This window comes from Variovorax sp. Varisp53 (assembly GCF_059491555.1).
In genome coordinates this window covers 2,532,774-2,642,555 of sequence record NZ_CP168512.1, presented here as the reverse complement: position 1 = coordinate 2,642,555, position 109,782 = coordinate 2,532,774, and the positions used below count along the sequence as shown (strand labels likewise).

The following is a 109,782-nucleotide window of genomic DNA, read 5'->3' as shown; positions in this document are numbered from 1 at the left end:
CGCGCCATCATGAACCTGGCGCGGGAGGCCCGCATCGGCATCATTGTCGAGGGGCTGGAAACTGAAGCGCAACGCGCCTTCCTCCACTCGACGGGCTCCACGACCCTTGCACAGGGCTACTATTTCAGCGAGGCCGTGGTCGCCAACGAGGCAGGCGACCTTCTGCGCTCCGGCACCATGGAACAGAGCGAGCGCAGCAAGGGCGAGAGCCGGGGCGCTGCTTGAAGGTCGATCGGGAACGAAGACATCGCCCTGCCGGATTTTGCTCAAAGAAAAGACTCGAATGATCCGCCTGACCCGCGCTGCGCTGAGTGTTGCCGTCTCCCTGCTGGCGTTGCAGCATGTGTTTGCAGAACCCTCAGCAGCTGTCCAGACGCGCTGCTTTCGGTTCTCTGACCAACCCGGCAAGCTTGTGCAGTTGCGGCTAATCGGCACACAGGACGACAACAAGGCGGGCTTCGTGCTCTACGCAGGTTCCAAGGCCTGGATCCCCCTTGTGCTGTCGCGCAGCCAGGTCATTCCCATGGCCGATAGCGGCCGCAACCAAGTCGACGAGGAGTGGGTAGAGATCGTCCACGACCAAGTCACCGGTCGCTACCTGCTCAGCATGTTCGGCAACGAGGTGAACTCGTTCGAGTACGTCAACCGCAAGAATGGCGCGAAGACCGAGTTCACACTCGCTCCAAGGCTGCACGACATCAATCCTTGTAAAGCGAGATGACAATAAACACATAATTGCTTCGATGCACAAAGCCATTTCCACCGCCGAAGACACCGATGCCGAACAGATTTCTGCACTTGTCAACAATGCCTATCGCCCCAGCGCGGCGGAGGCCGGATGGACCCATGAGTCCGCGCTCGTTTCGGGCGAAAGAACCTCAGCAGTTCAAGTGCGAAGGCTCTTCAAGAAAGACTCAACGGTCCTCGTCATGAAACATGACGAGTCCATCGTCGCGTGTGTCCATGTAGAGCGGGTCAATGATGTCTGCTGGATAGGCATGCTGGCCACCAAGCCCGACCTGCAGGCTGGAGGCCTTGGCAAAGAGATGCTCGCGGCAGCGGAAGCATTGGCAGCAAACGAACACGCACCGCAAGCGCTAAAGATGGCTGTGCTTTCATCGCGTCCCGAACTTCTCAGCTTCTATCAGCGCAGAGGCTTCGTGCTGAACGGCAACATCGGGGCCTATCCCGCGGACGCCGGCGTCGGCACGCCTCGACAAGACGGTTTGCAAGTGTTCGAACTAGAAAAAAAGATCGGTTGACCTCTCAGCCTTGAGTCATGTCGGCCCGGTCGAAATACGGTGCGCCTCCGCCGTGTAGAGCACGGTGCGCCTGTCCGCCTAGGGGCCTGCGCGGCAGAGTTTTTGAGTTGCTCTACACGCGCCGTTGCAGCGTTCGCGTTGCCGCAGAGCGTCGGCGCATCGCCTTGGCTGTGGTGCCCTCGGCTCGCGTGATGGCACACATCGAGTCGATTCGTCAGCGCCTGCCGCGCGACACCATCAGCATCGAATTCCGGCACCATTCATGGTGGGATGGCAGCCGGCGCAGGGTCGAAACCCTGCAGTGGCTTCGCGCGATGCACGCCGTGCACACCGTCGTCGACGGACCGCAGGGCGCGGAGAACTCCGTGCCGGCGGTCTGGGAGGTCACGAACAACAACTACGCCTTGGTCCGGCTTCACGGACGGAACGCCGAGACCTACAACGCGGCGGCCACGCCGGCGGATCGGTTCTCCTACGAGTACAGCGACGACGAACTGCGCGGGTTGGTCGGCGAGGTCGTGCGCCTGTCCTACAAGGTCAGGCACGCCCACATGATCTTCAACAACTGCGACGAGGACCGCGGCATCCGCAACGGCATGACCGCCATGAAGATGCTCGTACAGCAGGGCGACGGCCAGCGGCCCGACCTCTCCAAGCCATTTCATCCCAACGGAGTCCTAGGCAGCCTTTCCGCGGACGATCTCGCCCGCGCCGCGCGGCAGCTTCCCGAACCCACCGCCAGTCAGCCGCCGATGCGCGAGGTTGAAATCGAAGTGACGCACCTCGGCCGGGGGCGTGTGACGTTTCAATTACGCGAGGCCCGCCACGGTGCCAGAAGCAGTCACCTCTACAGGTCGGGGTCTTTCGCTCAAATGATCTGAACGTGAGGCCGGGACGGACCGCATCCACACCCAACAGATCAGTGCGGCTCCAATCACCGCATGGCCAGGTCCAGACCCATCCTATTGCAAAATTCAAAGGTGAGGAACAGCACGAGGAACGCAGAAGCGATGAACGCTGCGCCCACCTTGATAGATGTCAGTACCACTGCAGCTGTCTTTTGATTCTTGTCCTTCTGTCCCCGATCGTAATGCCACTTGACGGCCAAATACATGCCCACGCTAAGCACGAGAATCTTGAAAATAACAAAAGAGATAGGGATTGAATTCATGATTTAAAAGATATTAATGACGGCGAAGTGCCCGAGTGCGGCGAGTAGCTCAATAGACCGATGAAGAAACGGAAAAACAATCTAACGAAACGGTTGCGGTGAGCTGAATGGGCATCCGCAAGTCACATCGAAAGGCACGCAAGACATGGGTCGAAAGCCGGAGCAGTCCGCCGGCACCACAGAAGCACTCTCATCGTGCTATCGAGTGTTCATCTTCCAGGCTGATACGTACAGAACCAGATCACCTGAAAATTTCCGTATCAGATGCAAGGAGGCCGGTAGTCGCTCCGGGGCACGCCAACGTCTGATACGAAAATCTCGGGAGTGGTCCAGAACGACCGTATCAGAAGGAGGCCCATGAACCGCTACGAGAAGCTTGCCGACAACATCGCTCAGCGCATTCGCGCGGGTAGCCTGAAGGCGAACGATCGCCTTCCCTCCGTGCGCGAACTGAAGTCGCAGATGGGCATCAGTGCGTCCACCGTGTTCTCTGCCTACTACCTGCTGGAGGCGCAAGGGCTTGTCGAAGCGCGGCAGCGGTCGGGATACTTCGTCCGAGCGCGCGCGGAAGTGCCGGCCAACGAACTCGCCGCGAGCGAACCTGTCCTGCGGTCCATGTCGGTCGACGTCTCGTCGCTGGTCTTTCAGGTCCTTGCACAGGCTCGCGAGCGCGACATGGTCCCGCTCGGCTCGGCCTTTCCGTCGCCAGAGCTGTTTCCCTTCGAGCAACTTGCCGCCGGCCTGACGCGAGCGCTCAAGCGGATGGATCCCTGGCAGACCGTCGAGGATTTGTCACCAGGAAACGCCCTTTTACGCCATCAGATCTCCCTGCGTTACGGCAGCGTGGGGATGGATATTCCTGCGTCAGAACTGGTCATCACCAGCGGGGCGATGGAAGCACTCAATCTTGCGCTCGAATCGGTGACGCAGCCAGGCGACGTCGTGGCGATCGAAACGCCAACCTTTTATGCTGCGTTGCAGGCACTGGAGCGGCGCGGTCTTCGCGCGGTCGAGGTTGAGACCCACCCGCGAACAGGCGTGGATCTCGGCTCTCTTGCTCGCGTGATCGACCAGCATCCGGTGAAGGCCTGCTGGTTCATGCCGACCTTCCAGAACCCAATGGGCTGCACCATGAGCGACGCAGCCAAAGAGCAACTGGTCAGCATGCTCGCCACCCGCGCCATACCGCTGATCGAAGACGACGTGTACGGCGAGCTCGCGCATGGGCCTCGGAGACCGCCACCGGCCAAGGCCTGGGACCGGGCTGGCTGGGTGCTGCACTGCAGTTCTTTCTCGAAATCCCTGGCACCCGGATATCGCATCGGTTGGGTAGCGGGTGGTCGCTTTGCAGCCACTTTGGGTCGGAACAAGTTGATGAGCTCGCTGGCGACAGCACTCCCCTCTCAACTGGCGTTGCAGGAGTACCTGCAACACAAGAGTTTCGATCGTCACTTGCGCGCCCTGCAGCATTCGCTCAGTTGCCAGCAGGCTGCCTGCTTGCGACTTATCGATCGATACTTTCCGGCTGGAACGCGGGTCACGCGCCCCGAGGGTGGCTATTTCCTGTGGCTCGCGCTGCCAGAAGGTGTCGACACGCTCGCACTGCACCAAGACGCTCTTCGGCTCGGCATAGGCGTAGCGCCCGGCCATTTGTTTTCAGCCGACCGCCGATACACCCGGCACCTGCGCATTAACTACGGGTATCCCGGCGACCCGCGCTTGGAAGGGGCTATCAGGAGTCTTGGAGATCTCGCCAACGCGCAGCTTAAATCTACGATTGGAAAATCCGGGTCAAGCGTCGAAGAACGTTCGTCGAGACCCTAGTCGGCGTCAATGCAGTTCGACGTCCGTCGCCTTCGACTGACTCTCAACGTCACGCGCGCCGCTTCTATCCAGTCGTCGACACTTCGCCGCAAGATGGCACGAAACGCGAGCATCAGAACAGTGACATTCACCCGGCTCGTGCAGCTCCATCGCGATCTTGAAGATCCTGCGCAAATTTAGCTGCATGCGTACGGGTACGGACACAGAAGGCCTGCGCCCTCAGGATGCGGTCGCGTTGTGAGTCACTGGTGCCGGAATCGTAGGCTGGCTGGGCGCAGCCTCGCCCTCGCGCGGGCACCTGCGGATGGTGTTGCGAGAGAGCAGATCAGGGTTATCGTGAGGGTCAAACTTAGATGGAAATCAACATCTGGCAGGCCACGAGTCGTTCGCAGGCGTGGAAACACGGCTGCCGCGGTTTATTGAAGAGGTTTACAACGCCAAGCGGCTGCACTCAGCGTTCGGCGACCGCCCAACCAGCGAATTCGAATCCCAACTCGCTCAGCAGGTGGCTTAGTTCCGATGAACCCAGTGCTCCAGTCGATGGGGTTCAGTCCAAGCCGCTGCGTCGGCCCAGCTCGCCGAGCGCCCTGTACTCAGTCGGCGTCAGGCCCTTGCGTTTGAGGAAGTGCCTGTTGAAATTCGAAATGTTGTTGAAGCCGACGGCATAGCAGATGGCGCTGATCTGCCGGTCGCTATGGAGGAGCAACTGGCAGGCCTTGGCCACCCTCAGTTCGGCAACGAAGGCGGTGAATGTTCTGCCGGTAAGCTTGCGGAACTGGCGGGAAAGCGCCGCCTCGTGCATCCCGACCATGGCGCCGATCTCGGGCAGGCTGAATTCCTGCATGTAGTTCACCCGGAGGTAGTCCAGCACGGCGTAGATCTTTTCCGACCGGCAGCCAGCCAGGGGTTGCGCCTGCCCGTACTTCAGCTTCGTCAGGACCCTTGTGTCCTTCCATCGCGCGAGCTCGTCCAGAAGCGCCGAAAAAACCGAGAAACGCTCCAGCCCTCGGCTTTGCTCGATTCGCGCCAAGTACTTCATAGCGACTTCCCGGAACCCGACGAACTCGACGCCCTGATGGGCCCTGTCCAGAAGGCTTTCGGCCTCGCGCAGCTCCGGCAGCAGGACCATGCTCTTGCGCAAGGGTGCATCGGCGAATCGCAGAACGGGATTCGTCGCCGCGCGAGCGCTATCGGCCGTGCCCGTGAACCGAAAGTTGTGCGGCAGGCGCGGGCCGATCAGGACGACATTGCCCGATGCGAAGCTGTGGATCTCGTCACCGACGAAAGCACAAGCAAACGGAGCCATGATGACGTGGAGTTCGAAATCCTGGTGGTAACGCAAGCGCCCGGGTTGCCATGGCACGCCATGCTCCGAAAAAGACAGGCAGGAATTCATGTCGAACAGCGACTGGCGAGGCTGCAGGTTCCTCGACTGCTTGTCGTCGAATTCGGGAAGCTGCAGCAAGGGATTGCAATCTTCCCTACTGGCGGCAATCGCCGGTCGTCGGAATCTCGTCTGCATGATCTGAAGGCTATCTCGCCGGCGTCGACACCGATGTCCTGCGAACGCAGCGGGCGCCCGCCTATTTCACCGAGGAAACGATGGAAACGCCGTGGTCGGCCAGGTGCAGGCTCACCGGCGCGCCATGCGCCAAGGTCTGCCTGACTTCGGGCGACACCACGAAGATCTCGCCGAGCTGGCTGGAGAACGTGTACTCGACAGTGCTGCCGACGTAGGTTCTCTTGATCACCCGCGCCGCGAGGCCGTCGTTGGAGACGGGCCTGATGACCCAGGCCTCCGGACGCACCGCGACCTTCACGGGGCCCTGACCGATTCCCGCAGGTGCGGCGATGCTCAGGGTACCCAGGCCAACCCGTCGCTGTTCATCGCAAAGCCCATCGAACAGCATGGCCTCGCCCATGAAGCCCGCAACGAATTCGGATTGCGGCGATTCGTACAGTTCGTGCGGTGCCCCGCGCTGCGCGATCACCCCCTGATCCATCACGATGATGTGATCGCTGACCGCCAGCGCCTCGCTCTGGTCATGCGTCACGTAGGCCACCGTCAGGGAAAGGCGCTGCTGCAGCGAGCGGATCTCCTCGCGCATGGAGCGCCGCAGCCGGGCATCCAGGTTGGACAGCGGCTCGTCGAACAGGAGCACAGCAGGCTCCAGCGCAAGCGCACGCGCCAGCGCGACCCGCTGCTGCTGGCCACCCGAGAGCTCGCTGGGCATGCGCTCGTTCATGCCCTTGAGGCCCACGGTCTCGAGCATCAGCCCCGCCTTTTCCCTGGCCTGAGGCGTTGGCAGGCCTGACATGCGCAGCCCGTAGGACACGTTCTCGATGACGCTCATGTGCGGGAACAGCGCATAGCTCTGGAACACAAGGCTCACGTTCCGCAGCGCCGCACCGAGCGTGGTGACATCCGTGCCGTCGATGAAGATGCGGCCCGAGCTAGGGCTTTCCAGGCCCGCGATCATCCGCAGTGTCGTGGTCTTTCCGCATCCCGACGGTCCGAGGATGGTGGTCAGCGTTCCCTTCGGAACACCGAAGCTGATGTCCTTGACGACCATCGGCGCGCCGGCACCCGTGCCGTAGCTCTTGGAGACGTTCTTGAATTCGATGCCGTACATGAGTTTCTTTCGCTGGAGGATTGGGATCACGGCGATGCAGTTGCCGCCGGGCTGCGATTTACGTCGGACGCGCCGGCGGGTGTTGCCGCCGCGGAAGCTCTTCTGCCCAGGCGGCGATTGCCGACCCGCCACTGGACCAGGCCCGTGACCAGTGCCATCAGAACGATCAGGACGGTGCTGTATGCCAGGGCCACGCCATAGTCGCCCTGGCCCACTCGCCCGATGATGAAAGTAGTGGCCAGTTCCGTCTCGGCCGTCACGAGGAAGATCACCGCGGAAACGGTGGTCATCGATCTCACGAAGCTGTAGATGAGCGATGCGGCCAGAGCAGGCTTGAGCAGCGGCAGCGTGACCGACCAGAGCGTCCGCGCCGTCGAGGCGCGAAGCATCAGCGAGGCCTCGTCGAGCGACTTGTCGAGCTGCTTGAATGCCGCGGCACCGGCCCGCACGCCCACCGGGAGATTCCGGAAGATGAAGCACATCACGATGATCAGGCCGGTGCCGGTCATCTCCAGCGGCGGAACGTTGAACACCAGGACATAGCTGACGCCCAGGACGGTCCCCGGAATCGCGAAAGCCATGAGCGCCGAGAACTCGAACACGCCCTGCGCGCGGAACTGGACACGGGCCAGCAGCCAGGCGATCAGCAGGCCCATGCCCGCCGTGAGCGGTGCCGCAATCGCGGCCAGCCGCACCGTCGTGAAGAGCGAGTCCCAGGCCACGCCGATCCATTGCACGGCACCACCCTCGATCGCAACCTCGAAGGCGGTGCGGAAGTGGGCAAGGGTCGGCGAATAGTTCCGTCCCCAGGTCTGCACGAAGCCGCCGCAGAACGCGAAGACGTAGACAACCAGAGTGAAGATCAGCCAGGGCACGACCACGCACAGCGCCGCGCGCCGCAGCCCGTCGGGCAGGCGCATCGCAAGCCCTGCGTCGCCCTTGCCCGAGACGGTGGTGAAGTTCTTCCGGCCGAGGACGCGGCGCTGGAGCGCGAAGACGCCCAGGGCGAACACGGTGAGGATCAGCGCGAGCGCGGCTGCCTTGCCCTGATCGAACTGGGCGCCGACGATGGCGAAGAAGATCTCCGTGGACAGGACCGAGAACTGCCCGCCGACGACGATCGGGTTGCCGAAGTCGGCGATGCTCTCGATAAAGCCGACGAGAAACGCATTCGTGAGCCCCGGCAGCATCAACGGGAAGGTGACGTACAGGAAGGTGCGCCAGCCGCCCGCGCGCAGGGTCTGCGATGCCTCTTCGAGCGAAGGGCTGATGCCCTCGATGACGCCGCGCACGATCAGGAAGGCGATCGGTGTGAACGCGAACAGCTGCGCAAGCCAGACGCCGAACCAGCCATAGAACCAGCGCGTAGGCTCCACGCCGAAGGCCCACTCGATCAGTTGGTTGACGATGCCCGCCCTTCCGAACAGGAGGATGAGGCCCAGTCCCACGACGAAGGGAGGCGTGATGATGGGCAAAGGCGCGAGGAATCGAAGCGCGTTGCGGATTCTGGAGTCGCTGCGGTTCTCGATCAGGGCCAGCAGCGTTCCGAGCACCGTCGTGGTGAGGCCGGTCAACGTGGCCAGTGCCAACGTGTTCCACGCGACGCCGCAGCTCTGCGCGGAGTATGCGCAGCCGATGCCCCAGATCCGCTCGCTTGCGATCCGTGCGAGCCAGGCCGCGACACTGGGGTGGCCGCTGTCGTCGAGGAAGGCGCTGGACAACGACCTGAAGACCGGAAAGGCGACGAAGGTGACGAGCAGGCTGCTGGCGCCCAGCACCGCCGCCGCGACGAACAGGTCGCCGCGGAATGCACCGGTTCGCGCCATGCCGAATGCGGCCAGCATAAGAAGCGAACACAGCACCAGCATGGCCCCCCAGCCGAAACCTGGCTGGCTTGCGCCGTGGATCACGCTGGCCGCGGGCAATCCGATGGCGAAGCCCTGGAGAAGCATTCCCGCCACGCCCAGCGCGCTGCACCAAGCGAGGAGGCGGCCCTGGGCGCCCCCCGGCGCCATGCGCAGGGACACCAGCGCAACGAACAGCGGCCAGACCCCAACGGCAAGCCAGGGACGCCGATGCAGCAGGATCTGGGCGAGCGCGCTGGAGCTGTCGTGCCCGCCGAACAATTCGCCGATGCCCTGGAGTCCGGACAAGCCTTCGGGCAGCGCATACCAAGGGAGGACGCAGAAAGCGACGAGGCCGATGATCGACCAGACCGCGATCGGTCGGTTGTTGTCGTTGAGTTTCATGCCGGACCGATCAACGTGGCAGGGAATTGACCTCGCGGTCCCAGCGTTCGATCAGGCGCTTGCGCTCTGCCGATTGCCCGTACTTCGCGTAGTCGTAGTCGATGAGGCGGATCTTGCGGAAATCGGGAACATGGCTGTCCAGCCTGGCCGACTTGTTCGAGGGCAGCTGGTACTGATGCGCCGCGGCTGCCAGCTGCTGCGCCGCCGGCGTCAGGGCCCACTCATAGAACTTCCTGGCGTTGTCGAGGTTGCGTGCGCCCTTGACGATCGACATCGATCCGATCTCCGCGCCCGTTCCCTCGCAGGGTGTCGCGGTCGCGATCGGAAAGCCCTGCATCTGCTCGCTGGGCGCGTCATGGACGAAGCTGATGGAAACCGTGGTCTCACCGCGTGCCGCGGCCTTGATGGGACCCGTGCCGGAGCGCGCGTACTGCCCGACGTTCCTGTGCAGAGCCTTCATGTACTCGAAAGCCTTGTCCTCCCCCATCAGCTGCACCAGGGTCGCGATCATGGTGTAGGCGGTGCCCGAGCTCGTCGGGTTGGCAACCTGGATCTCGCCGCGCAGCGCCGGCGAGAGCAGGTCCTTCCAGCACTTGGGCTCAGGCAGCTTCTTCTTCGCCAGCAGCTCGGTGTTGAATGCAAAACCCAGCGGGCCGGAGTAGACGCCGACGGTCCGCCATTTCGATTGTTCGGCCTGCGACTGCGACCAGGCGTGGAGCTGCGGGAGGGATGGCGACTTGTACTCGAGCGTCAAGTCCTGCTCCGCGGCCTGCAGGTGGGGATCGCCCGTGCCGCCGAACCACACGTCGGTCTTCGGATTGCTGCGCTCCGCCAGCAGCTGCGCCAGCGCCTCGCCGCTGCCTCGCTTGAGCACATTGACCTTGATGCCGGAACTGCGGGCGAAAGTCGTGCTCATCAGCGAGCACCATTCGTCCTGGACGGAACAGATGACGTTCAGCTGGCCTGCGCCCTGCGCGTGGGCGACAGGCACGCCGGTCAGACCGGTCATGCCTGCCATGGCGAGGACCGCGAGAGCGGCAAGCGCGTTTTTCTTCTTCATGTTCGTCTCCTTGACGGTTGAATCCAGAGAAATTTGTGAAAGCACTGCCCCCAGCCACGCGAAGGCTGTGAAAAGGCATGGATTGAAGGACGCGGCAAGCGCAGCGATGCGGCACGCGGCGCCGTCGGCGGTCAGGGCCCCTGGCTCCAGCGAACCACGGCGTCGACGCCGATGACGCGGCCGCCGTCGACGCGGTTGTGGATCTCCATGGTCGCGCCCATGGCTTCCGCGATCTGCCGGCAGATGGACAGCCCCAGCCCAACACCGCCCTTGGTCGCCGAGAACGCCTGGAACAGCCTCGGGCGCAACGCATCGTCCAAGCCGGGCCCACCGTCCCACACCACCAGCTCGATCGTTGCGGCATAGGCGCGCATCAGGATGCCGAGCCGGCCGCCGTCGGGCGTGTGATGTATCGCGTTCGCAAGCAAGTTGCGAAGCAGCTCGCCGAGCATGAGCGGATCGCCGGTGGCGCCAAGCCCATCGTCGCCTTCGAGCGCGAAGTCCAGGCGCTTGGCCGCGACGAGCGGTGCGAGCTCCATTACCGCGTCCAGGGCCACGGCGTGCAGCAGCACGGTCCGCAGCCGGCCCGCACGCTTGATCTGCTCGAGCTTGCTCAGGCTGAGCAGCTGATTGGCCATGTCCGTCGCCCGATCCACCGTATGCAGCATCTGCGGCAGGATCTCGGAGGCCGGCACATCGCCCGCGATAGCCGACTGCAGCTGAGTCCGGAGCACCGACATGGGGGTGCGCAGCTGGTGCGACGCGTCGGCGAGGAAGCGGCGCTGCTCTTCCACCCATTCGCGCTGCCGCAGATGGAGTTCGTGCATGCGCGCCATCGCCGGGCGCAGCTCGGACGGCCCGTCGTAGAGACCGACGTCCAGTTGCGGCGCATCGAGGGCCTGGCGCGCACGCTCCAGCCATCGCGAGGTCATGGCCACACCCGAAATCACCACCAGGGACATGCCGGCGGCTGCCACGCCAATCCATCCGAGCAGCGGCCCGGGGAGCTCGTCCCAGACCTCGAAGCGCGCACGCATCGGTTCGGCAAACTGGACGACCACCTTCCGGTCAGGGTCGTGGGCGTCCTTTCGCAGGGCCGCTACGGCCCGCACGGATGTCCCGCTCCGCTGGCTCACATAGAAGCGGGGATCACCGGACTCCGGCAGGGTCGCGGTCCACGGAAATGCCTCGAGCATGCGGTCGCCCGCGACCAGGCTTCCGTCGATGGCACTGACCCGATAGAACGATGGCACCGGCGGCACCGGGCCCTGAACGCCTTGCATCTCGCCACCGCCTGCCGCGTCGATCCGCCCAAGCTTCGCGACGAGGCGGGCATCCTGCTCGCGCGCCAAGGTGATCAGGCCCGCCACCAGATGGACGAGCACGATGCACGCGATCAGGAGCCATAGCCCCCCGAGGAGCCATAGAAGCAGGAAGTGCCGAAGCGACCCAGCGCGCGGCGGTTGAAGCGGCGACTTCATGTCAAGGGGATGGACGCTGCGCCGCCACCGACGCGTCGTCGCACAACAGATATCCGACTCCCCGCAGGTTCAGCACTTCGACATTCGCGCCGACCAGTTTCTTCCGGAGCCGGTGTACGACGACGTCAATGGCGTCCGCCTGCGCCGCGTCCGCGCCGAACACCGCGTCCCTCAGTACCTCCCTGGGGACGACGTGCTCGACGCGTGACATCAGCTTTTTCAGGAGATCGGCCTCGCGCTGCGAGAGATCGAGCGGGCTCTGGTCCTTGTAGAAAACATTGGCGGACGCCTCGTAGCGCAGTCGTCCGCACCTGAACTCCCCGTCGCGCCCGAAGCGGCGGGTCAACGCGCCGACGCGCGCGATCAACTCCTCCAGGTCGAACGGCTTGGCCAGATAGTCATCGGCCCCGGCGTTGAGACCGGCGATCCGGTCCCCGACAGCGCCCCTGGCAGTCAGCACGAGCACCGGGGTCGCGTTTCCGTCGCCGCGCAGACGGTGAAGGAGCTCGAGCCCGTCGAGCCCGGGAAGCGAGAGGTCGAGCACGATGATGTCGAAGCTTTTCTTGCGAGCCGCGGCCAAGGCCTCGACGCCGTCGCTGCAACACAGCAGTTCGAAGCCGCGCGACGACAAGCTGCGGGAGAGCACCCCCGACAGGTCAAAGTCGTCTTCCACGAGCAAAAGCTTCATGGACGAATGGTGCCATCAAGGGTCTTGCCACGAACTGGGGCTTGCACCACGCACAGTCGAAAGACAGTCGAAAGAAAAACCGCCCGGCCTGAAGCCGATGCCGCCGGGCTCGCACTTGCGCCCCGGGCGACCGTCACGTTCATGGCCGCCGACATCCATCTTCCGGACTCGAGTCTTTCAACATGCTTTCGCACGACTACCGTGCTTTTCCTCTCGGTCCCGGCGCACGGCAACTCAATCATGGATTCGGGGCTGCGCATCTGGCTGCTCAGGTGTCCGCTGCCTCGCCCACCAACGACACATGCTGCAAAAGCATCAGGAGACACAGTGAAACGACGCCATTTTTTGATCGGAGCCGGCACTGCCGGATGCGCGCCCGCCTGGGCGCAAGGCACGCCCCAGGCCGCAAGACCGCCCGGGCCTCAGCCCACCGCCCGACTGACTTTCGGACTCATCAGCCCCCGGGACCCCGAAGTCATGCTGAAGAACTGGAATCCGTTCCTTGATCGGATGGCGCTTGCAACGGGCACCGCAATAGACCGGCGCGTGTTCGGTGCCGCCGATGAAATCGTAAAGGAATTCGCGGCCGGGAGCATGGACGTGGCGTGGCTCGGAAATGCTGCCGCGCTGGACATCGTGGAGATGGGGGTCGGCAGCGTATTCGCCACCATGGTTAACCAGGGCAAGGCCTCCTATCGCTCGATCCTCATCGTGCCGCGGGACAGCAAGCTGCGCGATCTCGAGGACCTGATCCGCACGGCCCCGCAGTTGCGCTTCGGCGACGGCGACGAAAAGAGTGCCTCCGGACATCTCGTCCCGATGTACTTCGCTTTCGTCAAGAAGGGAGTGATCGACCCGGCGGGACTGTTCAGGGAAGTCCGGCGCGCAAGCCACGAGGCCAACCTGCTGGCCGTTGCCAAAGGGGAGGTCGATGTCGCGACCAACAACACTTCGGAGCTGGACAACCTTCGCTCCCGGCGCCCGGCCGACGCCGCGAAGATCCGCGTGCTGTGGGAGTCGCCGGACATTCCCGAATCCCCGATGGTCTGGCGCACCGAGCTGCCGCAGCAGCTGAAACAGAGGATCGCCTCATTCACCTACGGATTCGGTACCAAGGATCCGGAGGAGAAAAGGATCCTCTGGGACATCAACAAACTGACCGGCTGGCGCCAGTCCTCGAACCGGCAGCTCATCACCATCGCGAACCTGGAAATGTTCAAGGCGAGCCAGCAGATCATGCGCGACCCCGGGCTGAGCGAGAAGGAGCGGATGCAGAAGGCCGGCGCGGTCATGCAGCGCGGCTCGAGGATGGAGCAGCTGCTGCGATCTACGAGCTAAGAATGATCTGAACAAGTCCACCGTCCTGCCACAGGACGTTGAAGAGGCGAAGGTGGAGTGCACCATTTGCCGCAAGGTTGCTCTTGTGGTGAAAGTTGTAGTAGATCGAGATTGACATGAATGCAGTAATTCAGGTCCGGAATGACTGGATTCTGTTTCACTGTCGAGTGACCGGTCTGCGCGCATGAGAGTCCTCGACCCTCGGCCCTCGGCCCGATCCTGCAGCGGAGAGAGAGATACACCGCCGGGCTATCGACCTGCTGCCAGCGCTTCGCCCAGCGAGGGTTGCCAATGCCTGGGCTGGATTTGTCGACAGCGCGCCAGACGGCGTGTCCGGCATCGGCGAAGCGCCTGGCATCCCAGGGTTCATCCTGGCCGCGGGGTTTTCCGGCCACGGTTTCGGTATCGGCCCCGGCGCGGGCCATCTCATCGGCGATCTGGTCACGGGTGCCGCCCCGATCTTCGATCCCATGCCGTATCGACCGGAGCGATTTAGCAGTCGGCATGGGGCAAGGTGGCTACTTTCAGGATCGCCTGAAACAAACGGCAGTGAGGCCGATGCGGCAACCTCAAGGGTTGTCGCGCCGCACGCTCCTCAGATCATGGCAAATCCACCCGATGCCCCGATCGTTTGACCGGTGACGAACAACGCGCGCTCGGAAGCAAGGAACGCGACAAAACCGGAGACATCGTCTGGCCTGGACAGCCGGCCTACCCCCTTCGAGATCGGATAGAGGTTCACCATTTTTGCAAGCAATTCGTTGTTCTGAATCGTCGCATCCGGATGCAACGGCCCATCCTTGATACCTTCATGCGAAACCGCACCAAGGGCAATCGAATTGACGGTGATCGCGTGCCGTCCATGCTCGCGCGCCAGCGCCTTGGCAAAGCCCGCGATGGCCGCTTTCGCGCCGGAATAGACGGCCATGTTCGCCTCGCCGATGCGGCCGGCCTCCGAGATGATGTTCACGATCCGGCCTCCTTTGGCGGCCACCATGCCGGGCAGCACGGCATGGCAGCAGTGGAAGGTGCCATAGACGTTGAGGTTGACGATCTTGGCCCAGTCGGCCACCGGCATGTCGACGAAGGCCGGCGTGCGCCCGCCCTTCTCGCGCCGCTCGGGAATGATGCCGGCGTTGTTCACGAGGATCTGCACGGGCGCATCGAAGTGCCGCGCAGCGGCTTCGACCATGGCGTGCACCTGGTCGGCCTGCGTGATGTCGGCGGGCGCGGCCAGCGCCTTGCCGCCCTGCGCCTCGATCTCGCGCGCCACGGCCTGCGCCCTTTCGGGGAACAGGTCGTTGACCACGACACGCGCGCCTTCGCGGGCGAGTTCGATGCAGATCTGCCGTCCCACGCCCTGGCCGCCGCCGGTCACCAGGGCGACCTGTGAGTCCAAACCGAGTTTCATGTGTGTTTCCTTGCTTGCTGTCGGATGAATGGAGAAATGAGGATGCGGGCGGGCGCTCTCAGCGCCCCTGGAACACGGGCTTGCGCTTCTCGACGAAGGCACGCATGCCTTCCTTGCGGTCCTCGCTGTCCACCAGGAGGGCCGCGGCATAGCGCTCGTACTCGAGGCCGCTGTCCAGGTCGGTCTGCATGCCGCGGTTGACCGCCCGTTTGGCGAAACGCACCGCCAGCGGCGGCATCTCGGCGATCTGCTGCGCGAGCGCGATGGCCGCCGGCATCAGTTCGGCGCCGGGCAGCACCTGCGTGACCAGGCCGTAGTCCAGGGCCATGGAAGCACCGATCTGGGCCGCCGTCAGCATCAGCGCCTTGGCGCGCGCCTCCCCGATCAGGCGCGGCAGCCGCTGCGTGCCGCCGGCAGCCGGGATCACGCCCAGCCGCACCTCCGGAAGGCCCAGGCGCGCATGGTCGGCGGCCAGCCTCAGGTCGCAGCACAGGGCCAGTTCCAGGCCGCCGCCGAGCGCGATGCCGTTGATCGCCGCGATGGTCGGCTTCTCGAACTCCTCGATGCCGCGGAACAGGTCGTGCGTCGCCTTCTGCGCGACGAAGAAGTCGGCGGCGCAGATCTGATGGTCGGCGCGCTCCTTGATGTCGGCGCCGGCACAGAAGGCCCGCTCGCCGGCGCCCGTGAGCACCACCGCGCGCACGCGCTGGTCGGCGCGGGCCAGTTCGAAGAATGCATGGGCCAGGTCGGGCTTCATCGTGCCGCCCAGCGTGTTCATGCGGTCCGGCCGGTTTAGCGTCACGACGGCCACGTGCCCCTCGACGCGGTAGGTAAGCGTCGGCAGGTCGACGTGGTCGGGCCAGGTGTTTTCAGACATGGTGTTTCCTTCGTTTTCTTGCGCTGTCATGCCGTGGCGCGGGAAAGGACGTGCGCGATGGCCACAGACCCGAGCCCGATCATGTGGGCCATGCCCCAGCCGGCACCTTCGTGCTGCCGGTCGCCGGCCTCGCCGCGAAGCTGTCGCGTGATCTCCGCGATCTGGCCGATGCCCGTCGGCCCCAGCGGGTGGCCCATGCCGATCAGACCGCCCGACGCGTTGATCGCGCAGCGCCCGCCGATCTGCGAGTCGCCGCGCAGCAGGTACGCGGCCCCCTCGCCCGGCTCGCACACGCCGATGGCTTCGCTGTAGAGCAGTTCCTCCACCGAAAAGGCGTCGTGCAGTTCCAGCAGGTCCAGCCGGCTTGCGGGAATCGCCGCCTGCTCGAGCGCCGCGCGGGCGCTGGCGCGCACGAGGTCGACCGCCGCGGCGCCGTAGGAGGTTTCGGGTGTTTCGCTGCATGCGGTCGAGGCGCGCACGCGCACGCAGCGGGAAGCGTCCAGGCCGAGCCGGCGCAGCGCGCGGCCCGAGACGACGATCGCGGCCGCGGCACCCTCGCCGCGCGGGCAGCATTGCTGCACGGTCAGGTCGCCGGCCACGGCCGGCGAGGCGAGCACCTGTTCGAGGGTGCGCGGCTTGCGGAACTGCGCGAAGGGATTGCGCGAGGCGTTGCCATGGTTCTTCACAGCTACCTGCGCCATGGAGGCCGCGTCCGCGCCGCGTTCGCGCAGGTAGGTGCGGGCCATCATCGCGAACTTCACCGCGGGGACGTTGGCCGTCTCGCTCAGGCGGGCCAGCCCCTCCTTGTCGGCTGCGCGCCGGGCGTCGCCGTGCTTGTCCACGCCCACCGCCAGCACCACGTCACTGACGCCGCGCGCCACCTCCATGCACGCCTGCCGGAAGGCGAAGGAGCCCGATGCCGAGGCATTCTCGACCTGGGTGACCGCCAGGCCGCTCGAGCCGAGGTGCCGCAGCATCACCCGCCCGGCCGCCATGCCGATGGAGGTCGTGCCCACGTAGGCGCTGTTCACCTGCGGCCAGGCCAGGCCCGCGTCCGCCAGCGCGGCGCGCACCGCGGCCAGGCCCAGGTGCGTGTAGGGCGTCTCGCTCGGGAACTGGTATGCGTGCATGCCGATGCCCGCGACGTACACGCCTTCGTTGTCGTCGATCCAGTTGCTCATCGCGCCGCTCCCTCTGCCGCAACGAAGCGGCAGGCGAAGGTTTCGCCGCCGGGCTGCGCGACAGCGACGGCGCGCAGCACCATGCCGACGCGCAGGGCCGACTCGTCCGATCCGGCGATCACGCCCTCCTCGACGAGCCCGTCCTCGATGAGGATGTCGGCGGCGATGCGGGGCACGTCCATGCCGGGCAGCAGCGGCACGTGCAGGGTCACGTACTCCAGCAGCTTGCCGCCGCCGGGGCGCGCGAGCTTCTCGGCGCCTTGCAGCGGATCGCCGCAGTGGCTGCAGCCGGGCACGTTGGCGGGAAAGACGAGCTTGCGGCACGTCGGACATTGCGCGAAGAGGAACTCCAGCGACTCGCCGTCGGGCGCGAGCTGGTAGAGCGTCGGATGCTGTGGCTGCAGGCCACGTAGGTCAGTGGTCATAGAAACGGATTTCCCGGTTGTAAAAAAAGGGGCTGTGGTGGGGGCGCGCGTGCTACTCCAGCCTGGCGCCGGAGCTCTGCACTACCTCGCGCCAGCGCGTCATCTCGGACTTGACGAAGGCGTCGAGCTTCTCGCCGCGCATGCCGCGCATCGGCACGCTGCCGAACTTCTCGGTGGCGGCCAGGAGCTCGGGGTTCACGATGCCTTCCGCCATGGCATCGGCCAGGCGCTTGACGATGGGCGCGGGCGTCTTCGAGGAGACGAACATGGCGCCCCATGCGCTGGACTCGGCGCCGGGGTAGCCCAGCTCGCCGATGGTCGGCAAATCGGGCGCACTGCTGAGGCGCGATTTGCCGGTCACGGCCAGCGCCTTGAGCTTGCCCGCCTGCACGAAGGGCAGCACCACGGCCGCGTAGTCGAAGGCCAGGTCCAGGTTGCCGGCGATCAGGTCGGTCAAGGCCGGGCTGCTGCCCTTGTAGGGCACGTGCGTCATCTTGATGCCCGCAGTCGTCTGGAAGAGCTCCGCCGTCAGGTGCGTCGCCGTGCCCGCGCCCGCCGAGCCGAAGTTGAGCTTGCCGGGGTTCTGTTTGGCGTACGCCACCAGCTCGGGCACCGTCTTGAACGGCTTGTTCGGGTTGATGACCAGGATCAGCGGCGACTCCGACATGCCGTGCACGGCCTTGAAGTCCTTGACCGGGTCGTAGCGCACGTTCTTGTAGAGCGCGAGGTTGGCCGCATGCGTGCCTTGCGTGCCGTAGATCAGCGTGTAGCCGTCGGCAGGCTGGCGCACCGCGTATTCGACACCGATGGAGCCGCCCGCGCCGGGCCGGTTGTCGACGATCACCTGCTGCCCGAGCTTGTCGCCCAGCTTCTGTGCGAGCAGGCGCGAGGTGCTGTCGGTTATGCCGCCAGGCGGAAACGGCACGACGAAGGTCAGCGGCCTGGACGGCCAGCCGTCGGCTTCGCCGGCCGCATGCACGGCGGTGGAAAGGAGGAGCGCGCCGCTGACCGAGGCGAGGGCTTTGAGGAAGGTTTTCAAGGGTTGTCTCCAGGTTTTGCAACGCGATTCGATTGCGTTTTTTCTACGAAGAGACGTAGACTACTTCAACCAGTCGTTGTTTGACAACCGTGTTTTCTGCCTTCTGAGGGCAATTCGCCAGGTTAAATCTCCAGCAATCGCATAAATCCCGTCGCTATGATCGATAACTTCTACGACCTATCGGAGGATTCATGCCAACCATCGTTCCCGCTGCCACCCGCACGATGACCCTGCTCGAAGTCTTTGCGCGCGAAAAGCGCGAGCTGTCCAACTCGGATCTGGCTCGCCTGATGGACCTGCCCGAGAGCAGTTGCTCCGACCTGCTGCACACGCTGCACGAGATGGGCTATCTGCTGCGCACCGCGCGCAGCCGGCGCTTCTATCCAACGGCGCGCCTGTTGACGGTGGCCAGGGAAATCTCCGCCAGCGATCCGCTGTACGCCGTGGGTGCCGAGGCGTGCGAACTGCTGCGCGACCGCACCGGCGAAACCGGCCTGTGCGGCAGGCTGGAGAACGGCGTCGTGAAGATCATCGCCCTGAGCGAGGGCCGGCACGCACTGCGCTACATGCAGCATGTGGGCGACAAATTGGCGCTGCACGTCTCCGCCCTGGGCAAGGCGATCCTTGCGATCGGCACACCGGAAGAGGCCGCGCGGCAGCTGCGCCTGAAGCCGCTGCGCGCGCTGGCCTCCGGCTCGCTCACCGATCTGGCCGCCCTGGAAGCGCAGGTGGAACGCGCACGCGAACAGGGCTGGATCTGGATCGAGAACGAAGGCAGCGAAGGGCTGACCGCCGTCGCCGTGGCCGGCCAGATCGGCGGCGAGACGCTGGCCCTGTCGGTGGCCGGGCTCACCCATCGCATGCGCGACCAGCGCGAGCGCTGCCTCGAGGCGCTGCAGGAGGTCAAGGCGATCGTCTTTCGCAAGCAGGCCGCCGCCGAGGGCACGGTGCGCGAGCAGCAGCAGCCATCGCCCGCTTCTTCTGCCTCTTCATCTTCCCGCCGCAGCACCAAGGCCTTGCCTCCCGCAGAGCCTTGAGCGCCGCTCATCTTCACTTTCAAACAGGAGACAACGTGTACACCCAGACTGCAGAACAAGCCATGCTGCGCGACAGCATCCGCCGCTTCATGAAGAGCGAGGTCGCGCCCATCGTCGCGCGCCACGACCAGGACAAGACCTTTCCCTTCGAGCTGCTCAAGCCACTGTCGGAGTTCGGCTACCTGGGCGGTCGCTTGCCGGAAGAAGAAGGCGGCATGGGCCTGGACCAGCTCACCTGGGCGATGCTGATGGAAGAAGCGGGCTATGCCTGGCTGTCGCTGCGCACGATGCTCAACATCACCAACGCGGCGATCAACAAGCTCGCGGCCGAGGCCACGCCCGCGCAGAAGGAGCGCTTCCTCAAGCCGCTGCTGAACAACGAGCGCCGCTGCTTCAGCGCCATCAGCGAGCCGGGCACGGGCTCCAACATCGCGCAGGTGCAGACCCGCGCCGACCTGCAGGGCGACCACTACGTGCTCAACGGCCGCAAGCTGTGGATCACGAACGGCGCCTTCGGCGACTTCGGCATCGTCGTGGCGCGCACCTTCAGCCCCGACTGCCAGGGCCAGCTCTCCACCTTCCTTGTCGAGCGCGATGTCTCGCCCTACGAGATGCGGCGCGTCGACACGATGGTGCTGCGCAGCACCGGCACGGCCGAGCTGGGCTTCGACAACGTCAAGGTGCCGCGCGAGAACCTGCTGGGCGAGGAAGGCAACGCGCTCAAGAAGATGCTGATCGGCCTGGACAGCGCGCGCGTGAACATCGCCATGGGCGCCGTGGGCGCCGCGCAGTCGGCGCTGGACCTTTCCATCGACTACGCGCGCACGCGCACGCAGTTCGGCAAGCCCATCGGCAGCTTCCAGCTGGTGCAGAAGCTGATCGTCGACATGACGATCCGCGTGGAGGCCGCACGCGCGCTGGGGCTGCGCGCCGCCGCCGCGCTCGACTCGGGCCACGACGCGCGCACGGCCGCCTCCATCGCCAAGCTCTACGCCACCGAGGCCGCCCACGAGGTGGCCAGCATGGCGCTGCAGGTGCACGGCGGCCTGGGCTATGCCACCGACTACCCGATCGAGCGGATCTTCCGCGACACCCGCGGCGGGACCATCCCCGAAGGCACGACCGAAGTGCAGACGCTGATCGTCGGGCGCGAGATCCTCGGCATCTCGGCCATCGCCTGAACGCCGCGGGAGTCGCACAGCATGACCCAACCGGCCTTCAGCACAGACCTGTCACGCCTCATCCATCCGCGTTCCATCGCGCTGGTCGGCGCCTCCGAGCGGCCGCAGAGCATCGGCGGACGCACCCTGAGCAATCTGCTCGACCATTCGAAGATCGACGGGGAGCTCTACCTGGTCAACCCCACCAGGAGCGAACTGCGCGGCCATCGCTGCTGGCCCAGCATCGCCTCGCTGCCGCAGACGCCCGATGTCGTCGTCATCGCGGTGCCCGCATCGGGCGTCATCGCGGTGATGGAGGAATGCGCGGCCAGGCGCGTGCCCTTCGCCATCATCCTCACCTCCGGCTTCGGCGAGGCGGGCGCCGAGGGCGAGCGGGCGCAGGCCCGGCTCAAGGAAATCGCCGAGCAGGCCGGCATGCGCATCTACGGCCCGAACTGCCCGGGACTGACCAACGTCAACCAACGCCTGGGCATGACCTTCTCGCCGTCGTTCCCGCACGACCTGGTCAAGGGTCCGATCGGCCTGGCCACGCAAGGCGGCGGCCTGGGGCGCAACGTGATGCAGGCCATGGAGCGCGGCATCGGCATCGGCCTGTGGGCCTCCACCGGCAACGAGGTGGACCTGCAGGTGGCGGACTTCATCCACTACATGGCGACCGCGCCCGACATCAAGGTGATCGTGACGCTGCTCGAGGGCATCAAGGACGGCCCGCGCTTCCTGGCCGCGCTGCAGTGCGCGGCGGACAACGGCAAGCCGGTCATCGCGCTGAAGGTCGGCAAGTCGGAGTACGGCCAGCGCGCCGCGCAGTCGCACACCGCCTCGCTGACGGGTTCGGCCGAGGTCAACAGCGCTGTGTTCCGCCAGTACGGCGTGATCGAGGTCGACGACATCGACGAGCTGGTGGACACGGCCTGGCTCTTCGCGCGCGCCATGCCGGGCGAGCGCGAGGCGATCGGCGTCTACTGCTCCTCGGGCGGCACCACGGCGCTGACGGCCGATGCGGTGGGAACGGCCGGGCTCACGCTGGCCGAGTTCGCTCCCGAGACCACCGCGCTGCTTCGCAGCAAGCTGCCCGACTACGCGGCGATCAACAACCCGGTCGACACGACCGCCGCCGTGCTCAGCGACGCCGACCTCATCGAAAGCACGCTGGGCGCGGTCGCCGCGGACCCCAACACGGGCTGCGTGGTCACGCCGATCGCGCTGGACTACGGCGAGACCACCATCCGCATGGCGCAGACCATCATCGCCGCGCAGAAGCGCGTGCGCAGCCCCATCGTGCCGATCTGGATGAGCGACCGGATGGGCGAGGGCTACCGCATGCTGGTCGAGGCCGGCTTCGCGCCGCCACGCTCGGTCGGCAAGGCGATCGCCGCGATCCGGCGCTGGACCGAATGGGGCCGCTGGCACCGCAGCGCAGCGGGCCGCCCGTCGCGCCGTCTTCCGGCCGCCGTGCCGGCGGTGCAAGGCGAGGTGCGCAGCCTCTCGGAGCTGCAGGCGAAGGCCCTGCTGGCAAAGGCCGGCATCCCGCTGCTGCCCGTGGCCGTGGCCCGCACCCGGGAAGAGGCGCGCCGGATCGCCGACGGCATGGGCTACCCGGTGGTCGCGAAGATCGCCAGCCCGGACATCCTGCACAAGTCGGACATCGGCGGCGTGCGGGTGGGCGTCGCCGACGGCGCGCAGTTGGAACTGGCGTGGGACGACATCATGGCCTCGGCCAAACACCACAAGCCTGATGCCGCCATCGACGGCCTGCTGATCGAGAAGATGGCTCCGGGCGGCGGCGTCGAGCTGATGGCCGGCGTCACGCGCGACCCGGTGTTCGGTCATGTGATGACCTTCGGCCTGGGCGGGGTCTACGTGGAGATCCTGCGCGACGTCACGCGCCGGCTGCTGCCGCTGAGCCCCGAAGATGCCGCATCGATGGTGCGCGAGATGCGCTGCTTCCCCGTGCTCGACGGTGCGCGCGGCCGCCCCCTGGCCGACGTGGCCGCACTGGAGCGTCTGCTGCTGGGTGTGTCGGAGTTCGTGACGGCGAACGCGCAGCGCATCGAGGAGATGGACCTCAACCCGATCTGGGTCGGCGCGCTAGGCGAAGGCGCGCTGCCGCTGGATGCGGTGATCGTGGAGCGGGGCGCGGCATGAGCGCGGCCGCGCCGCTCACGGGCATCACCGTGCTCGACTTCAGCGAACTGCTGCCGGGCCCCTTCTTCACGCAGAACCTGGCGGAGATGGGTGCGCGCGTCATCAAGATCGAGCGCCCGCCCGGCGGCGACAACGCGCGGCGCATGGGGCCGGGCGGCTTCGAGGCGGTCAACCGGGGCAAGCTCAGCCTGCTGGCCGACCTCAAGGACGAGGCGCAGCGCGCCCGCGTGCACGAGCTCGTGGCGCAGGCCGACGTGCTGGTGGAGTCGTACCGCCCCGGCGTGATGGCGCGCCTGGGCCTGGACTACGCCAGCCTGCGCGAGCGCTTTCCGCGCCTCGTGTACGTCTCGCTCAGCGGCTATGGGCAGGAGGGGCCGTGGGCGCAGCTGCCAGGCCACGACATCAACTACCTCGCCGTGGCGGGGGCGCTCGCGGTCTCGGGCGAACCCGATGGCCCGCCCACGCAGAACTTCGGTCTGCCGGTGGCGGATCTGTGCGGCTCGATGTATGCGCTGTCGTCCACGCTGGCGGCGCTGCTGCAGCGCGAACGCACGGGCCGGGGCCAGCACCTGGACGTGGCGCTGGCCGACTGCGTGCTGCACTGGATGAACCCGCGCCTGGGCGCCTACCGCGCCGACGGCACGGGCAGCCTCGAGCGACAGCGCGCGTCCACGCAGCTGAAACCCGCGTACGGCAGCTTCCGCTGCCGCGACGGGCAGCACCTGAGCGTCGCGGCGCTCGAAGACCATTTCTGGGCGCGCCTGTGCGGCGTGCTCGACATGGGCGAGTTCGCGCACGAGGCCTACCGCACGCTGGGCGCGCGCAAGAAGCAGGCGCAGGCCATCAACGACCGCATCGCGCAGCAGCTCGCCGGTCGCGATTTGGCCGAGGCCTTCGAGACGATGGCGCGCAACGACCTGCCCGTGGCGCCGGTGGTGGCGCCATCCGAGCTCGCGGCGCTGCCGCAGTTCGCGCAGCGCGGCCTGCTCAACGGCGCCGATGCGCTGTCGCTGGTGCGCTTTCCGGTGCCGCTCGCAGGCGTCGATCCATCCGCGCTCGGCGGCGCGCCCGGCCTCGACGACGCACGGCAGCTGCTGCTGTGAGCCAGCCACCGCTGCCCACGCGGCTGACGAGGCTTTTCGGCCTCGCCTACCCCATCCTCGGCGGCGGGCTGATGTGGCTCTCGGACGCCCGCTACGTCGGCGCGCTCACCAGCGCAGGCTGCATGGGCTTCATCACCCCGCGCTCCTTCGACGGCGAGGCCGCGCTGCGCGAGCAGCCGCGGCGCTGCAGCGAGATCACAGGGGCCGCGCCTTCGGCGTCAACCTCACGCTTTCGGCGCGCCCGCAGGCCAACACCGGCGTGCAGGCCTCGCTGGAAACCGCGCTGGATCATGGCGTGCGCCACTTCGAGACCGCCGGCTATGCGCCGGACGCGTTGATCCAGGCCATCCACGCAGCCAGCGGCATCGTGATCCACAAGGCATCGAGCGTGCGGCACGCCCTCGCCGCCCAGGCGGCCGGCGCCGACGCGGTCGCGCTGGTCGGCATGGAGGAAGGCGGGCACCCCGGCGCCAACGAGCTGCCCACCATGCTGATGGGCGCGCTGGCCGCGGCGCGCGGGCAGTTCCACATCCCGTTGGTGCTGGGCGGAGGCATCGGCCATGGCAGCCAGCTCGCCGCCGCGCTCGCGCTCGGCGCGGACGGCGTCCTCATGGGAAGCCGCTTCCTCGTGAGCGACGAGGTGTCAGCCCACGCCGCCTACAAGAACCACCTGCTGGGCTGCGACGAGCACAGCACCGTGCGCCTGCTGCACACGCTGGGCAACACCTGGCGCGTGCTGCGCAACGACACCGCCGCGCAGGTCGACGCCATCGAGCGCGCCGGTGCGGCCGACCACGCCGCCTTCGGCACCCTGCTCGACAGCCGCGTGGCGCGCGACCGCTGCTACGGCGACGGCGACTGGCGAGGCGGCATGCTCTCGCTCGGGCCGGCCATCGGCTTCGCCACGCGCACCGAGCCGCTCGCCGCGATCGTCGAAGACCTCATCCGCCAGGCACGCGCTGCCGTGGCGCACCTGAACGCATCCACCGCACCGCCATGACCCCAACACTTCCCTTCCTCGACCGCCTGGCCCTGCCCCTCATCGCCGCGCCGATGCTGCGGGTCTCGGGCATCGAACTGGTGTCCGCCGCGTGCGCTGCCGGCGTGGTCGGCGCCTTTCCGACGGCCAACTGCCAGACGCTCGACGAGTTCGACGCCTGGCTCGCGCGCCTGGACGACGAGGCCGCCGCCGCGCTAGGCACCACCGCGCCCTACTGCCCCAACCTCATCATGCGGCGCGACCCCGCGCGCGTCATGGCCGAGGTCGAGCTGATCACGCGGCACCGCGCGCAGATCGTCATCACCAGCGTGGGCTCGCCCGCCGCCGTGGTGCCGCGCCTGCACGAAGGCGGCTGCCGCGTGTTCGCTGACGTGGCCTCGCTGCACCATGCAGTGCGCGCCGTCGAGTCGGGCGTGGACGGCCTCGTGCTGCTCACCGCGGGCGCCGGCGGCCACACCGGCTGGGCGAACCCCTTCGCCTTCGTGCGCGCGGTGCGCGGCGTGTTCGACGGCCCCATCGTGCTGGCCGGCGGCCTGTCGGACGGTGTGGCCCTGCGCGCCGCGAAAGAGCTCGGCTGCGACCTCGGCATCATGGGCACCCGCTTCATCGCCACGCAGGAGAGCCTGGCGAGCGACGAGTACCGGCGGATGCTGGTCGACAGCTCGATCGACGACGTGCTGCTCACGCGCGGCTTCACCGGGCTGCCCGCCAGTTTCCTTGCGCCGTCGGCGCGGCGGCTGGGTATCGACATCTCGACGCTCGACGAGAGCATCTCGGTGGAGGAAGCGAGAAGACGCTACGGCGGCGGCGCCAATGCGGCGCCCAGCCAGCGCTGGACAGACATCTGGAGCGCCGGCCACTCGGTGTCCGGCGTGCGCGCGGTGCCCACGGTCGCCGAACTGGTGGACGCGCTCGCCCAGGAATACCGCGGCAGCGGGGCGGCCTGACCGGTCTTAGGCCGAGGCAGGCGCAGCCACCGAGTCGCGCTCCACATAGCGCAGCCCGACACGGGCCTTGCGCTGCGGCAGGTCGTTGTCGGCGATCCGCGTGAGCAGCAGGTCGACCAGGCAGCGCGCGGTCTCGGCCTGGTCGATGTCGAGCACGCTCACCGCAGGGTCGTGCTCGGCGGCGAAGGGCGTGTCGCCGATGGCGACCACCGAGATGTCGCGCGGCACCTGGAGCCCGCGCGCGGCGATCGCGCGCAGCGCGCTGTTGAGCATGTGCGTACCCTGCACGATGAGCGCGCTCGGTCGCTTCGGCCGCGCGAGCAGCTCGGTGACCTCCGCCTTGACAGAAGCCGTGACGCTGCGCGCCTGCACCAGCAGATCGGGCACGGGCAGGCCCGCCGCCTGGAACGCCGTGCGAAAGCCCTGCACGCGGCGGCGCACCGGGCGCGTGTCGCCCTGCCAGAGCACGAGGGCGATGTCGCGATGCCCGAGCCCGAGCAGGTGATCGACCACGCGCCGCACGCCGCCCGCGTGATCGATGAGCACCGCGTCGTGGGCGCCGCTGACCTCGCGGTCGAACACGACCGCCGGCATCGGCAGCACCCGCAGCGCCTCCACCAGCGCCGCGTTGCGCTCGTTGCCGGGCGCGAGGATCACGCCGTCCATGCCGCGCTGCGTGAACGTTCCCAGCGCCTTCGTCTCGCGCTCGACGTCGTTGGCGCCGTTGGCCAGCAGCAGCAGGTAGTCGCGCCGCAGGAACTCGTCCTCCAGCGCGCGGAACACCTGCGCATACAGCGGGTTCGAGATGTCGGGCAGCAGGCACCCCACGGTGCGGCTGAGCCGCGAACGCAGCACCCGCGCCGCGTGGTTGGGGCGGTAGCCCAGCGCCGCCGCCGCCTGGTTGACCTTCTCCTGCGTGGCCGCCGAGGCGCCGGCGCCGTTCATCGCCCGCGACGCGCTGCCCAGCGAGACACCCGCCAGGCGCGCCACGTCGCGCAGATCGATCTTCTGTTTTCCTGCATTCATTCGGAGGGCATTCCCTGTCTGGCAAGACGATGGGTGCATCTTAGGTGACAGCGAGCGAGGGTTTCCACCATTTCGGAAACGTTTCCAAAATCAAACCATGAGCGCACCGAACGCCGATGAAGGAAACATGCATGACCTCGCCAGCCATCCAGCCCGAGCTCCAGCTTTTCGCTGAAGCGCTGGGCGACCTCCGGCCCTCCTCTGGACGCCTCGCGCAGCGGCGCATCCTGGTGGTGGGTGCGGGCCAGCGCGACATCGACGACCCCGATCCGCCCGCGGGTAACGGACGGGCGATCTCCCTGCTGTTCGCCCACGAGGGCGCGACGCTGACCTGCGTGGACATCAACCCCGCCTCGCTGCAGCAGACCTGCGACCTGGTGCGCGCATCGGGCGCGACGGCTCATGCCGAGGTGGCCGACGTGTCGCAGCCGGACGCGGCCGCAACGACCGTGGAGCGCGCGGTGCAGAAGATGGGCAGCCTCGACGGCCTCGTGATGGTGGTGGGCGTGGCCAGCGGGCTGTCGCTGGACAACCAGACCGCCGAAGCCTGGGACCGCGAGCACGCCACCAACGTGCGCTCGTGCATGCTGTTCGGGCAGCAGGCGCTGCGGCACATGGCACCCGGCGGCTCCATCGTGCTGCTGTCGTCGATCGCCGCGCTGCGCAACTCCAGCTTCAATCCGGCCTACGAGACCACCAAGGCGGCGCAGGTGTCGCTCGCGCGCTCGATCGCGATGGCGGGGCAGGCCAGGGGCGTGCGCTGCAACAGCATCCTGCCCGGCCTGATGGACACGCCCATCGGCCGCGCGGCGACGCGCCGCAGGTCGGACCGCCTCGCGATGCCGCTGCCTTTCGGCCGCCAGGGCACCGGCTGGGAAGTGGCTTACGCGGCCCTGTTCCTGATGTCGCACGAGGCCTCCTACGTGAACGGCCATGCACTGGTCGTCGATGGCGGCCTGACCGGCGGCATCGCCGCGCCGCGCGCTTGAAAGCGACCATGCAGCCGCTGCAACGACGCCGCTTTCTCCAGGCGGCCGCCTGCGCGGTCGCGGCGCCGCACCTGGGCGCCGCGATGGCGGCACGCGACGATGCCTACCCCAGCCGGCCCCTGCGCCTGATCGTGGGCTTTCCGGCGGGCGGCTCGGCCGACCAGTCCTCGCGCCGCCTGGCCGAACAGCTGGCCCGGCAGCTGGGCCAGCCGGTGATCGTCGACAACCGGCCGGGCGCCTCCGGAAACATCGCGGCCGCGATCGCCGCGCGCAGCGCGCCCGACGGCTACACGCTCTTCTACGGCAGCAACGCGACCCACGCGATGAACGTCAGCCTCTATCCGAAGCTGGACTACGACCCGGTGAAGGACTTCGCGCCCATCGCGCTCGAGGGCAAGGTCTACAACGTGCTGTGCATCAACCCTGCCTTCGAGGCGCGCGACCTCAAGGGTTTTCTTGCCATGGCCTTGGCCGCGCCCGGGCGCATCGCGGTCGCCACGCCCGGGAACGCCACCAGCGGCCACCTGTCGCTGGTGCTGCTCAACCGTGCGGCCAAGGTGCAGCTCGCGCACATCCCCTACAAGGGCAGCGCGCCGGCCCTCACCGACGTGCTCGGCGGGCAGGTGCCTGCGATCTTCGACAACGTGGCGGGCAACCTCGCGTACATCCACAGCGGGAAGATCCGCCCGCTTGCAGTCACCTCGCGCAGCCGGCTGCCGCTGCTGCCGCAGGTGCCGACCTTCGAGGAACTGGGCCTGCCGGACTGCGAGATCGCGGCCTGGGGCGGCCTGTGGGCGCCCAGCGGCACGCCCGCACCAATCATCGACAGGCTCAACCAGGAAGTGAACCGGGCGCTGCAGACCCCTGCGGTGGCCGATCGCATGCGCGAATTGACGATCGAGCCCCAGGGCGGCACGCCCCAGGCGCTGGCCGACTTCGCGCGCAGTGAAACCCTCCGGTGGCGCGAGGTGATCCGCGCCGCCGGCATCCGACTCGACTGAAGGAAACCATGGCTCGCATCCCCTACTTCGACCTCGCCGAGGCGCCCGCGGAACTCCACGCGCTGCTGGGCGGGCGCCCTCCGCTCAACATCTACCGCATGGTCGCCCACGGCGGCGCCACGGCGCAGGGCTTCCTGGCCCTGGGCTCGAGCATCCTGCGGCACTCCTCGCTGCCGGTGTCGCTGCGCGAACTGGTGATCCTGCGCGTCGGCGCGCTGTGCGGCTCCAGCTACGAGGTGACCCAGCACCGGCGCGTGGGTGCGCAGGCCGGAGTTTCATCCGCCCGGATCGATGCGGTGCTCGACCATCCGCAAGGCAGCGTCGACAGGGCCTCGTTCGACGGCCTCGAATGCCGCGTGCTCGACTTCGCCGATGCCGTGGTGCGCCAGGTCAAGGCGCCGCGCGAGATGTTCGACGCGCTGGCCGCCGAGCTGCCGCACCAGCAGCTCATGGAGATCGTGATGACGATCGGCTACTACATGCTGGTGTGCCGAGTGCTCGAGAACTTCGAGGTCGACCTCGAAGGCAGCGACGTGCTGGCCGGCCACGCCCCATGGGCCGAGATCCTCAGGCAGAACTGACCGATACCGGAGACACGCATGACCCTCAACCGCCGGCAATTCACCTTCGCTACCGGCCTGCTCCCGCTCGCTCCAGTGCTGCGCGCGCAGGAAACCTATCCCTCCAGGCCCATCACGCTGGTGGTCCCCTTCTCGGCAGGCAGCGTCGTCGACCTGCAGGCCCGTGTGATCGCGCGCGTGCTCGCCGCCCGCCTGGGCCAGCCCATCGTGATCGACAACAAGGTCGGCGTGAGCGGCTCGATCGGCGCAGAGTTCGTCTCGCGCGCGGCGCCCGACGGCTACACGCTGCTGCTGGGCACGCAAGGCACCCAGGGCACCAACAGCGCGCTGTACAAGACGATCCGCTACGACCCGGTGAAGGACTTCGTGGCAATCCACGGCCTGTCGGGCAACCCGAACGTGCTGGTGGTCAACCCCAAGCTCGGCGTCGGCTCGGTGACCGAGCTGGTGGAGCTCGCGAAGAAGAATCCGGGCAAGCTCAACTTCGGCTCGGGCGGCAACGGCACCGGCGGGCACCTGTGCCTGGAGCTGCTGCAGACGCGCACCGGCGCGCGCTTCACGCACGTGCCGTACAAGGCGACTTCGGCAGCACTGGTCGACCTCGTCTCGGGCAACGTCGATGCGATGTTCGACTTCGTCCAGACCGCGGCGCCGCACATCCGAAGCGGCAAGCTGCGCGCGCTGGCGGTCACGCGCGGCCAGCGCATGCCGATGCTGCCGGAGGTGCCGACCATGGCCGAGGCCGGCTTTCCGGGTGTCGAGTCGCTGACATGGGGCGGGTTCTTCGCGCCTGCGAAGACGCCGGAGCACATCGTCAGGCGCCTGTCGGTGAAGACCTCGGAAGCCCTGCGTTCGCAGGAAGTCAAGAACACGCTCGAATCGGCGGGAGGCTTCATCATCGACATGCCGCATGCCGAGTTCCAGGCCTATGTGGCCCGGGAGGCGGTCAAGTGGACCGAAGTCCTGCGCACGGCAGGGGTGACGCTGGAATGAGCGCGGCGTCCACACCGCACACGCTCGCCGCACCCGCGGTGGCCGCCGTCACCGGCGCCGGCAGCGGCATAGGCCGCGCGCTGGCCCTGGCCTGCGCGGGCGAAGGCATGGCCGTGGCGCTCGCCGACGTGGAGGTCGAGGCACTCGCAGCCACCGAGGCGCTCGTCCGGTCGATGGGCGTGCCCACGCTGGCGCAGCGGTGCGACGTGAGCCGAGCCGCCGACGTCGAAACCTTCGCGCAGGCCTGCGACGACCGCTTCGGCGGCGTCGACTGGCTCTTCAACAACGCGGGCGTCGCCGTGCTCGGGCCGGCCTGGGCCGCCACCGAAGCCGACTGGCAGTGGGTGCTGGGCGTGAACGTAGTGGGGGTGGCCAACGGGGTGCGCAGCTTCGTTCCGCGCAGGGGGGCCCGCGGCCGGCCCGCCCACGTGATCAACACGGCCTCCGCGGCCGGGCTCGCGACGCTGGCGGGCTCCGCCGTGTACAGCGCGAGCAAGCACGCGGTGGTGGCCTTCTCGGAATGCTTAGCGCGCGACCTGGAGCAGGCCGGTTCGCCGATCGGCGTGACCGTGGTCTGCCCCTCGCTGCTGCCCACCGGCATCCACGTGTCGCAGCGCAACCGGCCGGGCGCCCTCGCAGACACCATCGCGCCCGCAGCGGCGTATGACGAGCGGGTGCGCGCGGGCATGGCGGCATCCCCCATCGACGCGACAGACGTCGCCTCCGCGACGCTGGCGGCCGTCCGCGCGGGGCGCTTCTACGTCATACCGCACGCCCACACGGGCGTTTCGGTCGAAAAGCGCATGCACGCGATCCTCGACGACTTCGGCAAGCAGCATCCCGATGCGGGATGAGGCGGCGCACTTCGTCCATCACCGCACCGGCCCTGCACAGCAGGGTCGGGCACTTTCTCCAGGAGACTTCGAAATGAACACCGAACCCAGCGACACGCTCGCGCAGATCGCGCAGCAGCTGCAGGCCCTGCAGCGCCGCGTCGACGAACTCGAAAGCGTGGAGGCGATCCGCGCCCTGCGTGCGCGCTACCACATGCTGGTGAACGAGGACCAGGGCCCCCGCCTGCACGAACTGTTCGCGCCGGACGCCAGCATCATCTACAACGCACGCCCCGAGGTGTTCGGGCGCGAGGCCATCCGCACCTTCTTCGAGAACTTTCCTGTGCAGTACGCGCGGCAGTTCATCCACCAGCACGAGGTGAGCATCGACGGCGACACGGGCACGGGCCAGTCCTATCTCGACGGCCGCCCCGTGCACGGCGGCAAGAGCTTCTACGTGGTGGGCCGCTTCGACGACAACTACGTGCGCATCGACGGCCGGTGGCTCTTCAAGAAGGTGGTGCTGACGGTCCACTACATGATCGAGGCGGCCGAACACTGGGAGACCCTGCTCCCGGTGAAGAAGAACGCGGAGGCCGCATGAGCCTGGTTTCACTCTTCGATCTCACGGGCCGCAGCGTCCTGGTTACGGGTGCCGCCAGCGGCCTCGGACTGGCATACGCCGAGACGATGCTCGAGGCCGGCGCGCGCACGCTCATGACGGACATGGACGCGCAGGCGCTGGACACCCAGGTGCAGAACCTGAAGTCGCGCTATCCACTGGTGGAAGGCGCGGTGCTGGACGTCGCCGACGCAGCGGCGGTGGATGCGCTGGTGGACGGCATGGCCGCGCGCCACGGCGCCATCGACTGCGTGTTCGCGAACGCGGGCATCAGCGCCGGACGCGGCTTCGTCGTGGAGGCGGGCCAGTTGGAGAACATCGACCTCGCGCACTGGGACAAGGTCCTGCGCATCAACCTCGACGGCGTCCTGCACACCGTGCGCGCGGCGGCGCGGCACATGAAGCCGCGCCGGGAGGGGCGCATCGTCGTGACCACCTCGATCGCGGGCCTGCGCTCGGAGTCGCTCTCCGGCTACGCCTATGTCACGTCGAAGGCAGCCGCGAACAACCTGGTCAGGCAGGCCGCCATCGAGCTGGCGCCGCACAACGTGCTGGTGAACGCCATCGCGCCTGGCCCCTTTGCCACGAACATCAACGGCGGTCGCCTGCGCCTTCCTGAGTCGGCCGAACGGATGCGCACGCATATTCCGATGGGCCGTGTGGCCCAGGTCGACGAGATCAAGGGACTGGCCCTGCTGCTGGCCTCGCCCGCTTCCAGCTACATGACCGGGGCGATCATCCCTGTCGACGGCGGGGCCACCGCGCGGTAGCAAAGAAAGGAAGCCGTCGTCGATGGAAGTAGCGCCCAGGCCAACCAGCACGCGAGAGAGTTTGCCGAGCTTGTTGGCCAGGGCAACGATGCGAGGAGCTTGGAACCCAAGGCTTCATGAATATGTCTCCAGGTAGATGCCCGCCTGTTGCTGCGGGCTGGTCGAGCGGCGATGGACTGCAGGAACGCATCGCCGCGCGGTCCACAACTACCTACCTCGACGGGCGCGGCCTGTACCTGCAGATTGCCCCCAAGGGCGGCCGCTCTTGGCTGCTTCGCTACAGCAGGGAGGATTGCCGGACGCGTGAGGAGACGCGCTAGCTCATTTCTACGGCTAGCGGCCTAGCGCATGGAGTTGTTGCTCCCAAGCAGCATGGCTAGAGAGAGTACGACGTCGACCCTGCACATCTCTGAATCCTCAAGAGGCTTTGGGCCGATCTCGAGCGACCACGACACCCTGTGGAAGCTGCACACGCGCACGACCGATTGGACCTGCTCACACGTGCGTGGCAATACCTTGATTGGCTGTCCTTCGTAACATATATCCTCTGCAGCGACGACCTCCTCCAATGAGGCTCGCAGGACTCCGGCAAGCTTCTTCGCTTCGTGGCAACGGCGCATCTATCGCTAACCTCCAAATTGATTGTTTAAGTCGCGCCTGCGTATCAAGACTTTGCACGGTGGCGAGTTAGGCAAGCGCGCGCTGGATCAACAGCTTCTGGATGTCCGACGTGCCTTCGTAGATCTGGCACACGCGCACATCGCGGTAGATGCGCTTCAGAGGAAAATCGTTCACGTAGCCGTAGCCGCCCAGCGTCTGGATGGCAGCGCTGCACACGCGCTCGGCCATCTCGCTTGCGAAGAGCTTGGCCATCGCCGCTTCCTTCAGGCACGGCCGGCCGCATCGCGTACCAGCGCCGCGGTCGCCAAACGATACCGGTCCGCTTCCCGGGGCCAATCTGTTCGGGGGGCGAAAAACATGTCCAGGTCATGTGAGAGGCGGCCGGCAAGGCCACTGCTTCTTCATGCACGTTTACCTTTGGGAGAAACGCAGCCGGAAAAGCGTCGCTGTCGGCGAGGCGCCCCAACACACCACAACCGCCGACGGTCAGCAAACGCCTCAGCCCGGCCGCGCGCTACGTGCCACGTGCCACGTGCTGCGTGCTGCGTGCGAAGTCTGCGTCGTGGTGCAGCGAGTTCTCGTCCCCTGCGGCCCGTGTGCGGGCCGTAGAAGATGTCGGCTACTTTCACGGCCGCTTCGCCAAGATCCAGGTGGGGCCGATAGTTTGCCCCGTGTCGCGGCGAGCACCTCCGATCGAAATTCGCGCCCTCGCGCGCTCTTGGCGCGCGACGTTGGCGGAGATGGAATTTTTGCCGCCGTGTGTACGATGGATCGTTAAAGGCGCCAACAAGGCGGTGTGGCGAAAGCGGCACCGGAAGCCCATTGAATCAGGTGGGCCGCGTATGTAGTCAGTCGATCTGCACGCCAGCGGACTTGATGAGCTCGCGGTTCGCAACGGCGTCTTGGGCGATCGCTGCTTTGAACTCGGTCCTCCCCTTGGGCACAGCGACGATGCCTTGCCTGTGCAGCCTTGTGCGCGCTTCTTCGGTTGCAGCGATCGCAAGCAACTGCTTTTCGAGGGCCACAATTTCGGCCTCCGGCATCCCCGTTCTGCCAAGTAACCCGATCCAACCGCTGTACTCGTAGCCCGGAAAGCCCGATTCTTCTACCGTCGGAACCTTCGGCAGATCGGGCCAGCGGTCTTTGGTCGTCACAGCCAGACCGATGAGTTGCCCGGAGGCCACGAAAGGTTGGGCCGCCACGACGGAGATGACGCCGACCGGCAGTTGACCGCCTAGCAGATCACTCGTAAGTGGCCCAGAGCCCTTGTACGGAACGTGTTGCATGGAGACCTTGGCGCGTTCCTTCAGCAACTCGGTCGCGAGATGCGCAGGATGCCCATTGCCGCCCGTACCGAAGGAGATCGAGTTCGGCTTGGCACGGGCTGCAGTCAGCATGTCGCCCAATGTCTTGAACTTGGTCGACGGATGCGCAACGATCACAAACGCCGTCACGCCGATCTGCGCGATCGGTGCGAACTCATCAAGAACATATCCCGGCTTTTGGTACAGGGAAAGGTTGATCGTATGGTTGTTCGAAGTGACCAGCACGGTGCTGCCGTCTGATTCGGACTTCGCCACCAGGGCGGCAGCGATATTGCCGCCAGCGCCTGGACGGTTGTCGACTATCACCGTCCTGCCTTGCAGCATGGCCGGCAGCTTTTCGGCCAGCAATCTGGCCGTCGCGTCGACGGCGCCACCTGGCGGATATGGAACGACGAGCCGCAGTGATTTGGCGTTCTGCGAGAAGGCGGGCAAGACACACAATCCGAAGGCTGCGGTGCCTGCAGCCAACAGGGTACGACGGCGAATCACAGGAGCTTGTCTCATCTTGGGCCTTATAGTGGTGGCGGTATGCGACGTGAGTATCGTGTTCGCTAAGGTCGTCCGCTATTCAATCGAAATATCCCCGGATCGAAACTGAAGATGGCGTACGGTTTCTCAAACTCAGGATCGCTACATGGACCTTCGTCAGCTCAAGTATTTCGTCAAGATCGTCGAACAACGCAGCATGTCGCGGGCTTCGGTGGAGCTCAATGTTGCTCAGTCGGCCCTCAGCCTGCAAATTTCGACTCTTGAAACCCGCCTGCGGCAAAAGCTGTTGATCAGGCGTTCGACTGGGGTCTCCCCGACCCAGGCCGGTCAGACCCTTTACAAGCACGCGGTCGCAATCCTGCGCCAGGTCGAGCGTGCGGCGCAGGACGTGGAACGATCGGCTGCCGACGTGAGCGGGCCCGCCTCGTTAGGGCTGCCGGTGGTCTTGCAGGACCTTCTTGCGATCAATCTTTTGGTGGCAGCGCGCACGCGAATGCCCCAAGTGAGGCTTCATCTGGCCGAAGGTATGAGCTACCTCTTAAAGGAGATGGTGCTACAGGGGAGGCTTGATATGACAGTCACCTACCAATTCGAGCCATCGCCTGGGATCGTGGAACAGCCACTTTTCAACGAGATGATTTACCTCGTGTCCCCTGCCAAATCGGGAATAAAGCCGCAGGAACGAGGACTGTCAATCGCCGATGTCGCGCAGTATCCGTTGTTCCTTTCAAGCAGCCAGACGGGGATGAGAAGACTCGTGCAAGCCGGACTGGCCGCCCACGGTGTCAGCGTGGAGCCGCTTGCCGAGGTTGATTCCCTTCGAACCCTGATTGATGCCGTTGAAACCGGCAACGCCCACACGATCCTGCCCGCATCCGCCCTGCAGAAGCATCTTAAGAGCCGGGCCGACCGCTCGCTGGTCATCAATTCACTGGACATTTCCAGAAACGTGGTGCTGTGCACGTCCGAGCATCTACCCTTGGGAGCGACGGCGACCGCCGTCTACGAGCTGTTGGAAAACCTGATTCAAGAGGCATTGCAGGACGGCAGATGGATCGGCATCCGTCCCGTCTCGGACGCGCCATCGACTTCAACGAAGGGCCCCTCTGCACATTGAATAGCGCCGTGGCGATGCACTCCCTAAAGTGAGGCCTTCACCACTCAAGCGGGCTGCATCATGGAAGACATCAGCGTTTACTGGACAACTGGGTGCTCCAGCTGCGTCAGGGTCAAGGAGTTTCTGACTCGCAAGGGAGTACCCTTTGAGTCGATCAACGTCGCCACCAACCCCGCTGCCATGAAATTTTTGGCTTCTCTGGGGGCACGATCCATTCCCGTGGTCGTTCGTGGCCAGGAGTTCACGTTCGCACAATCGCTGGACGACGTCGCCAAGTTCGTTGGTATCGAGCACCTCGCCGATGTCCTGCCTCCCGAAGTGCTCGTGGAGCGCTGGAAGAAGATCATGGAGATCGCCACGCTTGCCATTTCGAAGATCCCTGCCGATATGCTGGATGTACGGCCGGCGCCCCCCCGTGCTCGGACGGTTCGTGATGTGTCATATCACATCTTCCAGGTGCCGGATGCCTTTCTGCAGGTTGTGAACGACGGCCTGGAGGACTGGACCGTCGTTGCGAACGTCGATGCGCCGCCAGAAATTGATATCCCCGGCATCCTCGCCTATGCGGAAGACAAGAAGAAGCGTGTGGCCCAGTGGTGGGATACCCTCGAAGATCAAAGCTGCACGCAACCGTTGAAGATGTTCTATGGCGTGCATTCCATGCATTCCTTTCTGGAACGCTCAACCTGGCACAGCGCCCAGCACACGCGTCAACTCCTCTGGTGGAGCAAGGAAAACGGCATCCCTGTCGAGCAGCAGCTGACCGAGGAAGTTCTGGAGGGACTGCCGGTGCCTAAAGGGCTCTGGGAATAAGCCCGTTCGAACCACCTTTGCGCACCTCTTGTTTGTGACTTCCTCATGGCTAAGCACTCCAAACTGATCATTCTGGGCTCGGGCCCTGCCGGCTACACCGCCGCCATTTATGCAGCGAGAGCAAATCTCGCTCCCATGCTCATCACCGGAAACGTGCAGGGCGGCCAGCTCACGACGACCACGGACGTGGAGAACTGGCCTGCCGACGTCCAAGGCGTAATGGGGCCGCAGTTGATGGAGCGGTTCTTGCAGCATGCAGAGCGCTTCAATACGCGCGTGGTGGTCGACCACATCCTGAACGTGGATCTGCAAAGCCGGCCATTCGTGCTCACGGGGGACAGCGGCTCCTACTCCTGCGACGCACTCATCATTGCCACCGGCGCATCGGCCAAATACCTGGGGTTGCCCTCGGAGCAAGCGTTTCTCGGCCGCGGCGTTTCGGGATGTGCGACCTGCGACGGATTCTTCTTCGTGGATCAGGATGTCTGTGTCGTGGGTGGGGGAAACAGCGCTGTGGAGGAGGCTCTCTACATGACAAACATTGCCAAGAAAGTCACTCTGATTCACCGGCGCGAGAAGTTCCGGGCCGAGCCGATCCTCCTGGACCGACTGCACAAGAAGATCGAAGAGGGCAAGGTCGAACTGAAGGTCAACTGCGTGGTCGAGCAGGTGGTGGGTGATGACGACGGCGTCACTGGCATACAACTGCGCGACCAAGTGCGCGCCACCAGCGAGCTGGTCGAAGTCAAGGGCTGCTTTGTCGCGATCGGACACCAGCCCAATACGGCCCTCTTCGATGGCCAGCTATCGATGGCCGATGGCTACATCAAAACTCGGGCGGCGCAGGATGGCTACGCCACCATGACCAGCGTCCCCGGCGTATTCGCCGCAGGCGACGTTCAGGACCATATCTACCGGCAGGCGGTCACCAGCGCGGGAAGCGGCTGCATGGCCGCCCTGGATGCTCAACGGTTTTTGGATTTCTGAACGCGTCATGGCATAGAGCGCAGCCCGTCCGGCGCAGAATTCAAAGGCCGTGCTTCGTGGAAACGCGGCAAGCGGCTCAGGGTCCCGTCTTGACGACAGTTGGCGGAGCCTCGTATGCGTTTTGCTGATCAGGCTGCGGGTTGCCCGTAGTGTGGGAGCAGTTCGTCGATGCGGCTGTTCAGTTGATTCGGCAGCCAGGTGATGAAGTCTTTGAGGTAAGTCCACGGATCGTGGCCATGCATCTTGGCCGACCGCACGAGACTCATCACGGCCGCAGCACGTTGACCAGCCAGTTCGCTGCCCTACTGCTACGGCGGCCGCATGCTCAAACCTGAGCCGCCTGCATAGCCCTCCTCCGAGTCACGCAGGCTGATCGCTCGACGTCGCCTCAGACTTCCGTCACGAACTGGTCACGCGGCCGGCGCACCTTGGTGAGGTTGACCAGCCAGTCTTCGTCCGCCACGCGATAGCCCACGGGCAGGATGGCGACGCTGCGCAAGCCGCGTGAGCGCAGGTCCAGGATGTCGTCGAGCGCCGCGGGGTCGAAGCCCTCCATGGGGGTGCTGTCCACTTCTTCGTGCGCCGCTGCAATCAGTGCCGCGGCCAGCCCGATGTAAGCCTGGCGGGCCGCATGCGCGAAGTTGAGTTCGCGGCCGGCTCGCGTCTGGTCTTCGTCCAGCAATAGGTCTCGAAGATGGACTGGCACCAGGCCTTGGCAGCGTTCTGCGCCTCGTCCCAAGTGACGCCCTGGCGCCGGCTGAAAATAAGCCCGCGTCTCGTCATCTCTACGCAAACCGAGTTCGATTCTTCTACGGTTACGGCAAAGGCCCACGTGCATTCGACCGCACCGCTTCGTTCCAGGTGTTTCTTAGCTCTGAAAGCGCCGGGACCGGATCGCGAAGCAACTGCGAGGCGAAGGTTCGGATCAAGTCGCGCGTAGCCTCCTCGGTGATGTATTCGACAGGAGACTTCCCGTCCACCCGCGCGAGCATGAGCGCCGGCAGCAAGCGCGCCGCGCGCGTCTCCAGTCTTTCCGCCGACTCCCAGTTCAGCTGCTCGAGATAGCCTTGCAACAACGCGTCGAATGACGCGGAGAGCTGCAAAAGCGCATCTCGCCGGACGACACCCTTGAGCAGCAGGTGATTCAGGCAGAACGCGAGATCGAAGGCGGGGTCGCCGTACCAGGCGCACTCCGCGTCGAGCAACACAGGTCCACTCGGCCCGACAAGAATGTTCTTCGGACTCACGTCGCCATGGACCAGCGCATATTGAGTGCCGGCCGTTTTCGCCACAAGTTCGAGGAGCACGGGCGCCAGTTCGGGGTGGCGATTTGCGGCCACCACCAGGTAGGGCTCGAGCCGGAGGGCGTAGAAGTTGTCTACCGTGTCAAAGGCCTCGGCCACGTCCGCCCGCCCGGCACTCGCGGCATGCAGCCGCCCGAGCACCTGCCCGACGGCGAAGGCGGTCGCGGGATCGACCTCGCCGCGCAGCAGTTGATCCTTCCAGACCGGATGGCGATCCGGTTCGAGAAATGACATCGCGAAAAGGCCGGCCGCTTCGTCGTGCGCAATCGGCCGCGGTACGTTGTCGGGACAGTGCTGCGCCGCAAAGGTCATCCATTCCCACTCGTAGGCATTGCGCGAGAGCGGCGCCTTCCAGTCAGCCTCGACCTTCAGCTGGGCCAGCGCGCGCTTGACGCACAACGAGCGCCCGTCGATGTCCACCCGCCAGATGTCGGATGAAACGCCGCCCGCGAGCGGCCGCCATTGCGCCTTCTCGTCAGGCGAGATCAGGCCTTGCGCGACCAGGAAACCATCGAGCGCCGTGTCCGGGCTGTTCGTTGTCGTGATCATGCTTGTTTGCCTCAAGCACGCGGCACGGGATGGTTGCGAGGCTCCAGCGGCGCCTTGCCCTGCAGCACCCGCACGACCTCTTCCGCGGCCCGCCGGCGCAGCTCGACGAGCGATGCATCGGACGAGAAAGCCACGTGAGGCGTCAGCATCGCGCCTTCTTGGGCCAGCAGCGCCTGCGGCACCTCGGGCTCCGTCTCCAGCACGTCGAGCCCGGCCGCCGACAGTTGGCCGCCCTGGAGTGCCTCGGCCACCGCATGAGTGTCGACGACGCCGCCGCGGCTGACATTGATCAGCAATCCGCCCCGGGGCATCAGCGCCAGGCGCTTCCTGTCGATCAGGTGATGCGTGCCCGGTAGCAGCGGAGCGTGCACGATCACGATGTCGCACTGCCGCAGCAGCTCTTCCAGGTCGACGCACTCGACGCCGCCGGACTCGCCCTTCAGAAGTGGGTCGTGCGCCACCACCCCGCAGCCGAAGGCCGCGAGCTTGCGGGCGGTCGCCCTGCCGATGCGGCCGAAGCCGACGATGCCGCAGCGCAGGTCGGCCAGCCTCTTGAGCTTCGCGCTGCCAGAGTCCCACCGGCCTTCGCGCACCTCGCGGTCGAGGCGGATCAGGCCGCGCGTCCACGCAAGCACGAATCCGACTGCATGGTCGGACACCTCTTCGACACAGTAGTCCGGCACGTTGGTGACCCACACGCCCCGCTCGGTGGCGGCCTGCACCGCTATGTTGTCGAGCCCCACGCCGAGCCGCGCCACGATCTTCAGCGACGGGCTGGCGGAGATCGCGCTGGCCGATACCTCTGCCCAGCAGGTCATGATGCCGGCCGGCTGGTGCAAGGCGACCAGCCCTTCGATTTCCTCCGAAGCAGCCGGCGCGGCAGGACCGGTGACCAGCTTCATGCCGGCGGCCTCCACGACCGCTCTCTCGATGGAGTCGTCGGGCCAAGCGTAATCAGTGAGAAGGACGGTATCGACCATGGGATGGATCAGTTCAATGAAATCAATGTCATGAGGGCGCCGCCTTCGCACGCTTGGATGCAGCAGGCGCGGGCGGCGAAGTGAGCGCACGGGTGGTCCCGCGCACAAGAAGCGTCGGCGACGAGACCGATCGATAGCGCGGCATGGCTGTGGGCCGCTGCCGCAGCTGATGCATGAACCACAGGCCGCAGGACGTGGCCAGCTCGGACACCGGCAGGCTGATGGTCGTGAGCCCCGCACCCCACCAGCGGAAGCCGGCTTCGTCGCCGTAGCCGACGATCGAGAGTTCGTCGGGCACCCGGATTCCGAGCGCAATGCACTCGTCGACCACGCTGTGGGTGTGCTGCACGCCGCCCAGCACCAGGCCGGTGGGCGGCTTCGGCAGCGCCAGCAGTCGGCGCAGTGCATCGCGGCCGAACTCGGCATCGGAGGGAGAGCCGCACATCTCGAGTTGCGCGTCCCACCGCTTGGCTGCCGTCAGACCATCGCGGTAACCCTTGAGGCGGGAGGCGCCGGTGGACAAGTCTTCCGACGGGCCGATGTAGGCGATGCGCCGATGCCCCAGTTGCAGCAAGTGCTCGACGGCCAACGCCAGTGTCTTGGTGTCGTCCAACCCGAACCACTGCCCGCCAAGACTCGTCTGCTCGCGCAGTAACTGGATGTGGGGCATCGACTTGAGAAGGCGCGCAGTCTCCGGCAGCGGCTTCGGACTCGGCACCAGGATCATTCCCGCCACGTTGGCGCTGATCAACTCGCGCACATGGCGCAGTTCGACCGCGCGGTCGTCGGCGGTCTCCGACAGCGCCAGCTGGAAGCCGTCCTGTTCCAGGCACTGGGACAGCGCATGCGCAATAGTCGAGTAGAAGTTGTTGCGGATGTCCGGAACGATCAGGCCCACCAGGTTGCTCGAGACGCCGCGCATCATGCGCGCGGCGCGGTTCGCGACGTAGCCGATCTCGTTCGCCACTTCCTGGACCTTCAGCTTCATCGCGCTGCTGATCCTCGAGTCGTCCGCCAATGCCCGGCCTACCGTTGAGGCAGAGACCTCCAACCGCGCCGCAATGTCCTTGATCGTTACCATGCTCAGCCCTTTCAAACAATGCGCGAACGATAGCAGTCCAGGCAGAGCTGGAGTGCGGTCGTACCGGTCACGCGGTGAGAGCAGGCTTCGGGCATGGAGCGCTCAAGGAACCACGACGTAGTTGGAGAAACCGCCGCTGCGATCTTTCAGGCCCGAGATCGCCTCGTTGACAGACGCGAGCGGAAACACGCGGTTCTCCAGATAGGACAGGTCAATGGTTCCGGTGGCGACCATGTCCGCCATCTCCTGCCCCTGCGCCGTGGTGAACCAGTTGGAGCCGATGAGCTGGATCTGTTCGTCCATCAGCCACTTGACGTCGATCGGCAGGTCGTCGGCCACCCCGCCCACGTTGACGACCTTGCCACCGCGGCGCACGCCCTTCATCGAGTCGAGCATCGTGGCCACGGGCGCTTTGGCGCCCAGTGCGCTGATCGCGAAATCCGCGCCCTCGCCACCCGTCATTTCCCGCGCCCACGCGCCGCTCGAGCGTTCGCCCAGCTCGATGACTTCGATGCGGTCCGGCGCCAGCGCCTTCACGCGCTTCAGAAGTTCGACGTCGCGCCCCGTGCCGAGGATGCGCGACAGGCCCATCGCCAGGCCGAGCACGGTCGCCGCCACGCCGAGCGTTCCCGTGATGCCGTCGATGAGCGCCACCTGGCCGGGGCCCGCGTCCGCGTTCTTCAGCGCGCCGTACGAGGTTCCCAGGTAGCCGAAGCGCCCTGCCCGCTCGAAACTCAGGTTGTCGGGGATGTGGACCAGCGCGTACTCGGGCGCGGTCATGTACTCGCTGAAGCCGCCGTAGGGATACAGGTCGAAGATGCGCTGTCCGTCCGTGCTGGTGCTGAAGTAGCCGTTCAACGTGTAGTAGCGGCACTGGCTGCGCTGCCCTGCGCGACAGGCCTTGCACGAGCCGCAGGAACGCAATGGGCTTACGTAGACGCGGTCGCCGGGTTTCGCATGGATGACCGCCTCTCCGACCTCCTCGATCACGCCGGCCGGGTCCAGCCCGAAGATCGCCGGAAACCTCGGCAGCGGCTGGTGTGGAAACCAGCTCGGCCAGTTGTTGATGACGTTGGCCATGTTCGGCACGATGCCGCAGGCCTTGACGCGCACCAGCACGTCATTCGGTCGCGGCTTCGGTACCGCGATGGTGTCGAGCGTCATCGGCTTGCCGAGTTCGTGCAGCCGTGCCGCGGTCATTGTCTTGCTCATGTGAAGTCCTTTTTTCTGATGATTTCTTGGCGTTGGGAGAGGGCTTCAGGAAGCCAGGAAAGTAGCGGCCGGCGGCCGGAACTTCGCGGGCCAGACAGTGACCCACTTGCCGCCCTGGACCTGCTTGAGCTTGGTGTCCGCCACGCCGCTGTTGAACTTGCCGTCGAAGGCGCGCGGGCCCAGGACGGTCTGCACCTGGTTGGCCTTGAGCCAAGCCGCCATCGCCTTGTCGTCGATTCGGCCGACGCCTTTGACTGCCGCCTCCAGGATCTGCCACGCGGCGAATTCGGACGCTGCCTGGGACTCCGCCACCGGATACGGCAGGCCAGCCTCCTTGGCCCGCTGCGTATAGGACGCCACGAACTCGGCCGCGCCGGCATTGCGCGTGAAGGGCTCCTGGTCCTCGAACCAGGTCAGGCTGGTGAGGCCGTTCGCATTCGGATGGGCAGCAGTCGGCCCGGGCGCGGGGAACAGGTGAAAGTGCCGCCCGGGCAGGTAGCCGATACGTTTCATCGCGTCGATCATCTGCACCGCTTCCATGCCGATGGCGCCCGACCAGAGCAGGTCGGGGTTCGCATCCTTGATGCGCGCGGCGATGCCGCCGAAGTCGCGCGTGCCGAACTCGTACTCGAGCGACAGCGACTTCTTCAGGCCGCGCTTCTCTGCCACTTCTTGCCCGCCCTTGGCGAGATCGAGCGCCGAGGGGAACTTGCTCGTGACGAAGGCGATGGTCCTGGGTGGCGACGGCTGGCTCGCATAGGCGTCGAGCACCACCTCGGTCGCGGCGATGCGCGGCTGCGGTCCCAGCGGCAGCGCGGGATATTGGAACTCGTAGGGCGCGAGCCGGGGGTCCCCCAGGCTGCTCTGGATGAACAGCTTGCCAAAGCGCTGGGCAACGCCCATGGCCGAGATGATCGCGCTCGTGCCGTAGGGGCCCATCAGCAGGTCGACCTTCTCGGCGGTGACGAGCCGCTCGTACAGCGTGCGGGCATTGGCCGGCTGCGACTGGTCATCCAGCAGCACCCACTCCAGCTTGCGCCCCAGCAGGCCGCCACGCTTGTTGATGCCATCGACGAAGACCTCGCCGGCCAGCTTGTGGATCGCGCCGACCGAGGCAAGGGGACCGGTCAGCGACAGCGTGCCGCCGACGCGGATCGGTGCCCCTGAGAACCCCTGCGCGCGGCCGGGCACGGCTGCCGTCAGCATCAGCCCGCCCGCGGCGAGGACCATGCTGCGGCGCGACATGTCGAGTTCGGTTGCGTTCATGCTTGTCTCCTTTTGTCCGCCACCTCAGTGGTAGCCTTCTTCGAGCTCGATATCGAGACCGGCCATGATCCGCACGCCGGAGTTGTACCAAGCGACCACCAGCACGAGCGCGATCAACTCGGGCTGGCTCAGGAAGGCCGCCACGTCGCGCCAGGTCTGTGGAGCGACCTCCACCTGCAATGTCGATTGCTTCGCGAAGGCCATGACGGCACGCTCCTGCGCGTCGTAGAGCGCCGAGCTCTCGAACTGTGGCACGGCATCGAGCTGCGCCTGCGTCAGACCCGCCTTCAGCCCGTGCGACTGGTGATGGGCGATCTCGTAGCGTGACTTCGTGAGATGGCCGACAGTCAGGATGGCCAGTTCGCGCAGGCGCGGACTCAACGGTGAACTGCGCAGCGCATTGGCGTAGGTGAGAAAGCCGCCGAGCAGTTCGGGGGTCTGCGTCAGTGCGAGAAAGATGTTGGCGGTGGGCAACTTCCGCTCGCGCTCGAGCCGATCGAAGATGGCCTGGTTGGGGCTGTCGGCCCGCTGGAGATATTTGACTCGTGCCATGGTGCGTCTCTTTCTGTCTTGGGTTCAGGCGGCCTTGCGGGCGGCCATTTGCTGGATGTAGGTCTCGAGGGTCTGCGGCCTGGGCATGTGCTCCGGCGCGATGGTCGGCGTGGCCTCGAAGGCCGTCGCCTCCGAGTACCAGCGCTCGGTTGCCGGCAGGCCCCATCGCACGTTGGTGCTCAGCGAGGCCGCGTCCCAGCGCACCGGTTCGATCTCGACGTCGATGGTCTGGTAGTGGCCGTCGCAGAGCTCCACCCGGTGCCCGTCCGGATCGCGCAGGTAGACGTACAGCATGCCGCCGGGGCCGTGGCGCCCCGGGCCGCGGTCGATCGACTCCGCGTAGCCGAAATTCCCCGCCAGGTCGCAGGCGGTGAAGATGTGATGCGACTCGGGAACGATGTAGGCGAAGTGGTGCAGCTTCGGTCCGGCGTTCTCGACGATGGCGAGATCCAGGCACGTGCCCTTGCGGTACATGAAGGCGCCAAGCAGCTTGTCGCCGTTGGCCAGGTACTCCGAGTTGCGAAAGCCCAGCTGGCTGTAGAAGGCGCAGGCCGCGTGGCAGTCGGGTGCAAAAGTCTGAAAGTGGTCCAGCCTCTGCGCATGGGCGCCGGTGAACAGCTCGGGCTTCAGGTACAGGCGCTCGCAGGTCTTCATCTGCGCGCACAACTCGAGCCTGGTGCCAATCGGATCGGACACGTGCAAGGTGCGCCCCTGGTGCGCCACCTCCACCCATTCGGCGGGCAGGCCCTGGGCCTTGAACCATTCGAAGGCGGCGTCGAGATCTTCCTCGAACTGCACGCGAAAGCCGATGCGCCTGCACGTCGCCTCGCCGTCAGCCTGCACCAGCACCAGGCTGTGGTGGCAGGCCTCCGACAGGCCGCGCAAATAGCATTCGGTTGCGGTTTCCTCGGTGACGACGAGGCCGACGATCTTCACGTAGAAGTCGCGGCTTCTCGCCAGGTCGGCAGCATGAAGCACCACGTGGCTTGCGCGCGTGATGTTGAACGGAGGGCGAAGGTTGACGGTGGGCAGCATGGGTAGCTCCGGGTTGGGTGACTAGGGGCGGAGTTCCGCGACCAGCGCGGCGACGGCGCCAAGTGCGAACTGGATGTTCGGCTCGTCCACGAAGCGGCCTTCCTTGACCTTCTCGTGAACGCCGGCGACCACCACCGGCGGATGGACCACCACGCGCGACAACGTACTCGCAAGGGTGTCGCGCAGATGCGCATGCGCGCGCGCGCCGCCCGTGAACGCCGGGGAACTGCTGATGATCAGCACATGCTTGCCCTTGAGCGGCGATGCATTCGCCGGGCGTGAAGCCCAGTCCAGTGCGTTCTTCAGGACGCCGGAAGTACCGCCGTTGTATTCCGGCGAGCACAGGACGAGGCCGTCCGCCTCCTGCAGTGCCCGCCTGAACGCAGCCACCGCCGGCGGAAGCTCGACCAGCTCGAGGTCGGAGTTGTAAAGCGGCAGGTCCGCCAGCGAAAACAGCGAGAGCTCCACGCCGTCCGCAAGGCGCTCCTGCAGCGTCTGCAGGATGGCCGTGTTGTGGGAGCCGCTGCGAAGGCTGCCGGAGATGCCGGCCAGTCGGACTTTCTTCATGTCGTGTTCCTTGTGTGTTGAAAACGGCGGCGCGGGATGTCAGCGCGCGCGCCGGAACGGGAGCGCATCCCAGCCCCAGAAGCGGGCTTCGCTGCCCATCGATTCCTCGATGCGGAGAACCTCGTTCCACTTGGCCATCCGCTCGGAGCGCGAGAACGAGCCCACCTTCAGCTGTCCCGCGTCCCAGCCCACGGCCAGGTGGGCGATCGTGATGTCTTCGGTCTCGCCCGAGCGGGCCGAAACGATGGTGCCGAAGGCGGCCGCCTTGCCGGCCTCGAGCGCGGCATGGGCCTCGCTCACGGTGCCGGCCTGGTTGGGTTTGACGAGCACCGCATTGACGCTGCCGGCGGCAGACGCGGCGCGTACCCGGCCCGCGTTGGTGACGAGAAAGTCGTCGCCGATGACCTGGCAGCGCGCGCCGTGCGCCTGGCAAAAATGCAGGAATCCTTGCGGGTCGTCTTCGGCCAGCGGGTCCTCGATGGAGAGGATCGGGTAGCGCTTCAGCCAGCCGCCGAGCATCTCGATCATGCCGTTCGTATCGAGGGCCCGGCCCTCGAGTGCGAGTTCGTAACGGCCGTTGCGGCCGAACTCGGAGGCCGCGATGTCCAGCGAGATGCCGACCTCTTCCCCGGGTCGCAGCCCGGCGTCGAGGATGGCCTGCATCAGCGTGTCCAGCGCCTGCTCGTTGGAGGAAAACGCCGGCCAGTACCCGCCCTCGTCGGCCACGCCTTGCAACGTCCCCGCCTTCTTCAGCAAGGCACCCGCCGCGAGGTAGATTTCGGCAGTCCACTCCAGCGCCTGTGCGAAGGAGTTCGCGGCCGGGCACATGATCATGAAGTCCTGCACATCGACCCGCCGCGCCGCATGCGCTCCGCCCCCGAAGATCTGGATCTCGGGCAGCGGCATGCGCACCTGGCGATCGCCTGCGAGTTCACGCCACAGAGGCTGTCCGCTGGCGGCAGCGCGCGCATGCAGCAGCGCCATCGAGGTTGCGACCAATGCGTTGCCGCCGAGCCGGCTGCGGTCAGGCGTGCCGTCCAGCGCGACCAGTCGGTCGTCGAGCGCTTGCTGGTCGGCAATGTCCCATCCTGCCAGTGCGGTCGAAATGTCGTGGTTGACCGCGGCGCAGGCCCGGCCGACGTCCATGCCCGCGAAGCGCTCGCCGCCATCGCGCATGTCGAGCGCCTCGCCCGTGCCCGTGGACGCCCCTGCGGGTGCAATGGCGCGGCCATGCACGCCGCTGCGCAGCCGGACCTCGGCCTCGACCGTCGGGCGGCCGCGGGAGTCCCAGACGCGACGACCGCGTATCGATTCAATTCTGTTGTCGCTCATGCGTTTTCCCTGTTTGCCATTGCTGTGGTGATTGATCGGTCGCCCGTTCGCAGTGCGCCGATCAGCACGAAGGCGAGCGTCGCGGGCTGCGTGCTCCTGTTCCTCCATGCATGCCTGGTTCCGTTCTGGACGACGACCTCGTGCCGGCGCAGCAGCGTCGAGGCGCCGTCGTCGAGTTCCAGCCAGATCTCGCCATCCAGCACGATCGCGTAGTCGACCGTGGAGGTGGTGTGCATGCCGTCCGGCTCGAAGCATTCGGCGAGGCCTGGGCTCACGGCCAGGTTTTCGCGCGCTGCCGCTTGCGGGTCGAAGCCCGGTGCGGCGAAGACTGCGTCCGGCGGGAATGTCACCACGATGAATCGCGTCTCTCCCGGGCCCGGCACGAAGCTCGCCGTCGCGGGCGTGGGGTCGATGCCTTCGAAAGGCAGCGCCGGCACCGGCCCGGTCGCCCAGATCAGGCGCGAAACCATGCCGGGAACGTGACTGAAGACGTCTGTTCTCGGCGGCGTCGAGTCCATGGCGATGCGGCTCTCGCCCTCGTTGCCATGGCCGGTCACGATGCGGTGGACGTCGACGGGAACGCCGGCCGAGGGAATGTGGTCAGACGCCAAGATAGGCCTCCTTGATCTGCGGGTCGGCGAGCAGCGCGCCAGGCTTGCCCGAAGTGACGATGCGGCCATGCTCGATGACGTAGGCGTAGTGCGCGATGCCCAGGGCCTGGTGCACGTTCTGCTCGACCAGCATCACGGCCACGCCGCGCTCGTTGATGCGCCGGATGATGTTGAACATGTCCGACACGATGAGCGGCGACAAGCCCAGCGAGGGCTCGTCCATCAGCAGCAGCCGTGGCCGCGCCATCAATGCGCGGCCGATGGCCACCATTTGCTGCTGCCCCCCGGACATCGAGCCGGCAAGCTGGGTGCGGCGCTCCTTGAGCACCGGCAGCAGCGAGAACACTTCGTCCATCGTCTCGCGGGTCGCCGAACGGGCACCGGCGCGATAGGCGCCCAGCTCCAGGTTGTCCTGCACCGACATCTGGGTGAACAGTCGCCGCCCCTCCGGCACGATGGCGAGGCCGTGGTCGCAGACCCGGTGCCCGGCGAGCGCGCCGACGTCCACGCCGTCGAGCAGGATCTGCCCAGCGCTCGGCCGCAGGATGCCGGCGATGGCATTGATCAGCGTGCTCTTGCCGGCACCATTGGGACCGACCACCGCGACGATCTGCCCGGCATCGATTTCGAGCGTGGCATCCCACACCGCCGGTGCATCGCCGTAGCAGACATTGGCTTGGCGGACTTCAAGCAGCATGTGCGACTCCCAGATAGACATCGACGACTTCGGCCATCTGCATGGTCTCCTGCGGCGCGCCGAGCGCGAGCAGCCGACCCTGGTCGAGCACCGCGACGCGGTCGGCCAGCGCGACCACCGCGCGCATCACGTGCTCGACGAAGACGATGGTCGTGCCGCCGGCGCGGATCTTCCGGATGAGGCCGACCGCCTGGTCGACCTCCGAGGGCGTCAGGCCGCACAGCACTTCGTCGAGCAGCAGCAGCTTGGGACGCGCGGCCAGGGCGCGGGCGAACTCGACGAACTTCCGCTCGTGGAGGTTCAGCGCCGCCGGCAGCTCGTGCGCCTTGTCGGCGAGGCCGGTGAACGCCAGCCAGTGGCGCGCAAGCGCATCCGGATCGTCCTGGCCCGCGCCATGCTCGCTCCCGAAGATGGCGCAGAGGCGGACGTTCTCGAACACGCTCAGCTGCTCGAACAGTCGCGGGATCTGGTAAGTGCGGGCGATGCCCTTCCGGGCCACCTCGTGCGGCTCGAGCGAAGAAATGTTCTGGCCGTCGAGCACGATGCTGCCGGACGACAGCGGAAAGTGCCCGCTGATCATGTTGATCAGCGTCGACTTGCCCGAGCCGTTGGGGCCGACCAGCGCGAGGATCTCGCCGCGCCGGACCTGCAGGTCGACGCCCCCCAGTGCCTGGAGGCCGCCGAAGCGCTTCGTCACGCCGCGGCATTCGAGCAGCACGCTGTCCCCGGCAGAAGCAGGCATTGCCGCGGCTGCCGGGCGCGCGGCGGCGAGCGTCAGCGCACCCGGCCTGGCGGCCTTGGGCTGGACCCGCACCTTGCGCAAACGTGCGAGCAGCCGGGGCATGATGCCCTGCGGCAGGATCAGGATGACGACGATCAACGAGAAGGCCACACCGGCACGGCCGAGCTCGGCATGGTTGCCGCCGACGAAAAGGCCAAGCGCCACGGTGATGAGCGTCGCCCCCACCGCGGGCCCTGCCCAGTGGCACGCACCGCCGAGGATGCTCATCAGCACCACGTAGAGCGGCACCGTGATCGAAAAGGTGTCTCCCACGGTGATGTAGCCAACGTAGCCAGCCTGTATCGCACCGGCCGCGCCCGCGATGGCAGCAGAGATCGCGAAGGCCGCGAGCTTGTAGCGCAGCGTGGGTACGCCCTTGACTTCGGCGACGTCCTCATCGTCATGAATGGCGAGCAGGCCCGCGCCGAGCCTGGAGCACAGCACCCGGCGCGAGACCGCCAGAGCCCCGAGCGCGAGCAGCAGCCCCAGCAGGTAGATCGCGCCCGACACCGAGGTGCCGAAGGTCGGCAGCGATACCTGGCCCATGTTGACCCCGCCGCCGCCGTCGATCGGCGTGTTCGACACGATGGCCGCCAACACGTAGGTGACCGAGAGCGTCAGCAGCGCGAAGAACTCGCCGCGCAAGGACTTGATTCGAAAGACCACCAACCCGATGAGGCCGGCCAGCGCTGCTGCCACAGCGGCCGCAAGCGGGATCGTCAGCAGAAAGGGAAGCCCCGCCTTGGTCGTCAGGCTGGCGGCGGTGTAGACCCCGGCGCCGAAGAAGGCAGCATGTCCGAAGCTCCAGTAGCCGGAATAGCCGCTCAGCACGCCCCAGCTCGTCGCCAGCGCGACCCAGAAGAAGACGACGTACAGGTACGACAGATAGAAGTCGGGCGCACCGGCGTAGGGCAGCGCGAAAAGCACAGCGATGACGGCGGTGATCGCCAGCCTGGAGGGCGTCGAGTTCACAGCCATCTCGGCCTCCACAGCAGCAGTGCAATCAGGATGGAGAAGGCCACCAGTGGTGCCCACGCCGGGTTGACGAGCGCCATGGTCAGCGACTCCGAGATGCCGACCAGCATGCCGGCGGCCAATGCGCCCGGTGCGTTGGCCAGGCCGCCGATGATCACGACCGCGAAGACGACCCCGATCCACGCTTCGATCTGCGATGGCGCGAGGGTGGAAGTCAGCGCGATGAAGACACCCGCCAGACCGGCCGAAGCGGAACACAGGCCCGCGAGCCCGTAGGACAGGCGCCTGGCATTGATCCCGAATGCCGCTGCAATCGGCCCGTCTTGCGCCGCGGCACGCAACGCCCGCCCTAGCAGTGTGCGATGCAGGCAGAGCCAGGCGGTGGCCGCCAGCAGTGCCGCGCACAGGAAGGCCGACAGCTCCAGCACGGGCACGAAGATCGGACCCAGCTGGAACGACGACTGCGCGTAGGGTGTGTCGAACTTGCGGAAGTCCGCCGACCAGACCCACTGGATCAGGGACTCGATCAACACCGTCACGCCGAAGGTCACCAGCATCGACGAGAACTCGGTCACCTTGAAGTGCACGAACACCGCATGCAGCGCCAACCCGAGAACGAAGAAGGCTGGTGCGATCAGCAACAGCGCGGCCCAGGGCGGCATCGCGAACTGCGTGCCCAGCTGATAGGTCAGATAGGCCCCGAGGAAGGCCAGTGCGAAGTGACTCAGGTTGACGAACCTGAGCAGGCCCCAGCTCAGGCTCAGCCCCATGGCCAGCAGGCCATAGATCCCGCCGAGCAGCAGTCCGCCGAGGGCCGATTGGGCCAGCAGCATGAAGCTCACGGGGCCACCCCCGCCAAGCTGATTGGGCGCGGGAATCGCGCCGGCGCGTGTCGGTCCGGCGGCTGGCCAGGACTCAGTGCGATGCAACTCATTTTTTGTCTCCTTATGCTATCGTTAGCATATTCTCCGTCGACCCGATTCGGCATGTCAACTCTCTTTGTTGTGAAGATAAGTTAATTTCTTGCACTGGACGCTGGCGCATCTAAAATGCTAACGTTTGCACATATCAGGAGATACTTCGCATGAACCGACTGCTGGTGGCGCGCTACGCGCTCGACAACGCAATTCACTACGGTGTGGTGGAAGAAGATTCGCTCAGGCGACTCGAAGGCTCGCCTTTCGAAAGTCTTCGCGAGACTGGGCACCGCGATCCGGTCGCTCGGGCCAAGCTGCTGGCGCCGGTGCCGCAGCCGCGCATCTTCGGCCTGGGCTACAACTACCGCGCGCACTCGAAGGAATCGAACAAGGCCGTACCCGAGATTCCCGTGCTCTTCATGAAGCCGAGCACTTCGGCGGTCGGCCCCGACGACGCGATCGTCTACCCAGCCGATGGCGAGAACGTGCATTTCGAGGGCGAACTGACCGTCGTCATCGGCAAGCGCGCGAGGCACGTGCCCGAGGCGCAGGCGCTCGACCACGTGTTCGGCTACACCATCGGCAACGACGTCAGTGACCGGGTGCTGCAACGGCGCGAGAGCGCCTTCGGCTGCCTGCTTGCCGGCAAGGGCTACGACACCTTCGCGCCCATCGGCCCCTTCATCGCCACCGGGCTCGACCCCGCGGACCAGCGCATCATCACGCGCGTCAACGGGGTCGTGCGGCAGGACGGAAACAGCCGCGACCTCGTCTTTCCGGTACCGTACCTGATCGCCTATCTCAGCAAGTACATGACGCTGCTGCCGGGCGACCTCATCATGACCGGCACCCCGGCCGGCGTTGGGCCGCTGGCCGTTGGCGACATGGTGGAAGTCGAAATCCCGGGGATCGGCGTGCTGCGCAACCCCGTGATCGCGGAAGCGCAAGCGCGCTGACATGTTCCACTCAGGCCGGGCCGGCGGCGCCCGGCCACGCCATGAGGCAGGCGCGGTTGCGGTCGATCTTCCCGGCGAGCCCGGGTTCAGAACGCATGGCGGATGCCGAAGTCGTAGCCCGTGGCCGAGCGCGGCGCAAAGCCGCTGCTCGTGCCGGTCGACAGGTAGGCCGGGCTGCCGCCGGTGGTCGCACCCATCACGGCCGGGTTGTTCTGGCCATTGCTGATGCGGATGCGCGCCACTGTCGCGTACAGGGCCGTACGCTTGCTCAGGTTGTGCACGTAGCCGAGAGCGAGCTTCCCGGCCGAGGCGTCGCGATCGGGAGCGAACAGGCCCGTTGGCTGCAGGCCGGCGTCAGCCTTGAACTTGACGCGCGAATAGGCGAAGCGGATCAGGCCCGGGCCGATGGGCACGGTCGCGCCCAGCAAGGCACCGTCGTACCTGCCGGAGGTATCGAACGAGAACCGGCCGACCGCGCCGACCGGCACGGTAGTGGTTGCCTCATCCCTCGCGCGGGACAGTTCGCCGAACAGCTTGAGCACACCGAAGTCGTAGGAAGCGCCCAGGTTCGTGGTTGAGATCTTGCGCTCGGCGCTGCCGGCGAAGAGCCCGGCCGCGGTGGTGGTGGTCGCATCCTGCGCGGTGCTTTCGCCATAGGCGAGCGCCACGTCCAGCGGACCGTTGACGTAGCCGAAGCGGCCGCCGACATAGCGCCCGCGTTGGCTGGGGCTGCCCGGCACGTCGGTGGATTTCGTGTTCTCGGGCAGTGCGTATTGCACCTGCCCGTAGAAGCCGCCCAGGCTCGGCGGCAGGAAGTAGCCGATCGAGTTGCTGGTGCGCACGTAGTTGTCGGTGCCGCCCGACAAGGCGCCGTTCAGCGTGCCGCCCGACGCGGCGATCGCCAGGTTGCTGTTTATCGAGGAGATCAGGTTGGTGCCCACGCCGGTCGCCCCCATCGGGTCGAACACCGTGTCGCTCCAGAAGCTCGGCGTGAAGTCACGGCCCAGGCGGACTTCGCCGAACCCGCCGGACAGGCTCACGGTTGAGCGGCGGCCGAAAGTGGAGAGGCCGGCCAGGCCGCTGTCGTTGAAAAGCGGCGACTCGAGCCAGAAGCTGGCCGCCAGGCCGCCGCCCAGGTCCTCCGCGCCGCGGAAGCCGAGGCGGCTGTTGTTGTAGCCCGAGTTCGACAGCGCGGTCTGGCTGCGCTTCACCGTGCCCGGCTGGCCGGAGGGCGGGGACGCTGGGAGCAGCCCGGTGTTGTAGAAGCTGCTCTTGGCCGAGTAGCCGCTGACGGCGGCATCCACCACGCCGAACAGCGTGACCGACGACTGGGCGCAAGCACCACCGGCCGCGGCGAGCGCCGCCATGGCCATCAAAGAATTTCTCATTGCATGTCTCTGGGTTTGTTGATCCAAGACCCTCCGCACGACGACGCATGCAGGAAGGCCCATCTGGTCTGACGCAAAAAAGAAAGCCGCGCTGCGATGCCACCACCGACTGGAAGGAGCTCCCGCCGGTCAGATGCACATTTCGCGCGAACGTTAGCACCCACTAGAAAGCACACGCCTCCCTTTCGACCATCGAACTCCGGAGGACGAAGACCACCCTCTGAGAAAGAGAGAAGCCTCAAACAGCGCTCTTCGCCGCCAATGCTAACGTTAGCGCAATTCTGAGCGAATGGAGCGCATTGTCAAGCGAGGTACCCCGACTACGAGCTGGCGAGCGCGGCGCTGTGGGACGAGGCCTGCGTGCCGCCGGCCTGATGCTTGAGCAGGTCCAGCGCCACGTCGAGAATCATGTCCTCCTGCCCGCCCACCATCCGACGGCGCCCGAGTTCCACGAGGATGTCGACGGTCTTCAGCCCGTACCTGGCGGCAGCGGATTCCGCATGCCGCAGGAAGCTCGAATACACACCCGCGTAGCCGAGCGCCAGCGTCTCGCGATCGACCCGGACCGGGCGATCCTGCAGCGGGCGCACGAGATCGTCGGCCGCATCCATCAGCTTGTAGAGGTCAGTGCCATGGCGCCAGCCCAGCCGCTCGGCGGCTGCGATGAAGACCTCCAGCGGCGCATTGCCCGCGCCCGCCCCCATCCCCGCCAGGCTCGCATCGATGCGGTCGCAGCCCTCCTCCACCGCGACGATCGAATTGGCGACGCCGAGGCTGAGGTTGTGGTGCGCATGGATGCCCGTCTGGGTGGCGGGCTGCAGCACGTCCTTGAAGGCCCTGAAGCGCTCGCGCACGTCATTCATGCTCAGTGCGCCGCCGGAGTCGACCACGTAGACGCAGGTCGCGCCATAGCTCTCCATGAGCCTGGCCTGCTCGGCGAGCTTCGACGGCTGGGTCATGTGGCTCATCATGAGGAAGCCGACGGCATCCATTCCGAGCTCGCGTGCATATGCGATGTGCTGCTTCGACACGTCGGCCTCGGTGCAATGCGTCGCCACGCGGACCACGCGGGCGCCGGCGTCGTAGGCCTCGCGCAGATCGTGCATCGTGCCGATGCCGGGCAACAGCAGCGTCGCGATCTTCGAGCGGCGCACGGATGCGGCCGCAGCCGCGATCCACTCGACATCGGCATGTGCGCCGAAACCGTAGTTGAAGCTGGCGCCTTGAAGGCCGTCGCCATGCGCCACTTCGATGCTGTCGACGCCCGCTTCGTCGAGGGCGGATGCAATCGCCTTCACCTGGGCCAGGCTGTACTGGTGGCGCACGGCATGGCTGCCGTCGCGCAGTGTCACGTCGGAGATGTAGAGCTTCTTGGTCATGGAAATCCCGTCTTTCATACGTGCCGCTGCAGGCCGCGCGCAATGCCCGAGGCGAGCCGGCGGCGCGCCATCATGTCGCCGCAGGCCAGCGCGGCGGAGGTCATGATGTCCAGGTTGCCGGCATAGGAAGGCAAGTAGTGGGCTGCGCCCTCGACCTCGAGGAAGACGGAGGTCTTCAACCCGTGGCGCAGACCCAGGCCCGGCACGTTCAGCGGCCGGTCCTCGGCGATGACCTCGAACTGCAGTTCCTGCTTGAGGCGATAGCCGGGCACGTAGGCCTGCACGGCTGCCACCATGTCGCGAACGCTGCGCTCGATGGCTGCACGGTCGGCGCCCTGCGACAACACGAAGACCGTGTCGCGCATGATCAGCGGCGGCTCTGCCGGGTTGAGGACGATGATCGCCTTGCCCCGCTCGGCCCCGCCCAGCTTCTCGATCGCGGCACGCGTGGTTTCGGTGAACTCGTCGATATTCGCCCGGGTTCCGGGGCCGGCGGAGCGGCTGGAGATCGACGCCACGATCTCCGCGTAGTGCACCTTGGCCACCCGCGAGACGGCGGCCACGATGGGAATCGTCGCCTGCCCTCCGCAGGTCACCATGTTCATGTTGCAGGCGTTCTCTTGCTCCAGATTGATGGCGGGAATGACATAAGGGCCGATGGCCGCGGGCGTCAGGTCGATCATCTGCACGCCATGCGGACGCAGCAGTTCGTCGTGGCGCCGGTGCGCGCTTGCCGAGGTCGCATCGAAGACGATGTCGATCTGCGGGAAGACCTCCATTGCGAGCAGTCCTTCCACGCCGTCCGCGGTCGTCGGGATTCCCAGCCGCTGCGCGCGGGCCAGTCCGTCGGATGCGGGATCCACCCCGACCATGGCGCCAAGCTCGATGTGCTTGGCGTGCCGCAGCAACTTGATCATGAGGTCCGTGCCGATGTTGCCCGGCCCCACGACCGCTGCCTTCAGTTTTGTGCTCACTTCCGCTCTCCTGTTTCGCGAGCACGGCGCGCGCGCCGCTCCTCGATGTTTTCCGTTCCCACGAACCACTGGTCCGCGGGGATCTCTTGGACGATGACCCGCACGGATTCGATGGGCGCTTCCAGTGCGCGGGCAATGGCTTGCGCCACATCCAGCGCCATCGCCTTTCTCTTCTCTGCGTCGCGGCCGGCGACGATCCGGACAGTGGCGAACGGCATCGTCAGTTCGCCTTGAAGCTGGCCTGGCCCAGGCCCTGGATTTCGACGGAGATGGACTGTCCGGGCAGGATCCACTCGGCCGCGGTGGCGGCCCCCGCCATCACCACGTCGCCAGCCCGCAGTTCCTCGCCGGCCTGCGCCGCCAGGCGTGCAGCTGCCACCAGCGCGCGCAACGGATGGCCGAGGATGGCGGCGGTCGATCCGATCTGGACCACGTGGCCATCCATCGCGAGCGCGAGCCCGAGGTTGCCGAAGTCCTGCGCCGGGTCGGCCCACGGGCCGATGACGAAACCGCTCGAGGAAGCGTTGTCCGCGATGACGTCGGTCAGCGAGAACTTGAAGTCCGCATAGCGCGAATCGATGATCTCCAGCGCTGGGGCGATGGCCTCCACGCACGCAAGCGCCTGCGCCGCCGTCATGCCCGCGGTCACGGGCCGCTTGAGGATGAACGCCAACTCCGGCTCGACGCGCGGATGGATATAGTCGCCCAGGTCGATGCAGCCGCCCTCCTCCACCTGCATGTCACGGGTGAGCCGGCCCCAGATCACATCCGACAGGCCCATCTGCAGCATCTTGCTGCGGCTGGTGAAACCCATCTTGACGCCCACGCGCGGCGCGCCACGCCGCGCCCTGCGTTCGATCGAGGCCTTCTGGATGGCATAGGCCTCGTCCAGCCCGAGCCGCCCCTGCGGATCGATCTGCGCCACGGAGCGGGCATAGCGGGCCGCATCGTCCAGCAAAGCCGCCAGTTCTTCGATGTGCGTCATCGCATCGCCTCCTCGTTCAGGGCGGACTCGAAGACGGCACGCACGCTCCCCAGTCCGTGAATGCGGGTCTCGAACACGTCGCCCGCGTTCACGCCCACCATCGGCCCGAGGGCGCCGGAAAGCACGAGATCGCCGGCCCGCAGCGGCCGGCCCAGGCGCGCCATGGTCCTGGCCAGCCACGTCACTGCGTTGAGCGGATGCCCGAGGCAGGCCAACCCCGCGCCCACCGACACCGGCTCGCCGGCGCGCATGGTCACCATGCCGCACAGCCGCAGGTCCACCTCCCTCAGCAGCCGCGGCGTCGTACCCAGCACGTAGGCACCAGAGGAGGCGTTGTCCGCCACGGTGTCGACGAACCGGATGTTCCAGTTGGCGATGCGGCTGCTCACCACCTCGATCGCAGGCAGCACATGGTCCACGGCGCCGATCACGTCCGCGAGCCCGGGGCGCTCATGCTCCAGGTCGCGGCCGAGCACGAACGCGATCTCGGCCTCGACCTTGGGCTGCTGGAGCCTGTGCATCGGGATCGGTTCGGCGTCGCCATAGCCCATGTCGTCGAAGATCACACCGAAATCGGGCTGGTCGACACCGAGCTGCGCTTGCACGGCGCGCGATGTCAGGCCGATCTTGCAGCCGACGCTGCGGCGGCCCTCGGCCAGTCTGCGATCGGTGTTCAGCCGCTGGATGGCGTAGGCATCGTCGGCGTCGAGTCCGGCATGGGTGTCGCGCAGCGGCGGGATGCAATGGCCGGTGGCGGCCGCGCCCCAAAGGGCGTCGGCGGCTTCGGCCAGAAGGGCTGGATGCAGGGGCATGGCTTGTCCTTTCCCGCTCGCGGCGGAAAGTTCTGTCGTTCGAATAGGAAGGTCCGCGCAGGCAAACTGCGCGGCGGCGTCAGAGGGTGCGGCCCTGCAGGCCCACCTTGGCGTAGATCTCGTTCACGTGCTTCTTCACGCTGTCTGGCGTGGTGTCCTCGGCGGGCATGTGGGCCCACCCGACCTTCGCGCGCGCATATCGACCGATCTCCTCGTCCTGGTCGCCCGTCGCACCGCTGATGCCATAGGCGCCAACCATTTCGTTGCCCTTGAACACGGGCGCGCAGCCACCGGACGCGACCACCTGTCCGTTGGTGAAGACCGACGCGTTGATCAGCATTTGGGGGTTGCGCTCCTTGAACCATTGCTGGATGACCAGCCCATCGCTGAAGCGCGGACTCATCGATCGGAAGGCGGCAACGGTGAAGGCCTTGGCGCGCGCCGTATCGGGCGTGATGAAGCCCGCATCGTCCATCCGCTCGAGCGCGATCAGGTGCCCCTCGGGACCGACGATCGCGACGGTGATCGGCACCCCCATCTCCAGAGCCTTATCGGTGACGGCCACGATGAAAGCGCGGCATTCGATGGCATGTAGCTTGGCCATTTTGCAATTTCCTTTCTGATAAAGCTTGGTTATTCGGCCTTGATTCCTGATGCCCGGATGAACCCAGACCAGCGCGTCGCTTCGCCTTGCAGGAAACGAGAGAACTCCTCGCCGCTGGACTTCAGCGGATCGATGCCCTGGGCCCTGTAGAGGGCCTGGATCTCGCTCGTGTCCAGTGCGGCGTGAGCCGCCATGCGCAGATGGCCGGTCACGGCAGCCGGCGTACCCGCGGGCGCAACGAGGCCGATCCAGACGGCGGTGTCGAAGCCTTTCAGTCCCAGTTCGTCCAGGGTACGCAGTTCGGGTGCGATGGCGGTGCGCCGGAGGCTCGTCACGGCCAGCGCCACGAGCTTGCCGGCGCGCACATGCGGCATCACCGTCGATGCAGGCGAGAACATCAACTGGACCTGGCCGCCGAGGAGGTCGGTCACTGCGGCCGTGCTGCCCTTGTAGGGGATGTGCACGATCTTGACTCCAGCCATTCGCGCAAACTGCTCGCCCGACAGATGGGGCGAGGTGCCCACGCCCGATGATGCGTAGCTCAAAGTGCCGGGTCGTGCCTTGGCAAGCGCGATCAACTCCGCCACGCTGCCCGCCTTCAGCGAGGGATGGACCACGAGCACGTTGGGTACGCTTCCGATCAGCGTGATGGGCGTGAACTCCTTGACCGGATCCACTGCGTTGGGCACCGGGAAGGCCGCGTTGATGATGTTCGCAACGGTCAGTGCGAAGATGTTGTAGCCGTCGGGCTGGGCGGTGGCAACAGCCCTGGCAGCGATGTTGCTGCCCGCGCCTGGCCTGTTGTCCACCACGAAAGGCTGACCGAGCCGACGACTCATCTGCTCGGCGACGACGCGGACCGCCACGTCGGTGGCGGTACCGGGCGGAAAGCCCACCAACAGCTTCACAGGGGCACTCGGATAAGCCGGCTGGGCCAGCGACCATGCGGGGAACGTCGCACCTGCGATCGCTGGCAGGCAGCTAAGGAGTTCACGGCGGTTCATGTCTGTCTCTTTTCTTTCTGTGGATCGGGCCAAAAAAAAATGGCTGGGTCACGAGTTGATTAGACGGCGCCGAGGGCTATGATTCAAACGAGACTTTCCAATCGAATGATTGGCTCCACTCATGAATGTGACGTTGCGCCAGCTTCGCGCCTTTGTCCTGGTTGCCCGACTCGGCAGCTTCACCCGTGCGGCGCAGGCCATGCACGTGACCCAATCGGCGCTGAGCCTGCTGGTAAGGGAACTGGAAACAGCCCTCGACACGCGGCTCTTCGACCGCACCACGCGAGCCGTGACGCTGACAACGGCGGGCAGTGATTTCTTTCCGCGCGCCGAGCGCGTCCTGGCCGACCTCCAGTCCGCGATCGCCGGCATCGATACGCTGGTGGCCAAGGAGCGCGGACGCGTCGTCGTTGCCGCTCCGCTGGTGCTTTCCAGCACCTACCTGCCGCCGATCCTGGCACGCTTCAAGGCCCAATACCCGGGCATCGAGGCCGTGCTCCAGGACACGCTGCCAACGCAGGTGCTCCCCCAGGTGCGAAGCGGCTCGGCGGACGTGGGCATCGGCACATTTGCATCGGATGAAGCCGACGTGAAGCGCACGCGGCTGTTTTCAGAAGCGATGGTCGCGGTGTTCCCGGCCGGACATGCCTTCGGCGGTGCAAAGTACTTGACCTGGGCCGATGTCGTTGGGCAGCCGATGCTCGCGTTGCGCAGCGGCAGCGTATTCCGCGACCTGACGGAAGCCGGCTTCGCCTCGGCCGGAATGGTGCTGCATCCTGTGGCGGAGGCGAACTATGCGGGCTCCCTCATCGGCATGGTCAGTGCGGGGCTCGGAATCGCGGTACTGCCTGGCTATGCCGCGAAGCTGACCGATGAATCCCGCATCCAATGCAAGCGGATCGAAGAACCCTTGATCGATCGCGAGGTATCGCTCGTGCAGCGCGCAGGAGTCTCCCTGTCTCATGCGGCTCAAGCCTTCGTCGATTTCATCGTGGAGGCATCGGCGGAACCACAGCCGCTCGCCGGGCGCTCTACTTGAGCTGATCTGCGAGCCAGCCGAGGATGTAGTCGGCCACCGCGAGGTTGTTCCTGTCCTGCATCATCATGTGCGAGTTGCCACGGATGCCGACGCTCGGCAAGGTGACCAGCGAGGCTCTGCCCCCTGTGTTGCCGTTGATCCGCTCCACGACCGCCCGGCGGGCTTCGAGTCGCGACCTGGCGGTGAACACCGGCGCGTCGAGATGGTCGCCGAACAGTTCGAGCACGGGGATTCCGGCGTATGCCGCGATCTGGGCATCGGTGGGAACGACCGATTGCGCCCCCTCGATGTTGACCACCGCGCGAACCAGCTTCGGCCGCATCGAGACGACCGCGTCAGCGAACGGGCCGGCGAGCGAATGAACGACGACCACGGCGGGGCCGATCCTGTCCAGAAGCGCGGCGAGCGCGCGGGGAGCCGTCTGCATGGCTCCGCCTTCCAGCGTTGCCTCGGCGAAGGGGACGCCCTGGGCAGCGAAGCTGCCGACCGCCTCGATCGGGAACTGGGTGTCCGCGAACGGCTTACCGTAGCTCGGGCCGAATCGGAACAAGGTCCAGGCGAGTTCACTGGTCACCATCAGCACGTTGGAGGGCAACGGCTTCACATCCCCCTTGGCTTTCGCTTCATTGAAGGGACTCGCGTCAAAGCCCGAACGTCCGCGCCCAGGCGTGTCGACCACGTACACCGGATGGCCCTTGCGAACGAGGTACGTGGCCCAGCCCTCTCGCCCGTCCGGCGTGGTCTCGTAGCTCGCGCCGGTGAGCCCGCCTCCATGCACCAGCACGATCGGGACCCGGCCTGCAGAGCCTTCGGGAATGCGGTACTGCACGTACATCTGGTCGACCACTATCCTGCCGGGCGGAACCACCCCCGCGGGCGATGTACCGGCGTGGGGCGTCTCTATCGTCCTTCCACCGACGAAGAAACTGCCTTCGTCGGCCAGTCGCAAAGGACCGCCCAAGGTCGCGGCAGCACCGCCCGAGGCGAAGGCCACGGCCAGCAGCGCGCCAGCCAGATGTGAGATCGATAGCTTCATACCGGGGTCTCCTTGTTCTGCTGGCACTATCGGTGGCGCAGCGGCGGCCGTCAAACGAGGACTTCTCATGTATTGATCGGCCCTGCTCATGGATGCCTTCACGGCGGCAGCCTGCTGACGGAACACCGAGCACCACGCAAGCTCTTATGGACTCACCGCCCCATCCTGTTCGGTCTCAGTGGGCCTGCTTCGCTGCTTCTGGCGCATCGGCGGGATTCGCGTAAGTGGTTCCGCTTGGCCCATATTTCTGTCGCAGCCTGCGGAAGGTCGTGCGGCGCCCTCTTCCATCGGCACAGCGTTGTCGGGGCTGGTCATCGGCTGGATTGCCGCATTCCTCGGCGTCGGCGGCAGTGTGATGACGGTTCCCCTCATGCGTCGTCGCGGCATCGCGATGGGCCACGCGACGGCCATGGCAAACCCGCTGTCGCTGCCCGTTGCGCTGGCGGGCACGGCCACCATGCCGCGTTGTCTGCGGGATCGACCCCATCCTTCGGGGCCTGGTATCTGGGATACATCGACCTGCGTGCCACGGCCGTCCTCATGGTCGGCTCCTGGATCGGCATTCGAGTGGCCGCACCATGGATCGGACGGATCCCAGATCAGGCGCACGCGAGGATCTACCTTGCATTGCTCGTCATTGTGCTCATCGCCATGGTGGCGCGCTGAGCAGGGCTGGGCATGCGAGGGGTATGCCCAGGTCAGTCGGTCCAGGCCCTACTGAGGGGGATCGGGCAGCGTCGATTGCCGCTCGCTCAAGCTGGCGCGCGCGGAGGTTCTCATCCGTTCTAGCGGGCCGCACGAGCCTGGGCACCATCGGCGCCATGAACTCTTCCACATGGTCCCATCAAAGCTTCACCGCACTCTTCACCACCACGGGCCGTTCTGCGCTGTTCCCCAAACAACGGGCTACGCTCCATGCCAGCGGCTTCGCGTGGCAAACGTGCGACATGAATGCAGGCCTCTGATTTCATCGGTATTTTTGTAGGTATCAATGCTGTCAGAGCTGCCAAAAGCGAGCGCGTATGCGGTTGCTAGCCGAATATTCGATCCCCTCCCGGGGCCAATTCAGTCTCTAACCATTGCGGTTTTCTCTAATTTTTAGGGCCCCTGACGCCGTCTACGCGGACGAACCGGGGCCGTGATGGTTCGCCTGGTCGCTCATCGAAGCAGACTACGGCATGTCGAACTGAGTCCGCCGCCAGTAGGATCATCGAGCGCTTGTCCTGCTGATCCGGCGGCAGCGTCGGGTCGGGCTTGTGCATGCGCGCGCCATCAACGGATGCGCGTCGGCGTTCATGGTGAGCATCGCGAAGTTGTCCCATACCTCGCCGGCATCGAAGTCGACTGATTCGGTGACCCCAATGAAGGACGCATGCCGGGAGGTCGGACGCGCGACTGCGTACCACTGCGATAGTGGCGAGGCCCGTTTCCTATCAGCCCAGGAAGTTGATCAACGCCGGAATGACCTGCTCTGGCGCCTCTTCCATCAGCCAGTGTCCGGAACCTTTGACGATCACGCCCTGCACGTTGGTCGCGACCATCTTGCCCTGCTCGATCAGGAATGTCCCGCCGGCCTTTTCGCCGGACAGGACCAACATCGGCATGGGCAGTGGCGTCTTGCCCAGTTCAGCGAACTCGGCCGCGTCCCGCTCGAAGGCCTTGAAGTACTCGAATCCGGCACGCATGCCGCCGGGTTGTGCGTAGGCCTTGGCATAGAAGCGGCGATCGGCTTCGGGCACCGAATGCTTAGGGTCGGCCGCAAAGTCATTCCAGAAATGCTCGAAATAGATGCGCTCGCGCCCGCTCACGAGCGCCAGCGGCGTCGCACCGTGGTAATGGAAATGCCAGAGGTCGCGCAGGAGCCAGACGTTTTGCCACTCACCGATGCCGGGCAGGAATGCGTCCACGAGCACCACCTTCTCAGTCTCCGAAGGAAACTGCGCGGCGTACGCATAGGCCACCATCAAGCCGATGTCGTGTCCGACGATGCTCACGTTGCGCAGGCCGAGCGAGCGAACCAGTTCGTGGATGTCGACGGCCATGTTTTTCTTTTCGTAGCCCGTCTCGGGCTTCGACGAATCACCGGCGCCCCGAAGATCGGGCACGAGCACGGTATGCGTTTTTGCCAGCAGCGGCATCAACGGGTTCCACATGTGCCCGGTCTCGGCGTAGCCGTGCAGCAGCACGACGGTTGGTCCGGAGCCGCCAATGCGGTAGTTGATGCGGGTGCCATTCACCTGCGCGCTGCCCGCGCGGAATCCTTTCACCGCGTCGACGGCAGGTGCGGCGTTCGCCGCAGGGACCATGGTCATTGCGGCGCCGAAGGCAACTGCGCCGGCGATGAGCGCGCGGCGGGTGGGAGTGGGATGGGTGTCGGTCATGTCGGGGTTTCTTTCTGTCGGTTGCTGGGGTGACGTGAATTTATGATTCAGCTTCACCTCCGCAAAGGCCCCAAAAGTGGTTTTACTCATTCAGCTTTCATGAATGATTGGAGCCGACGACATGGACCGATTGCGTGCTTACGAGGTGTTCGTCACTGTGGTCGCGCGTGGCAGTTTCACCAAGGCCGCGGACGCGCTGGACACCTCTCCGGCCAACGTGACGCGCTACGTCAACGAACTGGAAGCCCACTTGCGCACGCGGCTGATCAACCGCACATCGCGCCGCTTGTCGCTCACCGAAGGCGGCGAAGCATTGTTCGGCCGGGCGAAGTCGATTCTTGAAGAGGTCGCAGAGACCGAGGCGCTGGCGACCACCGCGTCACTGCAGCCGCGTGGGCGCCTGCGCATCAACGCGCCGCTGAGTTTCGGCAGCCTCGTGCTCGCACCGCTGTGGCCGAGGTTCATGGCGAAGTATCCCGATGTCGAACTCGACATCGCGCTCATCGACCGCGTGGTCGACATCGTCGAGGAAGGCTACGACCTCGCCATCCGCATTTCGCGGACCACGTCGGGCAACCACATCGCGCGCCGGTTGGGCAGTTCGGAGAACCTGGTCTGTGCCTCGCCCGAATACATTGCGGCTCACGGCATGCCCGAGGTTCCGGCGGACTCTGCAGTGCAACAGTGCATGGCAGCCGGCCAACTTGAGAGCAACTCATGGGACACATTAAATCCATCGGTATCCTCGCAACGGCATTTCTGCTAGTTTCGTGCGGCGGAGGAGGGGACGGCTTCACGGGGTCCGCGTTCCCTGGTGCTGGTAGTGGACAGCCAACAAGCCCACCTACTACACCCACACCACTCCGAGGGTCGCTGATCGAAGCATCGGGCGGAATCGCGCTTCTAACGGGTGACACCATCAACGCTGCAAGCGCCCGGGGCGGGTATCAAGCGGTCGCTGGGAAGGCAAAGTGCAATGTCAAAGTGATGCCGATTTACTACCATACGATCGGGCCCAACGGGGAATCCACAAATGCCTCGGGAGTCCTTCTTCTGCCATATGGACCAGTAGGCAATAACAACAATGTCCCAGAGTGCATGACCGCATCGTCCCTTGTAGCGTATGCCAAGAGCACTGACGTTCAAAAGCCGCGCACCCTGGCGAATCCGCAAGACCCTGAAACCCTTCTCCTGGCCGCCATATATAGCTCGCAAGGGTACGCAGTGGTTGCGACTGATTATTTGGGCTACGCTCGATCAACATTTCCATACCACCCCTACCTCAATGCTGACTCAGAGGCCAGTTCCGTCATCGACTCGATCCGAGCTGCGCGACAAGCTGCCGCCGAGCGAAACTTAGGGGGTTCCCTTTCCGGAAAGGTGATGTTGCTGGGCTATTCTCAAGGCGGTCACTCCTCCATGGCCGCCCAGCGTGTAGGCGAAAGGGATGCCGCGTCGGAACTGAACATAGTGGCTGCCGCACATCTCGCGGGCCCCTATAACGTATCAGGCCAAGTGAAGTCTCCTGATGCGATTCTCGGATACCAGTTCATTGTTCCGTTCATGGTTACCGCCTATCAAAAGGTCTATGGCAACGTCTACTCCGATGTCAATACCGCCTTCAAACCGCCCTACGCATCGAACATCGCGAGTTTGCTGCCAAGCCCGACGCTGAACTACGCCACGCTGGTGAGCACGGGCGCGCTGCCGGGTGCCAATAACGAGACTCCGAACCAGGCGCGCGACGAACTGTTTCAGGGCTCGTTCCTAGCGGACGTGCAAACCAACCCGAGTAATACTCTTTACCTCGATGCAAAAAAGAACGACCTATTTGGCTGGAGCCCCAAAGCCACAACGCTGCTATGCAGTGGCGCTGGCGACCCGACCGTACCTCCAGCGCTGCACCTCATCCCATTGAAGGCGAATTTTGATTCTCGCGGCGTCACCACCGTAAGCACCCTGGATGTCGATGCCCAGGTGCAGGCTACCTACGGCCCTGGCGGCCATGCGCCCACTGACTCCAGCTCTACGGCCTACGCCACCTACTACAGCAACTATCACGGCATATACGAACCTCCCTTCTGTCATCTTGCCGCACGGCAACTATTTGATTCAGTGAAATAGCAGAAGCAATCCCTGCTCCAGCCGGAAGCCGAAACAGGAGACTACTAAGGCAGCGCTGGACGCTACTTCGCGCCAGCCTGCTCCGCGATATTGCGCACCGAGTCACCCGCACGACGCAAGCCTGCGGACGATCCCAGCCAATAATTGCAGACTTGCCCGAAAGCGATGGGGAGAGCGCCGAACATAACATTCAACAACTGGCAGGCGTTAGCGGAAAAATCGGCCTGCACAATGAAGAGCCGGCAGATGCAGAAGAAGTAGCCTGGCACGATGAGCGTGGACACGACAGGTGCACCCCAAGCGACGGATGACTGCTCTTTCGCAAGGTCCACTGTCTGCTAGCGTGCGCTCTGGGTGTCCTGCAGCCATGCCGCTTCGCGCGCCTGGTCGATCCGCGCAAGTTCGACGGTCAGTGCATTCTCGGCTTGCTTGACGGCGACGATCTGCTCCGGGCCGAGGCGCCCAGATGCGAGTTCGCCGGCTATGTCGGCTTCGGTGGCGCCCCGGTTGAACGAAATGAACCCAATTGCATCGCTGTCGGCGCGCTCTGTGACCACGGCCAGCAGGTCAGTGCTGAGGTGTGCCCGAGTGCAGTTCGGCCTGACCTGACCTCACCCCACCGCCAAGCGCTGAGTACAGCTCGAGCTTGCCTCCAAGCTCTCGTATGCCGGCCGCCCTGAGCGGTGCAGCGCTCAGCGAACCGATGCCCTCCCCCGACTTCTGGGTCTCGTCGGCCTGGTGCAGCTTGCGTAGTTGCCGCGCCCAGGTTCGCATCCGGGCGCGCTACCAAGTGACGATGTAGACCACGCCCCCGACTTCATCCCGCGGCTCGTCATCGCCTCAGGCATCGGGCGTCACTGCATCCGGGTAGATCGGATCGAGCGGCTTAGTCAGCCCGAGAAACAAAGGGTGGCGACGGCTACGAGGTTCAAGCATGTGCTTTTCTAGCGCGGATCCTCGGAAAGCTTGAACACGGGCTTTTCGGTCGTGTTCTTCATGTCTGGCAGCGAGCGATCTCACGCCAGTCCCCATTTGCCTCGCAGACTAACGTCAGCATGGTGTTTGTAGCGGTCACAAGATTGCCGTTCAGCCGAAGATTCCCCCCATCGTCGACAACGGTGAGCGCTGCCGCGAACCTCATGGAAAGCGTGTGTCCGGGGTACGTGGGTGGAATGTTGTTTGAGCGAAGGAATGCGAGGAATACCTCTTGGGCCAATTCGCGCGATCAAGCCCCCTTCAGGCCGCCTTTCGCATCGTCGTGCAAACGCGGTTCCGCCCCCCCATCTTGGCCTCGTACAGCGCCTTGTCGGCTGCCTGGATCAACGCCTTCGGCGGCCCCTTGGTGAGTGCGGGGCTGAGCGCCTCCACGCCGGCACTCAGCGTCACGAACCCGTCGGGCGTACCGGCGTGCACGATTTCCAGGCTACGAACCGCGCTGCGGATTCTTTCCGCAAGGATGACGGCGCCAGCCACATCGGTATGCGGCAACAGCACCGCGAGTTCCTCTCCGCCGTAGCGGGCCGCGAGGTCTCCCGGACGGCGCGAAGCGAGGCTGGCGATCGTGCGGCTGATCGTCTGCAGGCACTCGTCCCCTGCCGCGTGTCCATAGATGTCGTTGTACTGCTTGAAGCAATCGACATCGATCATGATGAGCGCCAGGGTGCTCGCATCGCGCATGGCCCGGCTGAATTCGCTGTCGAGCGTCACGTCGAACTGGCGGCGATTCGCCAACCCGGTAAGGCCGTCCTCCATGGCGAGCGTATTCAAGGTCTTGTTGAGCGTTTCCAGCGCGTCGCGCGCCCGCCGCAGTTCGGCCTCGCTCTTGTTTCGCAGTTCCATCTGCTTCACCAACCGCCATCCGACGAAGCCGACGATCGACGTCATGAGAATGATGCCCGCCGTATGCCAGAGCGTGTCCTGCCACCATGCGGCCAGGATCTCATCCTTCGAAAGTGCTGCAGTCACGAACAGCGGATATTTGTCGAGACGCCGAAAGCTGTTCAGGCGCGTGACGCCGTCCTGCGCCGATATGACTTCTGTCGTTCCTACCGGACCTTGTGCAAGGTATGCGCGGAAGAGCCCGGTCTCCCGCATGTTCCGTCCAACTATGTCGGCGCTGTATGGCCGGCGAATCATCATGGTCCCGGTTTCGAGGACCAGCCCGATCGCGCCGGCACGGCCTATGTCGAGGCTGTCGTAGAACTTCGTGAAGAAGTCGATATCGATCGTCGCGAGCGCCACGCCGGCAAAGCTGCCATCCGCATTGTTGATGCGCCGAGAGACGGGAACGAGCAGCTTTCCGTTGGTTCGGCTTTGCACCGGAATGCCGATGTGCGGCCCCCGCTCCTCGTGCTCTCGATGAAATAGAAAGTACTCCCGGCTCGCATTGTTCAGGTTCAGATTCTGCGACGTCGTCTGCCTGGAGTTCGCGACCCAGTTTCCATCCTTGTCATAGATGTGGATTGCATCGAGCTGAGGGAGTTCGGCCACCCGCATGGCAAGCACCTTGCGAAGCCGTTCGACGGCCGCCGGCTCCGTGCCGTCGTGTTCGACGCGCTCGACGATGCCGACCAGCGCCGTATCGGCCTGCTTGATCGTGTCTTCCGCCTGCTGTGCCATGGCACGCGCGAGATTCGACGCTGCGACGCTCATCTGCTGGAGCAGGACCCTGCGTGCGTGCCAGCTGTTCCAGCAGTCGAGCGCCACGAGGGTGAGGCAAACCACGGCCACGAAAGCGGTCGTCCGGAAGATGATGGATGGCCGGCGAAACACTATGTGTCTTCGGAGCGATGATGTCTGGAGCTCATACCCGACTTTGGCACATCCTTGGTTGAATTGGCCACTATCACCAGCCATTGGGCCCCCTTCGGGCAGGCAAGCAGGGACCGCCAGCAGCCGATCGCGCAGCCAAGATAGCCTTGCCGCAGACAAAAATCTCCGGGATTAACCCTCGCCAGGGCCCGTCAGAGTGCCCTCTCTGCGCCCTCTGGAATCAATGGCGACAAAGGCTCGATAGCCTCGCCCGTCTCCACGTAGTTGAGCTCGATCGGGTGGACGACGGCTGCTGCGGTCTCGCCGTCGAACTTCACCAGCAGGTACTCGCCGCTCGCGCCGGAGATGATCCCGAAACGGCCATTGAGTTCGACCCTGCTGCCGCGCCGCGCCGGCACCTTGAAGCGCATTCGAATGTAGGGAAGACCTACGCGGAAATACTCGACCATGTGAACTCCCAGTCTTGTTGTCGGTTCGACGGGGAAGCACGCTGCAGGCCCGTGCGGATCTGCGCAAACTCCCTGGCAGTCATCTCACCGCCACCCCTTGGGAGGGCGTGTCAGCCAAGGCCTCTCCTCGATGACAGCCGCCGGATGTTCAGATGGTGGAGCGCTCAAATGACAAGCCGAAGAAGCCGCTGGGAACGGCATCGCCGGAACACTACGCCCCTTCGCGCAACAGGCCTTCACAGCCCGATGCGGGATCGGCGATGCTCAGGGCATGCCCACTGCAAATTCACGGCCGCCAGCGCGCTTCGGATGGCGCGTCGCCGCGCTGATCTACACGGTCACCGGCGTCGCGTGCATCCTGGCCTGCGCCGCAGTGCCCGAGAGCGAAGCAGGCCTGCTCGCAGCCGTCTTGGGTGGGCTGCCATGGTCGATGAGCTTGCTGACGCTGGACCTGTCGCCCGGCGTGGCGAACACGGCGCTGATGCTGCTGGCCGGCAGTTGGGCGATCAATGCCGCGCTGCTCTGGTGGCTGGCGCTGCGCCGGCCAACGCACCACGGACCATCGCATCCGGCGTAGGGACATTTCCGCCCTCGGCGTCCTGCGCCAGGCAGGCATTCGGTGCGATCATTCGCGCGCGAAATGCTGGCTCATTTTTCTCGCCCCCTCCCCTTCAAAGGCTTTTCTCGATGCCCCAAGACCTGCTGCAAGTCAACGCGCCCCTGATCGGCGTTCCCGGCGGCCGCCACCTGCTCGACACGCCCGCCCTGCTGATCGACCTGCCCGCAATGACGCGCAACATCGAACGCATGGCCGCCCTCGCCAAGGCGCGCGGCATCCACCTGCGACCGCATGTGAAGACGCACAAGTCGGTCGAGATCGCGCGGCGGCAGGTTGCGGCGGGCGCCATCGGCGTGAGCTGCGTCACGCTGGGCGAGGCGGAGGTGATGGTCCAGGGCGGCATTCCGGGCGTGCTCATCACCTCGCCCGCCGTCACGCCGAGCAAGATCTCGCGGCTCATCAAGCTGGCGCAGCGTGCGCGCCCGGGCGACGTGATGGTGGTGGTCGACAACCCGCAGAACCTGGCCGACCTGGCACGTGCGGCGAGCGAACTCACGCACCCGCTCGACGTGCTGGTGGACTACGGCGCGGGCTACAACCGCACCGGCGCAGCCACGCAGGCGAAGGTGCTCGAACTCGCGGCACTGGTGGCCGCCGAGCCGCGCCTGCGGCTGCGCGGGCTGCAGTCTTATGCGGGCAACCTGCAGCACATCGTGTCGCGCGAGGAGCGCAGCGCGGCGGCGGCCGGCCTGCGCGAAACGGTGGCGGACATCGTCGCGGCGGCGAAGCGGCAGGGCCTGCACTTCGACATCGTGACCGGTGCAGGCACCGGCACGCACGATCTCGATTCGCAGGAGAACGCGTTCACCGAATTGCAGGCGGGCTCGTATGTGTTCATGGATGCCGAGTACACGCAGGTGCTCGCCAGCGACGGGCAGCCATCGCCCTTCGAGGTTTCGCTGTTCGTGCAGACGGCAGTGGTCAGCACGAATGCGACCGGCTGGGTGACGGTGGACGGCGGCACCAAGTGCTTCTCGACCGACAGCGGCGTGCCGCTGGTGGCCAAAGGCGTCGACGCTGCGAGCCGCTATGCCTTCTTCGGCGATGAGCACGGCAAGCTGATGCCGCCCCAGGGCTCAACGGCGCAGCGGCCCGCGCTGGGTGCGCGCGTGGAGTTTGTCACGCCGCATTGCGACCCGACGGTCAACCTGCATGATGCGTATCACGTGGTCGAAGGCGGCACGCTTGTCGCCATCTGGCCGGTGGACGCGCGCGGCAGGCGCTAGGCGTCCCGGGGCCGACCGCAGCGGCGTCAGACGCGCGGAAGCGCCGCAAGGAAGGTGGACACGACGATCGCGGCGGCGCGGTCGAGCTGCAGGATGTCTCCCACATCGAAAGCGTGCGGCGCTGTGCGTCCACTCGAACCGAGTGGCTTGCGGATCTCGACAAGAACTTCAGCCGCCAATTCGCGGTCGCTACGCGGCCCGCCGTTGGGATGCATCACCCATTTATCGACTTGATCGAATGGAATGCTGCGGAAGACCCCCACGATGGGGATGTACTTGTAGCGATCCTCGCCCACCAGGATGGGCACGCTGAGGTTGCAAAAAAACGTGGTCGTCGACATGCAGGATCGCCGTCGCTAAGCAAAGCGTTCAATTGTTAATTAGTGCGCTGTCAACAACCACCCTATGCGGAGCCATCGGCGGGGAAGACGTGACCTTCTGCACACAAATTGCCTCCATTCTTTCTTCTTCTCCCCTTAAAACAACTACTTTATTCTTACACAAGGACGCCAGAAAAGGCACTCGTGTGTTGTCGGCTGTTTGGGTGCGACTTGGGGGAGCTGCCCACGGGCAGCGGCAGGCGCAGAGGATGGGGGATGCGAGGTTGCGCGAAGTTCGGCACCCAGCGGGCTGGGGATTACCCGTCCGCCCGCACATGGGGCAGCGAAGCGAGCAGCCCTGCACCAGGGCCGCAAGCCAGATGTGGATCAGGCCGGAGCGCTGAATCGCGGCATGCGCCGCTCGATGTTGGCCTTCACGGCCTCAAGCTGGTTCGGGCTGCCTATCAGAGCCTTCTGCTCGACCGATTCGGCCATCAACAGTTCGGCTGCGCTCTGCGAGGCCGACGCATTGAGCAGCCGCTTGCCGGCACGGATTGCATCGGGGCTCTTGCCTGCGATCTCGTGCGCCATCTGCAGCGCATCGGCCAGCGGATCGACCGCAATGCGGGTGGCGAAGCCGATCCGAAGAGCCTCCTCGCCGGAGAAGATGCGGCCCGTGAAGGTGAGTTCGCGCACCACGTCGCTGCGGGCGAGTTCGCGCATCAGCACCATGCCGGCCATGTCGGGCACCAGGCCCCACTTGATTTCCATCACCGAGAGCTTGGTGTCGGGCGCCACGATGCGGATGTCCGCGCCCAGTGCCACCTGCAGCCCACCGCCGAAGGCCACGCCATGCACGGCCGCAATGACCGGCACCGGCACCTCGCGCCAGACCATCGCCACCTGCTGCGCGGCGTTCGAGATGCCATGCGTGCGCGCCAGCAGGTCGGCGCCGGCCGCGCCCTCGCCCAGCACATCGGAGCCCGCGCCCTGCTGCATGCGCTCGAAAGACGCCATGTCCAGCCCCGCGCAGAAGGCCTTGCCGCGGCCCGAGATCACCACGGCCCGCACCGCCTTGTCGTCACGCAGCGCCTCGCCGGCTTCGATGAGTGCATCGAACATCGCGGGGTCGAGCGCGTTCATCTTGTCGGCGCGCGCGAGCTGCAGTTCCACCACGCCGTCGGCATGGCGGGTCGTTTCGATGCGGTCGGTCATTCGATGTCTCCGGGATGGGTCCTGCGCCAGTATCGCCGGGCCTGGCACTCGGCGATGATGGCGCCTGTCGCCTGCACAACACCCTCTGCCATGCCACTGGACCGCCGCCACTTTCTCATTCAATCGGGTTCGGCCGCCGCCGTGGTGGCGCTGTTCGGCCAGGGCTGTGCCGCCCCTTCCCTGTCCGCGCCCCATGGCGACGTGCTGGGCTTTACCGGCGTGCCGGCCTCCTTGCACGACGGCGTCGTGGTGCCGCCCGAGTACGAATGGCAACTGCTCTACCCCTGGGGCACGCCCACCGGCATCGCGGGACGGATGCCGGCCTTCGCGCCCGACGCCGGGAACAGTGCCGACGACCAGGCCGCGCAGGCCGGCATGCACCACGACGGCATGCACTTCTTCGCGCTCGATGCGAGCGGCGAGCGCGGCCTGCTGGTGATGAACCATGAATACACCGACGAGCAGCTGCTGCATACCGACGGCGTGAAGGAATGGACCGCCGAGAAGGTGCGCAAGTCGCTGCACGCGATGGGCGTCTCGGTGATCGAGATCCGGCGCAGCGCACAGGGTTGGCAGCAGGTGCAGCCCTCGCCCTTCGCGCGCCGCGTGCACGGCAACACGCCGATGCGCATCACCGGCCCGGCCGCAGGAACGCCGCTGATGCGCACCGCCGCCAACCCGGCCGGCGATGCGGTGTCCGGCACTTTTGCCAACTGCGCGATGGGCGTCACGCCGTGGGGCACCTATCTCACGTGCGAGGAAAACTTCCATGGCTACTTCGGCGGGCCGAAGGAGGTCGCCCAAAACGCGACGGCTGCCCAGCGCCGCTACGGCACGGTGGCCGGCTCGCAATGGGTGGAGTACTGGCGCCACGACGAGCGCTTCGACCTGAGCCGGCATCCGAACGAGCCGCACCGCTTCGGCTGGGTGGTCGAGATCGACCCCTTCGACCCGACGGGCACGCCCATCAAACGCACCGCGCTCGGCCGCAAGCGGCAGGAAAGCGCCACCTGCACCGTCGCCAAGGACGGCCGGCTGGTCGTCTACATGGGCGACGACTCGCGCTTCGAATACATCTACAAGTTCGTCAGCCGGGAGAAGGTGCGCCCCGGCACCGACGCCGCCGCGCGCGCCGCCAACCGCCACCTGCTCGACGATGGCACGCTCTACGTGGCGCGCTACGACACCGGCGGCCGCGGCCGCTGGCTCGAGCTCATGCACGGCCGCGACGGCCTCGATGCGGCAAACGGCTTCGCCGACCAGGCCGCGGTGCTGATCCACGCCCGGCTGGCGGGCGACATCGTCGGTGGCACAAAGATGGACCGGCCCGAATGGATCGCGGTGCACCCCCAGTCGGGCGAGGTCTACGTCACCCTCACCAACAACAGCCAGCGCGGCGATGTCGGCAAGCCCGGGCCCGATGCAGCCAACCCACGCGCCAACAACCTGTTCGGCGGCATCCTGCGCTGGCGCGAAGATGGCGGCGACGCTGCCAGCACCAGCTTCGCCTGGGACCATTTCGCGCTCGCGGGCGACCCCGCGCAGTCCGGCAGCGGCGCGCGCTATCCCTCGAACGAGGCCGACATGTTCGGCGCCCCCGACGGCCTGCACTTCGACAAGGGCGGCCTGCTGTGGATCCAGACCGACCTGAGCGGCCAGGTGCTGGGCAAGCCGCCCTACACCTCTCTGGGCAACAACCAGATGCTGTGCGCCGATCCGGCATCGGGTCGCATCAAGCGCTTTCTCACCGGACCGAGCGGCTGCGAGATCACCGGCTGCGTGGTCACACCCGACCGGCGCACGCTGTTCGTCAACATCCAGCATCCGGGCGAGGCGCGCGACGACGGCGACACGAAACCCAACAGCGCCTGGCCCGACGGCAAGGAGCCGGGCAGCGCGCGGCCGCGCTCCGCGACGCTGGCGATTCGCCGGCGCGACGGCGGTATCGTCGGCACCTGAGACAAACAGAGAAAAGGGAAACCCACCATGAGCATCCGCATCGTCCGCCTCGGCACCCCGCGCGTGCCCGACGAAGGCCTGCGCGTAGGCACCGTACGCCGCCCGCCGCGCGGCGTTCCGAAGACCGAGTTCGCTTCGCAGAATTGGTACGACGTGTGGTACCCGAACCTCGCGCCTTCCGTCGAGACGATGAAGCAGGCGCAGGAAGCCCAGAAAGCCGATTCAGCCGCGCAGTGGAACGCCTTCGTGCGCAAGTTCAAGGCCGAGATGGCCGAGTCGGACGCGAGCCGCAGCCTCGACCTGCTGGCCGCGCTGTCTCACACCACTTCGCTTTCGGTGGGCTGTTACTGCGAGGAAGAATCGCACTGCCACCGCTCCGTGCTGCGCAGCCTGCTGGCGGAGCGCGGCGCGGACATCGCGGACTGAGCGGGTCGAGGCACACCCCGCAGGCAAGGCGTCAGCGCTGCGCCTTGTCCTTCTGGTTCTGCGCCTCGATGCGTTCGCGTGCGGCCAGCCAGTCGGCGTCGCTCCACTGGCGCAGCTCGTAGAAGTTGCCGCCGGTGGCCAGCGCGTTGCCGCCGTCCATCATGATGCTCTGGCCCGTGAGCCAGTCACACTGGCCCGGCGCCATCAGGAAGGACGCGAGGTTCTGCAGCTCGCTCATGCGGCCGGTACGCGCCATCGGGTTGTGCTGCTTGCTGCGCGCGCCGGGCTCCTCGCCGGGGTTCAGGCGCTTGCTCATGCCTTCCGTCGGAATCTCGCCTGGGCCGACAGCGTTCAGGCGGATGCCATGCCGCGCCCACTCCACCGCCAGCGACTTGGTCATGACCTCGATGCCGGCCTTGCTCATGGCCGAGGGCACGACGTAGGGGCTGCCGTTGTCGACCCAGGTGACGATGATGCTCATCACGCTGCGGAAGGCATCACCCGGCTTCCACTCACCCGACTTGGCCTGCGCCACCCAGCGCTTGCCCACCGCCTGCGTCACGTAAAAGCTGCCGTGGAACACGATGTTGGCGATGGCGTCGAAGGCGCGCGGCGAGAGGCTTTCGGTCGGCGAGACGAAGTTGCCCGCCGCGTTGTTGACGAGCCCCGTGAGGCCGCCGCTCTGGAACAGGCTCTCGACCATCTCGTCGACCTGCTGCGCGATGCGGATGTCGACGCCGAAGGTGTCGATTCGCCTGTCCGGGAACTGCTGTCGCCACTCGGCCGCGGTCTCGTCGCAGACCGACTGGCGCCGGCCGCAGATGGCCACGTCGGCGCCGAGGCTCAGGAAGCGCTCGGCCATCGCGCGGCCGAGGCCCGTGCCGCCGCCGGTCACGAGGATGCGCCGGCCGCTCATGAGGGAAGCTTCAAACATGGTTCGTCTCCTTGTCATTGAGGCAGCGGCAAGGGAGGTGGCTGCCACCCGCGGATGCTACGCGCGAGACGCGGCGGCGGCTTGCGGGAAGTGGCTTCGGGCCCCGGGGGTGAGAATGCGCGGAACGAGTTTCCCGGAGACAAGACGCCGATGCCGAGTTCCGCCAGCCCCGCCAACGACCATGCCGCGCCGCTCGAGGGCGTGCGCATCGTGAGCCTCGCGCTCAACCTCCCCGGCCCCGCCGCGCTGCTGCGCTGCCGTGAAATGGGCGCCACCTGCCTCAAGCTGGAGCCGCCGGGCGGCGATCCGATGGGGCTCTACGACCGGACCGCGTATGCCGCGCTGCATGCGGGCATCGAGATCCGCGCCGTCGATCTCAAGACCGAGGCCGGGCAGCAGCAGCTGCACGCCGAACTCGCGGCGACCGACGTGCTGCTCACCTCGTTCCGCCCTTCCGCGCTCGGCAAGCTGAAGCTCGACTGGGCCACGCTGCATGCGCGCTACCCCGCGCTGTCGCAGGTGGCCATCGTCGGCGCGCCGGGCGCGCGCGCCGAGGAGCCGGGCCACGACCTGACCTATCTCGCCGAAAGCGGGCTCGTCACCGGCACCGAGCTGCCGCCGACGCTCTATGCCGACATGGGCGGCGCCCTGCTCGCGAGCGAGGCGGTGCTGAAGGCCATGCTGCGGCGGTCCCGCAAGGCCGGCGGCGCGTATTTCGAGGTGGCGCTGAACGCCTCGGCCGACTGGCTCGCCCTGCCCCGCACCTGGGGCCTCACGCAGCCCTCGGGCATGGTCGGCGGCGCGCACGCCGGTTACCGCGTCTATCCCTGCGCCGACGGCCGCGTGGCCGTGGCCGCGCTGGAACCGCATTTCGCGGCGCGGCTCTGCGAGGCGGCGGCAATCGCTTCGCGCGACATGACGGCGCCGGCCACGCACGAGGCGCTCGCCGCCTGGCTCGCGACCCGCACGCGCGCCGAACTCGAAGCCATGAGCCGCGCGCGCGACGTGCCGCTGCTCACGATGGCCGGCTGATTCAGCGCGCCGCGCCGTCGCGCTGCCGGTCTTCGCGCTTCAGTGCGAGATAGGTATCGAGGTCCACTTCATGCAGCTGGCGCGGGTACTGCTCCACCGCTGCGAACCAGCGGCGCTGGCGGCGCTCGGCCTGGTCGGGGCCCGGCGCGGCGAGGTAGGCGTCGAGCGTCAGGAAGTAGCGCATCGCGTTGCGCTCCACCAGCCCGCGCAGGCCCTGGATGTATTCGGGCTGCCCTTCCGGCGTCTTGCCCACCACGGTGAAGCCCACCTTGTCGCTGCCGAAAGTCGCCAGGTAGGCCGTGGTGCCCAGTCGCACCATCGCATTGTGGTCGTAGCTGTAGCTGAAATGCAGGAAGCTCCTGCGCTCGTCGAGCGCCACGGCCTGCAGCGTGACGCGGTAGTTGCTGGTGCCCAGCGGCCCGCTCTCGGCTGTGAGCTCGACCGACATGTACTCGGGCGTAGCACTGGCCAATCGGTAGACGAACGGCAGCTCGAAGGCCTGGTCGATCGGCTTGTCGTAGCGACGCACCACGTAGAGCGTCAGCATTTCGCCGCCTTGCGGGCCACTGGCCGTGCGGCAGCGCCGGTTGTTGATGTGCAGGGTCAGCACGCCGCACCAGTGGGCCGATCCCTTGAGCGTGGCGCTGATCGCCGACAGCGGATGTTCGACCACCGCGTAGACGTCACCCTGCAGGCCGTCGGGCGTCTCCATGGAATCGAGCTGCACGGGGCGCCCGAAACTGCTGTGCTCGAGCTTGTCGCTCATACGCTGGTACGTGGCGCGCAGCGCCTGGGCGGAAGAGTTTTCAGGTGCGGCGGCAAGCGCCTGCAGCGAGGCCGCGAGCAGCAGCGCTCCGGCCAGGGTGCGCGTCCATGAAGCCGGCAGGGAGGGAGAGCTGCTCATGGACCACACCATACAGCGGAGTGCCCCGCCCTCGCCTTAAGTCGGACGATTCAATCGGACAACAAGGGCCTGCTGCGCCGCACCAACAGCAGCATCGCACCTCCCAGCAGCAAGGCTCCGGCCCACTGGCGCGGCGTCATCGGCTGCGCGAACAGCGCCGCGGCCAGCAAGGCGGCCACCAGCGGCTCGATCAGCGTGCCGACAACCGCCGCAGTCGGCGACAGGCGCCGCGCGCCCCATGCGAAGGCCAGATAGGCCACCGAGGTCGTCACCACGCCTGTGTAGCCCACGCCCAGCCATTGCGCGCCCCCGGCCGGCCAGGTGATGCCGGAGGGCCACGCGACAGCGAGCATGCACAACGCCGCCACCGTCATGCCCCAGGCCGAAGCCCTGACAGCGGGCACCCGCGCAGGCATGCGCGCGTTGCCCAGCACCACCATCGCATAGCAGAAGGCCGAGCCCAGCGACCAGGCCACGCCGGCCGCGTGCCCCGGCGCCAACGGGCCCCATCCTCCGGCGGGCATCACCAGCAGCAGCACGCCCATCAACGCGAGCAGCAGCCCTGCGATCAGCCTGCGGCCGAGGCGCTCATAGCCTCGCAGCACCGATACCAGCGCGACGATCACCGGCGCGCAGCAGATCGAAATGACGGTCGGCAGCGCCGCCCCCAGATGCTCGATGCCTACGAACCAGCAGCTCACGTTGAGCGCCATGGCCGCGCCGGTGGCCAGCATCTGCAGGCGCTCCCGGCTGCTCAGATCGGCCCAGCCGGCAACGGGCATCGCGGGCGTCCGCCAATGCAGCCACCAGAGCAGCGGCAGCCCGAGGGCGAAGCGCGCCAGCGACAGGCTCTGCGGCGCGATGCCGCCATCGATAAGGAATTGCGCCACCAGCGCACCCGCGCCCCACAGGGCGCCGGCCAGCAGCACGCCGCCCCAGGCCAGGGCGGCAGACGTTCTTGCGTTCATTGTGAAAGTTCTTTCTCCATGACGCCCGCCATGGCCGATCGGTTCGGGATCGGATTCAGGGAGCGGGCGTGACCATCCGAGCCACCGGCCGGCCCAAGGGGCACGAACGGCGGCGACCACTTGCGGGTCTGAGCGCGGCGCTTGAAAAGCGCGCGTCAGCTGCGGGTCGCGGAGGGAGGAGAACGGTGCTGGGCCATGTCGCGTATCTTAGGCCCCCACACTTCTTTCGAGGAACAGCACATGCCACTCGTTCGGATCGAGCTTTCCAACAACGGCCCCGAAGCCCTTGGCCCAGCCATCGGCGATGTCGTCTACCAGGCCATGCGGGACACCATCAACGTGCCGGAGCACGACAAGTTCCAGGTCATCACGCGCCACGCCGCGCACGAGCTGGTGCATCCGGCGAGCTACCTCGGCGTGGTGTATTCGCCGGGCTTCGTGCTGATCCAGGTCACGCTGAACCAGGGTCGCACGACGGAGATGAAGAAGGCTTTCTACAAGCAAGTGGCCGACGACCTGCACGGCCAGTTGGGCATCCGGCGCGAAGACGTGTTCATCAACCTCATCGAGGTGGTGAAGGAGAACTGGTCGTTCGGGAACGGCGAGATGCAGTACGCATAGCAGCGAGAATCCCGCCGATGAAACGTCAGGGCACACTCGTTCGATGGGAGAAGGAACGGGGCTTCGGCTTCATCCGCTGCCCCGAAATTTCCGCCGATGTGTTCGTGCACCTGCGCGACTTCACCGACCGGAGCGCTGCGCCGCAGGTCGGCATGAGCTTGAATTTCGAGGAGATCCATGTGGGTGGCAAGGGGCCGCGCGCGGTGGCGGTTCAAGCGGCAGGTGCACAACAGAAGCGTTCACAACGGCGGCCGCAGCAGCAACCGCAACGCCGTTCTTCCTCTTCGGTCTCTTCCTCGCTGCCGATGACACTGCTGCTGATCGGCTACGCCGGGCTACTCGGCTACGGCGCGTGGACTGGGCGAATCCCGCCGATCGCGCTCGGCGTGTCGTTGCTGCTCAGCCTGCTGACCTTCTTCGTCTACGGCTTCGACAAGAACGCGGCTGAAGCGGGTCGCTGGCGCACTGCGGAGAACACCTTGCACCTGCTCTCACTGATCGGGGGCTGGCCGGGCGCGTGGATCGCGCAGCAGCTGTTCCGCCACAAGGTGAGCAAGACGAACTTCATGGCAGTCTATTGGACGACGGTGCTGGCGCACATGGCGGCCGTGGGAGCCTGGGTCGGCAAGCTCGTGCCAGCTCTGTAAGGTTGCTCAGCGCGGCTTGCGGATGCTGCCGCGCACCGGGCCGGCGGCTTTGCGCGAGGCCGGACCCGAACCGTTGTCGCGCGGCGGCAGGCCGGTGTGCTGGGTGAGGATGCGACCCTTCGAAGGCTTCACCGGCGTCAGCTTGACCGGCGCGGCCTTGGCCACGGCCGGTGCGGCCGTCGAATTCTTGCGCCGCGCGCTGGTGTAGCCGCCGTCGGTCAGCGGCTGCCACGTTGGAATGAGGTGGTGCTTGCCATTGCCGATCAGGTCGGCGCGGCCCATGCTCTTGAGCGCCTCGCGCAGCAGCGGCCAGTTGTTGGCGTCGTGATACCGCAGGAAGGCCTTGTGCAGGCGGCGCCGCTTGTCGCCGCGCACGATGTCCACCGTCTCGCTCTCGCGCGTGATCTTGCGCAGCGGGTTCTTGTTGGTGTGGTACATCGTCGTCGCCGTGGCCATCGGGCTCGGGTAGAACGTTTGCACCTGGTCGGCGCGGAAGCCGTTCTTCTTGAGCCAGATCGCGAGGTTCATCATGTCCTCGTCGCTGGTGCCCGGATGCGCGGCAATGAAGTACGGAATGAGGTACTGCTTCTTGCCAGCCTCGGCCGAGTACTTCTCGAACATCTGCTTGAACTTGTCGTAGCTGCCGATGCCGGGCTTCATCATCTTGGTGAGCGGGCCCTGCTCGGTGTGCTCGGGCGCGATCTTCAGGTAGCCGCCGACGTGGTGCTGCACCAGCTCCTTCACGTACTCGGGCGACTGCACGGCCAGGTCGTAGCGCAGGCCGGAGCCGATGAGAATTTTCTTGATGCCCTTCAACGCACGTGCCCGGCGATAGATCTTGATGAGCGGGTCGTGGTTGGTGTTGAGGTTCGGGCAGATGCCCGGGTACACGCAGCTGGGCTTGCGGCAGGCCGATTCGATCTCGGGCGACTTGCAGCCGATGCGGTACATGTTGGCCGTGGGGCCGCCCAGGTCGGAGATGGTGCCGGTGAAGCCCTTGACCGAGTCGCGGATGGCCTCGACCTCCTTGATGATCGAGTCTTCCGAGCGGCTCTGGATGATGCGGCCTTCGTGCTCGGTGATCGAGCAGAAGGTGCAGCCGCCGAAGCAGCCGCGCATGATGTTCACGCTGAAGCGGATCATTTCCCACGCGGGGATCTTGGTCGCGCCGTCGTGGCTGCCGTTCTCGTCGGCATAGCGCGGATGCGGGCTGCGCGCGTACGGCAGGTCGAACACGTGGTCCATCTCGGCCGTGGTGAGCGGAATGGGCGGCGGGTTGATCCACACGTCGCGTGCCGTGGCGCCCTCGCCGTGCGCCTGCACCAGCGCGCGGGCGTTGCCGGGGTTGGTCTCGAGGTGCAGCACGCGGTTGGCGTGGGCGTAGAGCACCGGGTCGCTGCGCACCTGCTCGTACGACGGCAGGCGGATCACCGAATGGTCGCGCGGGGGAACCTTGATTCTTGCCCGCACGGCCAGCGCCGGGTTGGGCACGAAGTTCAGCGGCTTGATGGCGGGGTTGACGACCGAACCGGCAGCGGAGCCGGCAGCTTCTGCTGCCTTGGCGACGGCTTCGGCCTCGTCTTCCTTCGCGCAGGTCGCGCCGTTGGCCTTGGCCTGGTCGGACACCATCAGGTACGGGTTGACATGCGCTTCGACGCGGCCGGGTTCGTCGACGCTGGTGGAATTGATCTCGAACCAGCCTTCGGGCGTTTCGCGCCGCACGAACGCGGTGCCGCGCACGTCGGTGATCTGCTGCACCGGCTCCTTGGCGGCCAGGCGGTGCGCGATCTCGACGATGGCGCGCTCGGCGTTGCCGTACAGCAGCAGGTCGCACTTCGAATCGACGACGATCGAGCGGCGCACCTTGTCCGACCAGTAGTCGTAGTGGCCGATGCGGCGCAGCGAACCTTCGATGCCGCCGAGGATGATCGGCACGTCGTTCCAGGCTTCCTTGCAGCGCTGCGAATACACGATGGCCGCGCGGTCGGGGCGCGAGCCGCCGACGTCGCCGGGCGTGTAGGCGTCGTCGCTTCGGATCTTCCGGTCCGCTGTGTAGCGGTTGATCATCGAATCCATGTTGCCGGCGGTCACGCCGAAGAACAGGTTCGGCTTGCCCAGCGCCTTGAAGGGCTCTGCGCTCTGCCAGTCGGGCTGGGCGATGATGCCCACGCGGAAACCCTGCGCCTCCAGCATGCGGCCGATGACCGACATGCCGAAGCTGGGGTGGTCGACGTAAGCGTCGCCGGTGACCACGATGATGTCGCAGCTGTCCCAGCCGAGCGCTTCCATTTCCTTGCGCGAGGTCGGCAGGAACTTGGCCGTGCCGAAGCGGGCAGCCCAGTACTTGCGGTAGCTGGTCAGCGGCTTGGCGGCACGTGCAAAAAGGGAGACGTCGACGGGGGCGTTCATCGGTAGGAATTGACAGCGCCATGCCGGCGCCGTTGTGGGCAACCCTCGATTTTAGGGTTTTCCACCATGCCTGTCGCGACAAACATCCTGTGACCCGGTCGTCGCAAGGCCTTCAATTGATTGCCCAAGTCAAATAATTTGATGACAATGGCAACCATGTCCACCCCGTCTCCAACCGTCGATCCCGCCTCCGTCAAGGCAATCCGGCAGTTCAACCGCTTCTACACGCGCCGCATCGGCGCCCTCGATCCTTACCTCGGCAGTGCCATGTCCCTGACCGACGTGCGCGTGCTGTACGAGCTGGCGCACCGTGAAACGGCCGTCGCCAGCGAGATCGGCCGCGACCTCGGGCTCGATGCGGGCTACATGAGCCGCATCCTGCGCCGCTTCGAAAATGAGGGCTGGCTTTCGCGCGAGCCGCATCCGCGCGATGCGCGCCAGAGCGTGTTGCGCCTGACCGACGCCGGCCATGCCGCATTCGCGCCGCTGCAACAGAAATCGCGCGAAGAAGCCGCCGCCCTGCTCGCCCCGCTGATGCCGGCCCAGCGCCAGCAGCTGGTGCAGGCCATGGGCACGATGCAAGCGCTGCTCGACTCCGAGGCGCCGCCCGCGAAGCTGCAGGCGGCCGTGCTGCGCGACCCGGCGCCCGGCGACATCGGCTGGGTGGTGCAGCAGCACGGCGAAATCTATGCGCGCGAGTACGGCTGGAACAGCGAGTTCGAGGCTCTGGTGGCCGGCATCGCGAGCGAGTTCCTGCTCAAGTTCCAGCCCGAGTGGGAGCGCTGCTGGATCGCCGAACTCAACGGCGAGCGCGTAGGCGCAATCTTCGTGGTGCGCAAGTCGGCCACGGTGGCGCAGCTGCGCATGCTGATCCTGGCGCCCGCCGCGCGCGGGCTGGGCCTGGGCGGCAAGCTGGTGGACGAATGCATCGCCTTCGCGCGCCGCAAGGGCTACAGGAAGATGGTGCTGTGGACCAACAGCTGCCTGTCGGCCGCGCGCGGCATCTATGCGAAGCGCGGCTTCCAGCTCGCCAAGTCGGAGCCGCACGAGAGCTATGGCCAGCAGCTCGTGGGCGAGACGTGGGAGTTGAAGCTGTAGCGCTTGCCTTGCTCCTTCCCCCTCTGGAGGAAGGCTGGGATGGGGGCAGGCCTTCGATCAAGCGCCACGCTTGAATGAGCGCCCTCGCGCCCCCACCCCGGCCCTCCCCCAGAGGGGGAGGGAGAAAAATCACTGCATAAACCAGCCGTGGCTCACGACGAGCGACTGGCCCGTGAGCGCATTCGTCGGGAAACCCGCGAACAGCAGCGCCACGCGCGCCACGTCCTCCGTGGTCGTGAACTCGCCATCCACCGTTTCCTTCAGCATCACGTTCTTGATGACTTCCTGCTCGCTGATGCCCAGCGTCTTGGCCTGCTCGGGAATCTGCTTCTCCACCAGCGGCGTGCGCACGAAGCCCGGGCAGATCACGTTGGCGCGCACGCCGTGCTTGGCGCCTTCCTTCGCGACCGTCTTTGCGAGGCCGATGAGGCCATGCTTGGCCGTTACGTAGGGCGCCTTCAGCAGAGAGGCTTCCTTCGAGTGCACCGAGCCCATGTAGATCACGCTGCCGCCGCGGCCCTGCGCGTACATGTGCTTCAGGCAGGCCTTGGTGGTGAGGAAGGCGCCGTCGAGGTGAATGGCGAGCATCTTCTTCCAGTCGGCGAAGCTGAACTCCTCCACCGGGTGAACGATCTGGATGCCGGCGTTGCTGATCAGGATGTCGATGCCGCCGAAGGCCGCAGCGCCCTCTTCGACCGAGGCATTGACCTGGTCTTCGTTCGTCACATCGACGGCCACACCGATGGCCTGCGCGCCCGTGGCCTTGAGCTCGGCCGCGGTAGCGTCGGCCGCTTCCTTGTTGAGGTCGGCAATGATGATCTTCGCGCCTTCCTGTGCGAACAGGATGGCGATTTCCTTGCCGATGCCGCTGGCCGAGCCGGTGATGTAGGCGACCTTGTCCTTGAGTTGCATGGTGAGTTCCTTGGATGAGGGTTGGGTGGGAAAGAGGCTGCAGGAGTCAGGCGAGATAGTCGTGCTCGACGGTGCCCAGCGCCAGCGTCATGTCGGCGATGTAGTGCACCGCGGATTCAACCTTGCGCACCGGCAGGTCGGCCACCGGCGCCAGCGCATGGGGATGCAATTCGAGCGAAGCCGGGCCGGCCCACGCGCCGTGCAGTGTGACGTCGACCATGTGATAACGCACCAGCTCGCAGATGCGGGCCGTGCCGTCGACGTGCGGAATGATCTTGAGCAGGAAATTCGGCTGTGCGATGCCCGCAAGGATGGGCTCGGGGTCGAGCGCGCGGTGCTTGAAGCCCATCGTGGCCTTGGCCACGCGCACCTTGCCGTAGTCGAGCGTGCCGACCACCACGTCGGTCTCGTAGTCGAGCACCGGCGAGGCCAGCTTCTTCGGAAAACCCCAGAGCTCGCGGCCGCCCGCAATGGGCGGATGGTCGTCGAGGTACATCGCGTGCACGTACGAGCCCTTCTCCACGCCCCTGGCGGTGCGCAGTTGCACCGGGATGACCTGGCCCGACTCGGTGTAGTCGCCAAAGCCGGTGGAATCGGGCATGCGGATGAACTCGTACTTCACGAGCGGCTCGACCACTTCGAGCGGCTCGGGCACCACGGCGCGCAGGGCATCCATATCGGTGCGGTAGGTGACGATGAGAAATTCGCGCCGCACGAACCGGTACGGGCCGGGCGGAAAAGCGGGACTGGTCAGCGGCATCGCGAATGCCGTTCGCCGCACGTCTTCAATGTTCATGGACATTCCTCCTGTTGAAGTGGCAGCCAGTCTGGCGCCGGTTTCTTAGCCGCGGCTGAATCGAGACATCTTCATCGTCATGGCGACAGGCCCGGCCGCTTGACGCGCCCCGCGCCGTGTTCGCCGAGGTCGAAGGTGGTCACGCCGTTGACCGTGGCGTCGGCGCGCAGGGTTTCGGGGTGGGCCAGCGTGTTGCGCATGTCGCGTGCGCCCGATTCCCAATGCTCTTCCACCGCGGCGCGCGAGAACTCGTAGTCCTTCGACTCCAGCTCGTAGGGCTTGTCGCGGTAGATCAGGTGGAAGATGTCGATCGGCTGGTGCGTCAGCTGCGACTGCACCGCGAGCACGCTCGGGTCGTTGCGCAGGCTGGCCGGCAGCTTGGAGATCAGGTCGGCAATGGCCTGCTGCAGGTTCATGTTGGCGGCCAACGCATCGGTGTTCATGCGGGTGCGGCTCGAATACGTGATGTCCTTCTGCCGCTCCATCACGCCCGCCATGGTGCGCGGCATTTCGCCACGCGCATTGAACAGGTCGACTTGCAGCACCACCAGCGGTTCGGAACGCGGGTGCGTGTCGAGCACGTACTGCAGCGGCGTGTTCGACACGATGCCGCCGTCCCAGTAGTCGTCGCCGTCGATGGTGACCGGAGCGAAGCCCGGCGGCAGCGCGCCGCTGGCCATGATGTGCTCGGGGCCGATGCGCTGGCGCGTGTTGTCGAAGTACACCGAGTTGCCGGTGCGCACATTGACCGCGCCCACGCTGAAGCGCGCTTCGCAGGCGTTGATGCGGTCGAAGTCCACCAGCCGTTCGAGCGTGGCCTTCAGCGGCAAGGTGTCGTAATAGCTCAGCAGCGGCGCCGCGCCGCCCATCAGGAAGGCCGGCGAGTAGCGCGGTTCGAAGAAGCCCGGAATGCCGAGCAGCGAGGCCATCGTCGCGCTGTACTGGTTCTGCGTGGCCCGGTCGCCGAGCCATGAAGGCAGGCGCTGCGAAGGACCCGAAGACACCAGGTGCCAGAACTCGCGCAGCCGGTCGACCCGGCGTTCGGGCGCATTGCCCGCGATCAGCGCCGCGTTGATGGCGCCAATGGAAACGCCGGCGATCCAGTGCGGCTGCAGTTCGGTTTCGCTGAGCGCTGCATACACGCCGGCCTGGTAGGCGCCGAGCGCACCCCCGCCCTGCAGCACCAGCGCCTTGCGGGCGGTGCGCATGTCTTCGCGGCGCGAAGCGAATGGGTCGAGGGGTTTGGAGGCGGCACGGATTTTCTTCTTGGATGGTGTCGTCATTCGTTCATTTGACACCAGCCCCGCGACGCCAACCTGACCAGGGCTTGCCGCCCCGGAACGATGTCACATCTTCGGCAGCATCTGTCCGCGGATCTCGCCACCCGGGTTGGCGGCGGTGTGCACGTTGGCGTACCACTTGCCCGCAGCCAGGTCGGCGGCCTGTGCCGGCGTGAGCGTGGCCTGGCCTTCGATCGGGCTCGCCGGGTTGGCGAAGGGCAGCACCACGCCGGCATTCGCGCCGGCGGCGGCCGGGCCGTGGAAGTGCGCCATGGTGGCCGGGCCGCTCAGGCCGGTGTAGGTGATCTTGTACTTGAGCACGTTGGTGTCGCGGTTGAGCCAGGCCTCGGCCATGCCGCTGCCGCGCGTCATGTTGGGCGGGACTTCGCTGGCCGCGTTCATCGCGCCGCTGAAGCTCGCGACATTCGACTTCGACATCATTCCGCAGCCGACCAGCGCGGCACTGGCCACCGCGGTGACGAGAGCTGCGCGCAAAAGGGTGCCATATTTGGTCATGAGCTTGATCTCCTGAGTTATGAAAACCTCCACAGCATAGGCAGCGCCGCGGTTCTTGTCTTGTCGGCCACCACCCCGACTTTGATGGCGCCCAGGCGGCTGGAAGAGAATGCGGCGATGAGTTCCACCTCCCTCCCCAGCGCCCGCGACGTGGCCGATTTCTGGCGCGAAGCCGGCCCCGACCGCTGGTTTGCCAAGAATGATGCCTTCGACGCCGATTTCTCCGCCCGCTTCTCGCAAGCCCATCAGGCCGCAGCCCGCGGCGAACTCGACCACTGGGCGTCCGATGCCGAAGGTGCGCTGGCCCTGCTGGTGCTGCTCGACCAGTTTCCTCGCAACACCTGGCGCGGCAACCCGCACATGCTGGCTACCGATGGCAAGGCGCTGGCCGTGGCGAAGCAGGCGGTAGCTGCGGGCTTCGACCGGCAGTGCGAGCCGGCGCTGCGCCCCTTCTTCTACCTGCCCTTCATGCACTCCGAGGTGCTGGCCGAGCAGGAGCGCTCGGTCGAACTCAACGCGGCGCTCGACGCCAACACGCAGCGCTATGCAGTGCTGCACCGCGACATCATTGCGCGCTTCGGCCGTTTTCCGCACCGCAACAGGATGCTCGGGCGCAGCAGCACGGCGGAAGAACAGCGCTTTCTCGACGAAGGCGGCTTTGCCGGCTGAGGCTCAGGCGTCGTTGTGCGGCAGCGGCGCTTCGCGCGTCGGCGACGGATTCAGGTCGCCCGCGCCCTTGGTGTCCTTCATCGAGCCGTAGGTGCGCGCATAGACCCAGGTGAACTCGGCCCCCAGCAGGAAGATCTGCGCCGAGTAGTACACCCACACCAGCACCACCACCAGCGAGCCCGCGGCCCCGTAGCCCGAGGCGACGCTGCTCTTGCCGATGTACAGCCCGATGAGGTGCTTGCCCACGGTGAAGAGCAGCGCCGTGACGCCTGCCCCGATCCACACGTCGTGCCACTGCACCCTGGCGCGCGGCATGATCTTGTAGATCATCGCGAAGATCACCGTCACCATCGCGAAGCTGAAGACGAAGTTGACGGCCTGCGCCGCCGTCTCCCAGGCGCCGAACACCGGCGACCACCACTTGCCCAGCGCCGCAAGTGCCGCGCTCGCCACCAGCGACACCATGAGCAGGAAGCCGATGCCCATGATCATGCCGAACGACAGCAGCCGCACGCGCAGCAGGTTGAACAGCCCCTTGTTCTTGGCGCGGGCCGGCGCGCGCCAGATGCGGTCGAGCGCATCCTGCAGCTCGCCGAAGACGGTGGTGGCGCCCACCACCAGCAGCCCGACCCCGATCGCTGTCGCGACGATGCCCTCGGCCGGCTTGTTGACGGCCTGCAGCATGCCCTGCACCGCCGCCGCGCCCTGCGCGCCCATGAGCCCGGCGAGCTGCGCGAAGATCTCGCCGCGCGCGGCCTCTTCCCCGAACACCAGGCCCGCCACCGAGATCACGATCAGCAGCAGCGGCGCGATCGAGAACACCGTGTAGTACGCCAGCGCCGCGCCCATGCTCGGCGCGTAGTCGTTCGACCAGGAATTGAAGGCCCGCTGACAAAGATCGAAGAGTGCGCGCAGTTGCATGAGCATGCCGAAGTTTCTCAGTGAAGCCGCCCGGTGCCGTGTCAGTCCGTTGCCCGGCAAGTTGAAAGCCTGCCTACGATAATCGCTCCACATGCACCCGTCTCCCCCCGCCGCCCAGCCCCAATCGCCACGCGACCTGTTCCTTTCATTCACCTGGCTCGCGCTGCAGGGCTTTGGCGGCGTGCTCGCTATCGTCCAGCGCGAGATGGTCGAGAAGAAGAAATGGCTCACGCCCGAGCAGTTCCTCGAAGACTGGGCCGTGGCGCAGGTGATGCCGGGGCCCAACGTGATCAACCTCGGCCTGATGATCGGCGACCGCTACTTCGGCCTGCGCGGCGCGCTCGCCGCCGTGGCGGGCATGCTGGCCATTCCGCTGGTCGTCATCCTCGCGCTCGCGGTGCTGTACGCGCACTACGCGGGCAACCCTCAAGTGGCGGCGGCGCTGCGCGGCATGGGCGCAGTGTCGGGCGGACTGATTGCCGCGACCGGCATCAAGCTGGTGCCGCAGCTGCGCAAGCACCCGCTGGGCTTCGCGGCCTGCCTCGCCTTCATGGCGCTGGTGTTCGTGGCCATCGTGGTGCTCAAGATGCCGCTCGGCTGGGTGCTGCTGGTGGTGGGCGGCGTGGCCTGCGTGTGGACCTGGAAGAGAATCCCCGCATGAGCATCGCGATGCAATGGCACGACTGGCTGGCGCTGTTCGGGCAATACATGCTGCTGTCGCTGCTGTCGATCAGCGGCGCCATCACTACCGTGCCCGACATGCACCGCTACCTCGTGGCCCAGAACGGCTGGCTCACCGATGCGCAGTTCAGCTCCTCGGTCGCCATCGCACAGGCCGCGCCCGGGCCCAACGTGCTGTTCGTGGCGCTGATGGGATGGAACGTCGGCCTCAACGCGGGCGGCGGCATCGGCGCCGGGTTCCCAGCCTGGGCGCTCGGTTTCTTCGGCCTGACGGTCACCATGGTCGGCATCATGCTGCCCAGCACCACCCTCACCTACTTCGCCACGCGCTGGGGCCACCGCAACCGCACGCGGCGCGAGGTGCGCGCCTTCAAGCAGGGCATGGCGCCCGTGGTGGTGGGCTTGCTGATCGCCACCGGCTGGGTGCTGGCCGCCGGCAACCATGCCGGCGATGCGCCTGCATGGCACCTGTGGCTGCTGAGCGGCGCGACCGCGCTCATCGTCTGGCGCACGCGCATCCACCTGCTCTGGCTGCTCGGCGCCGGGGCGTTGCTGGGCGCCGTGGGCTTCGTCTGACCGCTCTCTTTCGCATTCCTTCGTCTTACTCAGGAACACCTCGACATGTCGCAACTTCGTCCGCTCGGCCGCTCCGGCCTCCTGGTTTCCCCGCTCGCCTTCGGCGGCAACGTCTTCGGCTGGACCGTCGACGAAGCGGCGTCGTTCAAGCTGCTCGATGCCTGGCTGGACGCGGGGTTCAACTTCGTCGACACCGCCGACGTCTATTCGGCCTGGGTGCCGGGCCACGTCGGCGGCGAGTCCGAGACCATCATCGGCAAATGGCTCAAGCAGAGCGGCAAGCGCAACCGCGTGGTGCTGGCCACCAAGGTCGGCAAGCCGATGGGAGAAGGCAAGTCGGGCCTGTCGTCCGCGTACATCCGCGAAGCCGTCGAGGCCTCGCTCAAGCGCCTGCAGACGGACTACATCGACCTCTACCAGTCGCACGACGATGACGCCAACACGCCGCTCGAGGAGTCGCTCGGCGCCTTCGACAAGCTGATCAAGGAAGGCAAGGTGCGCGCCATCGGCGCCTCGAACTACAGCGCACCGCGGCTGGCCGAGGCGCTCGATGTGTCGGAGCGCCTGGGCATCGCGCGCTATGAAAGCCTGCAGCCGCTCTACAACCTGTACGACCGCGCGGTGTTCGAGGACGCGCTGGAGCCGCTGTGCCTGAAGCGCGAAGTGGGCGTGATCAACTTCTACGCGCTGGCCGCCGGCTTCCTCACGGGCAAGTACCGCACCGAGGCCGATGCGGCCAAGAGCGCGCGCGGCGCCAACACCACCAAGAAATACCTCAACGAGCGCGGCCTGCGCATCCTCGACGCACTCGACAAGGTGGCTCAGCAGTACAACGCCAAGCCGGGCCAGGTCGCCATTGCGTGGCAGATCGCGCGGCCGGGCGTGACGGCGCCCATCGCCAGCGCCACCTCCATCGGGCAGCTCGAAGAGCTCGTGGTCGCGACGCAGCTGAAGCTCGACGCAGGCACCATCGAAATGCTCGATCGCGCCAGCGCCGAAACCAAACCCGCAGCCTGAGCGGCCAACGGCAATGAGCGTGTTCGACTCCATCGCAGCCCCTGCGCTCGAGCACTTCGCCGACCTGCGCGTCGAGGTGGGCGTGCCGCAGGTGCTGGGCAGCAGCCAGCGCGGGCTGCGTCGCGTGGTGCCGATCACCGGCGGCGAGGCCATCGGCCACGGCTGGCGGGCGCGCGTGCTGCCGGGCGGCAGCGACTTCCAGTTGATCGTGAGCGACACGCTTTCGGAACTCGACGCACGCTACGGCCTCGAGACAGATGCGGGTGACCTCGTCTACGTGCAGAACCACGCTGTGCGCTCGGCCTCGCCCGAGGTGATGGGCAAGCTGCTGCGCGGCGAGCCGGTCGATCCGTCGCAGGTGTACTTCCGCTGCAGCCCGCGCTTCGAGACCGCGTCGCCTTCGCTGCGATGGATCAACGAGCGCATGTTCACCGGGGCCGGCGTGCGCCACCCTGCCGAAGTGGTGATGCGCTTCTACACGCTGGTCTAACCGTCTACCGGATTCAGCGGCGTCGCAAGAATGCGCTGGTAGAAGGCCACGTCGAGCCAGCGGCCGAACTTGAAGCCGGCCTGCCGCACGGTGCCCGAATGCTCGAAACCCAGGCGCTCGTGCAGCGCGATGCTGCCGGCGTTGGCGGCGTCGATGGCGCCGACCATCACGTGCACGTCGCGCGCCGTCGCCTCGGCAATGATCGCCTCCATCAGCGTGCGGCCAAGGCCTTCGCCGCGGTGCGCGCTGTCGACGTACACCGAGTGCTCCACCGTGTACTTGTAGGCGGGAAAGGCGCGGAAAGCGCCATAGCTCGCGAAGCCCAGCAGCTTGCCGCTGTCGTCCTCCGCGCCGATCACCGGGAAGCCGTTGGCGCGCTTGGCGGCGAACCACGCGACCATGTTCTCGGGCGTGCGCGGCTTGTAGTCGTACAGCGCGGTGGAGGTGGCGATGGCCTCGTTGAGGATGGCCAGGATGGCGGCGGCGTGGGCCTCCTCGGTGCAGGAGATGAGACGCATGGTTTTCCTCTTTGAAATTTCGTTCAATATAAGAGAATAATAATCTCATATGAGAAACGATCCAACGACAACCAGCGCGTCCGGCCCGGACATCGACACGCTCATCGCCGCCCGGCTGCTGGCGCTGCGGCAGGCGCAGGCGCTGAGCCTTGCGGACCTGGCAGAGCGTTCGGGTGTGAGCAAGGCCATGATCTCCAAGGTGGAGCGCGCCCAGAGCAGCCCCACGGCCGTTTTGCTGGGACGGCTGGCCGCCGGGCTCGGCGTACCGCTGGCGCAACTTCTCACCGAGGAGAGGGAGCAGCCGCAGCGGCTGCGCACGCGCGCCGAACAGGAGATCTGGCGCGACCCCATGGCAGGCTACCTGCGCCGGCAGGTAGCCGAGCGCCGCGGGGGCGGCGTCGAACTGGTCGAGGTCGAACTGCCGCGCTCGGCACAGGTCGACTACCCGCGCTGGAGCGGCAAGCCCTACCGGCAATGCCTGTGGATGCTCGAGGGCGCCCTCCGGGTCGACTACGGCGACGAGCGCTTCGAGCTCTCGCCCGGCGATTGCCTCGACTTCGGCGTCGACCGGCCGCTGGCCTTCAAGGCGCTGGGCCGCACCGGCTGCCGCTACCTGCTGGCGGCCAGTCCGGAGTAGCGCGGGCCTCGGGCGGCACCCGCAGGGTAGGCAAGCTCCCACATGCACAGTCGGCGCGCACCGGTGCGGCGGTTGGCACGGCCCGGGATACTGCAGCCATCGTGGCTTCCGAGGAACGACTATGTCTTTCGTGCTCTACCTGATCGGTTTCCTGATTTTCCTGGCCGGCCTCGCCTGGGGCGCCTCCGTGGCCGGCGTACCCTCGCTCTACATCGGCATCGGCGTGGTAATCCTGCTGGGCATCGGCATCTTCAGCGCGGTGAGCCGCACACGCAGCAAGGATCCTTCCTGAGTTCACGAAGGCTTCACGCCGCACGCACAGAGGGTCGCTAACTTCGCATGCGCATCGCGGAACGCGGTGCGCATTGCTTCAAGTCGGCGGCCTCCATGCACACCTCTTCTCCCAGTTCTTCTCCCAGTTTCTTTTCTCCCCTCTTTTCGCCTGCCTCTTCGGCAGCGCCTTCGCCCCTTCCCCCGGCCGACCACGTGGGCAGCCTCAAGGTCGACCTGCTCGTGGTGGGCGCGAGCTTTGCCGGCCTCGCCTGCGCGCGGGCGGCCGCCCTCGCGGGCCTCAGCGTGATGGTGCTGGAGAAGAAGGCCAGCGCCGGGGCCAAGCTCCACACCACGGGCATCATCGTCAAGGACGCGGTCGACAGCGTGCCCTGGCTGGCAGAGGTGCCGCCCGCGCTCGTGCGCCGGATCGAAGGGGTGCGCCTGTATGCGCCCAACATGCGCCATGTCGACCTGCACGCACCGGGCTACTGGTTCTGGGCCACCGACGCGCCAGCGCTGCTCGACTGGATGGTGGGTTCGGCGCGCGCCTGCGGCGTCGACGTGCGGCTGGGCACGCTGTTCGAGCAGGCGCTGTGGGTCAACGGACACTGGGAGGTGCCGGTGACGCAGGGACCCTGCATCACGGCCACCTACCTCGTGGGCGCCGACGGGCCCCATTCGCGCGTCGCCAAGGCGCTGGGACTATCGCGCAACACGCGCTTCCTCTACGGCATCGAGCACGAGTACCGGGGCGCGCGGATGGCGCCGGGCCTGCTGCATTGCTTCATCGACCGCAAGCTCGCGCCCGGCTACATCGGCTGGGCGCTCGAGGGCGTGGGCGTCAGCCAGATCGGACTGGCGCGCCGCGTGGCGCACAACCATGCCGGGGCGCTGAAGCTCGATCCCCTGCTGCGCAAGATCGCGCCGGTGGTAGCGCCCGGCGATGCGCCGCCGATCGCGGTGCGCGCGGGCATGATCCCGTGCGGCGGCGTGCTGCCGGTGGTGGCGCGGGAACGGGCGCTGCTGGTGGGCGATGCGGCCGGCATGGTGTCACCGGTGACGGCAGGCGGCATTCACACCGCGCTGCTGCACGGCCAGCGCGCGGGCGAGGCCGTTGCGCGCTTCGTGCGCCGCGAGGCCGGCGACCCCGCCACGTGGTTCGTGCGCAGCTACCCCGGCTTTCGCCTCAAGCGCACGCTGCGCTGGGCCTTCGACCACTTCCAGAGCGACTGGATGTTCAACCACCTGCTGGGAACGCCGCAGATGCGGCGGGTGGCTGAACTCATCTACTTCCACCGCAAGGGTGAGTCGTCGCCTGGGAACTAACCGAAAAGACGCTCAGGCGCCGCGTTGCCGCATCGCCTCGTAGAGGCACACGCCGCTGGCCACCGAGACGTTCAGGCTCTCGACCGCGCCGGCCATCGGGATGCTCACCAGTTCGTCGCAGGTCTTGCGCGTGAGCTGCCGCATGCCTTCGCCCTCGGCGCCCAGCACCAGCGCCAGCGGACGCTTGAAGTCGCTCTGGTAGATCGTGCCCGGGGCGTCGTCGCTGGTGCCCACGCACCAGACGTTGCGTTCCTTGAGTTCGTTCAGCGTGCGCGCGAGGTTGGTGACCATGAAGTACGGCACCGTCTCGGCCGCACCGCTCGCCACCTTGGCCACGGTGGCATTGATGCCGGCCGCGTGGTCCTTGGGGGCGATGACCGCGTGCGCACCGGCGCCGTCGGCCACGCGCAGGCAGGCGCCGAGGTTGTGCGGGTCGGTCACGCCGTCGAGCACCAGCAGCAGGGGCACGGTGCCGGCCTCTTCGAGGCCTTCGAGCAGTTCGTCGAGCGAGCGGACCTGTGCCACGGGTTCGACCCGCGCCACCACGCCCTGGTGGCCGTGGCTGCCGCTGAGCTTGGACAGCCGCAGGCCGTCGGCCTCGACCAGCCGCACGCCGGCTTCCTGCGCACGCGCGATGAACTGTTTCATGCGCGCATCGCGCCGGCTGGCGTCGAACATCACTTCGAGCACCGATTTCGGCGCGGTCTTGATGCGCACGCCCACGGCATGGAAGCCGAAGATCACTTTGGGAGAAGACATCCCCCGATTATCGAGTGCCGCGCGCCCCTGCCCTGAAGGCCCGTCAAGCGAGCGGCAAACCGCTGAGCGCGCGAGTGCGCTCGTCGTGCAGTTCCTGCACCGCCAGCGCACTCGGATGCACCTTCCCGCCATCGCCCACGCTCTCCAGGTACTGGCAGGCGGCATGGCCTTCGGCGGCCTTTTCATAGCGCGCGATCCAGGCGTCGCGCACGGGCAGCTTGTCGGGCGACACCGGCCACACGCCCGGCCGGGGCCGCATGTGGTCGCCGATGCCGATGCGCCAGGGCTTGGCGCTCACCCGGGCGCGAAAGCAGTTCTGGTTGCGGCACATGCGCGCGTAGACCTTGTCGACGCCCAGCGCCTGGAAACAGTCGGCCACCGCGGTGTCGGACGGGCTGAAGACATCGTGCATCGCCAGCACCCGGAAGCCCGCGGGCGTGCGGTAGATGCGCAGGTTCCAGTCAGGGTGCTGCTGCATGAAGCGCGCGATGCGCTCGGCCGCCTGCTTCTCCGGCACGGGGTTGCCGCTGGGCTCGCCGCGCTTCTTGCGCTGCCCGATGACCCAGGCCACGGCGAAGACCACGATGGCCGCGACCAGTCCACCCAGCCAGGTCTTGGCGGCCCAGCCGCCGACCACGCCTGCGATCAGCGCCGGCACCAGCGCAAAGCCAAACACGCTGCCGCGCAGGGGCTCCTCGAAATCCATGTCGACGAACAGCACATCGGGCGTATTGAGGCAGCGCGCGCCGTAGGTGTTGCGCGTGATGACGGTGTCGCCATGGCGCTCGACGATTTCCTCGCGGATCGGCATGCCGTCGGCGCCGTTGTAGGGCACCTTGCGCTCGCGGCGATCGAGCTTCTCGCCCTGGTGGACTATGCGGTCGAAGGCGTCGCGCGTGCGCTGGTCGGCATGCGCCTGCGCGGCGATCGGGCTCTCGTCGGACCAGCCGTAGCGGCGCACGGTGAACTGCTTGCCCGCGACACGCTCCTGGATGCGGCCTTCCGCCCAGAACTGGGGAACGATCATCGGTTCAAGCCCCTCTGCCGAAATACAGCCAGATCATGAGTGCGGCCATCGCGATGATCAACGCCGGCAGCCATCTGTAGCCACCGCCGTGCTCGCGGCCCGGTTCGTTCATCGAGCACCGGGGCATGTGCCGGGTCAGAGGGCCGAAGCCGATGCCCGACGGATCCTCGTGGTTGTCGACCAGCCGCTTCGACGCGGCCAGGCTCAGGCCGGTGGCTTCGCGGGTGAGGCGGATGGCCTCGATCTTGTTGCCCCGCGCCAGGGCCGCGAGCGCGGTGGAGGGCATCGCCGCGAAGCCGCGGTCCTGCCTTGCGGCAGTGGGCGCGCAGCGTCCGCAGGCGGCATCGCCGTCCCCTGCTTCCTGCCGGTCGGCGTAGCGATCCACGGCTTCCTTGGCCGCCTTGAGGTCCACGCCCGTGCGATTGCGCACGATCTTGATGGCCTCGATCATCCTGCCGCGCTGCAGCGCCAGGACGGCGTCCTGCGGAAGTTCCTCCATGGCTATCTCCTCGAGTTGACTCGCTATTCATTTGATAGCTTAGTGCGCTTGTCATGCGGGCGCCAGAGCCACTTTTTCATTAAGCGAGACGTGCCCGGCCTCGATCGTGATGCGGCGTTCGCACTGCGCCGCGATGCCGCGGTCGTGGGTGACGAGCACGAGCGTGGTGCCCAGTTCGCGGTTGAGGTCGAACATCAGCCGCATCACCTGCTCGCCGGTTGCGAAGTCGAGGCTGCCGGTGGGCTCGTCGGCCAGCAGCAGCGCGGGCTGGACCACGAAGGCACGGGCCAGCGCCACGCGCTGCTGTTCGCCGCCCGAGAGCACCTTGGGATAGTGGCCGAGCCGCTGGCCGAGCCCGACGCGGCCGAGCATTTCGGTGGCTGCCTTGCGGGCGTCCTTGCGGTTGGCCAGCTCCAGCGGAAGCATCACGTTTTCAAGCGCGCTGAGGTTGCCGAGCAGTTGGAAGCTCTGGAACACGAAGCCCACACGCTGCGCCCGGACCGCTGCACGCTCGTCCTCGTCGATGGCGAAGATGTCCTCGCCGGCGATGCGCACCGTGCCACGCGTGGGCGTGTCCAGCCCCGCGATGATCGACAGCAAGGTGCTCTTGCCGGAGCCCGAGGCGCCGACGATGGCAGCGGTTTCCCGCGCGCCGAGGGTGAAATCGATGTCCTGCAGAATGTCCAGCGTGCCGGTCGAGTCGGTGACGGACTTGAAGACATGCTCGACGGCGACAATGGCATCAGACGGGGGTTGGGACATGGAAAGGCTTTGGTTTTGAATCGACGAGACTTTATCTTGACCACCGCCGCGCTCGGCAGCGCGGGGACATGGACGGCCGCGGCGCAGGCCCAGGCTGTGGCAACCGGCAAGCCGGTGATCCTGGTGCTCGGCGATTCGCTGAGCGCAGAGTACGGCCTCAAGCGCGGCGAAGGCTGGGTACCCTTGCTGGAAAAAAGGCTTGCGCAGCAGAAGATCCCGGCCACGGTGGTCAACGCCAGCATCAGCGGCGACACCAGTTCCGGTGGGCGCGCCCGCTTTGCGTCGCTGCTCGCGCAGCACAAGCCCAGCCACGTGGTGATCGAGCTCGGCGCCAACGACGCCTTGCGCGGCCTGCCGCTCTCGGACACGGAAAGCAACCTGCTGCAGATCGCCAGGGCCGCGCAGGCTGCGGGCGCGAAGGTGCTGATCGTCGGCATCCAGGTGCCGCCGAACTATGGCGGCGACTACACGCGGCGCTTCGAGGCGGTGTTCTCCAAGGTGGCGGGCACCACCAAGTCCGCGCTCGTTCCCTTCCTGCTCAAGGGCGTGGCCGATGCGCCCGATGCGCTCTCGCTGTTCCAGGCCGACCGCATCCATCCGACGGCCGCAGCACAACCGCAACTGCTCGACAACGTCTGGCCCGAATTGCGCAAGCTGCTGCCCAGGTAATGGAAAAAGCCGCCGCAGGCACAGGCCTGCGGCGGCTTCTTCTCGATCGGTACGCCAGGAGCGGATCAACCGTTCTTGGTGGGCAACTCGGGCACGGTGGGTGGATCGCGTTCGAGCGAGGCCATGTCGGTTTCCGGGTCTCCGGGGGCCAAGCCGTCGCTGCTCGGGCTGAGTTTGCGGTTCGCCTTTTCCCGGAGCTTCTCTTCCTTCTTTTTCTTCTTGGCCAGCTCTTTCTGGCGCTTCTCGTAGCCGTAATTGGGTGTTGCCACTGCTTCTCCTTGGGCGAGGCAGTCAGGGTGACTGCACGTGGCCTACTGTAAGCGATAACGGTGCGGTCTCGAGACGGTACCCCATGACGCTCGCAGGGAGCGCGAATCGATTTCTTACATCCGCGCCAATGCCTGCTGCAGGTCGGCGCGCAGGTCTTCCACGTCTTCGAGGCCGATGGAAAAACGAACGAGCGTGCCCTTGTAGGGCCAGCGTGCCACGCCGGCGTCGCGCATCAGGCCGATGTCGTAGGGCACCACGAGGCTGATCGGACCGCCCCACGAGTAGCCGAGGCGGAACAGCCGCAGGCTGTCGCAGAAACGATCGACCTGCTCGGTGCTGTAGCGCTCGTCGAATACCACCGAGAACAGGCCGGCCGCGAGGTCGGTGGCACCGCACAGCGCACGCCAGTGGGTGTGGCCCGGCGAGTCTTCGAGCGCGGGGTGCAGCACCTGCGCGATCTCCTCGCAGCCGTTGAGCCAGCCGGCCAGTTCGCGCGCCGAGCGGTCGTGCGCGGCATAGCGCAGCGCGATGCTGGGCAGCGAGCGCAGCAGCGTTTCCACGTCGCCCACGCCGATGCCCCAACCCATGCGCATGTGCGTGAGCTTGAGCGCGCGGTGCAGCCGCTCGTCGCGCGTGATCACGCTGCCCATGAGCACGTCGCCGCCGCCGCTCGGGTACTTGGTGAGCGCGTGCACCGAGATGTCGACGCCCTGCCCGCTGCCGTTGAAATCGAAGGGCGCGAAGGCCAGGCCCGCGCCCCAGGTGTTGTCGAGCGCCGTCATCACGCCGCGCGCGCGGCAGCCGTTCACGAGCGCGGGCAGATCGGGAAACTCCATCGTCACCGAGCCGGCCGCCTCGACCCAGACCAGCCGCGTGCGGTCCGACAGCTTGGCCGCGAGGTCGGCCGGGTTCATCGCGTCGTACAGGCGATGGGTGATGCCGAAGTTCGCCAGTTCGCCGGTGGCCAGCGCCTTGTTGGGTCCATAGGCGTTGTCCGGGATCAGCACCTCGTCGCCGGTCTTGAGGAAAGCGAACGAGACCAGCGAGATGGCCGCCAGCCCGCTGGGCACGAGCAGACACTCGGTGCCGCCTTCGAGCGTGGCCAGGCGCTCTTCCAGCGTGAAGGTGGTGGGCGTGCCGTGCAGGCCATAGGTGTAGCCGGCCTTGGTGCGCCAGTCGCGCGCGCGCATGGCGGCCACGTCGGCGAAGAACACCGTCGATGCCTTGAAAACGCCGGGCTGCGGCGCAGCGAAGGTGGCGGGCGGAACGTAGGGGTGGTGGATCAGGGTCGTGGAAGGCTTGCTCATGGGTGGATGCTATCGCGGCCGGCCCGGTGCCTCCGGCAAGCGTTCCATCGCACAATGCGCGGATGGGCCAGAGCCCGCTTCATGGAAGAAGCCCGCGACCGTGCAACTGACGCGCCTTGCCCCTTCTCACCTGCGGCCCTTCGTGCGGCTGATGTGGGCCTCGTCGCCCGGGGGCAAGCCTGCCGAGCGCCCGGGTGCGCGCGAGCATGTGCTGCCCACCGGCGGCATGCACCTGGTCTTCCGGCTCTCGGGGCCGCCATTGCGCCTGTTTCGCGACGATGCCGATGCGCAGGGCTTCACGGTGGGCTACGCCATGGTGGGCGGCACCCGCTCGGCCTTCTTCGTGCGCGATGTGTCCGTCGCGACGCGTTCGGTCGGCGTCATGCTGCAGCCGGGCGCGGCCAGGGCGCTGCTCGGGGCGCCCGAAGATGCGCTGGCCAGGCGCCACACCCCGCTCGAAGCGCTCTGGGGTGCCGATGCGGGCTTCGCGCTCGAACAGCTGCACGGCACCGACTCGCAGGCGCGGCAGCTCGCCATCGTCGCTGCCCTGCTGAGCGCGCGCCTTGCCTCGTCCTCCGTGCATGGCCTGCACCCCGCGGTGGCGCAGGCACTGGCCCGCATGTCCAGCGCGAGTGCCAACGACAACGACGGGCAAGCCGGCGCCATCGGCGAACTGGTGAAGCAAAGCGGCTACAGCCACCGGCGCTTCATCGCGCTCTTTCGCGGCATGACCGGCCTGGCACCCAAGCAGTACGCGCGCATGCTGCGCTTCGACCGCGTGATCGGCCAGTTCGCCACCGCCCCGGCCCAACGCTGGGTCGAGCTGGCGCTGCAGGCCGGCTACAGCGACCAGGCGCACTTCAACCGCGATTTCCTGGCGATCGCCGGCATGTCGCCGCAGTCGTACCGGCGGGCGGCACCGACGTCCTCGCGGCACGTGCGGATCTGAGCGGCCTGCTACGCCCCCGCAGGTCAAATTTGTTCAAGACCTGATCTGCGGCGAGCGCCAGAATCGCGCCCATCTCAACCCGAAGGGACAACAAACCATGGCCATCCACGAGCTGTTTCCGTACCTCTGCGTCCACGATGCCGGCGCAGCCATCGAGTTCTACTGCAAGGTCTTCGAGGTGAAGGAGATCTTTCGCCTGACCGAACCCAGCGGGCGCATCGGCCACGCGGAGCTAGACTTCCACAACGGCGCGATCCTGATGATCTCGGACGAATTCGCCGAGTTCAACATCCACAGTGCGAAGACGCTGGGCGGCACGGCCGTCACGCTGCACCTGCATGTGGACGATGCCGACACGTTGGTGGCGCGCGCAGTCGCTGCAGGCGCCATGCTCGACATGGCACCGCAGGATCAGTTTTACGGGGAACGCTCCGGCGTTTTTCGCGACCCCTTCGGCCATCGCTGGAACGTGGGGCACAGCATCGAGAAGCTGACGCCGGAAGAAATGCAGCGGCGCTACACCGAGATGCTCGGCGGCGCCGGCTGAGAGATCAGACCGACCACTTCTCGATCAGCTTCTCGGCGCCGAGCGAGTCATAGCCTTCGAAGGGCTGGTGGATCCAGGGGTTGGTGGGCAGGAATTCCACCTGGTAGTCGGGCGTGAAGGTCGACAGCGCCTTGGTCCAGATCACTGCGCTGCGCAGCTCGGTGATGGGCGGATAGTTGTTGCGCAGCATGTCCATCACGGCATGCAGCGTATGGCCCGAATCGGCCAGGTCGTCGACCAGCAGCACCTTGCCAGCGATCTCGCCCTTGGGTGTCGTGATGAAGCGCGCGATGTCGAGATGGCCCTGCACCGTGCCCGCGTCAGCGCGGTACGAGCTGGTCGACATGATGGCCAGCGGCTTGCTGAAGATGCGCGAGAGCACATCGCCAGGGCGCATGCCGCCGCGCGCCAGGCACAGGATGGTGTCGAACTGCCATTCCGACTGGTGCACCTTGATCGCGAGCTTCTCGATCAGGTTGTGGTACTCGTCGTAGCTGACGTAGAGATGCTTGCCGTCTTCGGTCAACATGGGTCTTTTTTCCTCTTCAGTCGGCCAAGTAGGGGTGGCGCATCATGATCGTGTGGTCGCGATCCGGGCTGGTCGACACCATGTGGATCGGCACACCGGTGATCTGCTCGATGCGCTGCAGGTACAGGCGCGCATTGATCGGCAACTTGTCGTACTGCGTGACGCCCACGGTGCTCTCGGTCCAGCCTTCGAGGGTTTCGTAGATCGGCGTGCAGCGCTCGATCTCGTCCGCGCCCATCGGCAGGATGTCAGTGGTTTCGCCGTCGAGTTCGTAGCCGGTGCACAGCTCGAGCTTTTCGAGGCCGTCCAGCACGTCGAGCTTGGTGATGCACAGGCCCGACAGGCCGTTGACCTGCGCCGAGCGCTTGAGCAGCGCGGCGTCGAACCAACCGCAACGGCGGCTGCGGCCGGTGGTCACGCCCTTTTCGGCGCCCACGGTGCTCATGTGATAGCCGGGGGTGCCGGGCGTGGCCCAGTCGAGTTCGGTGGGGAACGGACCACCGCCCACGCGCGTGCAGTAGGCCTTGGTGATGCCGAGGATGTAGTGCAGCATGCCCGGGCCCACGCCCGAACCGGCGGCGGCATTGCCGGCCACGCAGTTGCTGGAGGTGACGTACGGATAGGTGCCGTGGTCCACGTCGAGCAGCGTGCCCTGCGCGCCTTCGAACAGCAGGTTGGCGCCGTTCTTGTGCGCGTCGTTCAGTTCGCGCGAGACGTCGGCCATCATGGGCTTGAGCAGCTCGGCGTGCCTCATCGCTTCGTTGAAGACTTCGTCGAAATCGATGGCCGGCGCGCTCAGCACCTGCGTCAGCACGTGGTTGTGCAGGTCGAGCAGCACGCGCAGCTTGGTGGCGAAGCGCTCGGGGTGCTTCAGGTCCTGCACGCGCAGTGCGCGGCGTGCGATCTTGTCTTCGTAGGCCGGGCCGATGCCGCGGCCGGTGGTGCCGATCTTCTCGATGCCGCCCTTTTCGCGATAGGCCTCGCGCGCGATGTCCAGCGCGGCATGGAACGGCAGGATCAGCGGGCAGGCCTCGCTGATGCGCAGGCGCGAACGCACCTCGACGCCAGCCTTCTCCAACCCTTCGATTTCCTCGAACAGCTTGGCCGCCGACAGCACCACGCCGTTGCCGATGTAGCACTTGACGCCGGGCCGCATGATGCCGCTCGGGATCAGGTGCAACGCGGTTTTCACACCGTTGATGACCAGCGTGTGGCCCGCGTTGTGGCCGCCCTGGAAACGGACCACGCCCTGGGCGCTTTCCGTCAGCCAGTCGACCAGCTTGCCTTTGCCTTCGTCGCCCCACTGGGTGCCGACGACGACCACGTTTCTTCCGGTGGTTACGCTCATGCTCGTTCCATTACTTCAAAAATTCAGATCGCTCGGACACTCCACTGCCCTGCTTGCTCGACGAGCTCGCGGTCGCAGTGGAATTCATCGATTTCGCTGCCATGGCCCGGCAGCACGCAGACTACCGTTTCACCGGACTTGCGCAATTGGGCAATCGCCTGACGCAGGCCAGCCGCGTCGCTCCAGGGCGCGGGGATGGCGGCGCGCAGCGGGCGGGCCGGCAGCACGCCGACCAGCTCGCGCACGTCGAGGCTGAAGCCGACGGCCGGACGGTTGCGGCCGAACACGGCCCCCACTTCGTCGTAGCGGCCGCCGCGCACCAGCGAATCGGCCGCGCCGGGCACGTAGATGCCGAAGCGCATGCCGCTGTAGTACGCATAGCCGCGCAGGTCGTCCAGGTCGAAGCTGATCTGGCGGCCGGCCACGCCCTGGAGGCCGGCAGCGAGCTGTTTCAGGCCGGCCAGCGCGGCGCCCACGGCAGGCGTGCCCTTCAAGGCCTTGGTGGCCTCGTCGAGCACCGACGCGTCGCCGTACAGCTGGACCAGGGCGCGCAGCCCTTCGCGCGAGGCGGCGGGGAAGTCCTTGGTGAGCGAAGCGAGCTCGCTCGCGTCCTTGGCGGCCAGTGCGGCGTGCACCCGGGCGAGCGTGGCGGCATCGACCGGTACGCCGGCGAACAGCGCACGCACGATTCGGGCATCGGCCAGGTCGACGATCACGCCCTCGCGCAGACCGGCGGCGTCGAGACAGTCGAGCGCCAGCAGCAGGGTTTCGGTGTCGGCCTCGAGCCCGGCATGGCCGTAGATCTCGGCGCCGAACTGCAGCGGCTCGCGGGTGGCGTGCGGGCGGTCGGGCCGGGTGTGGAGCACCGGTCCGCAGTAGCACAGGCGGGCCACGCCGTCGCGGTTCAGCAGGTGGGCATCGATGCGCGCCACCTGGGGGGTGGTGTCGGCACGAAGGCCCATGCTGCGGCCGGAGAGCTGGTCCACGAGCTTGAAGGTTTGGAGGTCGAGCGCCTCGCCGGTGCCCGAGAGCAGCGATTCGAGGTGTTCGAGCAGCGGCGGCATCACCAGCTCGTAGCCATAGCCACGGGCGGTATCGAGCAGCTGGCGTCGAAGTTCTTCGATGTGGCGCGCCTCTGAGGGCAGCACATCGGCAATGTGATCCGGGAGGACCCAGGCGGACATGGGGATCGAGGGCGTGGTTAAACCGGAATTCTACCGGGACCGCGCTACCCCAAGATCCAGAGCAGTAGCAAACCCAGCAGGATGCTGCAAAGTCCGAAGAAACGAAGCTGGCCGTCACGCAGCTGCATGAGCTGGCCGAAGCCGCGCCGCCACCCTCCCGGCGAGACGAAAGGCAGGATGCCTTCGATCACCAGGACGAGCGCCAGCGCGCTCCAGAAAGTGTCGGCGCTCACGGCTCCTGAGGGCGGCTGCGAATCAACGACGGGAAGCGTTGGTGTTCGAACCCGAACCTTGCATGGCGCGGAAGAAGTCCGAGGACGGATCGAGCACCATCACGTCGCTCTTCTTGTTGAAGCTCTGCTTGTAGGCTTCGAGGCTTCGGTAGAACTGAGCGAACTGCGGGTCGCGGCCAAAGGCCTCGCTGTATGTGGAAGCGGCCTGGGCATCGCCCTCGCCCTTGATCTTCTGCGCGTCGCGGTAGGCGTTCGCCACGATCACTTCGCGCTGGCGATCGGCATCGGCGCGGATCTTCTCGCCTTCGGCCGTGCCGGTCGAACGCAGCTCGTTGGCCACGCGCTTGCGCTCGGCTTCCATGCGGCGGTAGACCGATTCGGTGATGGCTTCCACGTAGTCGACACGCGTGATGCGCACGTCGACCACGTCCACACCCCAGGGCTTGGCGCCCTTCACCACCGACAGCACTTCGCGCTGCACGTCGGCCATCAGGGCCTCGCGGCGCACCGAGATCAGGTCGCGCACGGTGCGCTTGTTGATGTTTTCCTGGAACGCATTGCGCACCACGCGGTTGAGCTGCATGGCGCCTGCGTTCTCGTCGAGGCCGACATTGCGGATGTAGGCCTGCGGGTCGCTGATGCGCCAACGCACATACCAGTCGATCACCACACGCTGCTTCTCGGCAGTGAGCATCGGCTCGGTGTCCACGCTCGACAGCGTCAGCAGGCGCTTGTCGATGTACGACACGTTCTGGAACGGCGGCGGCAGCTTGAAGTTGAGGCCGGGCTCCGTGATGACCTGCTTGATCTGGCCAAGCGCATAGACCACGCCGAATTGCCGCTGGTCGACCACGAAGAGGGTCGAGCTTGCCAGCACCAGCAGCACGAGGATCGAGGTGGCGATGAATCCGATTCTGTTCATATTCTTTCGGGCCTTTTTTCAACGCACGTCGCGGTCACGCGAGCGGCCATCGCGGGCGCGCACGTCGTTCGTCGCAGGGGCCACCGGGATCACCGAGGACTGGGCCGGAGCAGTGCCGGCAACGTTCGGGCTGGCCGCGTCGACCGGCGTGGCCGCCGCACTGTTGCCGCTCAGCTGCATGAGCTTGTCAATCGGCAGGTACAGCAGGTTGGAGCCCTGCTTGCTGTCGACCAGCACCTTCGTCGTGCTGGCGTAGATCTGCTGCATGGCATCGGTGTACATGCGGTCGCGCGTTACCTGCGGGGCCTTCTGGTATTCGGCCAGCACCGCACTGAAGCGGCCGGCATCACCCTGGGCCTGCGCCACGATCCGCGCCTTGTAGGCCTCGGACTCTTCCTTCAGGCGCGAAGCCGTACCGGTGGCGAGCGGCACCACGTTGTTGGCATAGGCCTGCGCATCGTTCTTGGTGCGCTCGCGCTCCTGGCCAGCCTTGAGCACGTCGTCAAACGCGGCCTGCACCTGCTCGGGCGGACGCACGCCGCCCTGCTGCAGGTTGATGCCGACGACTTCGACGCCGATCTTGTAGCGGTCGAGGATGGTCTGCATCAGCGTGCGCACGCGCGGCGCGATCTGATCGCGCTCTTCGGCCAGCGCGGCATCCATCTTCATCTTGCCGACCACCTCGCGCACGGAGGTCTCGGCCACCTGCACGACGGTGTCGGCGGGCGACTTGCTTTCGTAGAGCCAGGCGCGCGGATCGCTCAGGCGGTACTGCACGGCGAACTTGATCTCGACGATGTTCTCGTCTTCGGTCAGCATGGCCGACTCGCGCAGGCCGGTGGAGCGCACGATGGCGTCGCGGCCGACGTCGGCGGAACGGATCTGCGTGGTCACCACCACCTCGTGGCGCTGGATCGGGTACGGCAGGCGCCAGTTGAAGCCGGCGCCCACGGTGCTCTTGTAGCGGCCGAACTGTGTGATGACGGCCTGCTGGCCTTCGTTCACGATGAAGAAGCCGGTGCCGAGCCAGATCAGGACCACCACTGCCGCCACGAGACCGAGGCCGAATCCTGCATTCTTCATGTCGGGCCTGTAGCCGTTGCCGCCACCATTGCCGCCGTTGGGGCGGTTGCCACCGCCCTTCCCACCGAAGAAGCCACCAAGCTTGCGATTGAGGTCGCGCCAGAGTTCATCGAGGTCGGGAGGACCTTGGTTGGGGCCCTGTCCGCGAGGGCGGTTGTCGTTGTTGCCGTTGTTGCCGCCATTGCTCGAAGGCGGCGGGGTCGGTGCACCCGGAGGATTGGCGTCGGGGGGGCGGCTACCGTTGGAAGACGGCTCGTCGCCGCGACCCCATCGGCCGTCGTTCAGGTTGAACATGCCCAGAAACCCTCTCCGCGCTGGCTTTGAATTCATTCGCTTCGTTCTCTTGTCAGTGGCGGGATTGTGCCCAATCAATCGGTTGCATCGTGCAATTCAGCGTCTGCCTCAGGGGTCATCGTATCGGCTACGGAACCCGACTGCCGGGCGAGTTCGGCGCGCAGCAGCGGCACGCCCTCACCGCTCCTGGCGCTGAGGAAGATGCGGGGGACCTGCGCGCCGTCGATTTCCATCTCGTCCTGCAGATGCAGCGGATGCTGCGCGCTTTCAAGAGCGTCGAGCTTGTTGAACACCAACAGCTGCGGCACGGTGTCGGCGCCGATCTCGCGCAGCACCGTCTGCACCTCGGCCATCTGCTCGGGGTAGTGGGGGTTGGAGGCGTCGACCACATGCAGCAGCAGGTCGGCATCGACCGCCTCCTGCAGCGTGGCCTTGAAGGCATCGACCAGCCCGTGCGGCAGGTCGCGGATGAAACCCACGGTGTCGGAGATCGACACCTGCCGCCGGGCATCGCCCAGGTAGAGATTGCGCGTGGTGGTGTCGAGCGTGGCGAACAGCTGATCGGCCGCATAGGCGCGGGCCTTGACCAGCGCATTGAACAGCGACGACTTGCCCGCGTTGGTGTAGCCCACCAGCGAGATGTTGAAGGTGTCGCGTCGCTCGCGCTGCCGGCGCTGAGTGCCGCGCTGCTTCTGCACCTTGGCGAGACGCTCGCGCGTGCGCTTGATCGACTCGCCGATCATCCGGCGATCGAGCTCGATCTGCTTCTCGCCCGGGCCGCCGCGCACGCCTGCACCGCCGGTCTGACGCTCCAGGTGGGACCATCGGCGGACCAGCCGCGTGCTGAGGTACTGCAGGCGAGCCAGCTCGACCTGCAGCTTGCCTTCGTGCGAACGCGCGCGCTGGGCGAAGATTTCGAGGATGAGAAAGGTCCGGTCGTAGACCGCGATGTCGAGCTGGCGCTCGAGGTTGCGCTGCTGCGCGGGGCTCAGGGCCTGGTCGAAGATGACCTCGCTCGCCCTGTACAGGGCAGCCAGCTCCTTGATTTCTTCGGCCTTGCCGCTGCCAACGAACAGGGCCGCGTCGGGTGCCTTGCGCTTGCACGCAAGACGGGCGACGGGCGTCAGGCCCGCGGTCTGCGCGAGCAGGCCGAGTTCCTCGAGTTCGCTGTCGAAATGGGGCAGCCCGAAATCGACGCCGACGAGAACGGCGGCGCCTTCCTGGCGGGGGATCAGTTCAGACAAGCGGGATCAGAAATTGGGAAAAAGCGCGGCAGCAGGGGCCGCCGCGCTCCGCGCGATCAGGCTGCGGCGTCTTCGTTCTCGGTAGCCGAGAAGTTGACGGCACGACCCGGCACGATGGTGGAAATGGCGTGCTTGTAGACCATTTGCGTCACAGTATTGCGAAGCAACACGACGTACTGGTCAAAAGACTCGATCTGGCCCTGCAGCTTGATGCCATTCACCAAATAAATGGAAACCGGCACGTGCTCACGACGCAGGGTGTTCAGAAACGGGTCTTGCAGAAGTTGCCCTTTATTGCTCACGATATTCTCCGTGTTCAAGAGTAGTTGTTGGAGAGATGACCTTAACACAGGGTTTCTGCGCCGCAGCAATCGGGGTCAAAAGCCTTGAGAAAATAACGGCTCTCAAAAGACGGAACTTCCACTCGGCCCGCAGCTCATCGGCCGCCATCGGCAGCCAAGCCCCTCAGTCGTCCTTGTCGGCAAATGGATTGTGCGAGCTCTTGAACTCGATGCGCAAGGGGGTACCCACAAGGTCGAACTCCTTGCGGAAGCGCCCTTCGAGAAAGCGCTTGTAGGCGTCGGTGACGTGCTCCAGTGAATTACCGTGGATCACGATCACGGGTGGGTTCATGCCCCCCTGGTGCGCATAGCGCAGCTTGGGCCGGTACATGCCCCCGCGCTTGGGCGCCTGGAACTGCACCGCCTCCAGCAGCAGGCGGGTCAGCACCGGCGTCGACATCTTGCGCGTGGCCGATTTGTGGGCCTGCGCGATCGCCTGCCACACCGGGCCCAGGCCCTGGCGCTTGATGGCCGAGATGAAATGCAGCGCCGCGAACTTCAGGAACGGCAGCCGGGTCTCGATCTGCCGCTGGATCTGCTCGCGCTGGTAGCTGTCGACGGCGTCCCATTTGTTGATCGCGATCACCACCGCACGGCCGCTTTCGAGGATGTAGCCGGCGATGTGCGCGTCCTGGTCGGTCACGCCCTGCGTGGCGTCGAGCAGCAGCAGCACCACGTTGGCCGATTCGATGGCCTGCAGCGTCTTGACCACCGAGAACTTCTCGATCGCCTCGAACACCCTGCCCTTGCGGCGCAGGCCGGCCGTGTCGATCAGCTCGAAGCGCTGGCCGTTGCGCTCGAAGGGCACGGAGATCGCATCGCGCGTGGTGCCCGGCATGTCGAA

114 protein-coding genes and 4 pseudogenes (2 of these 118 running past the window's edge) are annotated in these 109,782 nt (G+C 66.3%); 47 read left to right on the top strand and 71 right to left on the bottom strand.

Annotated elements, in window-relative coordinates; genetic code table 11:
• The 4 genes from ACEOAB_RS12315 to ACEOAB_RS12300 all read left to right on the top strand — a co-directional run.
• Positions 1–225: the final stretch of a two-component system response regulator gene (locus tag ACEOAB_RS12315; protein WP_413748715.1), read on the top strand. The gene continues 2,040 nt to the left of window position 1, outside the view; the window shows 225 of its 2,265 coding nt (coding positions 2,041–2,265); the start codon falls outside the window, past its left edge; the stop codon is at positions 223–225.
• Positions 226–283: 58 nt separating this feature from the next.
• Entirely contained in the window at positions 284–721 is a 438-nt protein-coding gene (locus tag ACEOAB_RS12310; RefSeq protein ID WP_413748716.1) for a hypothetical protein, read from the top strand.
• A gap of 22 nt (positions 722–743) precedes the next feature.
• Positions 744–1,262, top strand: a complete 519-nt coding sequence (locus tag ACEOAB_RS12305) for a GNAT family N-acetyltransferase (RefSeq protein ID WP_413748717.1) — start codon at positions 744–746, stop codon at positions 1,260–1,262.
• 107 nt (positions 1,263–1,369) lie between these two features.
• On the top strand, positions 1,370–2,143 hold the full coding sequence (locus ACEOAB_RS12300) for a DUF72 domain-containing protein (protein ID WP_413748718.1): 774 nt from the start codon (positions 1,370–1,372) through the stop codon (positions 2,141–2,143).
• 53 nt (positions 2,144–2,196) lie between these two features.
• Here ACEOAB_RS12300 and ACEOAB_RS12295 read toward each other — a convergent pair whose 3' ends face one another.
• The gene (locus tag ACEOAB_RS12295; RefSeq protein ID WP_413748719.1) at positions 2,197–2,433 is read right to left on the bottom strand and encodes a hypothetical protein; all 237 of its coding nucleotides are present in this window, start codon (positions 2,431–2,433) and stop codon (positions 2,197–2,199) included.
• A gap of 357 nt (positions 2,434–2,790) precedes the next feature.
• On the opposite strand from ACEOAB_RS12295, the gene ACEOAB_RS12290 reads away from it, so the two are divergent.
• Positions 2,791–4,257, top strand: coding sequence for an aminotransferase-like domain-containing protein (locus ACEOAB_RS12290; RefSeq protein ID WP_413748720.1), 1,467 nt, complete (start codon positions 2,791–2,793; stop codon positions 4,255–4,257).
• 547 nt (positions 4,258–4,804) lie between these two features.
• On the opposite strand, the gene ACEOAB_RS12285 is transcribed toward ACEOAB_RS12290, so the two are convergent.
• From ACEOAB_RS12285 to ACEOAB_RS12260, 6 genes are all read right to left on the bottom strand, one after another.
• Positions 4,805–5,722: an AraC family transcriptional regulator gene (locus ACEOAB_RS12285; RefSeq protein WP_413748721.1), complete on the bottom strand. Its 918-nt coding sequence runs from the start codon at positions 5,720–5,722 to the stop codon at positions 4,805–4,807.
• A gap of 118 nt (positions 5,723–5,840) precedes the next feature.
• Complete coding sequence (locus ACEOAB_RS12280) at positions 5,841–6,890, bottom strand: ABC transporter ATP-binding protein (RefSeq protein ID WP_413334432.1); 1,050 nt, start codon at positions 6,888–6,890, stop codon at positions 5,841–5,843.
• Between the two features lie 26 nt (positions 6,891–6,916).
• Positions 6,917–9,139, bottom strand: coding sequence for an ABC transporter permease (locus ACEOAB_RS12275; protein WP_413748722.1), 2,223 nt, complete (start codon positions 9,137–9,139; stop codon positions 6,917–6,919).
• Between the two features lie 10 nt (positions 9,140–9,149).
• On the bottom strand, positions 9,150–10,199 hold the full coding sequence (locus ACEOAB_RS12270) for an ABC transporter substrate-binding protein (RefSeq protein ID WP_082572361.1): 1,050 nt from the start codon (positions 10,197–10,199) through the stop codon (positions 9,150–9,152).
• A gap of 131 nt (positions 10,200–10,330) precedes the next feature.
• Positions 10,331–11,680, bottom strand: a complete 1,350-nt coding sequence (locus ACEOAB_RS12265; RefSeq protein ID WP_413748723.1) for a sensor histidine kinase — start codon at positions 11,678–11,680, stop codon at positions 10,331–10,333.
• A 1-nt stretch (position 11,681) separates the two neighbouring features.
• A complete protein-coding gene (locus tag ACEOAB_RS12260) occupies positions 11,682–12,368 on the bottom strand; it encodes a response regulator transcription factor (RefSeq protein WP_007831000.1) in 687 nt (228 codons plus the stop codon).
• Between the two features lie 6 nt (positions 12,369–12,374).
• Here ACEOAB_RS12260 and phnD point away from each other — a divergent pair, with 6 nt between their 5' ends.
• Positions 12,375–13,706, top strand: a complete 1,332-nt coding sequence (gene phnD / locus ACEOAB_RS12255) for a phosphate/phosphite/phosphonate ABC transporter substrate-binding protein (protein ID WP_495653755.1) — start codon at positions 12,375–12,377, stop codon at positions 13,704–13,706.
• Positions 13,707–13,906: 200 nt separating this feature from the next.
• Positions 13,907–14,244 (top strand): annotated as a pseudogene (locus tag ACEOAB_RS12250) (NAD(P)/FAD-dependent oxidoreductase); the annotation flags it as partial.
• A 57-nt stretch (positions 14,245–14,301) separates the two neighbouring features.
• Here the strand turns inward: ACEOAB_RS12250 and ACEOAB_RS12245 are convergent.
• Genes ACEOAB_RS12245 through ACEOAB_RS12225 form a run of 5 tightly spaced genes read right to left on the bottom strand, consistent with a single transcriptional unit; the run spans position 14,302 to position 18,639 of the window.
• Positions 14,302–15,117: an SDR family NAD(P)-dependent oxidoreductase gene (locus ACEOAB_RS12245; RefSeq protein ID WP_413748724.1), complete on the bottom strand. Its 816-nt coding sequence runs from the start codon at positions 15,115–15,117 to the stop codon at positions 14,302–14,304.
• A 58-nt stretch (positions 15,118–15,175) separates the two neighbouring features.
• Positions 15,176–15,994, bottom strand: a complete 819-nt coding sequence (locus ACEOAB_RS12240) for an enoyl-CoA hydratase/isomerase family protein (protein WP_413748725.1) — start codon at positions 15,992–15,994, stop codon at positions 15,176–15,178.
• Between the two features lie 26 nt (positions 15,995–16,020).
• The gene (locus ACEOAB_RS12235; protein ID WP_056598627.1) at positions 16,021–17,175 is read right to left on the bottom strand and encodes a thiolase family protein; all 1,155 of its coding nucleotides are present in this window, start codon (positions 17,173–17,175) and stop codon (positions 16,021–16,023) included.
• Positions 17,172–17,600 carry a Zn-ribbon domain-containing OB-fold protein gene (locus ACEOAB_RS12230; RefSeq protein ID WP_056598624.1) on the bottom strand — a complete coding sequence of 143 codons (429 nt, stop codon included), beginning with the start codon at positions 17,598–17,600 and terminating at the stop codon, positions 17,172–17,174. The genes ACEOAB_RS12235 and ACEOAB_RS12230 overlap by 4 nt, the downstream gene beginning before the upstream one ends.
• Positions 17,601–17,652: 52 nt before the next feature.
• The gene (locus tag ACEOAB_RS12225) at positions 17,653–18,639 is read right to left on the bottom strand and encodes a Bug family tripartite tricarboxylate transporter substrate binding protein (RefSeq protein WP_056598621.1); all 987 of its coding nucleotides are present in this window, start codon (positions 18,637–18,639) and stop codon (positions 17,653–17,655) included.
• A gap of 191 nt (positions 18,640–18,830) precedes the next feature.
• Between ACEOAB_RS12225 and ACEOAB_RS12220 the strand changes: the two genes are divergently transcribed.
• The 6 genes from ACEOAB_RS12220 to ACEOAB_RS12195 all read left to right on the top strand — a co-directional run bounded on the left by ACEOAB_RS12220 (position 18,831) and on the right by ACEOAB_RS12195 (position 26,052).
• Entirely contained in the window at positions 18,831–19,676 is an 846-nt protein-coding gene (locus tag ACEOAB_RS12220; RefSeq protein WP_495653754.1) for an IclR family transcriptional regulator, read from the top strand.
• A gap of 35 nt (positions 19,677–19,711) precedes the next feature.
• Positions 19,712–20,857, top strand: a complete 1,146-nt coding sequence (locus ACEOAB_RS12215; RefSeq protein ID WP_268810558.1) for an acyl-CoA dehydrogenase family protein — start codon at positions 19,712–19,714, stop codon at positions 20,855–20,857.
• Positions 20,858–20,878: 21 nt separating this feature from the next.
• Complete coding sequence (locus ACEOAB_RS12210) at positions 20,879–23,002, top strand: acetate--CoA ligase family protein (protein ID WP_495653753.1); 2,124 nt, start codon at positions 20,879–20,881, stop codon at positions 23,000–23,002.
• Positions 22,999–24,105 (top strand): CaiB/BaiF CoA transferase family protein, encoded by a 1,107-nt coding sequence (locus tag ACEOAB_RS12205; RefSeq protein WP_413750050.1) that lies wholly within the window; start codon positions 22,999–23,001, stop codon positions 24,103–24,105. The genes ACEOAB_RS12210 and ACEOAB_RS12205 overlap by 4 nt, the downstream gene beginning before the upstream one ends.
• 259 nt (positions 24,106–24,364) lie before the next feature.
• Complete coding sequence (locus ACEOAB_RS12200) at positions 24,365–25,105, top strand: NAD(P)H-dependent flavin oxidoreductase (RefSeq protein ID WP_495653752.1); 741 nt, start codon at positions 24,365–24,367, stop codon at positions 25,103–25,105.
• Entirely contained in the window at positions 25,102–26,052 is a 951-nt protein-coding gene (locus ACEOAB_RS12195) for an NAD(P)H-dependent flavin oxidoreductase (protein ID WP_413750052.1), read from the top strand. Before ACEOAB_RS12200 ends, ACEOAB_RS12195 begins: the two co-directional genes overlap by 4 nt.
• 6 nt (positions 26,053–26,058) lie before the next feature.
• Here the strand turns inward: ACEOAB_RS12195 and ACEOAB_RS12190 are convergent, their stop codons facing one another.
• A complete protein-coding gene (locus ACEOAB_RS12190; protein WP_413750053.1) occupies positions 26,059–27,078 on the bottom strand; it encodes a substrate-binding domain-containing protein in 1,020 nt (339 codons plus the stop codon).
• Positions 27,079–27,209: 131 nt separating this feature from the next.
• Here ACEOAB_RS12190 and ACEOAB_RS12185 point away from each other — a divergent pair, with 131 nt between their 5' ends.
• From ACEOAB_RS12185 to ACEOAB_RS12155, 7 genes are all read left to right on the top strand, one after another.
• Positions 27,210–28,067, top strand: a complete 858-nt coding sequence (locus ACEOAB_RS12185) for an SDR family NAD(P)-dependent oxidoreductase (RefSeq protein WP_413750054.1) — start codon at positions 27,210–27,212, stop codon at positions 28,065–28,067.
• 8 nt (positions 28,068–28,075) lie between these two features.
• On the top strand, positions 28,076–29,068 hold the full coding sequence (locus ACEOAB_RS12180; protein ID WP_495653751.1) for a Bug family tripartite tricarboxylate transporter substrate binding protein: 993 nt from the start codon (positions 28,076–28,078) through the stop codon (positions 29,066–29,068).
• A gap of 8 nt (positions 29,069–29,076) precedes the next feature.
• Positions 29,077–29,649, top strand: a complete 573-nt coding sequence (locus ACEOAB_RS12175; RefSeq protein ID WP_413751285.1) for a carboxymuconolactone decarboxylase family protein — start codon at positions 29,077–29,079, stop codon at positions 29,647–29,649.
• 18 nt (positions 29,650–29,667) lie between these two features.
• Positions 29,668–30,642: a Bug family tripartite tricarboxylate transporter substrate binding protein gene (locus ACEOAB_RS12170; protein ID WP_413751286.1), complete on the top strand. Its 975-nt coding sequence runs from the start codon at positions 29,668–29,670 to the stop codon at positions 30,640–30,642.
• Positions 30,639–31,496, top strand: a complete 858-nt coding sequence (locus ACEOAB_RS12165; RefSeq protein WP_495653750.1) for an SDR family NAD(P)-dependent oxidoreductase — start codon at positions 30,639–30,641, stop codon at positions 31,494–31,496. Before ACEOAB_RS12170 ends, ACEOAB_RS12165 begins: the two co-directional genes overlap by 4 nt.
• 73 nt (positions 31,497–31,569) lie before the next feature.
• A complete protein-coding gene (locus ACEOAB_RS12160; RefSeq protein WP_413747997.1) occupies positions 31,570–32,079 on the top strand; it encodes a nuclear transport factor 2 family protein in 510 nt (169 codons plus the stop codon).
• On the top strand, positions 32,076–32,867 hold the full coding sequence (locus ACEOAB_RS12155; RefSeq protein WP_413747998.1) for an SDR family NAD(P)-dependent oxidoreductase: 792 nt from the start codon (positions 32,076–32,078) through the stop codon (positions 32,865–32,867). Before ACEOAB_RS12160 ends, ACEOAB_RS12155 begins: the two co-directional genes overlap by 4 nt.
• A 687-nt stretch (positions 32,868–33,554) precedes the next feature.
• Here the strand turns inward: ACEOAB_RS12155 and ACEOAB_RS12150 are convergent.
• Together ACEOAB_RS12150 and ACEOAB_RS12145 are read right to left on the bottom strand one after the other, a co-directional pair.
• Positions 33,555–33,767 (bottom strand): annotated as a pseudogene (locus ACEOAB_RS12150) (acyl-CoA dehydrogenase family protein); the annotation flags it as partial.
• Positions 33,768–34,336: 569 nt separating this feature from the next.
• Positions 34,337–35,317 (bottom strand): Bug family tripartite tricarboxylate transporter substrate binding protein, encoded by a 981-nt coding sequence (locus tag ACEOAB_RS12145; RefSeq protein ID WP_413747999.1) that lies wholly within the window; start codon positions 35,315–35,317, stop codon positions 34,337–34,339.
• Positions 35,318–35,447: 130 nt separating this feature from the next.
• On the opposite strand from ACEOAB_RS12145, the gene ACEOAB_RS12140 reads away from it, so the two are divergent.
• From ACEOAB_RS12140 to trxB, 3 genes are read left to right on the top strand one after another with little or no spacing between them, the layout of a single operon-like run.
• On the top strand, positions 35,448–36,419 hold the full coding sequence (locus tag ACEOAB_RS12140; RefSeq protein ID WP_413748000.1) for a LysR substrate-binding domain-containing protein: 972 nt from the start codon (positions 35,448–35,450) through the stop codon (positions 36,417–36,419).
• 60 nt (positions 36,420–36,479) lie between these two features.
• Positions 36,480–37,232, top strand: coding sequence for a glutaredoxin domain-containing protein (locus ACEOAB_RS12135; RefSeq protein WP_413748001.1), 753 nt, complete (start codon positions 36,480–36,482; stop codon positions 37,230–37,232).
• A gap of 45 nt (positions 37,233–37,277) precedes the next feature.
• Entirely contained in the window at positions 37,278–38,219 is a 942-nt protein-coding gene (gene trxB, locus ACEOAB_RS12130) for a thioredoxin-disulfide reductase (RefSeq protein ID WP_413748002.1), read from the top strand.
• 128 nt (positions 38,220–38,347) lie between these two features.
• On the opposite strand, the pseudogene ACEOAB_RS12125 reads toward trxB, so the two are convergent.
• From ACEOAB_RS12125 to ACEOAB_RS12055, 15 genes and pseudogenes are all read right to left on the bottom strand, one after another.
• Positions 38,348–38,521, bottom strand: a pseudogene (locus ACEOAB_RS12125) (transposase domain-containing protein); the annotation flags it as partial.
• An 86-nt stretch (positions 38,522–38,607) separates the two neighbouring features.
• Positions 38,608–39,057 (bottom strand): nitroreductase family protein, encoded by a 450-nt coding sequence (locus tag ACEOAB_RS12120; RefSeq protein WP_413748003.1) that lies wholly within the window; start codon positions 39,055–39,057, stop codon positions 38,608–38,610.
• On the bottom strand, positions 39,035–40,072 hold the full coding sequence (locus ACEOAB_RS12115; protein ID WP_413748004.1) for a phosphotransferase family protein: 1,038 nt from the start codon (positions 40,070–40,072) through the stop codon (positions 39,035–39,037). The genes ACEOAB_RS12120 and ACEOAB_RS12115 overlap by 23 nt, the downstream gene beginning before the upstream one ends.
• Before the next feature lie 11 nt (positions 40,073–40,083).
• Positions 40,084–41,052, bottom strand: a complete 969-nt coding sequence (locus ACEOAB_RS12110; RefSeq protein ID WP_413748005.1) for a C-terminal binding protein — start codon at positions 41,050–41,052, stop codon at positions 40,084–40,086.
• A 28-nt stretch (positions 41,053–41,080) separates the two neighbouring features.
• Complete coding sequence (locus ACEOAB_RS12105) at positions 41,081–42,133, bottom strand: LacI family DNA-binding transcriptional regulator (protein WP_056594920.1); 1,053 nt, start codon at positions 42,131–42,133, stop codon at positions 41,081–41,083.
• A gap of 102 nt (positions 42,134–42,235) precedes the next feature.
• A complete protein-coding gene (locus tag ACEOAB_RS12100; protein WP_413748006.1) occupies positions 42,236–43,345 on the bottom strand; it encodes an alcohol dehydrogenase catalytic domain-containing protein in 1,110 nt (369 codons plus the stop codon).
• A 45-nt stretch (positions 43,346–43,390) separates the two neighbouring features.
• Positions 43,391–44,611 (bottom strand): amino acid ABC transporter substrate-binding protein, encoded by a 1,221-nt coding sequence (locus ACEOAB_RS12095; RefSeq protein ID WP_413748007.1) that lies wholly within the window; start codon positions 44,609–44,611, stop codon positions 43,391–43,393.
• 24 nt (positions 44,612–44,635) lie between these two features.
• Entirely contained in the window at positions 44,636–45,163 is a 528-nt protein-coding gene (locus tag ACEOAB_RS12090; protein ID WP_056594924.1) for a carboxymuconolactone decarboxylase family protein, read from the bottom strand.
• Between the two features lie 24 nt (positions 45,164–45,187).
• Positions 45,188–46,198 (bottom strand): VOC family protein, encoded by a 1,011-nt coding sequence (locus ACEOAB_RS12085; protein ID WP_413748008.1) that lies wholly within the window; start codon positions 46,196–46,198, stop codon positions 45,188–45,190.
• A gap of 21 nt (positions 46,199–46,219) precedes the next feature.
• Complete coding sequence (locus tag ACEOAB_RS12080; RefSeq protein WP_413748009.1) at positions 46,220–46,765, bottom strand: NADPH-dependent FMN reductase; 546 nt, start codon at positions 46,763–46,765, stop codon at positions 46,220–46,222.
• 39 nt (positions 46,766–46,804) lie between these two features.
• Positions 46,805–48,097 carry a phosphopyruvate hydratase gene (gene eno / locus ACEOAB_RS12075; protein WP_056594930.1) on the bottom strand — a complete coding sequence of 431 codons (1,293 nt, stop codon included), beginning with the start codon at positions 48,095–48,097 and terminating at the stop codon, positions 46,805–46,807.
• Positions 48,094–48,708 (bottom strand): cupin domain-containing protein, encoded by a 615-nt coding sequence (locus ACEOAB_RS12070; RefSeq protein WP_413748010.1) that lies wholly within the window; start codon positions 48,706–48,708, stop codon positions 48,094–48,096. Before ACEOAB_RS12070 ends, eno begins: the two co-directional genes overlap by 4 nt.
• Entirely contained in the window at positions 48,698–49,405 is a 708-nt protein-coding gene (locus ACEOAB_RS12065) for an ABC transporter ATP-binding protein (protein ID WP_413748011.1), read from the bottom strand. Before ACEOAB_RS12065 ends, ACEOAB_RS12070 begins: the two co-directional genes overlap by 11 nt.
• The gene (locus ACEOAB_RS12060) at positions 49,395–51,164 is read right to left on the bottom strand and encodes a branched-chain amino acid ABC transporter ATP-binding protein/permease (protein ID WP_413748012.1); all 1,770 of its coding nucleotides are present in this window, start codon (positions 51,162–51,164) and stop codon (positions 49,395–49,397) included. Before ACEOAB_RS12060 ends, ACEOAB_RS12065 begins: the two co-directional genes overlap by 11 nt.
• Positions 51,155–51,994, bottom strand: a complete 840-nt coding sequence (locus tag ACEOAB_RS12055; RefSeq protein ID WP_056594979.1) for a branched-chain amino acid ABC transporter permease — start codon at positions 51,992–51,994, stop codon at positions 51,155–51,157. The genes ACEOAB_RS12060 and ACEOAB_RS12055 overlap by 10 nt, the downstream gene beginning before the upstream one ends.
• Before the next feature lie 251 nt (positions 51,995–52,245).
• Here ACEOAB_RS12055 and ACEOAB_RS12050 point away from each other — a divergent pair, with 251 nt between their 5' ends.
• On the top strand, positions 52,246–53,034 hold the full coding sequence (locus ACEOAB_RS12050; protein WP_413748013.1) for a fumarylacetoacetate hydrolase family protein: 789 nt from the start codon (positions 52,246–52,248) through the stop codon (positions 53,032–53,034).
• An 86-nt stretch (positions 53,035–53,120) separates the two neighbouring features.
• Here ACEOAB_RS12050 and ACEOAB_RS12045 read toward each other — a convergent pair whose 3' ends face one another.
• The 8 genes from ACEOAB_RS12045 to ACEOAB_RS12010 form a co-directional block, all read right to left on the bottom strand.
• On the bottom strand, positions 53,121–54,422 hold the full coding sequence (locus ACEOAB_RS12045) for a porin (protein WP_056594934.1): 1,302 nt from the start codon (positions 54,420–54,422) through the stop codon (positions 53,121–53,123).
• Positions 54,423–54,742: 320 nt separating this feature from the next.
• Positions 54,743–55,801 carry a 4-hydroxy-2-oxovalerate aldolase gene (dmpG, locus tag ACEOAB_RS12040; RefSeq protein ID WP_413748014.1) on the bottom strand — a complete coding sequence of 353 codons (1,059 nt, stop codon included), beginning with the start codon at positions 55,799–55,801 and terminating at the stop codon, positions 54,743–54,745.
• Between the two features lie 14 nt (positions 55,802–55,815).
• A complete protein-coding gene (locus ACEOAB_RS12035) occupies positions 55,816–56,775 on the bottom strand; it encodes an acetaldehyde dehydrogenase (acetylating) (protein ID WP_413748015.1) in 960 nt (319 codons plus the stop codon).
• The gene (locus ACEOAB_RS12030; protein WP_413748016.1) at positions 56,772–56,993 is read right to left on the bottom strand and encodes a tautomerase family protein; all 222 of its coding nucleotides are present in this window, start codon (positions 56,991–56,993) and stop codon (positions 56,772–56,774) included. Before ACEOAB_RS12030 ends, ACEOAB_RS12035 begins: the two co-directional genes overlap by 4 nt.
• A 2-nt stretch (positions 56,994–56,995) precedes the next feature.
• Entirely contained in the window at positions 56,996–57,760 is a 765-nt protein-coding gene (locus tag ACEOAB_RS12025) for a 2-keto-4-pentenoate hydratase (protein ID WP_413748017.1), read from the bottom strand.
• A complete protein-coding gene (mhpD, locus tag ACEOAB_RS12020; protein ID WP_056594944.1) occupies positions 57,757–58,572 on the bottom strand; it encodes a 2-keto-4-pentenoate hydratase in 816 nt (271 codons plus the stop codon). Before mhpD ends, ACEOAB_RS12025 begins: the two co-directional genes overlap by 4 nt.
• A gap of 79 nt (positions 58,573–58,651) precedes the next feature.
• Positions 58,652–59,176, bottom strand: coding sequence for a GlcG/HbpS family heme-binding protein (locus ACEOAB_RS12015; RefSeq protein ID WP_056594946.1), 525 nt, complete (start codon positions 59,174–59,176; stop codon positions 58,652–58,654).
• A 29-nt stretch (positions 59,177–59,205) separates the two neighbouring features.
• A complete protein-coding gene (locus ACEOAB_RS12010) occupies positions 59,206–60,180 on the bottom strand; it encodes a tripartite tricarboxylate transporter substrate binding protein (RefSeq protein WP_413748018.1) in 975 nt (324 codons plus the stop codon).
• 121 nt (positions 60,181–60,301) lie between these two features.
• Between ACEOAB_RS12010 and ACEOAB_RS12005 the strand changes: the two genes are divergently transcribed.
• The gene (locus ACEOAB_RS12005; RefSeq protein ID WP_056594950.1) at positions 60,302–61,219 is read left to right on the top strand and encodes a LysR family transcriptional regulator; all 918 of its coding nucleotides are present in this window, start codon (positions 60,302–60,304) and stop codon (positions 61,217–61,219) included.
• Here ACEOAB_RS12005 and ACEOAB_RS12000 read toward each other — a convergent pair.
• Positions 61,212–62,255, bottom strand: coding sequence for an alpha/beta hydrolase family protein (locus ACEOAB_RS12000; protein ID WP_235508011.1), 1,044 nt, complete (start codon positions 62,253–62,255; stop codon positions 61,212–61,214). The genes ACEOAB_RS12005 and ACEOAB_RS12000 overlap by 8 nt on opposite strands.
• A gap of 178 nt (positions 62,256–62,433) precedes the next feature.
• Here ACEOAB_RS12000 and ACEOAB_RS11995 point away from each other — a divergent pair, with 178 nt between their 5' ends.
• Positions 62,434–62,976 carry a TSUP family transporter gene (locus ACEOAB_RS11995; RefSeq protein ID WP_413748019.1) on the top strand — a complete coding sequence of 181 codons (543 nt, stop codon included), beginning with the start codon at positions 62,434–62,436 and terminating at the stop codon, positions 62,974–62,976.
• A 712-nt stretch (positions 62,977–63,688) separates the two neighbouring features.
• Here the strand turns inward: ACEOAB_RS11995 and ACEOAB_RS11990 are convergent.
• Positions 63,689–64,636, bottom strand: a complete 948-nt coding sequence (locus tag ACEOAB_RS11990; protein ID WP_413748032.1) for an alpha/beta fold hydrolase — start codon at positions 64,634–64,636, stop codon at positions 63,689–63,691.
• 121 nt (positions 64,637–64,757) lie between these two features.
• On the opposite strand from ACEOAB_RS11990, the pseudogene ACEOAB_RS11985 reads away from it, so the two are divergent.
• Together ACEOAB_RS11985 and ACEOAB_RS11980 are read left to right on the top strand one after the other, a co-directional pair.
• Positions 64,758–65,327 (top strand): annotated as a pseudogene (locus ACEOAB_RS11985) (LysR family transcriptional regulator); the annotation flags it as partial.
• 407 nt (positions 65,328–65,734) lie between these two features.
• Positions 65,735–66,760: a lipase family protein gene (locus ACEOAB_RS11980; RefSeq protein WP_321165887.1), complete on the top strand. Its 1,026-nt coding sequence runs from the start codon at positions 65,735–65,737 to the stop codon at positions 66,758–66,760.
• A 62-nt stretch (positions 66,761–66,822) separates the two neighbouring features.
• On the opposite strand, the gene ACEOAB_RS11975 is transcribed toward ACEOAB_RS11980, so the two are convergent.
• From ACEOAB_RS11975 to ACEOAB_RS11960, 4 genes are all read right to left on the bottom strand, one after another.
• Positions 66,823–67,044, bottom strand: a complete 222-nt coding sequence (locus tag ACEOAB_RS11975) for a hypothetical protein (protein WP_056598234.1) — start codon at positions 67,042–67,044, stop codon at positions 66,823–66,825.
• 54 nt (positions 67,045–67,098) lie between these two features.
• Entirely contained in the window at positions 67,099–67,317 is a 219-nt protein-coding gene (locus tag ACEOAB_RS11970) for a hypothetical protein (protein WP_056598226.1), read from the bottom strand.
• A 679-nt stretch (positions 67,318–67,996) separates the two neighbouring features.
• Positions 67,997–69,532, bottom strand: coding sequence for a sensor domain-containing diguanylate cyclase (locus ACEOAB_RS11965; RefSeq protein ID WP_413748020.1), 1,536 nt, complete (start codon positions 69,530–69,532; stop codon positions 67,997–67,999).
• A 191-nt stretch (positions 69,533–69,723) separates the two neighbouring features.
• Positions 69,724–69,981: a hypothetical protein gene (locus ACEOAB_RS11960; protein ID WP_413748021.1), complete on the bottom strand. Its 258-nt coding sequence runs from the start codon at positions 69,979–69,981 to the stop codon at positions 69,724–69,726.
• Positions 69,982–70,252: 271 nt separating this feature from the next.
• Here ACEOAB_RS11960 and ACEOAB_RS11955 point away from each other — a divergent pair, with 271 nt between their 5' ends.
• Complete coding sequence (locus ACEOAB_RS11955) at positions 70,253–70,558, top strand: hypothetical protein (RefSeq protein WP_413748022.1); 306 nt, start codon at positions 70,253–70,255, stop codon at positions 70,556–70,558.
• A gap of 110 nt (positions 70,559–70,668) precedes the next feature.
• On the top strand, positions 70,669–71,826 hold the full coding sequence (locus ACEOAB_RS11950) for a DSD1 family PLP-dependent enzyme (RefSeq protein ID WP_413748023.1): 1,158 nt from the start codon (positions 70,669–70,671) through the stop codon (positions 71,824–71,826).
• 26 nt (positions 71,827–71,852) lie between these two features.
• Here the strand turns inward: ACEOAB_RS11950 and ACEOAB_RS11945 are convergent, their stop codons facing one another.
• Together ACEOAB_RS11945 and ACEOAB_RS11940 are read right to left on the bottom strand one after the other, a co-directional pair.
• Positions 71,853–72,167 (bottom strand): hypothetical protein, encoded by a 315-nt coding sequence (locus ACEOAB_RS11945; protein WP_056598207.1) that lies wholly within the window; start codon positions 72,165–72,167, stop codon positions 71,853–71,855.
• 366 nt (positions 72,168–72,533) lie between these two features.
• Complete coding sequence (locus ACEOAB_RS11940; protein ID WP_056598204.1) at positions 72,534–73,361, bottom strand: crotonase/enoyl-CoA hydratase family protein; 828 nt, start codon at positions 73,359–73,361, stop codon at positions 72,534–72,536.
• Positions 73,362–73,451: 90 nt separating this feature from the next.
• Here ACEOAB_RS11940 and ACEOAB_RS11935 point away from each other — a divergent pair, with 90 nt between their 5' ends.
• Both ACEOAB_RS11935 and ACEOAB_RS11930 read left to right on the top strand, forming a co-directional pair.
• Entirely contained in the window at positions 73,452–75,320 is a 1,869-nt protein-coding gene (locus ACEOAB_RS11935; RefSeq protein ID WP_413748024.1) for a PhoX family protein, read from the top strand.
• Positions 75,321–75,347: 27 nt separating this feature from the next.
• Positions 75,348–75,746, top strand: a complete 399-nt coding sequence (locus tag ACEOAB_RS11930; protein WP_413748025.1) for a DUF488 domain-containing protein — start codon at positions 75,348–75,350, stop codon at positions 75,744–75,746.
• Between the two features lie 31 nt (positions 75,747–75,777).
• Here the strand turns inward: ACEOAB_RS11930 and ACEOAB_RS11925 are convergent, their stop codons facing one another.
• Positions 75,778–76,680 carry an SDR family oxidoreductase gene (locus ACEOAB_RS11925; protein WP_056598189.1) on the bottom strand — a complete coding sequence of 301 codons (903 nt, stop codon included), beginning with the start codon at positions 76,678–76,680 and terminating at the stop codon, positions 75,778–75,780.
• A 150-nt stretch (positions 76,681–76,830) separates the two neighbouring features.
• Between ACEOAB_RS11925 and ACEOAB_RS11920 the strand changes: the two genes are divergently transcribed.
• Positions 76,831–77,712 (top strand): CoA transferase, encoded by an 882-nt coding sequence (locus ACEOAB_RS11920; protein ID WP_056598188.1) that lies wholly within the window; start codon positions 76,831–76,833, stop codon positions 77,710–77,712.
• 1 nt (position 77,713) lies between these two features.
• Here the strand turns inward: ACEOAB_RS11920 and ACEOAB_RS11915 are convergent, their stop codons facing one another.
• Together ACEOAB_RS11915 and ACEOAB_RS11910 are read right to left on the bottom strand one after the other, a co-directional pair.
• A complete protein-coding gene (locus tag ACEOAB_RS11915; RefSeq protein ID WP_495653749.1) occupies positions 77,714–78,616 on the bottom strand; it encodes a hypothetical protein in 903 nt (300 codons plus the stop codon).
• Between the two features lie 50 nt (positions 78,617–78,666).
• Entirely contained in the window at positions 78,667–79,584 is a 918-nt protein-coding gene (locus ACEOAB_RS11910; RefSeq protein ID WP_413748027.1) for a DMT family transporter, read from the bottom strand.
• Positions 79,585–79,824: 240 nt separating this feature from the next.
• Between ACEOAB_RS11910 and ACEOAB_RS11905 the strand changes: the two genes are divergently transcribed.
• Together ACEOAB_RS11905 and ACEOAB_RS11900 are read left to right on the top strand one after the other, a co-directional pair.
• Positions 79,825–80,205: a tautomerase family protein gene (locus ACEOAB_RS11905; protein WP_413748028.1), complete on the top strand. Its 381-nt coding sequence runs from the start codon at positions 79,825–79,827 to the stop codon at positions 80,203–80,205.
• Between the two features lie 17 nt (positions 80,206–80,222).
• Positions 80,223–80,852, top strand: a complete 630-nt coding sequence (locus ACEOAB_RS11900) for a DUF1294 domain-containing protein (protein ID WP_413748029.1) — start codon at positions 80,223–80,225, stop codon at positions 80,850–80,852.
• Between the two features lie 6 nt (positions 80,853–80,858).
• Here ACEOAB_RS11900 and ACEOAB_RS11895 read toward each other — a convergent pair whose 3' ends face one another.
• Entirely contained in the window at positions 80,859–83,261 is a 2,403-nt protein-coding gene (locus tag ACEOAB_RS11895; RefSeq protein ID WP_413748030.1) for a YgiQ family radical SAM protein, read from the bottom strand.
• A gap of 141 nt (positions 83,262–83,402) precedes the next feature.
• Between ACEOAB_RS11895 and ACEOAB_RS11890 the strand changes: the two genes are divergently transcribed.
• Positions 83,403–84,359 carry a bifunctional helix-turn-helix transcriptional regulator/GNAT family N-acetyltransferase gene (locus tag ACEOAB_RS11890; protein ID WP_413748031.1) on the top strand — a complete coding sequence of 319 codons (957 nt, stop codon included), beginning with the start codon at positions 83,403–83,405 and terminating at the stop codon, positions 84,357–84,359.
• A 129-nt stretch (positions 84,360–84,488) separates the two neighbouring features.
• Here ACEOAB_RS11890 and ACEOAB_RS11885 read toward each other — a convergent pair whose 3' ends face one another.
• From ACEOAB_RS11885 to ACEOAB_RS11870, 4 genes are all read right to left on the bottom strand, one after another.
• Positions 84,489–85,271 (bottom strand): 3-hydroxybutyrate dehydrogenase, encoded by a 783-nt coding sequence (locus tag ACEOAB_RS11885; RefSeq protein ID WP_056598169.1) that lies wholly within the window; start codon positions 85,269–85,271, stop codon positions 84,489–84,491.
• 46 nt (positions 85,272–85,317) lie between these two features.
• Positions 85,318–86,067, bottom strand: a complete 750-nt coding sequence (locus tag ACEOAB_RS11880; protein ID WP_056598778.1) for an acetoacetate decarboxylase — start codon at positions 86,065–86,067, stop codon at positions 85,318–85,320.
• A 77-nt stretch (positions 86,068–86,144) separates the two neighbouring features.
• The gene (locus tag ACEOAB_RS11875; protein WP_413748628.1) at positions 86,145–87,275 is read right to left on the bottom strand and encodes a patatin-like phospholipase family protein; all 1,131 of its coding nucleotides are present in this window, start codon (positions 87,273–87,275) and stop codon (positions 86,145–86,147) included.
• A 138-nt stretch (positions 87,276–87,413) separates the two neighbouring features.
• On the bottom strand, positions 87,414–87,863 hold the full coding sequence (locus ACEOAB_RS11870; protein ID WP_413748626.1) for a CHRD domain-containing protein: 450 nt from the start codon (positions 87,861–87,863) through the stop codon (positions 87,414–87,416).
• Between the two features lie 117 nt (positions 87,864–87,980).
• On the opposite strand from ACEOAB_RS11870, the gene ACEOAB_RS11865 reads away from it, so the two are divergent.
• Positions 87,981–88,532, top strand: coding sequence for a DUF924 family protein (locus tag ACEOAB_RS11865; protein ID WP_413748625.1), 552 nt, complete (start codon positions 87,981–87,983; stop codon positions 88,530–88,532).
• A gap of 3 nt (positions 88,533–88,535) precedes the next feature.
• Here ACEOAB_RS11865 and ACEOAB_RS11860 read toward each other — a convergent pair whose 3' ends face one another.
• On the bottom strand, positions 88,536–89,459 hold the full coding sequence (locus ACEOAB_RS11860; RefSeq protein WP_200955495.1) for a YihY/virulence factor BrkB family protein: 924 nt from the start codon (positions 89,457–89,459) through the stop codon (positions 88,536–88,538).
• Positions 89,460–89,544: 85 nt separating this feature from the next.
• On the opposite strand from ACEOAB_RS11860, the gene ACEOAB_RS11855 reads away from it, so the two are divergent.
• Genes ACEOAB_RS11855 through ACEOAB_RS11840 form a run of 4 tightly spaced genes read left to right on the top strand, consistent with a single transcriptional unit; the run spans position 89,545 to position 92,217 of the window.
• A complete protein-coding gene (locus tag ACEOAB_RS11855) occupies positions 89,545–90,114 on the top strand; it encodes a chromate transporter (protein WP_413748624.1) in 570 nt (189 codons plus the stop codon).
• Positions 90,111–90,710: a chromate transporter gene (locus ACEOAB_RS11850; protein WP_413748623.1), complete on the top strand. Its 600-nt coding sequence runs from the start codon at positions 90,111–90,113 to the stop codon at positions 90,708–90,710. The genes ACEOAB_RS11855 and ACEOAB_RS11850 overlap by 4 nt, the downstream gene beginning before the upstream one ends.
• A 45-nt stretch (positions 90,711–90,755) precedes the next feature.
• A complete protein-coding gene (locus ACEOAB_RS11845; RefSeq protein ID WP_413748622.1) occupies positions 90,756–91,727 on the top strand; it encodes an aldo/keto reductase in 972 nt (323 codons plus the stop codon).
• Between the two features lie 13 nt (positions 91,728–91,740).
• On the top strand, positions 91,741–92,217 hold the full coding sequence (locus ACEOAB_RS11840) for a DUF3237 domain-containing protein (protein WP_413748621.1): 477 nt from the start codon (positions 91,741–91,743) through the stop codon (positions 92,215–92,217).
• Here ACEOAB_RS11840 and ACEOAB_RS11835 read toward each other — a convergent pair.
• Positions 92,214–92,735, bottom strand: coding sequence for a GNAT family N-acetyltransferase (locus ACEOAB_RS11835; RefSeq protein ID WP_413748620.1), 522 nt, complete (start codon positions 92,733–92,735; stop codon positions 92,214–92,216). The two genes, ACEOAB_RS11840 and ACEOAB_RS11835, sit on opposite strands and share 4 nt — an antisense overlap.
• A gap of 49 nt (positions 92,736–92,784) precedes the next feature.
• Between ACEOAB_RS11835 and ACEOAB_RS11830 the strand changes: the two genes are divergently transcribed.
• The 3 genes from ACEOAB_RS11830 (at position 92,785) to ACEOAB_RS11820 (ending at position 94,971) form a co-directional block, all read left to right on the top strand.
• Entirely contained in the window at positions 92,785–93,372 is a 588-nt protein-coding gene (locus ACEOAB_RS11830) for a helix-turn-helix domain-containing protein (protein WP_413748619.1), read from the top strand.
• 121 nt (positions 93,373–93,493) lie between these two features.
• Positions 93,494–93,664, top strand: coding sequence for a hypothetical protein (locus tag ACEOAB_RS11825; RefSeq protein ID WP_007828319.1), 171 nt, complete (start codon positions 93,494–93,496; stop codon positions 93,662–93,664).
• A 194-nt stretch (positions 93,665–93,858) separates the two neighbouring features.
• Complete coding sequence (locus ACEOAB_RS11820) at positions 93,859–94,971, top strand: NAD(P)/FAD-dependent oxidoreductase (protein ID WP_413748618.1); 1,113 nt, start codon at positions 93,859–93,861, stop codon at positions 94,969–94,971.
• A 12-nt stretch (positions 94,972–94,983) separates the two neighbouring features.
• Here the strand turns inward: ACEOAB_RS11820 and rlmB are convergent, their stop codons facing one another.
• From rlmB to ACEOAB_RS11800, 4 genes are read right to left on the bottom strand one after another with little or no spacing between them, the layout of a single operon-like run.
• On the bottom strand, positions 94,984–95,730 hold the full coding sequence (rlmB, locus tag ACEOAB_RS11815; protein ID WP_413748617.1) for a 23S rRNA (guanosine(2251)-2'-O)-methyltransferase RlmB: 747 nt from the start codon (positions 95,728–95,730) through the stop codon (positions 94,984–94,986).
• 43 nt (positions 95,731–95,773) lie between these two features.
• Complete coding sequence (locus ACEOAB_RS11810; RefSeq protein ID WP_413748616.1) at positions 95,774–96,757, bottom strand: hypothetical protein; 984 nt, start codon at positions 96,755–96,757, stop codon at positions 95,774–95,776.
• 4 nt (positions 96,758–96,761) lie between these two features.
• Positions 96,762–97,256 (bottom strand): hypothetical protein, encoded by a 495-nt coding sequence (locus tag ACEOAB_RS11805; protein WP_413748615.1) that lies wholly within the window; start codon positions 97,254–97,256, stop codon positions 96,762–96,764.
• A 51-nt stretch (positions 97,257–97,307) separates the two neighbouring features.
• Positions 97,308–98,018, bottom strand: coding sequence for an ABC transporter ATP-binding protein (locus ACEOAB_RS11800; protein ID WP_007828312.1), 711 nt, complete (start codon positions 98,016–98,018; stop codon positions 97,308–97,310).
• 36 nt (positions 98,019–98,054) lie between these two features.
• On the opposite strand from ACEOAB_RS11800, the gene ACEOAB_RS11795 reads away from it, so the two are divergent.
• On the top strand, positions 98,055–98,687 hold the full coding sequence (locus ACEOAB_RS11795) for an arylesterase (RefSeq protein WP_413748614.1): 633 nt from the start codon (positions 98,055–98,057) through the stop codon (positions 98,685–98,687).
• Between the two features lie 65 nt (positions 98,688–98,752).
• Here ACEOAB_RS11795 and ACEOAB_RS11790 read toward each other — a convergent pair whose 3' ends face one another.
• Both ACEOAB_RS11790 and ACEOAB_RS11785 read right to left on the bottom strand, forming a co-directional pair.
• Positions 98,753–98,956 (bottom strand): hypothetical protein, encoded by a 204-nt coding sequence (locus tag ACEOAB_RS11790; protein WP_007828308.1) that lies wholly within the window; start codon positions 98,954–98,956, stop codon positions 98,753–98,755.
• A gap of 114 nt (positions 98,957–99,070) precedes the next feature.
• Complete coding sequence (locus ACEOAB_RS11785; protein ID WP_495653748.1) at positions 99,071–100,264, bottom strand: PLP-dependent transferase; 1,194 nt, start codon at positions 100,262–100,264, stop codon at positions 99,071–99,073.
• Positions 100,265–100,364: 100 nt separating this feature from the next.
• Here ACEOAB_RS11785 and ACEOAB_RS11780 point away from each other — a divergent pair, with 100 nt between their 5' ends.
• Both ACEOAB_RS11780 and ACEOAB_RS11775 read left to right on the top strand, forming a co-directional pair.
• A complete protein-coding gene (locus ACEOAB_RS11780; RefSeq protein WP_413748613.1) occupies positions 100,365–101,213 on the top strand; it encodes a helix-turn-helix domain-containing protein in 849 nt (282 codons plus the stop codon).
• A gap of 97 nt (positions 101,214–101,310) precedes the next feature.
• Entirely contained in the window at positions 101,311–101,760 is a 450-nt protein-coding gene (locus tag ACEOAB_RS11775) for a VOC family protein (RefSeq protein ID WP_413748612.1), read from the top strand.
• 4 nt (positions 101,761–101,764) lie between these two features.
• Here the strand turns inward: ACEOAB_RS11775 and ACEOAB_RS11770 are convergent, their stop codons facing one another.
• From ACEOAB_RS11770 to der, 9 genes are all read right to left on the bottom strand, one after another.
• A complete protein-coding gene (locus ACEOAB_RS11770) occupies positions 101,765–102,289 on the bottom strand; it encodes a phosphoribosyltransferase (protein WP_056598132.1) in 525 nt (174 codons plus the stop codon).
• 16 nt (positions 102,290–102,305) lie between these two features.
• Positions 102,306–103,637, bottom strand: coding sequence for an adenylosuccinate synthase (locus tag ACEOAB_RS11765; protein ID WP_413748611.1), 1,332 nt, complete (start codon positions 103,635–103,637; stop codon positions 102,306–102,308).
• 23 nt (positions 103,638–103,660) lie between these two features.
• On the bottom strand, positions 103,661–104,821 hold the full coding sequence (locus ACEOAB_RS11760; RefSeq protein WP_495653747.1) for an ATP phosphoribosyltransferase regulatory subunit: 1,161 nt from the start codon (positions 104,819–104,821) through the stop codon (positions 103,661–103,663).
• A 44-nt stretch (positions 104,822–104,865) separates the two neighbouring features.
• Complete coding sequence (locus ACEOAB_RS11755; RefSeq protein WP_042672606.1) at positions 104,866–105,054, bottom strand: DUF2065 domain-containing protein; 189 nt, start codon at positions 105,052–105,054, stop codon at positions 104,866–104,868.
• A 22-nt stretch (positions 105,055–105,076) separates the two neighbouring features.
• On the bottom strand, positions 105,077–105,976 hold the full coding sequence (gene hflC / locus ACEOAB_RS11750) for a protease modulator HflC (RefSeq protein WP_007828296.1): 900 nt from the start codon (positions 105,974–105,976) through the stop codon (positions 105,077–105,079).
• Positions 105,977–105,994: 18 nt separating this feature from the next.
• Entirely contained in the window at positions 105,995–107,353 is a 1,359-nt protein-coding gene (hflK, locus tag ACEOAB_RS11745) for an FtsH protease activity modulator HflK (RefSeq protein WP_413748627.1), read from the bottom strand.
• 74 nt (positions 107,354–107,427) lie between these two features.
• Positions 107,428–108,597 (bottom strand): GTPase HflX, encoded by a 1,170-nt coding sequence (gene hflX, locus ACEOAB_RS11740; RefSeq protein ID WP_056598125.1) that lies wholly within the window; start codon positions 108,595–108,597, stop codon positions 107,428–107,430.
• Positions 108,598–108,653: 56 nt separating this feature from the next.
• Positions 108,654–108,899: an RNA chaperone Hfq gene (gene hfq, locus ACEOAB_RS11735; RefSeq protein ID WP_007828293.1), complete on the bottom strand. Its 246-nt coding sequence runs from the start codon at positions 108,897–108,899 to the stop codon at positions 108,654–108,656.
• A gap of 163 nt (positions 108,900–109,062) precedes the next feature.
• Positions 109,063–109,782, bottom strand: the 3' portion of a protein-coding gene (gene der / locus ACEOAB_RS11730; RefSeq protein ID WP_056598124.1) for a ribosome biogenesis GTPase Der. Its footprint extends 624 nt past the window's final position; 720 of the gene's 1,344 nt are visible here — the last part of the coding sequence; its start codon lies off the right edge, out of view; its stop codon occupies positions 109,063–109,065.

Excerpts from the sequence above, each read along its gene's own strand:
- ACEOAB_RS12310 (WP_413748716.1), top strand. The coding sequence starts at position 284 with ATGATCCGCCTGACCCGCGCTGCGCTGAGTGTTGCCGTCTCCCTGCTG.
- ACEOAB_RS12305 (WP_413748717.1), top strand. The coding sequence starts at position 744 with ATGCACAAAGCCATTTCCACCGCCGAAGACACCGATGCCGAACAGATT.
- ACEOAB_RS12295 (WP_413748719.1), bottom strand. The coding sequence starts at position 2,433 with ATGAATTCAATCCCTATCTCTTTTGTTATTTTCAAGATTCTCGTGCTT.
- ACEOAB_RS12290 (WP_413748720.1), top strand. The coding sequence starts at position 2,791 with ATGAACCGCTACGAGAAGCTTGCCGACAACATCGCTCAGCGCATTCGC.
- ACEOAB_RS12280 (WP_413334432.1), bottom strand. The coding sequence starts at position 6,890 with ATGTACGGCATCGAATTCAAGAACGTCTCCAAGAGCTACGGCACGGGT.
- ACEOAB_RS12275 (WP_413748722.1), bottom strand. The coding sequence starts at position 9,139 with ATGAAACTCAACGACAACAACCGACCGATCGCGGTCTGGTCGATCATC.
- ACEOAB_RS12270 (WP_082572361.1), bottom strand. The coding sequence starts at position 10,199 with ATGAAGAAGAAAAACGCGCTTGCCGCTCTCGCGGTCCTCGCCATGGCA.
- ACEOAB_RS12265 (WP_413748723.1), bottom strand. The coding sequence starts at position 11,680 with ATGAAGTCGCCGCTTCAACCGCCGCGCGCTGGGTCGCTTCGGCACTTC.
- ACEOAB_RS12260 (WP_007831000.1), bottom strand. The coding sequence starts at position 12,368 with ATGAAGCTTTTGCTCGTGGAAGACGACTTTGACCTGTCGGGGGTGCTC.
- phnD (WP_495653755.1), top strand. The coding sequence starts at position 12,375 with ATGGTGCCATCAAGGGTCTTGCCACGAACTGGGGCTTGCACCACGCAC.
- ACEOAB_RS12245 (WP_413748724.1), bottom strand. The coding sequence starts at position 15,117 with ATGAAACTCGGTTTGGACTCACAGGTCGCCCTGGTGACCGGCGGCGGC.
- ACEOAB_RS12240 (WP_413748725.1), bottom strand. The coding sequence starts at position 15,994 with ATGTCTGAAAACACCTGGCCCGACCACGTCGACCTGCCGACGCTTACC.
- ACEOAB_RS12235 (WP_056598627.1), bottom strand. The coding sequence starts at position 17,175 with ATGAGCAACTGGATCGACGACAACGAAGGCGTGTACGTCGCGGGCATC.
- ACEOAB_RS12230 (WP_056598624.1), bottom strand. The coding sequence starts at position 17,600 with ATGACCACTGACCTACGTGGCCTGCAGCCACAGCATCCGACGCTCTAC.
- ACEOAB_RS12220 (WP_495653754.1), top strand. The coding sequence starts at position 18,831 with ATGCCAACCATCGTTCCCGCTGCCACCCGCACGATGACCCTGCTCGAA.
- ACEOAB_RS12210 (WP_495653753.1), top strand. The coding sequence starts at position 20,879 with ATGACCCAACCGGCCTTCAGCACAGACCTGTCACGCCTCATCCATCCG.
- ACEOAB_RS12205 (WP_413750050.1), top strand. The coding sequence starts at position 22,999 with ATGAGCGCGGCCGCGCCGCTCACGGGCATCACCGTGCTCGACTTCAGC.
- ACEOAB_RS12195 (WP_413750052.1), top strand. The coding sequence starts at position 25,102 with ATGACCCCAACACTTCCCTTCCTCGACCGCCTGGCCCTGCCCCTCATC.
- ACEOAB_RS12190 (WP_413750053.1), bottom strand. The coding sequence starts at position 27,078 with ATGAATGCAGGAAAACAGAAGATCGATCTGCGCGACGTGGCGCGCCTG.
- ACEOAB_RS12185 (WP_413750054.1), top strand. The coding sequence starts at position 27,210 with ATGACCTCGCCAGCCATCCAGCCCGAGCTCCAGCTTTTCGCTGAAGCG.
- ACEOAB_RS12180 (WP_495653751.1), top strand. The coding sequence starts at position 28,076 with ATGCAGCCGCTGCAACGACGCCGCTTTCTCCAGGCGGCCGCCTGCGCG.
- ACEOAB_RS12175 (WP_413751285.1), top strand. The coding sequence starts at position 29,077 with ATGGCTCGCATCCCCTACTTCGACCTCGCCGAGGCGCCCGCGGAACTC.
- ACEOAB_RS12170 (WP_413751286.1), top strand. The coding sequence starts at position 29,668 with ATGACCCTCAACCGCCGGCAATTCACCTTCGCTACCGGCCTGCTCCCG.
- ACEOAB_RS12165 (WP_495653750.1), top strand. The coding sequence starts at position 30,639 with ATGAGCGCGGCGTCCACACCGCACACGCTCGCCGCACCCGCGGTGGCC.
- ACEOAB_RS12160 (WP_413747997.1), top strand. The coding sequence starts at position 31,570 with ATGAACACCGAACCCAGCGACACGCTCGCGCAGATCGCGCAGCAGCTG.
- ACEOAB_RS12155 (WP_413747998.1), top strand. The coding sequence starts at position 32,076 with ATGAGCCTGGTTTCACTCTTCGATCTCACGGGCCGCAGCGTCCTGGTT.
- ACEOAB_RS12145 (WP_413747999.1), bottom strand. The coding sequence starts at position 35,317 with ATGAGACAAGCTCCTGTGATTCGCCGTCGTACCCTGTTGGCTGCAGGC.
- ACEOAB_RS12140 (WP_413748000.1), top strand. The coding sequence starts at position 35,448 with ATGGACCTTCGTCAGCTCAAGTATTTCGTCAAGATCGTCGAACAACGC.
- ACEOAB_RS12135 (WP_413748001.1), top strand. The coding sequence starts at position 36,480 with ATGGAAGACATCAGCGTTTACTGGACAACTGGGTGCTCCAGCTGCGTC.
- trxB (WP_413748002.1), top strand. The coding sequence starts at position 37,278 with ATGGCTAAGCACTCCAAACTGATCATTCTGGGCTCGGGCCCTGCCGGC.
- ACEOAB_RS12120 (WP_413748003.1), bottom strand. The coding sequence starts at position 39,057 with ATGCACGTGGGCCTTTGCCGTAACCGTAGAAGAATCGAACTCGGTTTG.
- ACEOAB_RS12115 (WP_413748004.1), bottom strand. The coding sequence starts at position 40,072 with ATGATCACGACAACGAACAGCCCGGACACGGCGCTCGATGGTTTCCTG.
- ACEOAB_RS12110 (WP_413748005.1), bottom strand. The coding sequence starts at position 41,052 with ATGGTCGATACCGTCCTTCTCACTGATTACGCTTGGCCCGACGACTCC.
- ACEOAB_RS12105 (WP_056594920.1), bottom strand. The coding sequence starts at position 42,133 with ATGGTAACGATCAAGGACATTGCGGCGCGGTTGGAGGTCTCTGCCTCA.
- ACEOAB_RS12100 (WP_413748006.1), bottom strand. The coding sequence starts at position 43,345 with ATGAGCAAGACAATGACCGCGGCACGGCTGCACGAACTCGGCAAGCCG.
- ACEOAB_RS12095 (WP_413748007.1), bottom strand. The coding sequence starts at position 44,611 with ATGAACGCAACCGAACTCGACATGTCGCGCCGCAGCATGGTCCTCGCC.
- ACEOAB_RS12090 (WP_056594924.1), bottom strand. The coding sequence starts at position 45,163 with ATGGCACGAGTCAAATATCTCCAGCGGGCCGACAGCCCCAACCAGGCC.
- ACEOAB_RS12085 (WP_413748008.1), bottom strand. The coding sequence starts at position 46,198 with ATGCTGCCCACCGTCAACCTTCGCCCTCCGTTCAACATCACGCGCGCA.
- ACEOAB_RS12080 (WP_413748009.1), bottom strand. The coding sequence starts at position 46,765 with ATGAAGAAAGTCCGACTGGCCGGCATCTCCGGCAGCCTTCGCAGCGGC.
- eno (WP_056594930.1), bottom strand. The coding sequence starts at position 48,097 with ATGAGCGACAACAGAATTGAATCGATACGCGGTCGTCGCGTCTGGGAC.
- ACEOAB_RS12065 (WP_413748011.1), bottom strand. The coding sequence starts at position 49,405 with ATGCTGCTTGAAGTCCGCCAAGCCAATGTCTGCTACGGCGATGCACCG.
- ACEOAB_RS12060 (WP_413748012.1), bottom strand. The coding sequence starts at position 51,164 with ATGGCTGTGAACTCGACGCCCTCCAGGCTGGCGATCACCGCCGTCATC.
- ACEOAB_RS12055 (WP_056594979.1), bottom strand. The coding sequence starts at position 51,994 with ATGCTGCTGGCCCAATCGGCCCTCGGCGGACTGCTGCTCGGCGGGATC.
- ACEOAB_RS12050 (WP_413748013.1), top strand. The coding sequence starts at position 52,246 with ATGAACCGACTGCTGGTGGCGCGCTACGCGCTCGACAACGCAATTCAC.
- ACEOAB_RS12045 (WP_056594934.1), bottom strand. The coding sequence starts at position 54,422 with ATGAGAAATTCTTTGATGGCCATGGCGGCGCTCGCCGCGGCCGGTGGT.
- dmpG (WP_413748014.1), bottom strand. The coding sequence starts at position 55,801 with ATGACCAAGAAGCTCTACATCTCCGACGTGACACTGCGCGACGGCAGC.
- ACEOAB_RS12030 (WP_413748016.1), bottom strand. The coding sequence starts at position 56,993 with ATGCCGTTCGCCACTGTCCGGATCGTCGCCGGCCGCGACGCAGAGAAG.
- ACEOAB_RS12025 (WP_413748017.1), bottom strand. The coding sequence starts at position 57,760 with ATGACGCACATCGAAGAACTGGCGGCTTTGCTGGACGATGCGGCCCGC.
- mhpD (WP_056594944.1), bottom strand. The coding sequence starts at position 58,572 with ATGCCCCTGCATCCAGCCCTTCTGGCCGAAGCCGCCGACGCCCTTTGG.
- ACEOAB_RS12015 (WP_056594946.1), bottom strand. The coding sequence starts at position 59,176 with ATGGCCAAGCTACATGCCATCGAATGCCGCGCTTTCATCGTGGCCGTC.
- ACEOAB_RS12010 (WP_413748018.1), bottom strand. The coding sequence starts at position 60,180 with ATGAACCGCCGTGAACTCCTTAGCTGCCTGCCAGCGATCGCAGGTGCG.
- ACEOAB_RS12005 (WP_056594950.1), top strand. The coding sequence starts at position 60,302 with ATGAATGTGACGTTGCGCCAGCTTCGCGCCTTTGTCCTGGTTGCCCGA.
- ACEOAB_RS12000 (WP_235508011.1), bottom strand. The coding sequence starts at position 62,255 with ATGAAGCTATCGATCTCACATCTGGCTGGCGCGCTGCTGGCCGTGGCC.
- ACEOAB_RS11990 (WP_413748032.1), bottom strand. The coding sequence starts at position 64,636 with ATGACCGACACCCATCCCACTCCCACCCGCCGCGCGCTCATCGCCGGC.
- ACEOAB_RS11980 (WP_321165887.1), top strand. The coding sequence starts at position 65,735 with ATGACCGCATCGTCCCTTGTAGCGTATGCCAAGAGCACTGACGTTCAA.
- ACEOAB_RS11960 (WP_413748021.1), bottom strand. The coding sequence starts at position 69,981 with ATGGTCGAGTATTTCCGCGTAGGTCTTCCCTACATTCGAATGCGCTTC.
- ACEOAB_RS11955 (WP_413748022.1), top strand. The coding sequence starts at position 70,253 with ATGCCCACTGCAAATTCACGGCCGCCAGCGCGCTTCGGATGGCGCGTC.
- ACEOAB_RS11950 (WP_413748023.1), top strand. The coding sequence starts at position 70,669 with ATGCCCCAAGACCTGCTGCAAGTCAACGCGCCCCTGATCGGCGTTCCC.
- ACEOAB_RS11945 (WP_056598207.1), bottom strand. The coding sequence starts at position 72,167 with ATGTCGACGACCACGTTTTTTTGCAACCTCAGCGTGCCCATCCTGGTG.
- ACEOAB_RS11940 (WP_056598204.1), bottom strand. The coding sequence starts at position 73,361 with ATGACCGACCGCATCGAAACGACCCGCCATGCCGACGGCGTGGTGGAA.
- ACEOAB_RS11935 (WP_413748024.1), top strand. The coding sequence starts at position 73,452 with ATGCCACTGGACCGCCGCCACTTTCTCATTCAATCGGGTTCGGCCGCC.
- ACEOAB_RS11930 (WP_413748025.1), top strand. The coding sequence starts at position 75,348 with ATGAGCATCCGCATCGTCCGCCTCGGCACCCCGCGCGTGCCCGACGAA.
- ACEOAB_RS11925 (WP_056598189.1), bottom strand. The coding sequence starts at position 76,680 with ATGTTTGAAGCTTCCCTCATGAGCGGCCGGCGCATCCTCGTGACCGGC.
- ACEOAB_RS11920 (WP_056598188.1), top strand. The coding sequence starts at position 76,831 with ATGCCGAGTTCCGCCAGCCCCGCCAACGACCATGCCGCGCCGCTCGAG.
- ACEOAB_RS11915 (WP_495653749.1), bottom strand. The coding sequence starts at position 78,616 with ATGAGCAGCTCTCCCTCCCTGCCGGCTTCATGGACGCGCACCCTGGCC.
- ACEOAB_RS11910 (WP_413748027.1), bottom strand. The coding sequence starts at position 79,584 with ATGAACGCAAGAACGTCTGCCGCCCTGGCCTGGGGCGGCGTGCTGCTG.
- ACEOAB_RS11905 (WP_413748028.1), top strand. The coding sequence starts at position 79,825 with ATGCCACTCGTTCGGATCGAGCTTTCCAACAACGGCCCCGAAGCCCTT.
- ACEOAB_RS11900 (WP_413748029.1), top strand. The coding sequence starts at position 80,223 with ATGAAACGTCAGGGCACACTCGTTCGATGGGAGAAGGAACGGGGCTTC.
- ACEOAB_RS11895 (WP_413748030.1), bottom strand. The coding sequence starts at position 83,261 with ATGAACGCCCCCGTCGACGTCTCCCTTTTTGCACGTGCCGCCAAGCCG.
- ACEOAB_RS11890 (WP_413748031.1), top strand. The coding sequence starts at position 83,403 with ATGACAATGGCAACCATGTCCACCCCGTCTCCAACCGTCGATCCCGCC.
- ACEOAB_RS11885 (WP_056598169.1), bottom strand. The coding sequence starts at position 85,271 with ATGCAACTCAAGGACAAGGTCGCCTACATCACCGGCTCGGCCAGCGGC.
- ACEOAB_RS11880 (WP_056598778.1), bottom strand. The coding sequence starts at position 86,067 with ATGAACATTGAAGACGTGCGGCGAACGGCATTCGCGATGCCGCTGACC.
- ACEOAB_RS11875 (WP_413748628.1), bottom strand. The coding sequence starts at position 87,275 with ATGCGCACCGCCCGCAAGGCGCTGGTGCTGCAGGGCGGGGGTGCGCTC.
- ACEOAB_RS11870 (WP_413748626.1), bottom strand. The coding sequence starts at position 87,863 with ATGACCAAATATGGCACCCTTTTGCGCGCAGCTCTCGTCACCGCGGTG.
- ACEOAB_RS11865 (WP_413748625.1), top strand. The coding sequence starts at position 87,981 with ATGAGTTCCACCTCCCTCCCCAGCGCCCGCGACGTGGCCGATTTCTGG.
- ACEOAB_RS11860 (WP_200955495.1), bottom strand. The coding sequence starts at position 89,459 with ATGCTCATGCAACTGCGCGCACTCTTCGATCTTTGTCAGCGGGCCTTC.
- ACEOAB_RS11855 (WP_413748624.1), top strand. The coding sequence starts at position 89,545 with ATGCACCCGTCTCCCCCCGCCGCCCAGCCCCAATCGCCACGCGACCTG.
- ACEOAB_RS11850 (WP_413748623.1), top strand. The coding sequence starts at position 90,111 with ATGAGCATCGCGATGCAATGGCACGACTGGCTGGCGCTGTTCGGGCAA.
- ACEOAB_RS11845 (WP_413748622.1), top strand. The coding sequence starts at position 90,756 with ATGTCGCAACTTCGTCCGCTCGGCCGCTCCGGCCTCCTGGTTTCCCCG.
- ACEOAB_RS11840 (WP_413748621.1), top strand. The coding sequence starts at position 91,741 with ATGAGCGTGTTCGACTCCATCGCAGCCCCTGCGCTCGAGCACTTCGCC.
- ACEOAB_RS11835 (WP_413748620.1), bottom strand. The coding sequence starts at position 92,735 with ATGCGTCTCATCTCCTGCACCGAGGAGGCCCACGCCGCCGCCATCCTG.
- ACEOAB_RS11830 (WP_413748619.1), top strand. The coding sequence starts at position 92,785 with ATGAGAAACGATCCAACGACAACCAGCGCGTCCGGCCCGGACATCGAC.
- ACEOAB_RS11825 (WP_007828319.1), top strand. The coding sequence starts at position 93,494 with ATGTCTTTCGTGCTCTACCTGATCGGTTTCCTGATTTTCCTGGCCGGC.
- rlmB (WP_413748617.1), bottom strand. The coding sequence starts at position 95,730 with ATGTCTTCTCCCAAAGTGATCTTCGGCTTCCATGCCGTGGGCGTGCGC.
- ACEOAB_RS11810 (WP_413748616.1), bottom strand. The coding sequence starts at position 96,757 with ATGATCGTTCCCCAGTTCTGGGCGGAAGGCCGCATCCAGGAGCGTGTC.
- ACEOAB_RS11805 (WP_413748615.1), bottom strand. The coding sequence starts at position 97,256 with ATGGAGGAACTTCCGCAGGACGCCGTCCTGGCGCTGCAGCGCGGCAGG.
- ACEOAB_RS11800 (WP_007828312.1), bottom strand. The coding sequence starts at position 98,018 with ATGTCCCAACCCCCGTCTGATGCCATTGTCGCCGTCGAGCATGTCTTC.
- ACEOAB_RS11785 (WP_495653748.1), bottom strand. The coding sequence starts at position 100,264 with ATGAGCAAGCCTTCCACGACCCTGATCCACCACCCCTACGTTCCGCCC.
- ACEOAB_RS11775 (WP_413748612.1), top strand. The coding sequence starts at position 101,311 with ATGGCCATCCACGAGCTGTTTCCGTACCTCTGCGTCCACGATGCCGGC.
- ACEOAB_RS11770 (WP_056598132.1), bottom strand. The coding sequence starts at position 102,289 with ATGTTGACCGAAGACGGCAAGCATCTCTACGTCAGCTACGACGAGTAC.
- ACEOAB_RS11765 (WP_413748611.1), bottom strand. The coding sequence starts at position 103,637 with ATGAGCGTAACCACCGGAAGAAACGTGGTCGTCGTCGGCACCCAGTGG.
- ACEOAB_RS11760 (WP_495653747.1), bottom strand. The coding sequence starts at position 104,821 with ATGTCCGCCTGGGTCCTCCCGGATCACATTGCCGATGTGCTGCCCTCA.
- hflC (WP_007828296.1), bottom strand. The coding sequence starts at position 105,976 with ATGAACAGAATCGGATTCATCGCCACCTCGATCCTCGTGCTGCTGGTG.
- hflK (WP_413748627.1), bottom strand. The coding sequence starts at position 107,353 with ATGTTCAACCTGAACGACGGCCGATGGGGTCGCGGCGACGAGCCGTCT.